The organism is Hyphomonas sp. (genome assembly GCF_018402285.1).
Taxonomy (GTDB): Bacteria; Pseudomonadota; Alphaproteobacteria; order Caulobacterales; family Hyphomonadaceae; genus Hyphomonas.
Genome location: NZ_JAGYJH010000002.1, coordinates 115,344 through 228,340 on the forward strand (window position 1 = coordinate 115,344; position 112,997 = coordinate 228,340).

Consider the following 112,997-nt stretch of genomic DNA (forward strand, 5'->3'; position numbering starts at 1 on the left):
AGCGGTCGGTGCGCAGGCCCATGAAGCGATCCTTCATCACCTGCTGTGAGGACAGGATTTTCCACGGTTTGATGCTCATTCGGCCGGGATCTTCAGGTGCCGCTCCAGGAAATCCAGCCGCGTGCGCATCAGGTGAACCTGCAACGCTTCGCCCTGGATGCCATGGCGCTGGCCCGGATAAGTCATCAACTCGAAAGGCTGGCTGCGCGCCTGCAGCTCCGCCATCAGGCGGGTCGTGTTGTCAAACGTCACATTATCGTCTGCCATCCCGTGGATCAGCAGCAGGGGCCCGGTCAGCCCGTCAAGGTGCGCAAACACGCTGGAGGCGTGATAGCCGTCAGGGTTGAGCTGCGGCGTGCTCATGTATCGCTCCGTATAGAACGTATCATAGAGCGACCAGTCGGTGACCGACGCGCCCGCAATCGCAGCCGCAAACGTGCCTTCTGGCGCCTGCGCCGCCGTCATCAGCGTCATGTACCCGCCATAGCTCCAGCCCTGGATGGCGATGCGGCCTGCGTCCACGAAGGGCTGCTCTTTCAGCCACGCCACGCCCGCCAGCTGGTCGCGCACTTCCGGTCCGCCCGTCAGAAGATGGATGACATCCTCAAACCGCTTGCCCCGGTTCCAGCTGCCGCGATTGTCAAGGCGGAACACGATATAGCCAGCATGGGTATAGAACTGGTCGCCCAGCGGCCGCCAGTCATTGGACACACGCTGCACATGCGGCCCGCCATACACTTCTACGATCACAGGATACTTCTTCGCAGGGTCAAATCCCGGCGGCTTCTGGATCGAATAGTAAAGCGTTTGCCCATCTTCTGCCTTCAACGTTCCGAATTCCGGCACGGTGTGGGAGGAAAGGAAAGGCGCATACGGATGGCTTGCATTCAGTGCGTTCTCGTTGATCCACGCCACGCGCGTGCCGTCTGCCTTGTAGAGCGCCGTCTGCGGCGGCTGCGTGGGGGAGGAGAAAGTGCCGACATAACTCTTGGCGCCCGCGCCCATGGCAATGCTCCAGCTGCCCCCTTCCGGCGTAATCCGCCGCACTTCCGGGCATTCCTGCATCATGCGCGCCGACCCGGGCGCCGTGTCGATACAGGCAGTGTCCGGCACCCGCGCCGCGCCCCTGGCCGCAACCTCGCGGTCGCTCCAGCCCAGCGGCACGGCATAAAGATGCCGCTCCAGAGGGGTATCCCTGAAGCCGGTGAAATAGATCGTCTGTGTCTCAGGATCAAACCCGGAAATATCGTTCACCACCCAGTTCCCGAAAGTCACCTGCCGCATTTCGCCATTCGAGGCATTTCGCCAGTAGATGTGGCGATACCCGTCCAGCTCATGGGTCACCAGAATGCCGCCATCGGGCAGGGCCAGGAAATCATTTGTCAGGTTCACCCACCGCGCCTGTTCCTCCGTAAACGGAGACCAGATGCGCCAGGGCAGGCCATCGGTGCGGTTGAAGCGGATTTCCGTCTGCGCCCGGTTCACGGTCTGGAACCACAGGCTTCCATGCGCCCAGTTCACGCGCGCCAGATAGGTGTCGGGCCCCACAGAACTGATCTTGCGCGTAGTGTCCTCTTTCAGGTCAGCCACCCAGAGCCCCACCTTCGCATTTGGCCGCCCCGCGCGCGGATAGCGCTGGTTGATCACGGTTACTTCCTCGGCCGCAATGTCAAAGCGCGGAATGATGTCCACCCCGCTCTCGTCCACTTCGGTAAAGGCGATGTAGCGCTCGTCCGCGCTCCACCAGTAGCCCGTGTAGCGGTTCATCTCTTCCTGCGCGACAAACTCGGCCACGCCATAGCCGATGGCCTTGTCGGGCTGCGCCTCGGGCGAAATCCGCGTTTCTGTGCCGCTCGCCAGATCGATGGAATAAAGTGCCCCGTCCCGGATGAAGCTCACATGATTGCCGCGAGGCGACACCTTGGCGTCATACTCAAACCCGTCTGTCCGGGTCAGGCGCCGGGTTTCCGGCCCGTCATTCTTGAGCGTCACAAGATGAATGTCCCCGCCCGCCGGCACGATGATCGTGTCCGCCGTGCCCCAGGCATAATCGGCAATGCCGCGCACGCCCGCGATCCGCTTTCGCTCGCGCAGGGCCTTTTCTTCTTCGGAGAGTTCCGCCTCTGCCGGGTCCACCGCCGTGGAGTCCACCAGCATCGACTGCGCACCGCTCGCCACGTCGAACTGCCAGAGATCGTAGCGTGCGCTTTCTTCCGCCCTGGGTTTCAGGAAGGTCACGCGGCGCCCATCGGGCGAGAATTTCACCGCCCGCGGCGCGCTGCCGGCAAGGGAGGGGGAGGCAAAGAGGCGTTCCGGCGTCAGCCGGGGAGCGTCAGTCATGGAAACGGGGTCCTTGGCCGGTTGGGGCGCCTCGTCTGCATGGGTAATGCAGGCGGCAAGCGATAAAGAGGCGGCAAAGGCCGCAAGAAAGAAGAGGCGTCTCATGGCGCCGACACTAGCCCGGATTCCGGGCTTGTCACCCGCCGGGAGGGGTCCCCAGCACATAGATATGCGCGGCCAGCAGACCGATGAATTCGGCAATCGCCGTCACGGCAATCATCAGCAACCCCATCACCCCCGCCCTCCAGAGGCGGCCCCCCACGGAAATCCTGGGCGCCAGGCCACGAAAGATCGTGCCCGCATAGGCGAGTATGATCAGGGCCATAAAAATCAGCGACGATGTCTGGTTTATCTCGGTCGAGATCGTGTTCTGGCCAATCACCAGCGCAAGGCCGATCAGCGTGCCCGGCACGAGGGTCGCAAAATAAAGCCGGCTGCGCACCGGCATGGACACGCCCTTGCCCCAGGTGCCGACAAACAGGCTCATTGGAATATGCAGCACGAAAAACGCGATTGAATACAGGGCCGAATAGGCCAGCAGCACTTCCCGGGCGACGGCGTCGACCTCGCGGCCGTAAAGGTCCCCCTCGAATGAGCTGACCGTTTCAACGACGGTCTGCCAGATCGGCGTCCCCTCTCCGCTGAGGAGAAACTGCAGGAATTCGGTGAGGGCAAAGATCACGAACACAAGGCGGATCGCCGGTGTGTACCGGTCCTGCCAGCCCGGATCGCGCGCCGCCTCGAACACCCTGGCCGGGTTGAACAGCGAGGCCCACATCGTCCGGAAACCGCGCACATTCAGTCCGAAGACATCATCCAGCAGCGCGTCCCACCCCGACGCCCGCGTCAGGTCATCCTCGCCAAAACCGGCAGATTTCGCTTCTGGCTTCGCCATCTTCGTCCCCTCATAAGCTCCAAGTGATGCCGGGGGGCAAGGGGCACGGCAAGCGGAAAAGTGGCCTTGCGCGGCCGTCTGGCTGCCCACCGGCTCGGTGTTGCGCTTGATCTTCTGCGCGCGGCAGGCCACATCGCGCCCAGACAACCATTTCCAGCTTCGCAAAGGAACCACAGCCCATGGCCGGTCCCCAGATCGTTTTCCACATGCAGGGCCTTACCAAGGCCTATCCCGGCGGCAAGAAGGTGTTTGAAAACATCCACCTGAACTTCCTCCCGGACGCCAAGATCGGTGTGGTCGGCGTCAACGGCTCGGGTAAATCGACCCTGCTGCGCATCATGGCCGGCGTCGACAAGGACTATACCGGCGAAGCCTGGGCCGCAGACGGCATCAAGGTCGGCTACCTCCCGCAGGAGCCAAAGCTCGATCCCAAACTCACAGCCTTCGAGAACGTTGCCGCCTCCTGCCCGGAAAAGCAGATGGTCGACAAGTTCAACGAGATTTCGATGAAGCTCGGCGAGGACTATTCCGACGAGCTGATGGAAGAGATGACCAAGCTCCAGGAGCAGATCGACGCGGCCGATGCCTGGGACATCGACTCCAAGATCGAAATGGCCATGAACGCCCTGCGCTGTCCGGACAATGATGCTGACGTCACCACCCTCTCGGGCGGTGAAGTGCGCCGCGTCGCCATCTGCCAGCTCCTCCTGTCAAAGCCTGACATGATCCTGATGGACGAACCGACCAACCACCTCGACGCCGAAACCGTCGCCTGGCTGCAGAACTACCTGATCAACTTCCCCGGCTGCGTCATCCTTGTGACCCACGACCGTTACTTCCTCGACGACATCACCAGCTGGATCCTCGAGCTCGACCGTGGCCGCGGCGTGCCCTTCCAGGGCAACTATTCGGGCTGGGTCGAACAGAAGGCCAAGCGGATGGAGCAGGAAGCGCGCGACGATGTCGGCCGCAAGCGCACCCTCGCCAAGGAACTCGAATGGGTCCGCTCCGGCCAGAAGGCCCGCCAGGCCAAGTCCAAGGCTCGTATCACGGCCTATGAGAAGATGGCGTCGGAGGCAGAGCGCGAGAAGGTGATGACCGCGCAGATCCGCATTCCCCCTGGCCCGCGCCTTGGCGGCGTCGTGCTCGAGGCCGAAGGCCTCAGCAAGGCATTCGGCGACAATGTCCTGATCGAGAACCTCAACTTCAAACTCCCCCCCGGCGGTATCGTCGGCGTCATCGGCCCCAACGGTGCGGGTAAATCCACGCTGTTCAAGATGATCCTCGGCCAGGAAAAGCCCGACGCTGGCGCCATGCGTGTCGGCGAGACGGTCAAGATCGGCTATGTCGACCAGAGCCGCGACAAGCTCGACCCGAACAAGAACGTCTGGGAAGAAATCTCCGGTGGCACCGATGTCATCGACCTCGGCGGCGTCTCGGTCATGTCCCGCGCCTATGTCGGCGCCTTCAACTTCAAGGGCACCGACCAGCAGAAGAAAGTCGGCATCCTCTCGGGTGGTGAGCGCAACCGCGTCCACCTCGCCAAGATGCTCCGCGGCAGCCACAACCTGCTCCTCCTTGACGAACCGACCAACGACCTCGACGTGGAAACCCTGCAGGCGCTGGAAGAAGGCCTCGACAACTTCCCCGGCTGCGCCGTCATCATCTCGCACGATCGCTGGTTCCTCGACCGTATGGCCACCCACATCCTCGCCTTCGAGGGCGACAGCCATGTCGAATGGTTCGAGGGCGATTTCTCCTCCTACCTCGAAGACAAGAAACGCCGGCTCGGCGAAGACGCGGTGAACCCCAAGCGCCTGAAGTTCAAGAAGTTCTCGCGCTAGGTCCGTTAAAACTGTCATCCCGGGCAAAGGCTGCGCAGCAGCCGATTGACCCGGGACCAAGCCCCGCTACTCTCCCGTCTCTGATCAGGGACCGGGAGAGGGCATCCATGAACCACACCATCACCGCCGCGCTCGGCGCGCTCATGCTCGCCGCCTGCGCCACGCCTGCGCCCGAAAGCCTCGCCCCGCCTGAGGCCGTCGCCGACGCCCCGGTCGCCCCCGGCTATGAAGCCACCGGCCTCCTGGCGCGGACACTCCCGGAACTCTCCGCCGCCCTCGCCAGCGGCGAGACGACCTCGGTGGTGCTCACCACCGCCTACATCGCCCGCATCGACGCGATCGACCGCGCCGGCCCGCGCCTGCAGTCGATCATCGCCCTCAACCCCGACGCCCTCGCCCAGGCCGCCGCTTCCGATGCCCGCCGGGCGGCAGGCGCGCCCCTCGGGCCCCTGGACGGCCTGCCCATCCTCCTGAAGGACAATATCGAGTCCCTCGACCCCATGGCGACCACCGCCGGCTCGATTGCCCTGAAGGACAACGTCACCGGCCGCGACAGCCCCCTCGTTGCGGGCCTGCGCGCTGAAGGCGCTGTCATCCTCGGCAAGACCAATCTCAGCCAGTGGGCAAACTTCCGATCAAACGACTCAATCAGCGGCTGGTCCTCCGTGGGCGGACAGGTCCGCAACCCCCATATGCTAGACCGCTCCCCCTGCGGCTCAAGCTCGGGCACCGGCGCGGCCATCGCTGCTTCCCTCGCTGCCGGCGGTGTTGGCACGGAAACCAACGGCTCGATCATCTGCCCGTCCAATGTGAACGGCCTCGTCGGCTTCAAGCCCACCGTCGGCATCCTCCCGCAGGACGCCATCGTGCCGATTTCGCCCAGCCAGGACACCGCTGGCCCGATGACCAAGACCGTCAAAGGCGCGGCCCTGATGATGAACGCGATGGACGCAGGCGAGACCGACTTCACCAGTGCCCTCTCGGCCGATGCGCTGAAAGGCAAACGCCTCGGTGTCCTGCGCGCCTCGGTAGGCTCCAACCCGGACATCAACGCCCGATTCGAGGCGAGCCTTGAGGCCATGCGCGCAATCGGCGCCGAGATTGTCGAGATCGAGGAAAGCAATGTTCCCGGAGATTTCTGGGCCGCCTCGCTCCTCCTCCTGCAGTATGAGTTCAAGGACAGCCTCAACGCCTATCTCGCCGCCGCCCCGTCCGGTGTTGTGACCCGTACCCTCAGCGATGTCATCACCTTCAACCTTGCCAACGCAGACACCGAACTCGCCCTCTTCAACCAGGACCTCTTCGATGCGTCCGATGCCCTTGGTCCGCTTACGGATCAGGCCTATCTCGACGCCAGGGCGCTTGTTCAGTCCGCCACGCGCGAAAACGGCATCGACCGGCTCCTCGCCGAACACGGCGTGGACGCGCTCGTCTCGCCGTCTGGCCCGCTTTCCCCGCGCGTCGATCCGGTCAATGGCGATGTCTGGCCCGCCTGGGCCGGAGCAGGCTATCTCGCTGCCGTCGCAGGCTATCCCCATCTCACCGTGCCGATGGGGGAGGTCCACGGCGTCCCGCTGGGCGTCTCCTTCATGGGCGCCAGGGACGCGGACGCGGCGATCCTTGCCTATGGCTATGCCTATGAGCAGGCCACCGGCCTGCGCTCCGATCCCAGATACCTGGAAACCGCCGAAGACCGCCCGGAAATCGCCGCCGCCATGCAGCGTTAACCTCTCCTGGCAAAAGCCGGTAAATCTGCGCGCTACTCGGACTTGCGTTCCGGCAGCGGCTCATCCGGCGAAATCAGGATGCGTGCCGCCGCGCCATCGGGATCATCAAACTGCTCCGACCGCACGGCCCACAGGAACCCGACGAGCCCCATTGCGCCCATCACAAGGGCGATCGGTATGAGGAAAATGAGACCACTCATCCTGTCTTCTCCGTGTTCAGATTGATCCTCAGGGCATTGAGGCAAACAATGATCGACGACCCCGACATCGCAATCGCTGCCACCAGCGGCGTTGCATGCCCCAGGACCGCAATCGGCACCGCGACAAGATTATACGCCGCCGCAAACCCGAAATTCTGCAGCATCACCGCCTTGGCCAGCCGCGCCGTCTTCACGAGGCCCGGCAAAGGCGCGAGCCCCCCGGAATAAACCGCATCGGCTGCCGACTGGCTCACATCCAGCGCCCCCCCCGGCGCGGCCGACGCATGCGCCAGGGCGAGCGCCCCCGCATCGTTCAGCCCATCGCCCACCATCAGGACCTTGCGCCCGGCTGCCTGCAGCGCTTCCAGCCGCGCCACCTTCGCCTGCGGGCTCGCAGCCGCCGTCCACTGATCAATTCCCAGCGTCCGGGCGACTTCTGCAACGGCTTCGGTCCGGTCCCCGGAGACGATCTCCATCGTCATGCCCATCGCCGAAAGTTGCGCCAGCATCCCGGCTGCCCCGCTCTGGATGTCATCCTCAAAACGCAGCTCTACAGGCGCCTCATTGCCGCGCGCAAAGAAAAGGGTCGCGCCCACATGCCCTGCCGCTTTCGCGCCCGTCCACTCAGCCGATCCGAGCCGGCAGGGGGCGCCGTTCACCTCGCCCTCGAGCCCGAGGCCCGGCCGCTCCTTCACGTCCTTTGCCAGCGGGCCGGGGCCAGCGGCCACCGTCAGCGCCCGCGAAAGCGGATGCCGGCTCGCCCGCGCCAGCTGTGCCGCTTCAGCCAGCAGGCTTGCCGGAACATCTGCCGAAATCAGACGCGGCGTGCCCAGGGTCAATGTGCCGGTCTTGTCGAAGATCACATGATCGCACGCCGCAATCCGCTCCAGCGCGTCGCCCGATTTGAGATACGCTCCGCCCTTGAAGAGGCGCCCTGCCGCCACAACCTGAACCACCGGCGCGGCCAGCGCCAGCGCGCAGGGGCAGGTGATGATGAGTGTCGAGACGGCAATCAGGATCGCCTCGCGCAGGCCCATCCCGCCCACCAGCCACCAGCCGAGGAATGTCAGCAGCGCCGTGGAATGCACCAGCGGCACATAGAGGGAAACTGCCTTGTCGGCGATCTGGCGATAGGTAGACCGCTTCTGCTCGCCCGCCGTCAGCATCTGGCTGATTTCGGCGAGCAGGGAGTCTGCCGCCGCGGCCGTCGCCTGTCCGGTCAGGGGCTGGGAAAGGTTGATCGAGCCCGCCATGAGCTTCATGCCCGCCCCGGTCCATCGCGGCAGGCTCTCGCCGGTGACCAGGCTCTCGTCCACTTCCGATTCCCCCCCCTCGATCACCATGTCGACCACGGCGCGCTCGCCGGGCGCCAGAAGGATGCGGTCGCCGGGACGGATCTCTTCAGCCCGCACGGACCGCGGCGATCCATCTGCGCCAATTCGCGTCACCGTGCGGCTCGCCAGCGCGGCGAGATCGCGCGCGGCTGACCAGGCCCGCCGCCGCACGCGCGCATCCAGGAACCGTCCGATCAGCAGGAAGAACAACAACATGCACGCGGCATCGAAATACGCATGCTCCCCTCCGCGCAGCGTTTCGGTCACACTCACCGAGAAAGCCAGGATCAGCGCCAGCGAAATCGGCACATCCATATTGGTGCGCCGTTTCTTCAGCACATTCCAGGCCGACTTGAAGAAAGGCCGCCCCGAATAGATCAGCGTCGGCAACGCGATGACGCCGGACAGCGCATGCAGGCCTTGCCGGGTCGCCTCGCCCATCTCGCCATGCCCGCCCCAAACAGAGACCGACAGCAGCATGATGTTGGCGGTCGCAAATCCGGCCACGCCCATGGCGAGGAGCAGCGACTGCTCCTCCTTCTTGTGCCCGTCATCTTCGGTCGCCGTATCAAGCGGCGCCACGCCGTATCCAAGCCCGCTGACCGCTTCGCTTATCCGCCGGGGTTCCAGATTGCCCGACCATGCAATGTCGAGCTTTCCGTTCGAAAGGTTCAGCCTTGCGCTCTCCACTCCCGGCAACGCTGCAACAACCCCCTCGATGCGGGAGAGACACCCGCCGCATTTCGCTCCGCGCACGGTCAGCGACAGGCGGCTCTGCTTGCCCACCTTGCGCACGAAGGCGCCAGGATCAGAGGCATCTGATCCGCCGGGCGGGGCAAGCCCGCTCGGGCACCCGTTGGCATCGAGGGAAAGGTCCGTCATTTCACCACGATCTCCCGATGGGCAGAAAATTCGTGGCCCTCAGCCTGGGGATCAACATCTGCGGTGATGATCACAGTCCAGAGACCAGGCGCCAGCGCGCTGGCAGAGGCGCGGTATTCGCCGCCTCCGGCCGGCGCCAGATCAAGAACGCGGTCGAGCCCCCGGTCGCTGGGATGGCGCAGCAGGGCAGTGGTTGCGAAAACGGGCAGGGCAGAGCCATCCGCCTTGAGCAGGCGCGTATTGAGCTCAAGACCGTCTGGCGCGGGGGTGAACCCGATCTCGGCGGTCCAGCCGGCCTCTTGCTGATGCGCGCGCCGGGCCAGCTCCTGATTGTACTCCAGGCCCGTCAGATAGGATTTCTCCACATCTTCGCCTGGAAAGCTGGTGATCGCCGCCCAGAGGAAAATGCCGTTCACGATAAACATGCACCCGAAGAAGCCGAGGAACCAGAGCAGGGCATGCCAGCCCTTGAGCTGGCCCTTCGGGGGAGGGGTAAGGGAAAGGGACGTCGCCATGTTACTGGTCTCCTGTGGTGAAGGGGGCATCGGCTTCAGCAATCTCGCCGGTGGCCGTGTCCCTGATCTGTACCCTGAGGGTCGTGCGCGATGGCAGATCTTCCGGCCGCGCGGTAACGAGCAGGCGGTAGCGGTCAACGCCGTGCGCCTGTGTCGTCAGCTGAAGCGTTCCATTGTCCGGCGCCGTCCCCAGGCCGATGATCTCGAAGCTCGCCTCCGGCAGGCCTTCCACCGAAATGTCGACTGTCCGCAAGTTGGTGGCCTTGTTGACGAGCTTGAGCGTGTAGCCATTGCGGACGCTGCCATCCGAAAGCCGGATGAAGGGCGGCGAGCGGTCTTTCAATACGTTGAATTCGTACGTGGACTTGGTGGTGTAGCCCCACAGCATCAGCAGGCTGATGGCCGCAATCAGGATGGCATAGAGCGCCGTGCGAACGCGAAACAGCTTGTAGCGGGGCTTCTCCCCGCAGGCACGTGCGGCAACGGCAACATCGGTATCATAGGCGATCAGCCCCGTGGGCCGGTCCACCTTCTTCATGATGTCATCACACGCATCAATGCACAGCGCGCAATGGATGCATTCCAGCTGCGCCCCGTCGCGGATGTCGATGCCCATCGGGCAGACCTGAACGCACTGTTTGCAATCGATACAGTCGCCCCGGCCGTCCCAGCTTTCGCCTTTCCGGTGCGGCGCGCGCGGCTCTCCCCGGTCATAGCGGTAGGTGACGTTGAGGGCATGTTCATCGGTGAGCGCCCCCTGGATGCGCGGCCAGGGGCAGAGATAGGTGCAGACCTGCTCGCGCATGGTGCCGGCCAGCGCATAGGTCGTGAAGGTCAGGACGCCGGCAAAGAAATACGCTGTCAGCGGCGCCTCGCCGGTAAAGAAGGTGCGGGCGATTGTCGGGGCGTCATGCCAGTACAGAATGAAGGCGCCGCCGGTCAGGAAGGCAATCAGCAGCCAGACGATATGCTTGCCGGTCTTGCGCCAGGCTTTGTTGAAATTCATCGGGGCGTGGTCAAGCCGCATGCGGGCGGCGCGGTCGCCCTCAAAGGCGCGCTCGACCCAGATGTAGAGATCGGTCCAGACCGTCTGCGGGCAGGTATACCCGCACCAGACCCGGCCAAAGAGGGAGGTCACAAGGAACAGCGCAAGCGCAGCCAGGATGATCAGGCCGCCAAGGAAGTAGATTTCCTGCGGCCAGATTTCGAGGAAGAAGAAATAGAATTTCTCGCCCTCGAAATCCGCGAGAACTGCCTGATCGGGAATGTTCTCGCCACGCGGCCAGCGGATCCAGGGGATGGCGTAATAGATGCCCAGTGTCACCGCCATGACCAGCCATTTGAAAGCGCGGAACTTTCCGTGCGCCAGCTTGGGATAGATCTGGTTGCGCTTTTCGTAGAGCGAAGGGGGATGCTCCGGCTTTGGCCCCGGAGCACCCGTTCCACCCGCCTGGATGAGCGTGACTTTGGTCACTTCTCGCCCCCTCCGAGCGAGTGGACATAAACCGCCAGCGCCTTGATGGTGGGATCGTCAAGACGTCCCTGCCAGGCAGGCATGTGCGCGTTCCGGGCACTGTAGATGGTCTGCTGGATATCGCGCGGCTCACCGCCAAACAGCCATTCATGGTCTGTCAGGTCGGGCGCGCCAAGCTGGCGGTTGCCTTTGCCATCTGCGCCGTGGCAGCTGACGCACTGGGTTGCGTAGATCGGCGCAGCGCGGTTTACAGCGGCCTGGTCAGCCTCGCGGCCAGACAGGTCAACGACATAATGGACAAGATCGTCGATCTCCCTGGGCGTCAGCAGCCCGTCACGCCCGAAAGCGGGCATGGAACTGAGCCGTGTATCGGGATCGTCCATATGTCTTATTCCGTGACGAAGCGTGTACTCGATCCCGTCCAGCGTGCCGTCCCACAGCCAGATGTCATCGGCGAGCATAGGATAGCCCTTGGCGCCCCGTCCGCCCGCCCCATGGCAGGTCGCGCAATTGTCGCCAAAGGCGCTTTCACCCATGGCCAGGGCAAACTGCTGCAGCGACATGTCGGTCTCGATCTCGCTCAGCGAGGCGGTCACCAGGCGGCCGGCAGCGGCAGCGCGTTCGGTATGCAGCGCCTGCACCTGCTCGGCCACAACCGCCCGGTCGGAGTGCCCTCGCAGGCCAAGCGTATTTGTCATGCCGGTGCCCGGCAGGGCCGGGATGGCCGGCATGAAGATCATGTAGCCGATTGCCCAGACGATCGAGGCGTAGAACACATACAGCCACCACCGCGGCAGCGGATTGTTGAGTTCCTTGATCCCGTCCCAGGTATGGCCCGTCGTCTCGACACCTGAGACTTCATCAATATCCCGTTTTTGGTCAGTCATCTGACGGGTCCTTGTCGATAAGAGGTTGGTGGGCGGCGGACCGGAACTTCTCGCTGTTGCCCGGCCAGAGGGCGTAGGCGACCGCCACGAGGAACATCAGCACGAAGAAGCCGAGGCCCCAGGTCTGCGCGAAGCTTGAAAGCGTTTCATACATCTTGTCTGCTCCTAGCGCCGGTTGCTCAGGTCGTTGGCTTCATAGGTCGAAAAATCGACCAGTGTACCGGTCATCTGGAGATAGGCGATGAGGGCGTCCATCTCGGTTACGGCGCCCGGATTCAGGTCAAAGTCGGAGACCTTCACCGTCCCGTCGCGTCCGGAGGCTTCTGTGTAGCGGGCGACCAATGCGTCTTCGGCATCGAAGTCCACATTCGGAGAGGCCTGCGCCACAAGATCTGCCTTGGCGTTGGCGATCATGTCATCAGTGTAGGGAACACCGGCCAGACGAAGCGCCTTCAGGTGATCCTCGATGTCGTCAAACCTCAATTCCTTCTTCGCCAGGAAGGCGTAAGGGGGCATGATCGAGTCCGGTACGACCGATTTGGGGTCTTTCAGGTGATCGAGATGCCATTCGTCCGAATACTTGCCGCCGACGCGCGCAAGATCGGGGCCTGTGCGCTTGGAGCCCCACTGGAAGGGGTGGTCGTACATGCTCTCGGCCGCCAGCGAGTAGTGGCCATAGCGTTCCACCTCATCCCGAAGCGGGCGCACCATCTGCGAGTGGCAGGTATAGCAGCCCTCGCGGATGTAGATGTTGCGCCCCTTCAGTTCCAGCGGCGTGTATGGACGCATCCCTTCTACTTTCTCGATGGTGTTCTCGAGATAGAAAAGGGGTGCGATCTCCACGATGCCGCCAATCGAGACAGCAGCGAGGATGCCGACGGTGAGGAGGAGAGAGTGGCGCTCAAGTTTGCCGTGTTTATCCATGATGGACATGGGTCTTGCTCCTTATTCAGCCGGCTGAAGGACAGGGGTTGCTGTCTTGGGGGCATCATTGGCAGCGGTCTCTCCCGCTTCGCCATGCCCCAGCGCCGTGCGCACCAGGTTGTACGCCATCAGAAGTGCGCCGAGCAGGAAGAGACCGCCCCCGGCTGCCCGGATGATGTACATGATGTGCTTGGCCTTGACCGTCTCGATGAAGGCATACTCGAGGAAGCCGAACTCGTTATAGGCGCGCCACATGAGACCCTCGGTGATGCCCGCAACATACATCGCAACGATGTAGAAGAGGATGCCGAGCGTCGCGAGCCAGAAGTGCCACTCCACAAGGGCCTTCGAGTAGAGCGCCTTGCGTTTCCACAGCCAGGGCGTGAGGCAGTAAAGCGCGCCGAAACTGATGAAACCAACCCAGCCCATCGAGCCGGAATGCACGTGGGCAATACCCCATTCGGTATAGTGCGAGAGGGCGTTGACAGCGCGTACGCTCATCAGCGGGCCTTCAAAGGTCGACATGCCATAGAAGGCGAGCGCGACGATCATCATGCGGACGACCGGATCTGTGCGCAGCTTGTCCCAGGCGCCAGACAGGGTCATCACGCCGTTGATCATACCGCCCCAACTGGGCATCCAGAGCATCACCGAGAACACCATGCCGAGGGTCTGCGCCCATTGCGGCAGGGCGGTGTAGTGCAGGTGGTGGGGACCGGCCCAGATGTAGATGAAGATCAGCGACCAGAAGTGAACAATCGACAGGCGGTAGGAATAGACCGGCCGGTTCACCCGCTTGGGGATGAAGTAGTACATGATGGCGAGGAAACCGGTAGTCAGGAAGAAGCCGACCGCGTTGTGGCCATACCACCACTGCGTCAGCGCGTCCTGGACACCCGCAAACAGGCTATAGCTCTTGGAGCCGGTTAAGCTGACCGGGATCGCCAGGTTATTGACGATGTGCAGCATTGCGATGGTGACGATGAAAGAGAGATAGAACCAGTTTGCCACATAGATGTGGGGTTCCTTCCGCTTCCACAGCGTGCCGAGGAAGACCAGCAGGTAAGCCACCCAGACAATCGTCAGCCAGAGGTCGGCATACCATTCCGGTTCGGCATATTCGCGCGACTGGGTAACGCCGAGCAGGTAGCCTGTGCCGGCAACGACGATGAAGAGGTTGTACCCCCAGAACACGAACCAGGGCCACATACCGCCGGCAAGGCGCGTGCGGCAGGTGCGCTGGACTACATAGAAGCTGGTGGCGATCAGCACGTTGCCGCCGAACGCGAAGATCACCGCAGAGGTGTGCAGCGGGCGTATCCGGCCAAAGTTCGTCCAGCCGAGATCGGGAAAATAGAAGATGCCTGGCCAGGTTAGCTGCAGGGCGATGATCAGGCCCACGAGGAACCCTGCAATGCCCCAGAACATGGCGGCGGCGACGCCGAACTTGACGATCGTGTCTTCATAGAAGGCCGGATCGAACGGGTTCCTGCCGTTCAGGCTGCCTGCCCAGAAGCCGGTGATCATCAGGCCGGCGACTGTCAGGAAGAAGAATATCCAGGCATGGGCGCCCATCATCGGATCGGCAGCATTGCCGGCGATGATCAGGACCCCCAGGGCCACAAGGCCGGTCAGGAGACTGACCGTGCCGATGCTGAACCCTGGTCCGGATCCTCTGGATATGTCAGCGCGTGTACTCATTGGGAATGCCCCTCCAGTGCTGAATCGAGAATATCGAGACTGGCCCGTACCTGCCGGAAGAGCGCCCGGGTCTGTATAAGGGGAACTACGGATGGGCCTGCCTGTCGCACCGGGGCTAAGCGGGGATGACAGAAGAAGGAGAAAGCCCATGTGGACCACCGCAGCTTTGGGCAGCGCGCTGCTGGCAACTGGCGCCGTGAAGTTCAACAGCCATCTCGCCGAGCTGGGACGTCAGGCGACGCTGCAGGATTACCTCGCCATGCGGTGTGGCGGTGTGGCTCTGCCAGGGGCGGAAACCCATGACGTCATGGCTCTGGCGGCGATGCATTGCTGGGGGTGCTATGCGATGGCAGCGGGCGTTGCGTTGCTCGGTTTCGCCCTGTGGCGGGCTGCTCGCCCGCAGCTTCAGCGGCTACGCCGCCGATAAGCCGATACACCGCCTTGCACAGCAGCGCGGCTGAGGGCAGGGATGGATCATTGCCGGATGGACCTTGACGCATGAGCGACCCGCCGAATTCGACTCAGCCGCCTGTGAACCTGCTGGACGCAGCAACACTCCAGCTTCACCTGGCGTCGATCCTGACCTCCGTGCCTGACGCCATGGTGGTGACCGACGAGTCGGGCAAGATCCTCGCCTTCAGCCGGGCAGCCGAAGCGCTGTTCGGCTTCTCGGCCGAAGAGGTCATCGGCAAACCTGTGAACATGCTGATGGCCGGCCGCGACAAGGCAAACCATGACAATTATATCGGGAACTATCTGCGCACCGGCGAGCGCCAGATCATCGGCAAGGGACGCGTTGTCATCGCCTCCCGCGCCGATGGCACCCAGTTCCCCGTCGACCTGAAAATCGGGGAAGCCCGGATTGGCGATCACTTCCTTTTCACAGCCTTTATCCGTGACCTGACAGAGCAGCAGCGCTCGGAACTGCGCATGCAGGAAATGCAGGCTGAACTCGTGCACTTCTCCCGTCTCAGCGCTGTCGGAACGATGGCTTCGGCCCTGGCCCATGAACTCAATCAGCCCCTGACCGCTGTAGCCAACTATCTGGAGGCCAGCCGGGACCTCCTCGATTCGCCCGACCCTGAAACGAAAGAAGTATTGCGCGAGGCGCTGACCGAAGCCGCCCGGCAAGCCGTAAGGGCGGGCGAAATCGTGCGCAAGCTGCGCTCCTATGTCTCGCGCGGCGAGGTCGATGCCCGCCCGGTGAGCCTTGGCCCGTTACTGGCCGACGCAATTGCCCTGTCGAAACTTTCGCGGGATCTTGCCGATATTCCGATCAAACTCGACCAGGATGACGGCGCAGACCTCGTGATGGGCGATCCCATCCAGATCCAGCAGGTCGTTATCAACCTGATTCGCAATGCGATGGACGCGCTTTCAAACACACAGAACGCCCGGATCACGGTGCGTGTGTATCTCTCCGCCGAGCCCGGATTTGTCGCCGTTGAAGTCTGCGACAATGGACCAGGGCTCACCTCTGAGTTGCAAGAAACCATCTTCAAGCCTTTCGCAACCAGTAAATCCCATGGAATGGGGCTCGGCCTGTCGATCTGCCAGACCATCGTGGAAGCCCATGGCGGAACCGTCCGTGCCATTTCGCCGCCTGAAGGGGGAACCTGTTTCCTGTTCACACTCCGGAGAGATGCAGGTAAGTCAGGTTCATGACTGAAAATCGCCTGATCCACCTTGTTGATGATGATGAAGCCATCCGCCATTCGGCGAGCTTCATGCTGCGCCACTCCGGCTTCCGCGTGAAAACCTATGTCGATGGCGTGGCTTTCCTCGAACAGGTTGAGGAGGCTGAGAAAGGGTGCATCCTTCTGGATGTCCAGATGCCTCGGATGGATGGCCTGCAGGTGCAGGAAGCGCTCAACGAGCGCGGCGTGGCCATGCCGGTTATCGTGCTGACGGGACATGGGGATGTCGCCGTTGCGGTGCGCGCCATGAAGGCCGGGGCGGTGGACTTCGTGGAAAAGCCCTATGCCAAGCAGACGCTTGTGGACGCCCTCACCCGCGCGTTCGAGCGCCTCGAGGCCCGGCGCAAGGAAGAAGTTCTGGCCGATGAATCGCGCGGCCTGATCGAGCATCTCACGCCCCGTGAGCGGGAAGTCCTCAATGGCCTGGTCAGTGGCCAGACCAATAAGGAGATTGCGATCTCCCTCGATATTTCACCGCGTACTGTGGAGATTCACCGCGCGAATGTGATGGAAAAGATGGGGGCGTCAAACCTCTCAACTGTCCTGCGCATTGCCTTCGCCGCCGGCATTGGTCTTGAATAATCGCCAGCTTTAGGGGCTTTTACCTAAAGACGCCGGGACAAAACCTGTGCAGGAATCTGGCTCTCTGCCTTCCGGAGAGTCATTTGACCGCCATCGCAAAACCCTTGCCTGTTCATCCACCGCGCCGCATTGCGGTCGTCGATGACAGTCCGGCTGTTCGCCAGTCGCTTCGCCTTCTGCTGGGCTCGCGCGGCTATCTGGTGGACACGTTCACAGGCGCTGATGAACTCCTGCTGACAGCAAAGCCGGGCGATTTCGATTGCTATGTGCTTGACCTGAAGCTGGACGGCATGGATGGCTTTGCCCTCCTGGAAGTGCTCCGCCAACGCGGAATTGAGGCGCCCGCCATCATGATTTCAGGGTGGGAACTGCCCACGCTGGAAGTGACCGCGCACCGGGCCGGATTTACGGCGCTGGTGCGAAAGCCGATGATGGATACGTCGCTCGTCCGGGTCTTGCGGGACGTGTTGCCCGACTAGGGCGCCTATTCGTCCTGGAAACGGTAAAGCGAAATACCGCGGGCGCGTTCGTCGAAGACCAGCTTGCGGCTGAGCGGGGCATGGGCGCGGGACGCGCAATTCTGCCGTTCGCAGAGATAACAGTTCACGCCAATCGGTGTAGGCTCGACTTTTTCGAGATTAAGGTCGGCGGCATAGGCAAGGCGCTTGGCATAGGCGATGTCACAGCCGAGCCCGATGGCCAGTTTCGGCCCGGGCTTGTCATAGAATCCATCGGTGCGCGTGATCGTGCGAGCGATAGAGAAATATGTCGTGTCGTCCGGCATCTGAATGATCTGTGTCCGGACCCGGCCTGGTGTTTCAAAACACTCATGGATGTTCCAGAGCGGGCAGGCGCCACCGAATTTGGAAAAGTGGAACCGTCCGGCGCTGAAGCGTTTGGACACATTTCCCGCCGTATCGATGCGTACAAAGAAGAACGGGATGCCGCGCGCATCAGGCTTTTGCAGCGTGGTCAGGCGGTGGGCTGTCTGCTCGAAGCTCGTGTTGAAGCGGTGGCTGAGAAGTTGCACATCATACTTCGTCTTCTCGGCTTCACGCAGGAAGGCGTGATACGGCATCAGAACAGCAGCGGCGAAATAGTTGGCCAGGCTTACGCGGGCAAGGCCGACAGCGTCGCGGTCCGTCAAGCCGGCCTTCACAACATAGGAATCGATCAGGTCGCCAAATTCCAGCATCGCCAGCTGGAAGGCGAGCTGGAAGCGGCGGCCTGATTGCGGCAGCAGTTCGGAGAGATCTATCCCGCGCTTGTGCCGATCATAGTAGCGCAGCGTATTGGGCATGATGTCATACGGTACCACCCGGACGCGCAAGCCGTGCTGGCTCTTCAGCCGCTCTATCATCGCGGCATACGGATCTTCATGCAGGGTTGAGAGCTCTGCGCAGAAGGCTTCGGCGGCCTCGTCCAGCTCCGGGAAATAGTTGCGGTGGTCCTGCAACATCTGGCGTACCGTCTCGACGCTGCGGGCCGATTCTTCGAGAAGCTCCACCTTTTCCCGGTCCGTCAGCAGATTGTTATCCGAATAGGTCCGCAGGGCGAGTTCCCGGTATTTGTCGTAGAGGTGAACGAAAGCGCGCGCGATGTCGGGGTTGGCATTTACTATGTCTTCGACATCATTCTTGCCGACCGGGCCCGCTTCCAGAACAGGGTCGCGGACCACTTCCATGAGCTCAGACACAAGCCTGGCATCTCCGGCTCCGCCAACATCGGAAATGTCAAAGTCGTAAACACGCGCGAGCGTCATAAGAAGGTTGGCGCTGATCGGGCGCTGGTTGCCCTCGATCAGATTGATGTAGCTGGCCGAAACGCCGAGGTCTTCGGCCATCTGCGCCTGGGTAATCCCTAATGTGCGCCGCAGGCGCCGAACGCGCGGGCCAATAAGGGTTTTTTCCTTGCGTTCCGCCATTCAAAGCCCCGGAGAAGTTTACAAACATTACAGATGACACAGGGTTATTGTTACAAGGTAAACACAAAAACCCAATGGAAACAGAAAGGTACTCCCCATTCCGGCTTCTTGTAAATAAGGTTGTGTCAATAATTAAGACATTCAGGGAGCTTCGGCCATGTCCATTACCGCAACACTCGCGCAGCCTACCATCGCCCGCGCAAAAATCGCTGTGACGGGCAAGGCCGCCGGGGTGGACCGGGTGCTGACGCCCCAGGCGCTGGATTTCATCGAAGGCCTCGAGCGCCGCTTCGGCGCGCGCCGCTTGCAATTGCTCCGGATGCGGAAAGAGCGTCAGGCCCGGTTTGATGCAGGCGAGCTGCCCGATTTCCTGCCCGAGACAAAATCCATCCGAAATGGCCATTGGGAAGTCGACCCCGTGCCATCCGTCCTGCTGGACCGGTCGGTCGAGATCACAGGCCCCGTTGACCGCAAGATGATGATCAATGCGCTCAATTCCGGCGCAAGAATGTTCATGGCGGATTTCGAGGATGCTTCCTCGCCGACTTTCGCCAACATGATTGATGGTCAGGTCAACATGCAGGACTTCGCCCGCGGAAAGCTCGCCCACACCGATGCTGCCTCTGGCAAATCCTATTCCCTGAATGACAAGGTGGCTGTCATGATCGTCCGGCCGCGTGGCTGGCATATGGAAGAGGCACATGTCCTCGTCGATGGCCGCCCGATCTCCGCGAGCCTCTTCGACTTCGGTATTCACTTCTTCCACAACGGGCGTAAGCTGTTCGAGGCCGGTATCGGGCCATTCTATTACCTGCCCAAGATGGAGAGCCATCTGGAAGCCCGCCTCTGGGACGAAGTGTTCGAGTATGCGCAAGGCGAAGTTGGGATTCCAACCGGCTCCATCAAAGCGACTGTCCTGATCGAGACACTGCCTGCTGCCTTTGAGATGGACGAGATCCTGTATGAGCTGCGCCGCCATATCGCCGGTCTCAATTGCGGCCGCTGGGATTACATCTTCTCCTACATCAAGACGCTCCGCCGGCATTCACAGTTTGTTTTGCCTGATCGCGCGCAAGTCGGCATGGATCGGGCTTTCCTCAACGCCTATTCGCTGCTCCTCATCAAGACCTGCCACCGGCGCCGCGCCCATGCGATGGGCGGTATGGCTGCGCAGATCCCTGTGAAGAATGACGAGGCGGCCAATGACGCGGCCTTCGCCAAGGTGCGCGCCGATAAGCTCCGTGAAGTGAAGAATGGTCATGATGGCACCTGGGTGGCTCACCCCGCGCTCGTGCCGGTCGCCATGGAAGTTTTCGCTGAGCATATGCCGATGGGCAATCAGGTGCTCGGCCAGCGTTGCTTTCCGCCAATCAGCCAGGCCGCGCTGCTAAAGCCTCATACCGGTGAGATCACCGAAGCCGGCGTGCGCACGAATGTGTCTGTCGGCATCGAATACACCGCTGCCTGGCTGAATGGCCGCGGCGCGGTGCCGATCCACAACCTGATGGAGGACGCGGCGACTGCCGAAATTTCGCGAAGCCAGATCTGGCAGTGGATCCATCACGGCGCTGAGGTTGTCGGGGCCGACGGAGCCGCCCGGACATTCACCAGGGCATGGTTCAACGACATCCTCGCTGACGAACTGGGCAAGGTTCGCGCAGCACTCGGTGAGACCGGCTTCAGGGCAGGGCGGTATGATGTTGCCGCCGAAATCTTCACCAATACGGCGACGTCCGCCGAACTCGCCGACTTCCTGACGCTGCCTGCCTATGAAGCGCTGCGCAACTTCGCATGACCCGTCCACAAATAGATACATCCAAAGACCAAGGAATGCCTTCAATGCCAAAACGCCCTACCTACGCAGAGCTTCGCGCCCAGGTCCAGAAACGCTATCCCACCGGCCAGGCGCCCGGCGGTGTTACGGTTGACGACATCGTCCAGCTGAAGATGCAGAACACCTACAATACCCATCTCGATATTGCCCGGGAAATGGCCGTTGTGATGCGCGCCGACATGGCTGTCTATGACAAGGACCACTCCAGATTCACCCAGTCGCTCGGCTGCTGGTCGGGCTTCCATGCCCAGCAGATGATCAAGGCCGTCAAGCGCATGAAGGGCACATCGAAGGGCACGTATGTTTACCTGTCCGGCTGGATGGTTGCTGGCCTGCGCAATCGTTTCGGCCACCTTCCGGACCAGTCGATGCACGAGAAAACTTCGGTGGCTGACCTGATCGAGGAAATCTACGTCTCCCTGCGCCAGGCCGATGAAGTTGCCCTGAACGATCTCTTCCGTGAGCTGAAAGCAGCGCGTGAAAAAGGCGCGCCGTCGGATGTGATCGAGACCATCATCCAGCGCATCGATACGTTTGAATCCCATGTTGTACCGATCATCGCCGACATCGACGCCGGTTTCGGCAACGAGCACGCCACCTACCTCCTCGCCAAGGAGCTGATCAAGGCCGGTGCCTGCTGCATCCAGATCGAAAACCAGGTGTCGGACGCCAAGCAGTGCGGCCACCAGGATGGCAAGGTCACCGTGCCGCGTGAGGACTTCATCGAAAAGCTGCGTGCCTGCCGTCTCGCCTTTGAGGAGCTTGGCGTGGATGACGGTGTGATCGTCGCCCGCACAGACAGCCTCGGCGCGGGACTGACGCAGAAAGTCCCGGTCTCCCAGCATGCCGGTGATCTTGCTTCGGAATACACCAAATGGCTGGAAGTCGAAGAGATCACGCCGGCCAACCCGCTGAAAGAAGGCGATCTCGCGCTCCAGCAGAACGGCCGCCTGGTAAAGCCTGTTCGTCTCGCAAACGGCCTGTTCAAGTTCCGTGAGAACACTGGCGCTGACCGCGTGGTGGAAGACTGTATCGCCAACCTTACCCTTGGCGGCGCTGACCTTCTCTGGATCGAGACTGACACGCCGGACGTGGACATCATCGCCGGTCTTGTAAACCGCGTGAAAGCCGCTGTTCCCGATGCCAAGCTGACCTACAACAATTCGCCATCCTTCAACTGGACGCTCAACCTGCGTAAACAGGTCCGCAAGGCCTGGATCTCGGAGGGCAGGATCGCCGAGGGCGAATACCCCGAAGCAGAGCTGATGTCGGCCAAGTTTGACGACACCCCGCTCGGCCAGGAAGCCGACGCGCGCCTCAAGCGCTTCCAGTATGACATCTCCGAGCGCGCCGGCGTGTTCCACAACCTGATCACGCTGCCGACCTTCCACATGACGGCCTTTGCCACTGATCAGCTTTCGCGCGGTTATTTCGGCGAAGACAAGATGGCCGCCTATGTGAAGACCATCCAGCGCCAGGAAATTCGCAACAACGTCTCGGCTGTCAAACACCAGCACGAGGTTGGCTCTGATCTTGGCGACACGTTCAAGGAAATGGTTGCCGGTGAGCGCGCGCTGAAAGCCAGCGGCGAGCACAACACCATGAACCAGTTCGAGAACGTCGTCTGAACCCTTTCCTTGCTGCGTAGGGAAACACTCGGCCCCATCTGCCTTCGGGCAGGTGGGGTTACTTTTGCGTGATGGCCAGCTCGACGGGTGTGACGGGTTGCTCTTCCGGGGTCATGAGCTTGCGGGCCGGCTTATCCCCTCAGAAATCGCCGATGACGGGAGCATCCCGGCCGAGCCTCTCCTTGGATGTTTGTCGCGTCATCAAAATTCACCGGAATTTCGGGTGGACGGAGCGCAAAGCTTTGTGCCGGCAGACAGGTAAATCCGACCGAAAATCAAAGGGCGCCCGAAGGAAAAACCAAATCGAGCTCACCGAGGAAAGAGGACCAGGGTGAGAGAGATGTCCCGAAGAACCGCAATCGGCCTCATGGCGCGCGCTTCGGGCCTCGCCGCCTTCGCAACGCCTGACCGCCATCTTCGCCTCCAACGATGACATGGCCGCCGGCATGGTCGTCTTGGCCTGCGCGTGCCCGATGCCCTGTCTGTGGTCGACTTCGATGACACCACCTTCGCCACGGCCATCTGGCCCCAGCTCACCCCGGTGGGCCAGCCGATTGCCGATATGGCGGCCGCCGGCCTTTTGGCTAGGCAGGTTCTCGAAGCTGCCGCAATCAGGGGCCAGCCGCGCCCGCGTCCACCGCGAAGGTGATCGCCGTGGAGTAAGACCGCACATCCGTCTCCGCCCCCTCCGGAGCCGGGGCAATGTGGCGGACAAGGAGCGCATACACGCCGGGCACCAGGCCCTCCAGGCGGATCTCGCCATTTCTCCCAACAGTTACGCCGTCGCCGTCATGGGCGCCCGAATAAGCGGCAAAGGCAGGGATCAGGAACGCCTCTTCCGCGGCCAGAGGGACGCCGCCAAACGTGACCTGAAATGTCCGCAAATGGCCGGAATTGTCCTCTGTTTTGCCGGGCGTGACCGCCAATTGACCCGCCGGAGACGTGTCTATGGCCGTGTTTTGCCCCCCGCAACTGAAATAGGTTTCCGAGACCGTAGCCGTCTGTGAGATCAAAATTTGCGCCCCCGAAGGGAGCGCCGCTTCGTCCCCCGCCTCGCCGTCAAGGCGCACATATCGCCCCTCTGCAAGCGCAACTTTTCCCTTTCGTCCAAGGCGTTCGCCGCTGGTGATACGGTACGTGCCCGGCACCTCAAGCGAGGCTTCCAGCCGCGTCATCGCATGATCGCTCGCCACCTGCTCAAACGGAACAACCTCGCCCCCCGGCCCAACCAGCCGGAACTCCGCCAAAAGCCCGACTTCCGGCAATGGAAAATAATCACTGAAACTCGCAACCGCCCCAAGCCCGCTGCAGCTCTTGTAGGCAAAGGAATCGGGCAGCACGAAGCCCACATGCGCCGAAGCGGGCAGGGCTGCAGCAAGGACAGCAACGCCGGCCAAACAGGCTCTCGCCGCGCGCATCATGTACCCCCCAGTTCAGGTGTTGCCGCGACCCGCTCGGTCAGCGGCGCCAGCTCAAAGGTGACATGCGCGCGCACGATCGCCCGGCCCTTTGCCGCCGCCTCCGCCAGCGGCGTCTTGCCCTCGGCGACGTTTCCGGCCAGTTCGAGCAGCGGATTGTAGAGCGCTTCGGTTTCCCCCTGGAGTATCAGGCCGAACCTATTGTTTTCATTGATGACTTTTTCCCACTCGTCCCGGATCTCTGCCCAGAAATCCGCCGTGTCTTCCCAATAGTCCAGCGCCACTTCGACCGGGAAATCCCCATTGCGCTCATACGTGTTCACGCCGACCTCGCGCGCCAGCAGCTCCGGCGCGCCGGAAGAGAGCACCACCTTGTCATTGTCCTGTTCATGCACCCAGCCAAGCGGGGTAATCACATGCCGGTTGACGGCGTTGATCGTGTGGTAGTCATCGCGTGTTATCATGTCCCGGCGCGGCAGGGGGCGCCATTCATGCCCGGGCGCCCAGGTCGGCGCGCCCAGCTCATAGGTCCAGGCTGCCACAGCGCCGTAACGCGGCGCATCATCCACCTGATAGACCGTCTGGGACCATTGGCCCTGCCGCTCGGCGGCGGACAGGTCCCGCCACTCCCACGCATTGCCGCCAATGAACACCAGCACGCGCGCAGGCTCGAACTGCCAGTCCTGCCGCCAATGTTTGATCGGGAAGGTCTCCCCGCCATGCGTGGCCACCAGGATATGCTGCAGGCTGATGAAATCCCCGCGATCCTCGATCACGCGCACCACTTCCTGCGCGCCGGAAATCTTCGGTGGCATCACCACATAGTCGGCGTCAAAGGAGACTGTCTCGATAAAGTCGAACGTTACCTTGTAGTCACCTGCCATCGCCAGGATCGATTGCCGGTCCCGCTGAAAATCCGCCGTCACGCCAGCCTCTGAAGCGGGGGTAGCGGGTGCCTCGGCCAGCGCAACCTGCGCGCAGGCGCAGGCACCGAGCGAGAGCGCCAGAAGGGCAGCGCCAAGGAGCAGACGGGGACGGGAGATGTACGGCATCGGAGCCTCCAGGGATGGGGGTTTGGGCGGATAGGTGCGTCTCCTGCATAATGCGAATGAGAATGACTTGCAATCCATGTAAAGCTTTGCAACAACGGCATCTGAGAATCGTTCGCAATATTTCAAAGGTCCACCCCATGAAGTTCCCGATCCCTCCCGCTCTTGTCCGGCAAGCTGACCGCTCTCCTGCGCGCCTGCTCCTGTCGGCCGGGATACTCGCCCTCGCCGCCGGGTCCGCGCTGGCCGACGACGCCCCGGAGGCGCCCGAACAGCGTGAAGAGACCATCACGGTCTACGGCACATCCAATCCGCTGCCTGTCTTTGATTATCCCGGTCAGGTGACTGTGATCACGCGGGACGAGCTTGAACTGATCCAGCCTTCGGCAATGTCCGATCTCTTGCGGGATGTGCCGGGACTTGAGTTCTCCGGCGGCCCTCGCCGGACTGGCGAATCTCCGAGCATTCGCGGCCTCGGCCGGGAGAATGTCCTCGTCCTGCTGGACGGCGCCCGCCAGTCTTTCAGCTCCGCGCATGATGGCAGCTTCTTCCTTGATCCTGAGCTTGTCCGCACTGCCGAAGTCGTCCGCGGTCCGGCCTCTGCGCTTTATGGCTCCGGCGCGGTTGGCGGTGTCCTGGCTTTTGAAACGGTCTCTGCGGGGGATCTTCTGGAAGAGGGGCAAAGCTTTGGCGGGCGCCTGCGCACGGGCTATCAGAGCGTCAATGAAGAATGGGTCGGCTCGGCAACGGTATTCGGCGCATCCGGAAATCTCGACGCCCTCGCCAGCCTTGGCCTGCGCCAGTCAGGCGACATCAAGCTCGGCTCCGGCGCCGATCTTCCGTCCGAGGACGAGATCACAACCGCCCTCGTCAAGCTCGGCTACCGGTTCACGCAGGCGCTGTCGGGCGAAGTGGCCTGGCAGAAGTTCAACAACATCGCCGTCGAGCCCAATAACGGGCAGGGCACGGCGGGAACGGGCGATGCAACCCTGGACCGGGATGTCGACAAGGACATTACCAGCGAGCTCTGGCGCGGCGCTCTGCGCTTTGATCCAGCCTCGGATCTGATTGATACAAGACTGACCGTTTATCAGTCCAAAACCGGCGTGGACGAGTTTGATGCAACTGTCCCGCGCACAACGCTGCGCGAGATCGAGACCAGCGGTGTCAGCCTGCGCAATGCGTCCCGCTTCCTGCTCGGCCCAGTCGATACAGTCCTGACCTTTGGGGGGGACTGGTACGAAGACAGCCAGGTCGGCACCGACTCTACCGCCCCGGGCGGTGTCCGGGGCGGCGTGCCCAATGGCAGCGCGGAGTTTACCGGCGTGTTTGTGCAGGCAGAGGCAGAGATTGCCCGCCCCTTCGGTCTGCCCGGCCGGCTCATCGTCATCCCCGGCATCCGGCACGATGCGTTTGAAAGCAGTTCTGATCTCAGCACAGAGAAAGCCTCTGACAGTCAGGTCTCCCCCCGCATCGCAACCAGCTATGCACCGGTCGAGTGGCTGCGCCTCTATGCATCGTATGCCGAAGGGTTCCGGGCGCCATCCGTCAATGAGCTCTATCTCGACGGCGTGCACTTCTCCGTGCCGCATCCAACCCTGTTCAACCCCCGCATGGGGCGGTTCGTCTTTGTAAGCAACAACTTCGTTCCCAATGCCGACCTGAAGCCTGAGTCGAGCGAAACTGTGGAAATCGGCTTTGGCCTGGATTTCCGGAACGTTCTTTCCGGCGAAGACCGGTTTCAGGGAAAGCTCTCCTACTTCGAGAGCGACGTGACCGATCTCATCAACCTTTCAGTCGACTTTTCCTATGATCCGACCTGCTTTGCGGCGCCAACATTCTTTCCGTGTACGGCGGGAACCACCAATTCAGCAAATATTGCCGGCGCAAACCTTGAGGGATGGGAAGCAGAAGCATCCTATGATGCTGCCGTCTGGTTTGCGCGCGCGACCTTCTCGACCGTTGACGGAACCGACACTGCTACTGGCGAGGACCTTGGCACCCTGACGCCAGACCGCCTCACGGTGGATGCCGGGCTCAAGCTCTCCAGCTGGAACACCCGGATCGGAACCCGCATTCAGGCGGCCGACGCGTTTGAGCGCCGGGTCCTGTCAGGCGGAGCACTCGCCTTGGCAGAAAGCCGTCCCGGCTATGTCGTGCTTGATCTCTATGGCTCCTGGCGCCCGAAATTTGCGCCGAGCCTGCGCATCGATGCCGGTGTCGATAACGTCCTCGATCATGACTATGACCGCGTCTTCGAGGGCGTGTCAGAGCCCGGCCGCAATTTCAAGATCGCTTTGTCCTGGCAGTTTGGTCAGTAGAAGGAGACCCCCATGATCTGCATGCCCATTGATGATGCCCGGATGCTCTGCTGGCTTCGGTCTCAGTTGCGAGTGCTCTCAGCCTGGCGCGAAGAACTCGTCTGCCGCAATGAGACCGATCTTGAAGCGGTCACAAGGCTGGAACAGCATCATCAATGGCTGCATGCGGAGCTTGAACGGCTAGACCCCGCGACGCGCCTACACGGGTAGGGTTCAGATATCGAGCACCACGATGCGGTCGAGCAGGGCGTCGATCGCCTCGGCAGATGTCTTGCTGTGGACCATCGCTTCGCGGAACTCTTCGGGAATGAAGCCGCCTTCGATGATGCGCTCCAGTAGATCGAAGAAGGGCGACCAGAAACCATCTTCGTCGAGGAAAGCCATCGGCTTGGCATGCAGGCCAAGGCGGGCCCAGGAAAGTATCTCCACAGCTTCTTCGAGCGTGCCGATGCCGCCGGGCAGGACAATGAAGGCATCGGCCTCGTCAAACATCATCTGTTTGCGGGTGTGCATGTCCTCGACGATGCGGTGGTCCACGTCTTTGTAGATGCGCTCCTTCTGAAGAAGAAAGCGCGGCATGATGCCAAGGACGTCGCCGGATGCGTCATGGGCCGCGCGGGCGCAGGCGCCCATCAGGCCAACCCCGCCGCCGCCATAAACGAGGCGGATTCCCCGCCTGGCGAGCTCCCGGCCGAGGGCTTCTGCCAGCGTAATGTAGCGCGGATCGACCTTGTCGGAGGCGCCGCAATAGACGCAGATCGAACGTATTTTTGTCATTTTTTACAGTCTTTCAGCACATTCTTTCCGCTGATTGATAGGGTGGCCGGGCCAACTTCGCCAGATGGATTGTCAGGGCGCAGGCGGGGGCGGGTTTCACTTCCGCGCAAACAGCGCCATATGGCAGGCATGAGCCCGCCAAATGCCGCTGTCCCAGCGCCCGAAAATCATGACAGGATCGACAGCGCCGATGGCGGCCTGTGGAAATCCATTCTGCGCATCCTGACACTGCTAGCGCGTCCCGAACTGGCCAAATGGCGCCCCGTCATGGTGCTGGCCATCCTTATCACGCTGGCAGCATCGATCCTTGAGGTGATTTCGCCGCTGGTGATGGGGCATGCGATCAACCAGGTGGTGCCGGAAGGCGGGGCTGGGGCCAGCTTTGCCACGGCGGCGCTGTGGCTCGGCTATGGTCTCGCCCTGCGGTTTGCGGCGGCTGCGTTGCCCGCAGATCCGCGACTGGCTGTTCTCGCCGGTCAGCCAGGACGCGCAGCGCGTGGCGAGCGTGGATGCGTTCGGCCACTCGCTCGCCCTCTCGCTCGGATTTCACCAGACGCGGCGCACCGGCGCGCTCAACCGGATCATCGAACGCGGCGCCAGCGCCATCGACTATCTGATCCGCTTCCTTGCCTTCAATATCGGCCCGACGCTGGTGCGGCTCGTTCTGGCATCGGTTGCGCTCGGCATTGCCTACGACATCCGCCTGTCGCTGATCGCAGTCGTCACCATTGCACTCTACGTTCTCAGCACGGTGATCATAACCGAATGGCGCGTGCGCCAGCGCCGGAAGATGAACGAGGCCGACACGCATTTCCGGGCCACCTCGGTCGATATCCTCACCAATTTCGAGACCGTGAAATCCTTCGCCGCCGAGACGCGCGAAACTTCCCGCTTTGACGGCGCGATGAGCGAGTACAACCGGCATTATGTCGACACCAACCGCAGCATGTATGTGCTCAATACCGTGCAGGCGCTGGTGATGAACCTTGGCCTTCTGGCGGTGATGGGGCTGTCAGCGTGGAACGTTATCCAGGGCACGATGCAGATTGGTGACCTGACCGCCGTGATGCTGATGCTGCTGTCGCTCTATGCGCCGCTCAACATCCTTGGCTGGGCCTGGCGGGAGATCAAGCAGGGCGCAGTGGACCTTGAAAAGCTGCACGGCCTGCTCGGCATGAAGCCTGAAGTTCAGGACAAGCCAGAAGCCAGGGTACTGGCGCGGCCGGAAGGGCGGGTGACGTTCGAGGATGTCGCCTTCAGCCATGAAGGTCGTGCTGTGGGCGTTTCGGGTGTGAGCTTCGAGGTCGCGCCTGGGCGGAAGGTGGCCTTCGTCGGGACTTCTGGCGCGGGCAAGTCGACGCTGCTGAAGCTCCTGTTCCGGTTCTATGATGTGGAGGCGGGCAGCGTGCAGATCGACGGGCAGGACGTGCGGGACCTGACGCAGGAATCCCTGCGCGCGGCGCTGGGCCTCGTGCCGCAGGATGTGGTGTTGTTCAACGATACGCTGGGCGCAAACATTGCCTATGCCCGGCCCGAGGCGACCGAGGCGGAGCTGCGCGATGCGGCCCGCCGGGCCCAGCTGCTGCCCTTCATCGAAAGCCTGCCCGATGGCTGGAAGACGCGCGTAGGCGAACGGGGCCTGAAGCTGTCGGGCGGCGAGAAGCAGCGCGTGGGCATTGCCCGGGTGATCCTTGCCAACCCCGCCATCCTGGTGCTGGACGAGGCGACGAGCGCGCTCGACAGCGCGACCGAAGCCGCCGTCCAGGAGGCGCTGGAAGAGGCCTCGGCCGGGCGCACGACCCTGGTGGTGGCCCACCGCCTGTCCACGGTTGTCTCGGCTGACGAGATCATCGTGCTGGAAGCTGGCCGCATCGTGGAGCGGGGTCGGCACGAGGCGCTGCTGGCAAAAGGCGGCAAATATGCTGATATGTGGGATCGTCAGGCGCACCGCGCCGAACCGGCTGAACTTCTCAGCTGAAACAGACCTTTAGAGGAGGCGAGCCGATGAGCGAAGACTTCGAGCGCCAGTCGCTGCCCTGGATGAGCACAGGCTTTGACTGGGAGGCGGTTGCCGCAGCAGCCGGCGCCTTTCTGGCCGCCCTGCTGCTGGGATGGATCTGGGCGCCGCTGTTCTGGATCGGTTTTGCCGCAATGGCGATTGCCCTGGCCGCCGGGCGCTGGGCACGGCGCACGCCGCCCGACCTGGCCTATGGCGTGGTTGCCCCGTGTGACGGGGTGGTTGTGTCGGTCGGCTACGGTGACGCGCCCGCAGCATTGCGGATGAAGGGCGAGAGCCTTGTGCGCGTGCGCATTGCGTCCTCGCCGGTGTCTACGAACAAGCTCTATGCGCCGATGGCGGGGGGCGTGGAAATCGTCTCGCTGCAGCAGGGCGAGCCGGGCCAGCCGATTTCGATCAAGCCGGACAATGAAGGGCTCACGCGCGCCTATGTGACCTTTGAGAGCCAGGGAGAGCAGGCCGGCGTCGTGCTGACGACCGGCGGGCTCGGGCCGCGCATCGAGCTGGCCGTCGATCATGGCGACGTCGTCCGGCTCGGGCGCAGTTTCGGGACGCGGCGGCTGGGGGGGTGGTGCGACGTTTATCTGCCCGCCGACATACGTACCCATGTCTGGGCCGGACAGACGCTGATCGGCGGGGAAACCGTGATCGCGCATTTCCGCTCGTCGATCGAGGATGATTTCGAGGACGCCGAGGCGGTCTATGCCGGGGCCGCCCCTCCGCGGCCGCGCGAGGCGGCGAGTGTGGCGGCAGCCATGATGGCGAAGACCGAGGCAGAGCCGGCGGTGGACGTGGCCGGCGATGAACCCGTTGATGAGCTTTTGGAGGATGATTATCCCGAGCCCGATGAAGTCTCCGCGCCGGAAGACCCGGCGGCGATCTTCGCCCGGCTGCGCGAGGCGGCCCGGAAACACGGCGAAGGCGACTGAACCAAGGAAAAACGCCTCCGGAGACGGAAGGGGTTGTTTTGACGGGCGCGGCCGGTGCTTGTCTTTTGATTTCCCCTGGTCCGAAAGCGAGGACCTGCGGCGCAATATTTCGGCAAAGTGCTCAAATCCAGACTTTGAAGACGAGGCGGGAAAAGCGGTTGGTGTGCTGTGATACCGGCCTTCCGACTTCGATCGTGACCAGAAACGTCACTCTGTCATGCCGGTCGAGTTCAACATCGATGAGTTGATCATCCGGCCCCGGATAGCCCTGTTTTTGCAAATTTCAGGATGGCGCCGGTCAGCCGCGCGAGGTCTTCTTCGCTGATGCCGTAGGCGGGGGAGAGGTAGACGGTGCGGCCGAGGGGGCGGATGAAGGTGCCTTGATCGATAAACCATTTGCGGGCGGCCTCCACCTCGAAGGGCTCTGCCATGTCTACGGCGGCGACGGCGCCGATCACGCGGACGTCTGCCACGGTGTCGAGTTCCCTTGCCGGGGCGAGGAGGCTGGTGAGGCTGGCTTCGAGTTTCTTCACGCGCTTGAGCAGGCTGCCATCGGCAAAGAGGTCGAGGCCCGCATTGGCGACGGCGCAGGCAAGGGCGTGGCCGGTATAGGTGGGGCCATGCATCAGGGCGTGATCGGGGTTCTCATCATGGAAGGCGGCGTAGACCTTTGACGAGGCGATGGTGGCGGCGAGCGGGGTGACGCCGCCGGTGATCGCCTTGCCGAGGCACATGATGTCGGGCGTGACGCCGGCGCGGACGGCGGCAAACATCTCCCCCGTGCGGCCAAAGCCGGTGAAGATTTCATCAAAGATGAGGAGGACGCCGGCCTGGTCGCACAGGCGCCGGAGCGTTTTGAGGACCTGGGGGCTGTGCATGCGCATGCCGCCGGCGCCCTGGATCAGCGGCTCGATCATCACGGCGGCGATCTTCCTGTCCGTAGACAGAAGGGTTTCCAGGGCTCGGATCTGGTCGCGTGTTTCGGGCAGGGCGACGACATATTGCTCGGCAAGCGCGCCCCGGAACATGTGGTGCATGCCTTCATCGGGATCACAGACCGACATGGTGGCCAGCGTGTCGCCATGATAGCCGCCGAGGAAGGAGACGAACTTGGTGCGCGAGACACCGGCCGAATTGCGGAAATACTGAATGGCGATCTTCATCGCGACTTCGACGGCGACCGAGCCGGATTCGGTGAAGAAGACGCGGCAGAGGTCGCCCGGGGTGATGCGGGCAAGGCGGGCGGCGAGGCGGTAGGCCGGCTCATGGGCGAGGCCGCCGAGCATGATGTGGGGCATCTCTGCCATCTGGGCGCGGGCCGCCTCGAGCAGTTCGGGACGATTATAACCATGGATGCTGGTCCACCAGCTGCCGACGCCATCGACGAGCTGCCGGCCATCGGCAAGGTAAAGCCGGGAGCCTTCCGTCCGGGAAATGGCAACCGGCGCAGGCAGGGTGCGCATCTGGGCATAGGGCAGCCAGATATGCTCCAGGCCTGCGGTGAACCAGTCTTTCGGGTCTGCCATGTTCAGCGCTCCTAAAGGGTCCGTTACTGCGGGCATTCGACGCTTGGCATGCCCCGCGTGCATCCCCTAGGACAGGCGCGGCGGAACGGCCAGAGGATTGTAAGCCCGATGACATCTTTTGAACGGCTGAACGCCTATGCCCGGCAGAAGCTGGGCCAGCTGGAAGCCACCGGGCAGCGCCGCAGTCTTGTGGAAACCGCCCGAGAGGCCGGTGGACGGGCCGCGCGGAGCGGGCAGGGCGTGATTTCCTTCTGCGACAATGACTATCTTTCCCTCTCCCATGACGCCCGCGTCATTCAGGCGGCAGCCGAAGCCGCCCGGCTTTATGGCGCAGGCAGCGGCGGGTCGCGGCTCATCACCGGGAATCACCCGCTGAACGCGGCGCTCGAATCGCGGCTGGCGCGCCTCAAGGGCACAGAAGGCGCGCTTGTGTTCGGATCGGGGTTTCTGGCCAATCTGGGGACGATCCCGGCGCTGGTGGGCAAAGGCGACACCATCGTGATGGATGAGCTCGCCCATGCCTGCATGCATGGCGGGGCGAAGCTTTCAGGGGCTGAGTTGCGCCTTTTCCGGCACAATGACGTGGCCGATGCGGCCCGGCAGATCGAGGGGGCGCCCGGGCAGGTGCTGGCGCTGACCGAGACGGTGTTTTCGATGGACGGGGATGTCGCGCCGATAGCCGAGCTTGGCGCGCTGGCCGAGGCCACCGGAGCGTGGCTGATGACCGATGATGCCCACGGGCTCGGCACCGTGAAAACGGACAATCCGGCGCAGGTCCAGATGGGCACGCTGTCTAAGGCGGTGGGCGGGTATGGCGGCTATGTCTGCGGGCCTGCGGCGCTGATCGACCTGCTGACGAACCGGGCGCGAACCTTTGTTTATACGACGGGCCTGCCACCCGCGGTGCTGGCGGCAGCGGTTGCGGCGCTGGACGTGATGGAGGCTGAACCCTGGCGCGGGGCAAAGGCGAGCAGACACGCCGCGCTGTTCTGCGAGCTTGCAGGTCTTCCGGCGCCGTCCAGTGTGATCGTGCCGATCATCCTCGGGCCCGAAGCCGAAGCGCTGCGGGTGTCGGCCGCCTTGCTGGAGCGCGGATATCTCGTGACGGCGATCCGGCCGCCGACTGTGCCGGCGGGCACAGCACGGCTGAGGGTGACCTTTGCCGCAGGTCATGAGGAGGCCGATGTGCGCGCCTTTGCAGGCGCGCTGACAGACATACGGGAGAAGGCATGCGCGGTTACTTCGTAACGGCTACCGGCACCGATATCGGCAAGACGTATGTGAGCGCGTCGCTGCTGTCGGTGTGGCGGGCGCAAGGACAGACTGTTGCCGCGACCAAGCCGCTGATGAGCGGGTTTGACGAGGACACGCTGGAGCAGTCTGACGCCGGAAGATTGCTTGTGGCCATGGGGCAGGCGGTGACACCTGCGTCAGTTTCTGAGATTTGCCTGCACCGGCTGGCACCGCCTCTGGCGCCGAATGTCGCGATGCGGCAGGCCGGAATTTCCCAAAACTACAATGAAATCCTGCGCTTTGTCGAAGGCAGGCTGAAGACCTGTGAAGGCTGTCACCTGGTCGAAGGGGCCGGAGGCGTGATGTCTCCGGTGACGGACACTACGCTGCAGATTGATCTGATGGCGGATTTGCGACTGCCAGTCATTCTTGTGACTGCGCCCTACCTCGGCTCGATCAGTCACACGCTGTCGGCGCTGGAAGTGCTTGAGGCGCGGGGGCTGGACGTTTCTGCAGTGGTTGTTTCACAACCTTCCGTGCACGGCTCAGATCCTGTGTCATTTTCCGAAGAATTGAATCGATTCAGGGATGTAAACCTGTTTTTAGTTCCTCATGCTAGCGTTGCCCCGGTTGCTGATCTGGCGCGTCACCTGCGGGGATCCTGAATTTACGTTCGCCTTGTGTTTGAACCGTCGCCCACTTCTGATATGGTTCTACGTATAAGTACTGAGTGACCCGATCTGGCCTCACCGTCATTTGGGAGGCACAGCATTACTTGTCCGGAGAAGGTCAGATGGCGGACGAACAGTCCGGGAAATATGAGAGGCGGTCGCAAAAGGATCGCAGCGAGAGCATGCAGCGGCGTGTCCTGGATGCGACATTGCGGTGTATCGGCGAGCAGGGCTATCTCGGCGTTTCGCTTCAGGACATTGCCGAAATGGCGGGTGTTTCCCGCGGGGCCATCACCCATCACTACCCGAGCAAGATCGACCTGACATCGGCGGCGATCCAGCATTTCGTCCAGTGGCGTTATGAGCGCGTGTATGCGGCGTTCGAAGGCAGGGAAAGCATGGAGCTGCCCGAGCGGCTGGATATCCTATGGAAGGAATTCCAGTCGATCTTTCCGATTACCTTCGAGCTGATCGTGGCGCTGCGGGCGGACGAGGATTTGCTCGCGCTCTATCAGCGCAGCGCCAAGGGACGCCTTGAGGAGATCACAACGGGATATGATGATTTCTTCCCCGAGCTTTCCGGTATGAAGGTTTCCGGCGTCGTGATCGCTGTCATGGCCGCCTTCTATCGCGGCGCCTATATCGAGTCCGTGACGCGCGATCCGGCCTATATCGAGGAAATGCGAACTGTGTTTCAAGCCATGCTGGCGGCCTATCTGGCCACAGACAGGAAAGCGGCCTGAGCTGCGCCAGCCTCTGAGACAGGCATCCTTTCAGCCGGCGTTCTTGTCGCCCATCACCACGAACATGGCTTGCATGGCGGCGCGACCCTCGCCCCTGGCGATAGCTTGGGCGACGACGCGGTGGCTCGCGATGTCGTCCAAACAGTCCTCATCGGGCTGCAGCGTCAGCGCCGTCGAATGCGGTGCGGATAGCCTCCTTTTCAGCCGCGGTTGCCTGCTGGGCGGCGTGGGGCTCCAGCAGGCACCCGACTTCGTAGGATTGCTGCCCTTCCTGCACGTCGATCGAGGTGACGATCGTGCCGGAACGGGGGCGGCGCAGCACCACCCCCTCGAGCGACAGGCGGGCAAGCGCGTCGCGCACACCGGCGACGCCGAGAATATACTGGTCTGCCAGGCCAAGCTCATCCAGCCGGGCGTTCGGGGGAAGGATACCAAGGATGATATCCATCAGGATCTGGTCATAGGCCTTCGATTTCTGCAGGTCCGGGGCCCAGTCTTGCGTGTTGCGGACGTCCCGGAAGCCTTGCTGAAGTGCCCGCGCCCGGGTGTCGCAAGGCTTTGGCCTGCCCCTTGTTGCCCATATTGTTCGCTCCCTTGTTCCTGCGCACTTGCTGTGCTGTCAGGCCCAGTTTTTTTATCGGCGTATGGCGCCCGTTCCAGATATCGTCCGATCCGGGGCGGGCATCTTCGGCGTTTTGTTGGGGCCTGCAACGCTGGCACCTCAAAACAAAGCAAGGAGACGTCCAGGCGCGCGCCGGGCTTCCGGCTGACAGCTCACCGAAGACAGGATCTTAACCGGGACGCCCGAGGCAGAAAAAAGGGCCGCAACCCTGCTACAGGTTGCGGCCGCTCCAGGACATGACGCGCTTAGAAGCGATACGAGAGCGAAGCTCCATCAGGGCGAGGTTACGTCCACATCCGTAACAGCGCTCATGCAGGCAAGGGCCTCTTCGAGATCGGCAAGCATCAAATCTGACTGGCTGATCATGGCCATGACCAGCGCCGGGCCGGAGGGGGGGAGGGCATCGAGCTGTAGCGGGGTGACCTGGCGGCTGCCGGAGACAAACCAGATCTGGCCGCCGGAAACATTGACGTCGCCGCGCCGGGCGAGCGCTGCGCGCAACTCTTCCAGGCTCTTGTGAGAGCCTGCAGCAGAATCGCGGATCGTAATGCCATTGAGGAAGAGGGCGCGCAGGTCAGCAGCGGACTGTTCATCGCCGTTGCGGCGGGCGCGGGTGGAACCGGTCAGGGCGCGGGCAGTGAAGACGGCGGCGTTGGTCTGGAGCTGGGCGCTGTGGCCCGAGCACTGGCTGGCATCATTATAGAGTTTTTGAAATTTGGGAGGCTGGGAGCCGAAGAGCTCCCCGGGCGGGGTCAGGACCGGCGCGCTACCGCCGGACTGCGCAAGGGCTGGAAGAACGCACAGCAGGGCGGCGAGGGCGGCAGTCAGAAGGTGTTTGGGGCGGGCCATTCGGGTTCCTCCGGCAGGCAGTCAGTATGGCGGGACACGGGAGCCGGGCGCAAGGCAGGGGCGCCCCCCTGTTCCGGGGATGGACCGGGCAGCCGGTCTGCGCTGCTGGCAGCAGCTGGCAGCAGTTTACATCCTGAGCGGGGCAGCTTCAGATGGGCAAGGTGATTATGGGGAAACGCGCAGGCATGACACCGCAGGATCTGAATACGCCGCTGGTGCGCTTTGCGGTGCCGGCTCTGCTGGTGGTGGCGGTGACGGGGGGGATGGCGCTCTGGGCGCTGCAGCCGGCGGCGGGGTGGACCGGGGAGGTCAGCGCCTGGCGGTCGCCGTTTGGGGTGTCGCCGGGTTTGTGGGTGTCGCTTCTGGTCGGGTTTGGCGCAAGCCTTGTGTCGGCCTGGGTCTGGGCGCTGAAACCGGCAGACCCGGCGGCGATCCTGTTTGCCGTGAGCGGGCTGACGACGCTGATGTTCACGGCGGCCGGGACGGTTTGGCTGTTTGCCATGGTGTTGCCGGACGGGGCGTATTTCACGGCGGCGGTCATCAACTGTATCGGTGCGTCAGGCTTTGGCATTGTGATGATGTGCCTGTTCCTGATCTATCCGGTGAAGCTGCCGGGGTGGCGCTGGCTGATGGCGGCGACCGTGCTGGGCTTTGGCGGGGTAACCTATTGGGTGATGTTTGGTCCGTCGCCTGACTTCATGCTGGTACATCCGATCACCTTCTGGGAGATGGTGGGCATCTTTGTTCTGGTGGCCTGGCAGATCCTCGCGACGAAAGACGATCCGGCGCAGCGCTCGATTGCGCTCTGGCTGGGCGCGGTGGTGGTGCTGGGTGCGGGCGGGTTCATCTCGACGGTGGCGTTTCCGTATACGTTCGGGTTCACCCCGCTGCTCGACGAGAACATCGCGTTCGGATTTTTCCTGCTGATCTATGCGGCGCTGACGGTCGGGCTCATGCGCTTCCGGGTGTTTGGACTTGGGGGCTGGGCGTTCCAGCTGATGTTCCACTTCCTGGCGGCGCTGGGCGTGCTGGCGCTGGATGTGGCGCTGATCGGGCTCTTGTCGTTCGAGCCGGGGGCGGCGTTCTCGATTGCCTTGCTGCTGGCGGCGGCCGTGTATCTGCCGCTGCGCAGCCTGGCCTGGCGCAAGCTTTCCGGGCAGGCGCGGCCGGACGAAGCCGAGCTCTTCCGCGCGGTGATCGACATTGCGCTGCGCCCGAGCGGGGAGGAACGCGCAGAGCGCTGGCGCAAGCTGATGCGGGACGTGTTCGGGCCGCTGGAGATAAAGGCGGCGGAGATGGGCGAGGCGCGCGTGCGGGTGGAGGAAGAGGGGACGCTGCTGCTGTTGCCCGCAGTGGCGGATTCGCCGGCGCTGAGCCTGCGCTATCGCAATGGCGGGCGGGCGCTCTATTCGCCCAGGGATGTGGCGCTTGCCGGGCAGATCGTGAAGCTGATGCGGTATACGGAGGAAAATCGCAACGCCTATGACCGGGGCGTGTCCGAAGAGCGGGCACGGATCGCGCGGGACATTCACGACAATATCGGCGCGCAGCTGCTGCGGGCGCTGCACTCACGCGAGACGGGCCGGAAGGATGCGATGATCCGCGAGACGCTGACCGACATCCGCGACGTGATCAACAATGCGCAAGGCGCCGAAGCGCCGATGGAGGATGTGCTGGCAGACCTGCGGGCGGAGACGGCAGACCGGCTCGAGCCGCATGACATCGCGCTGAGCTGGAATCTGCAGGCGGCGCCGGGCGTGCTGCTCTCGCGGCAGAAAGTTCATGCGTTGCGGGCGCTGATCCGTGAGGCAGTGAGTAACACAATCAAGCATTCCCGGGCACGGTCGGTGGATGTGTCCATTCATCTGGATGCGGACTGGCTGTCCCTGAAAGTCGCCGATGATGGCAAAGGGCTTCCGGCCCAGACCGCGTCGCTGGGCAACGGGCTTGGCAACATGAAGATCCGTGTCGAGCGTTTCGGAGGCGACATATCGCTGGAGGGCGGGGAGGGCACATGCCTTGCCGCGCGCATTCCGGTCTACGAAATAGCGGCGGAGTAAGCCCGGTCAGGTCCGGTCGGTGGTCAGGCCCATGCGGGTGGCGTGCCAGGAGGCCTCGGCGCGGGAGGAAATGCCGAGCTTGCGGTAGATGCCCTTGATATAGCTGGCGACGGTGTTCTCGCTGAGGTCCAGCGCGCGGGCGACTTCGCCATTGCGCATGCCCCGTCCGATGAGGGCGAGCACATCGCGTTCGCGGGCGGTAAGATCATCATCGGGCGCGACCGGGCCGGTGAGGCGGAAATGATCCATGATGCGCCGTGCGATGGAGGGCGAGAGGGCGGGCACGCCGTCTGCGATCTGTCGCAGCTGGCGGATCAGGCTATCCTGCGGCTGGTCCTTGAGGAGATAGCCATTGGCGCCGGCCGACAGCGCGCCGACGATCCATGCATCGTCGCCCATCACGGTGGTAATGACGCAGATCGTGTCGGGGCTTTCCTGCTTAACCCTGCGCAGCACATCAAGGCCTGAGCCATCCGGCAGGCCAAGGTCGAGCATCGCCAGATCGAACGTCGCATGGGTGGCGGCCGTGACGCCGCCGCGCACGCTGCCTTCCTCGTGGATCGAGCAGCCGGGGAAGGCTTCGCGCGCGATCTCGCAAAGCCATGCGCGGGTTTCCGCGATATCTTCAAGGATCAGGAGGCTTTTCAAGGGGTTTGTCCTTTCCTCTTCGGCGCGGGTCCTCTTCGGCGCGGGACGGTAACCGGCCAGCCAATGCAGGGGAGATGATACCATCATAGAGGGAAGATGACGGTTTGCCGATCCACCGGAACAGGGGGGCGGGCAAAGGGACCGTCGCCTGCGGTTTTTCCCCCTGAACAGGGGGAGGACGCGCCGCCCGGGGCGTTCTAAGCAGGATACAAGCTCATGCTTCCGGGGGGACGCATGTGGGCCCTGTTTACGCGCACTCTGCTGACACTGCCTTTCTGCGGAGATGAGGGCCGAAGACCCCGGCCTCACTCCGCAGGTTTTTCCTCCCCGCCGCTGCGTAAAGACAGCCGATTTCCCTTGCTTGCCTTTGGGTCATCTAGGGCCGTTTACGTATTCACCGGCCTTCCTCCCAGGGCAAATTTGCAGGCAAGTTCAATGGCTCCGCGTTCCAAGAGACGGGGCCCAGGGAGGAATGCATGGCGGATACCGCAGCGGTCAAAGAGCGCAAAGCCAAGTCAAAGGTTGAGCATTTCGATGTGCTGATCGCCGGCGCAGGCATTTCCGGGGTGGGCGCGGCCTATCATCTCAAGACGCAGACGCCGAAGAAGAAATTCGTGGTGCTCGAGGCCTATGAGAGCTTTGGGGGCACCTGGTACATGCACCGCTATCCCGGCATCCGGTCTGACTCCGATCTCTACACGTTCGGCTACCGCTTCAAGCCCTGGGTCGGCCCGCCGATCGCGAGCCGGGAAGAGATCCTGAAATACATGGGCGAGGTGATCGAGGAAGCCGGTCTGGCCGAGCATATACGCTATCGCCACAAGATCTGCTCGGCGAGCTGGTCAAGCGCGAAGAAGAAGTGGACGGTGAAGGCGGAAAACCTTGAGACCGGGGACGTGCTGACCTTCACGGCGAACTTCCTCTGGATGTGTCAGGGCTATTATAATCACGCGCAGGGCTATACGCCCGAATGGCCGGGGATGGCTGATTTCAAGGGCGAGATCGTGCATCCGCAGAGCTGGCCCGATGATATGGACCTCACCGGCAGGAAGGTGATCTGCATCGGCTCGGGCGCGACAGCGGCAACCGTGGTGCCCGCTATTGCGGGCAAGTGTGAGCATGTTACGCTGCTGCAGCGCTCGCCCACCTATTTCATCCCGGCACGGAATGAAAACGTGCTGGCTGACGAGCTGCGCATGCTGGGCGTGGACGATGCGTGGATCCACGAGATCGTGCGGCGCAAGTACAACCATGACCAGGCAGAATTCACCCGGCGCTCGTTTGAGGAGCCTGAGGTCGTGCGTCAGGAATTGCTGGACGGGGTAAAGGCGTGCCTGCCGGAAGACTTCGACATGAGCCATTTCACCCCCAGCTACCGCCCCTGGCGGCAGCGGATCGCGTTTGTGCCGGAAGCCGACCTTTTCGAGGGCATCAAGGCGGGACAGGCGAGCGTGGTGACCGATCATATCGACCGGTTCACGGAAAAAGGCATCCTGCTGAAATCCGGCAACGAACTGGAAGCCGATGTGATCATCACGGCGACCGGGTTTGACCTCTCCGTGCTGGGGAACATTCCGTTCGAGGTGGACGGCGAGCCCGTCGACTGGTCGAAGACCATCACCTATCGCGGGATGATGTTTACCGGCGTGCCCAACCTCGCCTGGGTGTTCGGCTATTTCCGGGCAAGCTGGACCCTGCGCGTGGACATGATGGGCGATCTCATCTGCCGCCTGCTGAAGCATATGGACAAGAAGAAGGTGAAGCAGGTGGAAGTCGCCCTGCGGGCGCAGGACCACAATATGGAAATCCTGCCCTGGATCGACGAGGCCAACTTCAATCCCGGATACCTCGCCCGCTCGATGCACCTGATGCCAAAGCGCGGCACAACGCGCGACTGGCAGCACACGCAGGACTACTGGCGGGAGAAGGACGAATTCCCGAAGATCGACCTCGACGGGGAAGAATTCCGTTACAGTTGAGGCAACTGTGAGCGCCTGCTCTTGCCGGGGGTAGCCAACCCCGGCATGAGTGGCGCCAATGACCGATACCAGCACCTTCACCCAGCAAGAGCCAGGCGGCCTTGATCCTGTCCTGCTGACGGACATCGCCGACGCTGTCGACGAGCGGGACACACGCTGGCTGTCGCGCACCCTGAGGCGGCTGCATCCGGCCGACGCGGCCGATGCGCTGGAATCGCTGCCCTATGACATTTTCGAGGAGGCCATCGGCCTTCTGGGCGGGGACCTGCCGTCCGAAATCCTGATCGAGCTGCGCGATGCCTACCGCGAAGGCGCCGTGGACGTGCTGCCCGACGGAGCGGTGGCGCAGGCGCTCGACGAGCTGGACTCAGACGATGCAACGACCATTCTGGAAGACCTTGAAGACGACCGCCGCGAACGCATCCTTGAGGATTTCGCCCCGGTGGACCGGGCAGAGCTTGAGCGCAGCCTTGCCTATGAGGAGGATTCGGCCGGCCGCCTGATGCAGACGGAATTCGTGGCAGTGCCCGAATTCTGGACAGTGGGCGAGACCATCGACCATGCCCGCGGGCGCGGCGAGGAGCTGCCCGAGACATTCTACGAGATCTATGTGATCGACCCGGCGCACCGCCTCCTGGGCATCGTGCAGCTGTCTGCGCTGATGCGGCAGCCGCGCGACACGGCGCTGGAGGACATCATGGAAGACCCCATGACGACCCTGACGCCGGACCTTGACCAGGAAGAGGTGGCGTTCCGCTTCCAGAAATACTCGCTGGCGTCTGCGCCGGTGACCGACAGCGCCGGGCGGCTCGTGGGGATGATCACGGTCGACGACATGGTCGACGTTATCCAGGAAGAGCATTCGGAAGACCTGCTCGCCCTCTCCAACGTGTCGTCGGCGGACGCCTCCGATACGGTGTTCGAGACGGTGAAGGCGCGGGTGCCGTGGCTGGGCGTGAACCTGCTGACGGCGTTTATCGCGTCCGGGATCATCGCCATGTTTGAGGGCGCCATCGAGCAGATCGTGGCGCTGGCGATCCTGATGCCGGTTGTGGCGGCGCTGGGCGGCAATGCCGGCAGCCAGGGGCTGGCCGTGGCGGTGCGCGCGATTGCGACGCGTGAACTGGACGGGACAGCCGCGCGGCGGGCGGTTCTGCGCGAAACCCTGGCGGGGCTGATCAACGGCCTGATCATCGGGGTAGGTGTTGGCGTAGCGGCGCTGATCTGGTTCCAGGATCTGAAACTGGCCGGCGTGATCTCGGTTGCGATGCTGGGCACCTTCATCTGGGCGGGCCTTTCGGGTATCCTTGTCCCGCTCAGCCTGAAAAAGCTCGGCGCGGACCCGGCGGTGGCCTCGTCGGTTTTCGTGCTGACACTGACCGATGTGATGGCTTTTTTCAGCTTCCTGGGCCTTGCGAGCCTCGTCCTCTTGTAAATTGGCCATATTCGCGCCGAATCTCACCTTTCTGGGGAAAAGGCGCGCCTTTTGCAGGGTGTCCCTGTAGGCATTTCGCCTGTTGTACCAGAATGGGAGCAACGGACTTTGGGTGGGCCGCTTCGCACATCTGCCAGGGGACTCGAGCTGATCAAAGGCTTCGAGGGCTTTCGGCCGCGCGCAAGCAGGCTGCCGGATGGGCGATGGATTGTGGGCTATGGCCATACGCGCACGGCGCGGGCCGGCTTGGCTGTGAGCCCACAGGACGCCGAACTGGTGCTGGCACATTCTGACCTTCCCCAGATCGAGCAGCTGATCCAGGACGAAGTGCTCGCCCCGCTGACCCAGAACGAATTTGACGCGCTGGTCTCCTTTGCCTGGAATATCGGGGCAGGCGCGTTCCAGTCCTCCAGCGTGCTCTCGAGCCTCAATGAAGGCGACCGGCTGGCGGCGGCTTCGGACATGTGGCTGTGGCGCAAGGGACGCGTCGGCGGTGAGGTGAAGATCATCGACGCGCTGGTGCGCCGGCGCGCGGCGGAGATTTCGCTGTTCCTGACGCATCCCTCCGGGCCTGCTGCCGTGCCTGGCGCGCTGATACGGCCGATCCCCGAAGATGGTGGCCAGCCTTTCCCGCAGCCGCCCGAACATACCGTCATCATTGAAGCGCGCGGTGAGGGTGACCCTGAAGCGCCGCGCGCCCGCGCAGCAGACACGGCGCCCCGCGCCGCGGCCCGCGCCGTGAGCGAGCGGATTGCGCGTATCCTGGGCGAGAGCCCGCCGCCGCCGCCCTCCACGCCCACCCGGCCGCTGGCGCCGGGCGAGGAAGGCCCGAGCGTCGAAGAGATCACCCGGGCGATTGCCGATCTGGCAGGGCCTGGCGATGAGGTGCCCCCGCCGCCGCCCCCGGGCACTGCGAAGGGCCCGCCCGATGGCGTGGAGCGCCGCCGCACCGCGCGGCCTGCGTCTCCCCCGCCCGTCCAGCCGACGCTGGCGCCAGTGACAGCGGCCCCGCTTGCGCCCGAGGCGCCGCTGCCGCCGGCCGAGGGCGTGATCGTGGACGATCTGGCGCCTGTGGAAATCGACACGAACGGGATCGAGCGCGCGCTGAAAGAGAATGGCCATGCCCCGCATGCCAACGGCGCTGAAGCGCTGGGCCGTTGGGTGCCGTATGCCCTTCTCTCCGGGCTGGGGCTTGTGAGCCTCGTTCTGGGCGTGCGGGAGCTGGTCGAGGCGGCTTCAGAACCGGCGCTTTACGAGGGCGAAGCCTGGCTTGGGCCGCTGCTTTCGCTGGGCGGCGGGTTCCTGTTTGTGGTGGCCACTTATTACCTCTACCGCGCAATGACGCAGGACGAGTGAACCGGTGACAGGCGGGCAGGTTCTTGCTAGGGCAAGGCCATGCTGACGAACACATATCCCTCTCTGAACTTCGATCTCGGTGAAACTGCGGACATGATCCGCGAGACCGTGAAAAACTTTGCCCAGAATGAAATTGCCCCGCGCGCCGCCGAAATCGACCGGACGGACAAGTTTCCGCGCGATCTCCTGCCGAAAATGGGGGAGCTTGGCCTCCTCGGCATTACGGTGGAAGAGGAATGGGGCGGCACGGGCCTTGGCTATCTGGAACATGTCGTGGCGATGGAGGAAATCTCCCGCGCCTCTGCCTCGGTCGGCCTCTCTTACGGGGCGCACTCGAACCTCTGCGTCAACCAGCTGCGCCGCTGGGGCAATGACAGCCAGAAAGCCCGCTACCTGCCCAAGCTGATCTCGGGCGAGCATCTTGGCAGCCTCGCGATGAGCGAGAGCGGTGCGGGATCGGACGTTGTGTCGATGAAGCTGCGCGCCGACAAGAAGGGCGACCGCTATGTGCTGAGTGGCACGAAGATGTGGATCACCAATGCTCCGGATGCGGACACTCTGGTGGTGTATGCCAAGACCGACCCGAATGGCGGCTCGAAGGGCATCACGGCGTTCCTGATCGAGCGGGGCTTCAAGGGGTTCTCGGTGGCGCAGAAGCTCGACAAGCTGGGCATGCGCGGCTCGGAAACCGGCGAGCTGGTGTTTGAAGACTGCGAAGTGCCCGAAGAGAATGTAATGGGGCCGGTAGGCGCGGGCGCCCGTATCCTGATGAGCGGGCTCGACTATGAGCGCGCCGTGCTTTCGGCCGGGCCGACGGGCATCATGCAGGCGTGCCTCGATGTCGTGATCCCCTACATCCATGACCGGAAACAGTTTGGCCAGTCCATCGGCGAGTTCCAGCTGGTGCAGGGCAAGCTGGCGGACATGTATGTGCAGATGAATGCGGCAAAAGCCTATGTCTATGCCGTCGCCAAGGCGTGCGACCGGGGCGAGACAGCGCGCAAGGATGCCGCCGGCGCTATTCTGTATGCGGCCGAAACGGCAACGAAGCTGGCGCTCGACGCGATCCAGCTGCTGGGCGGCAATGGCTATATCAATGAATACCCGACCGGCCGCCTGCTGCGCGACGCCAAGCTCTACGAGATCGGCGCGGGCACGAGCGAGATCCGCCGCTGGCTGATTGGCCGGGAGCTGTTTTCGGAGACAGCATGAGGCGGCGGCGGCAGCGAGCGTTCACTGCCGCCGGATTGTTTGTGGGCGGACTTGTTATCCTGTTGGGCGTGGCTGTCGTGGTCGCGCGGACCGAGGCGCTTGAGCGCCGGGAGTTTCTTTCCGGGCAAAGCCAGATCGCGCAGACATCTTTCGGGGCTGTGGAATATGCCGTTCAGGGTGAAGGGCCGCCGGTTCTGGTGGTCCATGGCGCGGGTGGGGGATTTGACCAGGGACTGCTGCTGGCTGAAGCCATGGGCGGCGAGGGCTTCCGCTGGATCGCCGTTTCGCGGTTTGGGTATCTGCAAAGTTCTTTGCCGGAGGATACGTCTGCGGCAGCGCAGGCAGGTGCGCTCGCAGAGTTGCTCTCGCAGATGGGAATAGAGCGCGCTGATGTGCTGGCGATGTCTGGCGGTGTGCCACCGACGCTGCAACTGGCCGCCAGACACCCCCATCGGGTGGGCGCCCTGATACTGCTGTCACCTGCTCCGTTCACCCCGTTTGGCGGGGAGGTGGAAGGGCGGCCTATCCCCACCTCCTTCTATACGGCGATTGCCGGCAGTGACATCGGCTACTGGTCGATGCGGAAGCTGGCGCCGGGGGTGTTGAGATCGGCCTTTGATGCGCGCCCGGAATTGCTGACTGACGACGAAAGCCGGGCCTTTACGGATCGCCTCGTCGAGAGCTTCCTGCCGGCGTCCGGCCGGCTTGCAGGGATTCGAAATGAAGGCGCGGCAGTTGAACCTGGGGCGGTCTATAATCTTGAGGCGATCCGCGCGCCCGTGTTGGTGGTGCATGCCGCTGATGACCGGTTGAACCCCGTCGCCGTAGGCGAGGTCATAGCCAGTCAGATCGCAGGCGCCGAGTTCATTCGCTATGAGACGGGCGGGCACCTGCTGCTGGGGCATCATGAGGAGCTGCGGGCCAGAATTCAGGCGTTTCTCGAAGAAGCGGACCCTATTTGAACCGCTCCGGCTCAGCCGCGATGAGCGCTTCGAGTTTCGGCATGCCTTCTTTCAGGCCCTTGGTGAGCTGGGCGGTGACGAGGCCGCCGAGGACGAGCGGCGCGCTGGCCTTGCCCGACCAGTGCATTTCGCAGCCGCCTTCGACGGGCACGACGCGGTAGTCTTCGACAGCGGCGGAAACCGGCAGGCTGGAGCGCTCGAAGCGGAAGGCCATGCGGGCGCCTTCTTCCCAGGCGAAGAAGGTTTCCTCGATGACCTGGGGGCCCACCTCAACGGTGCGCGTGGTGCCCGGGCCAAAGGGTTTAGGGCTGGTCCAGGTGACTTTGGTGATTGGCAGCCACTGCGTCCAGGCCTGCGCGTCGAGCAGGGCGTTCCAGACCATTTCCGGCGGGAAGGGGAAACGGTGAACCACGCTCGATTGCTTTGCGGTGGCGAGGTAGTCCTCGGCGACGGCCTTGTGGGCTTTCAGCGGCTTGGTCATGTCATGTCTCCCGGGTAGCCCGCGCGGCTTTGCGGCGGGCAGGCTCTTTCCCGCACGACTATAGCCAGCATCAGCAAGCACCGTCTACGGAGCGACCCTGCCAGAGGCAGGGTCACCCTGCGTCACGCCGCAGCGTCAGCCTGCTGCGAGCAGGGCTTCGGTATCTTCCGAGGGCACACTCAGGATCTGGCTGATCACCGTGATCATGGTGCGCTCTTCGATCGGCTTGGAGACATAGCCGTCAAAGCCCTTGGCGAGGAACTTCTCGCGGTCACCCTGCATCGAATCGGCCGTCAGGGCGATCACCGGGACGAGCCGGTTGAGGCTGCCGGAGGTGCGCAGGCGCTTGAACGCTTCCTCGCCGTCGAGACCTGGCATATGGATATCCATCAGCACGAAGTCGAAGGTTTCCTTGGCCATGATTTCCAGGGCTTCATTGCCGTCGCAGGCTTCGCGGATGATGATGCCGTAATATTCCAGGAATGAACGGGCCACGCGGCGGTTGATGCCGTTGTCGTCGACCACAAGTGCGCGGCAGCCAGTGAGGCCGGTGCGCGCTGTGCGGACGGGCATCTGGATCATGTTCTTTGTGTCGCCGGCGTTGGCCGCTGAAGAATGCGCTACAAATTTCAGGGTAAAGATCGATCCGCGGCCAGCTTCGCTGACAGCCGTTACATCGCCGCCCATCATCCGGGCCAGGCGTCTTGTGATCGAAAGGCCAAGGCCCGTGCCGCCGAACTTGCGCGTGGTCGATCCGTCTTCCTGCGCAAAGCTCTCGAAGATGCGGTCCACCTTGTCGGCCGCAATACCGACGCCGGTATCTGAAACATGGATCACGACGCGGTGGTCGCCATTCATGATTGGCTCGGATGTGACCACGATCATGACTTCGCCCTTGGCGGTGAACTTGATCGCGTTGGAGACCAGGTTTCCCACGCACTGACGCACGCGAACAGGATCAAATAGCAGACGCGATGGAACGCTGGGATCAACAAACAGGCGGATGTTGATGCCTTTTTCCTTAGCCGCTGCCTCATGCAGCTTGAACAGGCCACTGAGCTTGTGGCGAAGATCACCGGGAACGGGGGAGAGGTCCATCCGCCCGGCCTCGATCTTGGAGAGATCAAGGATATCGTTGAGCAGAACCATCAGCGTGTTACCGGAATCAAGGATCACGCCGACCTGTTCAGCCTGCGCTTCGGTCAGTTTTCCGTGGGCCAGGACCTGCGCCATGCCGAGAACGCCGTTGAGCGGTGTGCGGATTTCATGGCTCATGTTCGCGAGGAATTCGGACTTCAGGCGGGTAGCCTGTTCGGCCCGGTTGAGGGCGTCACGCAACTCATGGGCTTTGTGGCGTTCTTCCCGCACATCGCGGATGTAGGTGATGAACACCATATCCTCCCGGTCGCCCCAGAGGGCGCTGGAGGTGGATGCCTGTACGCGGATTTTCTCGCCTTCGCGGCTGTACGCTTCGGCGTCGGAAACATGCCGGATCAGCTTTCCGCTCTCGATGTCGGAAACAACCTTGTTTCCCAGAGATCTTTGCGGATGGAAGGTTTTCACGCCAAAAAGGATGCCGACATCCTTGCCGATCAATTCGCCTTCGGAATACCCAAGGAGTTCGCAGATGGCATGATTGACGTAGTGGATGCGGCTTTCGCGGTCCGTAACGACAATGCCGTGGATGGCATGGTCGCAGGCGGCGCGCGCCAGGTTGAGCCGTTGCAGGGCAGCGTCGCGCTCTACGGCAAGTTCGGTGACTTCATGCGAGCAGGCCAGCGCGCCATGCTCTGTCGGCGTGATGACGGTTTTCATCACCTTGCCGAGCATCCTGGCGGCGCGGCCCTGGCCGGTGATGTAGGTGATGGGCTCGCCGGTCTCGATCACCTTGATGACGTTCTTCGTCATCTCCGATTCGCGATAGGCGGGGTCAAACTCAAACACCTGCATACCGACGATACTCCCGCCACCCGGCAGGATCGATTCGTTCATCAGGCGGTTTGCATCAATCCACTTCAGGTCGACGATGGTACCATCATCACTCCGCACGGGCGCGATTTCGCAAACAACAACTGGCAGCAGGTCGAAGAGACGTGCATCCATTGATTGATTCCTTGAGTGCCATCTGATTTTTATTGAATGGAAACCTGCGCCAACAAGCTTAATGTTGCGTTGACATTACAGGATGCGGGATGTCCGGCGCCGTTTCAGGTGGGGCAGCAGAGGGTGCGGATCTCGTGGTCTTTAAGGGCCGCCATGGCCGCCGTGTAGCCCGCCTCGACCGACTCGTCATAGGCTTTCCAGTCCCTGAGTTCGACATTGGGCAGTTCGGGCAGGATCAGGATGTCCGCAAGGTCTCTTGGAGTAAGGCGATCATCGCGGATGGTGGCTGCGCGCATGAGGAGGCCGGCGATGGGCGGGGGCGAGGAGAAACCATGCGTCAGCACCCAGCGCCAGAAGCTCTGCGGCTTGGCGAATTCCTCGCGGTTGAGGCCATCGGGCAGGGATGAGACGTCCGAACCGATGATGATGCCCTGATGCAGGTCGCGCATCGGCTCGACCGGGAAATTGTCGAGAACGGCGCCGTCCACGAGGATGTCGTTGCCATCCACGACCGGAGGAAGGATGCCCGGCAGGGAAATTGTGGCGCGCAGGGCCGTGCGCAGACTGCCGCAGCGATGCAGCTTTGCCTGGCCGGACGCGAGGTTGGTGGAGAGGGCGAAGAACGGGATCTGCAGGTCGCCGATGTCGATGTCGCCAAAATGCTCCAGCAGGCGCTGGTTCACACGCTTGCCCTTCACCATGCCGACGACAGGAAGGTTGTAATCGCCCAGCGGGTTTGACTCCACAAATGCCTTGCGAATGCGCCAGTCAATCTCGTGGTCGTCCCAGCCGATAGCGGCGCAGGCCGCGACGACGGCCCCCATGGAGGCACCGCCCGCAAAGTCGATCGGAATGCCAAGCTCGCGGATGGCGCGGATGGCGCCGATATGGCTGTAAGCGCGCGCGCCTCCGCCGGATAGGACGAGACCCACCGAGCGGCCGGTCATCACGCGGGCAAGACGCATGGCGTCTTCGCCATTGTCACCCTGCCAGTGGAAAAGGCGCTTGGCGCCCGCCGCCTGCATCCATTCCTGAGGGCGGGACGCACGGCGCTCGGCGCCGGGGTGGATCAGGATCACGTCGATCAGTTTCAGGCGCTGGGCCGGCGAGGTTTCTTCCGGCATCAGCGGCGTGGAAGGTCGCGCGTCCGAGCGGGCAAGCACCCAGATCCGGTCGGCCTGGCGTGTGGCGAGACGGAACCAGGGCGTGTCGCCGATGGGCGATATCAGGATGACGGCGTCGTTCTCTGTTTCGAGGGCGTCGAAGAAGGCTGCAGGTTTGCCGTCGCCTTCCTGTTCGCCGACAACAACCGCGCGTTTGCCGAAGCGGGCGAGCGCCGATTTGAGCGCCCGGGCCCGAAGGGCAAGGTCGATGGTCGGCGAGGTGGAGAGCAGGGTGTAGACCTTGGGCGGCGCGTCAGCGTTGCGCTGATCCCCCCGGCCGAGGCGGCGCAGGATGATGCGGATCATGCCTTCGAGCAGTTCCGGTTCGGACTTTACCAGAAGTTTCCAGCCTGCGCGGGACAGCGCGATCACTTCCGAATCGCGCAAGGCATAGACCGAGCCGGTATGGGGCGCGTCGTCGGGCGAGCCATTTCCGTTGGTGTCGGTCCCCCCGAGGAAGAGAGCCATCTCGCCGACAGGTTCGCCGGGGCGGATGTTGCCGATGAACTCGCCCTTGGCGCCGAAAGCCCCCAGCGAGCCGGACAGTACGAAATAGATGGAATCAGCTGGCTCCCCGGCCAGGAACAGCGGCTGACCGGCGGGAAGGGCAAACCAGCGCGCCTCCTTTCCAGCCGAGCGCATGGCCCGCTGGGAGACGTCCTTCAGAAGAGGGATCGTCTTGAGATCTGGGGTGAAGTCCTTACGCAGCAGGCCAAACATGCCCGGTTACCTGAATCCTCAAAGCAGTCGCTTCAAGACCCTTAACACAAAAGAGTTTACCAACGGGTGACAGCGCAGCGGCAGGGAGTTAATCCTGCCGCAACGAAAAGTAAGGGAGGGCCCATGCCGGTCCTGAAGTCTGCGCTGGATGTTTCCGGCGCCAAATTCGCTGCAAATCGCGCCGCCATGCAGGCGCTGGTCGAGGGATTGCGGGCCAGGACGGCGCAGGCTGCCCTGGGCGGTCCCGAAGACAGCCGCAAGCGCCATACCGAGCGGGGAAAGCTGCTGCCGCGCGAACGGGTGGAGCGCCTGATCGATCCGGGCAGCGCCTTCCTCGAGATCGGCGCGCTGGCTGCCAATGGCATGTATGACGGCGAAGCTCCGGGCGCAGGCCTCATCACCGGCGTCGGCCGCGTGGAAGGGCGCGAATGCCTGATCGTCTGCAATGACGCGACCGTCAAAGGCGGGGCCTATTTCCCGGTCACCGTGAAGAAACATCTGCGCGCTCAGGAAGTGGCGATGGAAAACCATCTGCCTTGCATCTACCTCGTCGATAGCGGCGGGGCGAACCTGCCCCACCAGTCCGAAGTCTTCCCGGACCGGGAGCATTTCGGCCGCATCTTCTACAATCAGGCCCAGATGAGCGCGAAGGGGATTCCCCAGATCGCCGCCGTGATGGGCAGTTGCACCGCGGGCGGGGCCTATGTGCCCGCGATGAGCGATGAGACCGTGATCGTGCGCAAGCAGGGCACGATTTTCCTGGGCGGTCCGCCGCTGGTGAAAGCGGCAACCGGCGAGGAGATTTCGGCCGAAGACCTTGGCGGGGCAGATGTGCATGCGCGCCGCTCGGGCGTTGCGGATCATTATGCCGCCCATGACGCCCACGCGCTCGCCATTGTGCGCTCGATTGTCCGTACGCTGGCAAAGCCCAAACCTCAGCCCCTCGAGATCCAGGCGCCCGCAGAGCCGCTCTATGATCCGCGCGAGATGCATGGGCTGGTCCCCCAGGATGTGCGCGAGCCCTATGACGCGCGCGAGGTGATTGCCCGCACGGTCGATGGCTCGGAGTTCCACGAGTTCAAGAAACTCTATGGCGAAACCCTCGTCTGCGGCTTTGCGCATATCTATGGCATGCCGGTGGCGATCCTTGCCAACAACGGCATCCTCTTCTCCGAAAGCGCGCAAAAGGCAGCTCATTTCATCGAACTCGCCGACCAGCGCCGCATTCCGCTCGTCTTCCTGCAGAATATCACCGGCTTCATGGTCGGGTCGAAATACGAAGCCGGCGGCATTGCCAAGGACGGTGCCAAGATGGTGACGGCAGTGGCAACGGCCAGCGTGCCGAAGTTCACTGTCGTCACCGGCGGCAGCTTTGGCGCGGGCAATTACGGCATGTGCGGGCGGGCCTATTCGCCGCGCTTCCTTTTCATGTGGCCAAACGCGCGCATCTCCGTGATGGGCGGCGAACAGGCGGCCAGCGTGCTCGCCACGGTCAAGCGCGACGGCATCGAGCGACGCGGTGGCCAGTGGAGCGCAGACGAAGAACAAGGCTTCAAACAGCCCATCCGCGATCTCTACGAAGCTGAAGGCAATCCGTACTTTTCCACCGCGCGCCTGTGGGACGACGGCATCATCGACCCGGCAGACACCCGCCGCGTGCTTGGTCTCGCCCTCTCTGCCAGCCTCAACGCGCCCTTTGGCGAACGCGGCTTCGGCCTGTTCCGCATGTAGGCAAAGCCCCTCTCCGCCATCTGGCGGGAGGGGCGACAGCCTTTGTCAGGTTACAGCGTCAGAGCTGCACCTGCCTGGTTTTGCCAAGGTCTGGCGTTTCGTCCTTCATATTGGCTTTGGCCACTTCAAACAGCACGCCGAGCATCGATTTGTCGGAGGCCCAGATTTCGGCGTCATGGGGCACGAATTTCAGCATCAGCATTTTCGGATCAGCCTTGCCGCCCGGATACCAGGCGTCGACCATCGGGCCCCAGAACTTGTCGAGGGTGGCTTGGTCATGATGCGGATGAAGAGCGCCGCGTAGGCAGGCCTGATAATCGTCATCGATATGACACATGTGCACGACGCCGGATGACTTCAGAACAGCCTTGCCAAGCTCGCTGGTATTGTCCGAGTAAAAATAGATGATACCGGCTTCTTCATCCACTTGCGGCGCCATCGGCTGCATGTGGTGGTCATGATCGGGCGAGCCGAGCATCACGCAGCGTGTGCCCTTGATTGCCTTGAGCAGCTGGCGCTGAGGGTTTTCTTCAAACTTTTTCAGATTGGCCATGTCAGTCTCCTTCTTGTCTGGGAGTCCAACGCAAGACCGGCGCCATTGTTCCGGATCTGACGCAAGCGCTGTTTTAACCTGCCACATTTTCGCCTCCAGTCTGTCGCGACTTTAACGCATCGATCCGGCCGCTCATGCGTCTTTAGGTCAAGGCGCCGGCCAACCCGGTGTCGCTGTCAAAGGCCTGCTTCCGGAAAAGGAAGGCAGGCCCTTTTTTTGGCTGCCCGGGACTGGACATTTGCGGCGGTCTGCCTTCGATGGCGCAGCAACATGTTCAGAGCCCCAAATGATGCCGCAACTGGCGAACCGGTTTGATTTCATTCGCCTGATGCTTGCAGCGGGCGTGTTCGTCTATCACAGCGTCGCTATCGGCGCGGCCAGGCCGGGCGGCCCGGCCGAGCTTGCGCTGGCCGGTCTTGCGGATGTTTCGATCCAGGGGTTTTTCATTGTGTCGGGCCTGCTGGTTGCCGGATCGCTCGACCGGGCCTCGAGCCTTGCCGACTATGCCGGCAAGCGCATCCGGCGGCTCTACCCGGCCTATGCTGCCGTAATCCTGCTGCCCGCGCTGATCAGCCTGTTGCTGACCCGGGAGGCAGGCGGCGTTGCAAGCTATCTCGGCGCAAATCTCGTTTTCCTGAACTTCCTCTCTCCCGCGCTGCCGGGCCTTTTTGAGGACAATCGCTATTCGGCGGTCAACGGCGCGCTGTGGACGCTCAAGATCGAGGTAATGTTCTATCTCGTCCTGCCGCTGATCCTCCTTGTGCTGAACAGGCTTAAGGCACTCTGGTGGGTTGGCATAGCTGCGCTCTATGTGGCTGGCGAAATCTGGGCGTATGTGTTGCCTCAGCTGGGCGCGGAAATGTATGGCGCTGAACTCAGCCGGCAGTTGCCGGGCCAGATGGCGTATTTCGCAATGGGCATTGCCTTGTGGAAAGCCTCTCCCGGCATCCAGCGCCGCTGGCGCGCGCTGGCTTTCTGCGGCACGGCGCTGCTGGGGGCAACCTTCCTGCATCCTGCACTGGAGCCGCTGCGCGCGTTTGCGCTGGCGGGCGTGATCGGGGCCGTGGCCTGGGCGCCGGGGCCGAAACTGAATGTCGCCCGCTTCGGCGATATCAGCTATGGCCTCTACATCACCCATTTCCCGATACTTCAGGCGCTCGCTGCCGCCGGGCTTGCAACCAGCCTCGGCCTTGCCGGCTTCCTCGCCCTTGCGACAGTGGCAACCCTCGCCGCCAGCTTCGCGCTGTGGCACCTTGTTGAGAAGCCAGCCTTGCGCCCATCCAGCCACTATCGCAGGGTGGCGGCAGAGACTTGAGAACAGGAAATTCCCATGCGCGACGCGGTATATGATCTGATCCGGTTTGAGGCGACACAGGAGGGGCTGGCGGTTGTCACGCTGAACCGGCCGGATGTGCACAACGCGTTCAATGCCGAGCTGATTGCCGAGCTGACGGATGTGTTCACGATGATTTCGGAACAGCCGAGCATCCGCATGATGATCCTGCGCGGGGAGGGCAAGTCCTTCTCGGCGGGCGCTGATCTCAACTGGATGGAGCGCGCAGCGACCCATACTCGGGAGGACAATGAGACCGACGCCATGCGGCTGGCCGAAATGCTGCGGCGGCTCTACGAAATGCCGCAGATGACGCTGGCGCTGGTACAGGGCGCGGCGATGGGCGGCGGCGCGGGTCTCGTGGCGGCCTGCGATGTGGCGATTGCCAGGGCGGGCACGCAGTTCCGCTTTTCAGAAGTGCGCCTCGGCCTGACGCCGGCCACGATCAGCCCGTTCGTCGTGCAGGCCATCGGCCCGCGCTGGGCCAAGGCCCTCTTTGTCACGGCTGAAGGTTTCGATGCGGCGTATGCGGAGAAAATCGGCCTTGTCCACTATGTGGCCGAAACCGACGAGCAGATGGGCGAGCTGCAGGAGCATATCGGGCGGCTGGTGTTCGCCGCGGCGCCCGGCGCGGTGGCCGATGCCAAGCAGCTGGTGGTCGATGTGACCGGTATGGAGATCGATAACTCCCTGATGCACACGACGGCCAGGCGGATTGCGGCGCGGCGTGTGTCCGATGAGGGCAAGGAGGGCATTGCCGCTTTCCTTGAAAAGCGCACGCCCTCCTGGAAGGCCTGATCCCAGCCCGCCTCAGTCGCTGGTGAGATCGACCTCAATTCCAAAACTGGCGAGGGTAGCTTCCAGCGCCGTCACCGGGTTCACCCCGGTCAGTTGCTCTATCTGGCCTCGGAATATGTAGGCCAGAAGCGCAAACATGATCACATAGATGATGAACTGCATGGCTGACTTGAGGATGAACGCCCCGGCGCTGCCCACGACCATGCCGATGGCGCCCATGATCAGCGCGCCCTGAACGGGGGAGATGCCTTCGGTGACGAGGCCCTGATTGTAGCCCAGATAGGCGCCGATACCGCCGCCGATGACGCCGGCAAGGCCGGCCAGTTGAACACCTGAATTATAGGCCATGGGGTCCCCCTTGGTTTTGCACGGGTTAAGCATTACGCGATTGCACCGGCCTCACAAAGCCTGAAATTTACCTGGTCTTGGCGCCGGATAAGCCACGCTGCCGCCTTGGTTGCCCCCGAAGGGAATACGTCATGACCTCTGATGGAAACCCTTCGGTCGCGGCCCGTTTCCGTGCCCGCCTCCACGCCGCCCGGGAGGGCCTGCGGGCCCGCTATGTAAAGGGCCCTGTCAGCCAGGGCGTGTTTGAGTTTGTCAGCTTCGGCATCAAGCAGGCCTGGGCCTGCCTCTTTGGCGGGGCAATGCTGGGCCTGCTGCTGCTGACCCATTTCTTCTATCCCGATGGCGCAGCGCTCTCCCGCTACGACTTTCTCGTGATCGCCGCGATTGCTCTGCAGGGCCTGCTGCTGCTGAGTGGCCTTGAAACATGGGAAGAAGCGCGGGTGATCTTCGTGTTCCATCTGGTCGGCACGGTCATGGAACTTTTCAAGACCAGCGCCGGAAGCTGGATCTATCCCGAAGAGAGCTTCCTGCGGATCGGCGCAGTGCCGCTTTTTTCCGGCTTCATGTATGCGGCAGTGGGGTCCTACCTTGCCCGCGTCTGGCGCATCTTCGAGTTCCGGTTCACGCGCTTTCCCCCGCTCTGGCTGCAGGGTCTGCTGGCGCTGGCGATTTATGTGAACTTCTTCGCTCATCACTGGACGCTGGACATCCGCTACGGCCTCTTTGCCGCCACCGCGCTCATCTACCTGCGCACAACCGTCTGGTTCCGCCCGGATGAAGCCCACCGCCCCATGCCGCTGCTGATCGGCTTCTTTCTGGTGGCAATCTTCATCTGGTTTGCAGAAAACCTTGGAACATTTGCGCGGGCCTGGGCCTATCCGGGGCAAGAAAATGGCTGGGAAATGGTGTCTTTATCGAAGCTCGGATCATGGTATCTGCTGATGATCATCAGTTTCGTCCTGGTTGCCAGCGTGCACCGGGGCCGGGGAGGCCAGACCAGTGACCATCACCAAGCTTCTCGTCGCTAACCGGGGCGAGATTGCCGCCCGCATTTTTCGCACCTGCCGCGAACTGGGCATCGAGACCGTTGCGGTCTTCTCCGAGGCAGACCGCGCCGCCAAACATGTGCGCGAGGCCGACGAAGCCGTCTGCATCGGCCCGGCGCCCGCGCCTGAAAGCTATCTGCGCGGTGAAACCATCATCGCCGCCGCCAAGGAGACGGGCGCTGACGCGATCCATCCCGGCTATGGTTTCCTTTCCGAGAATGCAGCGTTTGCTGAGGCGGTGGTCGCCGCCGGCCTCATCTGGGTTGGCCCGCCGCCTGCCGCCATCCGCTCAATGGGGCCAAAGGATGAGGCCAAGCGCATTGCCGAGGATGCCGGCGTGCCCGTGCTGCCGGGCTATCGTGGTGAAGCGCAGGATATCGAGACACTGAAGAAGGCGGCCAAGAAGGTCGGCTATCCGCTGCTCATCAAGGCGGTCGCCGGGGGCGGCGGGCGCGGCATCCGCCAGGTGTCGAAAGAGGCAGAGCTGGACGCTGAACTGATCAGCGCCGTCCGGGAGGCCGAGAGCGCCTTTGGCGACGGCCGCGTAATGCTGGAAAAGCTCGTCCAGCAACCACGCCACATTGAGGTGCAGGTGTTTGGCGACAGCCACGGCAATGTGGTCCACCTCTTCGAACGGGACTGCTCACTCCAGCGCCGCCGCCAGAAGGTGCTCGAAGAAGCGCCCGCGCCCGGCATGCCGGAAGATGTGCGCAAGGCGATGACGGACGCGGCGGTAAAGCTCGCCAGGGCAGTCGGCTATCAGGGCGCAGGGACGGTTGAATTCATCGTGGACGGATCAAGACCGCTGGCCGTGGATACGTTCTGGTTTCTTGAAATGAATACGCGGCTTCAGGTGGAGCATCCGGTCACCGAAATGGTGACGGGGCAGGATCTCGTCGAGTGGCAACTCATCGTCGCTTCTGGCGGCACGCTTCCGCTGGCGCAGGACGAGATCGAACTCAATGGCCACGCCATCGAGGCGCGTATCTGCGCTGAAGACCCTGCGGAAGGTTTCCGACCGGGCGCCGGCGTGATCCTGGAATTTAGCCTTCTGGAAGAGGCCGATGGCGAGATCATCCGCTGGGACACCGGCTTTGAAACCGGCGACCGGGTGCCGTCAAACTACGACTCCATGATCGCCAAGCTGATCGTCTACGGAGATGACCGGGAAGAGGCGCTCGAGCGTCTCACCGATACGCTGGCGCATACCCAGCTGGCGGGTGTGCCGTCCAATGCCGGTTTCCTGCGCCGTTGCGCACTTTCCGATGAGTTCCGGACGGGCACCCATCATGTGAACTGGATCGGCGAGCACCTTGACGCGCTCGCAGCTGTTCCGCAGGAGCATCGTGACGCCTCCCTGAACGCCGTGGCGAGCCTTCTGCTGGAAGATCAGGGCGACCCCTCTCCCTGGGCGATCTGCGACGGCTTTCGCATGAACGCCGCTCCGCGCCGGACGGTTGTGCTGGCTGCTGATGGTGAGGCCGAAATGGTCGAAGCCGGCATTCCGATGCCCGATGATGTGCCATTCCCTCTGGTGACGGACATTTCCCCGCGCCGCTTTGCGGTGACCTGCGGGGGCGACACCTTCCTCGTCACGGTGCCCGAATACAGCGCCGACGCCGAAGCCGCCCTTGGCGGCGATGTGGTCAAGGCGCCTATGCCGGGCAAGGTGCTGACGATCACGGCTAAAGCCGGGGACGCAGTCGCGCGCGGCGACACGCTGGCGGTGCTGGAGGCAATGAAGATGGAACACGCCCTGGCCGCGCCGCGTGACGGTGTCGTGGAAGCCATCCATTCCAGCGCAGGCCAGCAGGTGGCTGAGGGCGACCTGCTGGTCTCGCTGGTGGAGGAATAGGGCCTAGCTGAGTTCCAACCCGGCAAGCTCGCCGCTTTCGCGCCAGGCTTTCAGGATGCGGAAATAGGCGTTGGGGCCTTCGCCATAAGAGTTGTTCTGCGCCGCCCGATCGCTCGGTTTGCCTTCATTGTTGTAATAGCCCGGCGTGCATTCCTCCAGGAATTGCTGGCGCATCACGGCCTTGTCGACGATCTGTTGCACCCAGGCCGCTTCACCTTCCGGGCTTGCCTCGAACGTACCGGCCTGGCGGGCTGAGACTTCAGAGAGGATATAGGCAATCTGCTCGGCCTGTTCGTCGAGCAGGTGGGGGTAGTTGGCGGTAAATCCAGCCTGTCCCGGTCCCATCAGGAACATGTTGGGGAAGTTATTGACCGCAAGACCATGCAGGCTGCGCATGCCGTCCGCCCAGTGATCTTTCATCGTCACGCCGCCCTTGCCGACAGGATCATATCCTGCGCGGCGGGTATAGTCCGTGCCCACTTCAAATCCGGTTGCGTAAACGAGGCAGTCGATCTTGTGTTCCACGCCATTGGCGATAATTGAATCTTCCGTGATCTGCTCAACGCCCTGTCCGCCGGTATCCACCAGCGTCACATTCGGCCGGTTGAAGGAATTGAGATACGCGTCATGGAAACAGGGCCGCTTGCAGAACTGGCGATACCAGGGCTTCAGCTTGGCAGCGGTCTCAGGGTCCTTGATCACCTCATCGACGCGCCCGCGCACCTGTTCCATCTTCTTGTAATCGGCGAGTTCTGCGAGCTCTGCCAGGCGCTCGGGCGAGAGGCCGGTCTTGTCGCCGGAGCTCGCAAGGAAAAGGATGTTGCGGATAATGTCCGTCCACCCGTCCTGCACAAGGTCTTCAGGCTCATAGCCGCCGGAAACCAGCGTGTTGAAATTTTCCATGCGGCGGCGCTGCCAGCCGGGCTCCAGGCTTTTCGCCCAGTCCGGGTCGGTGGGCCGGTCATTGCGCACATCAATGGAGGAAGGCGTCCGCTGGAAGACGTAGAGATGCTTGGCGCCCTCGGCCAGATGGGGCACGCATTGCACCGCCGTGGCGCCTGTGCCGATAATGCCGACGACCTTGTCTTTCAGCCGGGTGAGGCCGCCCGTGCTGTCCCCGCCCGTATAGGCATAATCCCAGCGGCTGGTGTGGAAGCTGTGACCCTTGAAGCTTTCAACGCCCGCAATGCCGGGCAGTTTCGGACGGTTCAACGGACCGTTGGACATGATCACGAACTGCGCCGTGAAGCGATCGTCCCGGTCGGTCATGATGATCCAGACCTTACGGCCTTCGTCCCATTCCATACCCGTCACGCCAGTGCCGAGGAGGGCGTTTTCATAGAGATTGAAGTGTTTCGCAATCCGGGCGGAATGCTCGAGGATTTCCGGAGCCTTGGTGTATTTCTCTTTGGGGATGTAGCCGGTCTCTTCCAGCAGGGGCAGGTAGATATAGCTCTCGATATCGCAGGCCGCGCCTGGATAGCGGTTCCAGTACCAGGTGCCGCCGAAATCGCCGCCCGTCTCGATCATGCGAATGTCCTTGAAGCCCGCCTTGCGCAGGCGCGCCGCCGAGAGCAGTCCGCCAAAGCCGCCGCCGATCACGGCAACCTCGACATGATCGGTCACCGGCGCGCGCCCGACCCGCTCCGTATACGGGTCTTCAAGATAGCGCGCAAACTGGCCGGCGACGTTCACATATTGCTCATTGCCGTCCTTGCGGATGCGCTTGTCGCGCTCGGCGCGGTAGCGCTCTCGCAGCTCATCGGGATCAAAATCCAGATCAAGGGCGCCATTGTCAGCCATGTTCGCATTCCTCCTCAGGCACGACGCGCGGAGACTTTGCCCGTCACGTTTCGTCCATTCAGAGGCAAATCTAACCGTGAACAGGCGGACCCAACAGCCGTCACCCCGCGTCAGCCTTGAGTGGCGGCGCTGCCATGCCTCTGTTACAAAACTGCCCTATGTTGGAATGACACGCAATTCAGGGAGGCTTGGGCCACGGCGATGATGGATGACGGCGAAAACAGGACTGTAAACCCCCGCATTGCCGCAGGGGCGGCAACCATTGGTGACGTGATCACCACGCGGCTCTCGCGCCGGGGCTTTCTCGGCGGGCTTGGCGCGGTCTCGGGCCTCGCGCTGGCGGGGTGCACATCCGGGCAGGCAGCGCCTGCAGCCATTGACGCCGAAGCGGCAGAAATGATGGCGCAGGGCGCCTTCCGCTTTGACGAGATCGTGCGGGGCATGGACGCAGGCCATCATGTGGCGGCAGGCTATGACGCTGACGTGCTGATCCGCTGGGGCGACCCCTTGTTCGCTGACAGCCCGGCCTTTGATCCGATGAACCAGACGGCCGCCGCGCAGCGCCGCCAGTTTGGCTACAACAACGACTATATCGGCCATGTGCCACTGGAGGCGGACGCTGAGGGGCGCGAACGCGTGATCCTCTGCGTGAACCATGAATATACCAGCACCAATATCATGTTACCCGGCGTGACGGCGGGGTATCCGGCCTCAATGACGCGGGAGTTGTGCGAGATCGAGATGGCCGCGCATGGTGGCACGATCCTTGAGATCCGCAAGGAAGGCGGCAAGTGGAAGCCAGTAGTCGGCTCGCCCTTTAACCGGCGGATCACGGCGGATACGACGCCCATGCAGATGACGGGCCCGGCAGCAGGCAGCGCGCGGCTTCAGACCACCGATGATCCCACCGGCACTATGGTTTCCGGCACGATGAATGACTGCGCCGGGGGCATCACGCCCTGGGGCACCTATCTGATGGCGGAGGAAAACTTCAACGGCAACTTCCTGGGCGAGCTGCCTGAAGGCCACCGCGAGGCGGAGAACCACAAGCGCTATGGCGTGCCCTCAGGCTGGTATCAGTGGGGGCGTTTCTTTGACCGCTATGATGTGAGCAAGGAGCCCAATGAACCCAACCGCTTTGGCTGGATCGTTGAGGTCGACCCGATGGACCCCAACTCCGTGCCGAAGAAGCGCACGGCGCTGGGGCGGGTGAAGCATGAGGGCGCCGAGAGCGTGGTGGCGCCTGATGGTCGGGTGGTTGTGTATACCGGCGATGACCAGCGGTTTGATTATGTCTACAAGTTTGTGACCAGAGGGAAATTCGTGGCTGGGGACAAGGCCGCCAATGCCGACCTGCTGGACGAGGGAACGCTGTATGTGGCGCGCTTTGACGCGGATGGAACACTCGCCTGGCTGCCGCTGGTTTTCGGCACAGGTCCGCTGACGGAGGAAAACGGATTTGCCTCGCAGGCAGACGTCCTGATCGAAACGCGCCGGGCGGGCGATCTTCTGGGCGCAACACCGATGGACCGGCCTGAAGATGTCGAGCCCAATCCAAAGACCGGCCGGGTCTATGTGATGCTGACCAACAATGACCGGCGCACGCAGGCGCAGGTGGACGCGGCCAACCCGCGCGCATCCAACCGGTTTGGCCATATCATCGAGATCATCGAACCGGAGGGGGATTTCACTTCCGAAACGTCGCGCTGGGAGATCCTTGTGAAGTGCGGCGATCCTTCGATTGCGCAGGTGGGGGCGACCTGGAATCCTCTGACCACGGAGAATGGATGGCTGGCGAGCCCGGATAATTGCGCCATTGACCCGCAGGGGCGGCTGTGGATTTCGACCGATGGCAATGACGATACCGGCGCGGCTGATGGCCTGTGGGCGCTGGAAACCGATGGCGAGCGGCGCGGAACCGGGCGCCATTTCTTCAGATGCCCTGTGGGGGCGGAACTGTGCGGGCCGCGTTTCAATGATAGCGGCGACGCATTGTTCCTGGCGGTGCAGCACCCCGGCGACACGCAGGGAGCAAGCTTTGAAGCGCCCGGCACACGCTGGCCGGACTTTTCAGATGCCATGCCGCCGCGCCCGAGCGTGGTCGTGGTGACCAAGCAGGGCGGCGGCCCCATCGGGGGATAGGGCCGCGCTTATCCCTGCTTTCTAACGGCGCAGCAGCACGCGGTGGCCGCCTTCGCGCGTCAGTTCGAGGGCGCCATCAGCGGTGATGCGCCAGGTCAATTCGCCCTGCAGGGCTAAGGTGAACCGGGCTTCCTGGGCATTCAGCGCGGGGGCAATGCAGGCGCGGCGGGTGGTGACCAGCGGCGAGAAGGTGAGCGTGGTGCCAGTCGCGGTGTAGCTGCCCGAGAGGCTGTTGCAGCCGGTGGAGCCTGACACCCTGCCGGCTTCGGTGAAGGTCAGGGTAAGGACGGTATTGTCGATGATACCGCCACGGTTGAGGTCTTCAACGGTCCAGGCGGAGCCGGGAAGGGTAGCCGGATCAAACGCGGCAATCTCAATATCTGCCGGCAGCGGGCGGGCGGCGAAGGATATGCCGTTTTCGCCGGTGATGACGAGATTGCCGAGACCGTCGAGCTTTGCCCTTGCCTTGCCCGAGAGGATGTTCGTGAAGGCGATTTCCTGGGCCATGATGCCGTCATCGAGGCAGGCCATCTTGGTCATGCCGACGCCGGAGAAGGAAACCTCGCCGCCTGACTGGGTATAGCCGCCGAAGAAGCGGTTGCAGCCGGTCGTGCCGTTGATCTGGCCATCTCTGGTGAAGGTGATCTGCGGCTCGCTGCCTGCGACGATGGCGGTGGCGCCCATCGTTTCGACGCGCCAGCGGGTGCCCGCGAGCCCAACCTCGCCATCGGGCGTGAGTTCGAGCACGGTGGCGTTTTCGCCGGTGAGGAAGACCTTGCCATCTGTCCCGGGAGCAACCTTCACTGTGCCCTTCAGTGTGGCATGGAGGGCGGTTTCCTGCGCGCCGATGCCGTGGTCGACGCAGGCCATCATGGTGGAGATGAGGTCTCCGAAGGTGAGCCTGGCGTTCATTTCCTTGAAGCTGCCGCCATAGCTGTTGCAGCCACCAAACCCGCCCACGCGGCCGTCTTCGCCGAAGGTGATCTCTAACGGGCGCGTGCCCTTGACGGGCGCGCCGCCGATGGCGGTGACGCGGTAGGCATTGCCGGACACTTCCGGGGCTTCAGGCGCAGAGGCAGGCTGGACCTTCACCATCATGAGCGTTCCGGCGTCGACTTTCCCGGCCACGTCGCTGATCCGGTGGACCGTGTCTGTGGTCCAGAGGAGGTCGCCTTCCGGGCCGGTGACGGTGGCGCGCAGGGTGTAGGTGAAGCGGGGATCAAGGGGCTCGTTGACGCGGAGGAGGAAGCTCTTCGGCACGCCGCCATCATCGAGGCTGCCTGACCAGTCTGCCAGCGGGATGGCCGGGGCATCGGCGCGGGAGGTGTCTGAGAGGTCGACCTTGAGGACGGAGCCTTTGGGAGCGGCCATGCGCTCGCGATAGCTGGCAGAGCCGGTGACAGTGAGCAGGGCAGCCTCCTGCGCGGGGGAGAGGGTGGCCGGGGGCGTCTGGCAGGCGCTGAGCGCCGGCGCAGAGACGATGAGAAAGAGGGGGATCAGCACCGCCCTGTGAACCTGAAAACGCGCCATGAGGATCTCCCTTTGAATCCAGTGTCTGACCGCCACCGCGCTGGGTCGGGCCTGCCGGGGCGGTGTTTTCCCCGGCGGGATGGCACCAGCAAGGCGGGAATGTGGCGGGCATTGCGCCAGCTTACCTTAAGTTGCGACGCAGGGGGATTGCGGATTGTCGTTTCCAATACAGAAGAAGCTGCTAATCTGAGGTGGAAATGAAACTCAGGTGCCTACCGGGAGGTATCGACATGCAAACAGATGGCTCGATAGACCTGCAGCGCAGCCGCTGGTTGTCAGCCTTGCCGGAGGCGTTGCAGGAGGACGTCCTGCGCAGTTCCACGCGGCTAAAACTGCGGCGCGGCAAGCATATTCTCCGGCAGGGCGACCCGGCGGCAGGAATTTTCGGCCTTGTCAGCGGCGAGGCGCAGATCATCGGCACGACGCTCGCCGGGCTGGATATCCTGGTCGCCGTGTTCCGGGCGGGCGACTGGACAGGCTTTCTCTCCAGCGTTGACGAGGGCCCCTATACCTTTTCTGTGGTGGCCAGCCAGTCCTGTGAGGTGTTGCACCTGCCACTGCCGGCGCTGAAACGCATTTTCCTGTCGGATGTGGAGGGCTTCCGCCGGTTCATCCTGCCGGAGCTGGCTTCGACCCGTGCGATCTACAGCCGCGTGGTGGAAAGCCTGGCCTTTACCCCGCTGCAGCGACTGGCGCAGCGGCTGGTTGACCTGACGAGCGAGCCCCATGGCGACCTGGTAACCTCCTCTTTCATCAGCCCGGTGACGCAGGACCAGATCGCGCTCTCGATCATGGCCTCGCGCCAGTGGACAAACCGACTGCTGCAGCATCTGGAGCAGGCGGACGTGATCCGCCTGTCGCGCAGCCGGATCGATATTCTCGACCGGGACCGGCTGACCCTGCTGGCGGTGCGTGGGGAAAGCGGATTTACCCTGGCCGAGGGTTCCCCGGCCAAGGTAACGGCAGACTGATCCGGGCGGACAGGATCAGACGGCGTCGGGCACTTCAATGATCTCGGCGAGGGTTTTGCCGCCGCAGGTGACGGTGATGCTTCTGAAGCCAGCGCCGGCGACCGGGCCGGTATAATGGACGTTTTCCGGGGTGATCGCCATCGTGGCCAGTCCGTCCGGTTTCCGGGGGAGAAGCTTCAGCTTGAGCGCGGGGGTCATGGAGCGGTCCGTGGGACCAGCCTCCCATTCAAAGCTGTAACCGCCGGTGGGGACGTCGACCTGGCCGGTGACATGGACAGTGGGGGTAGCGCCGGGGCCCGGCATTCGGTTGACCCAGGCGGCCCAGTCGCGGGATTCCAGGATGGCGCAGGTTTCGGCCACGCGGGGGTCTCCAACGATAACAGGCTTCTCAGCCTCGGATGGGGCGAGAGCGGGCGCGTCTGCGGCAGGCGTCTGGCATGCGGCGAGGACGGCGCCGGCGGCGAGCAGAAGCGTGGATAAGCGAAGACTGGTCATGAATGTTCCCCTCGGGCTGAGACTGCCTGAACACGCCCTCTATCGCACATTCAACGCGTCAACTTGAAGACAGTTCCGGCCATTCCGGGACAATTGAGGGACAGATCAGCCGGGGACGAGCTTTGGCCCCGGCGCGCCGCCCGAGGCGGGAAGCGAGTAGATCTGGCCATCCTCAGCGACGTTGACCGGGCCGGAATAGACCTCGCCGGTGCCTTTGAGAAAATACGGGTAGAGGAGCTTTGACGGGAGCGGGGGAACGATGTGGTAGATTACCAGGCGCCCGGTTCCGGCAGATTGGGCGGACCTGGCGGCTTCGACCGGGGAGGCGTGATAATCTAGAATATCAGCGAAGACCTTTGACAGAGGCGCGGCGCCCGCCTCACTGGCGGCGGCCGACATGGCAGCGACCATTTCCGGATGCAGGGCCTCATGGAAGAGGATATCAGCGCCGCGTGCCATCTCGATCAGCTTTTCAGAATAGACCGTGTCGCCGCTGAAAACGGCGGAGCGGCCTTTATAGTCGACGCGGAAGCCATAGGCAGGCTCGACGGGGGCATGGTCGACGCGGAAGGCGGTGATGAGAAGGTCGCCCTCATCCAGCAGCACAGCGCGCCCGCCGGGGCCGGCAGGGACCTCGATCACTTCCGGCGCCAGGCCATAGCCAGCGGGATTGGCGACCGTGGGGCCGTGATGGGCCATGCGGTAGGTACTGTCGATGCGGTAGGCGGCGTTGAAACCGGAGGTGATTTCGGCAACGCCCGGCGGGCCTGCGACAGGCAGGGGCGATGTGCGGCTGCCGCCGACCCAGGCGCCGACCATGAGCTCGCCGAGGCCATCGAAATGATCCGAGTGCAGATGGCTGAGATAGAGCTTTTCGGTGCGCCCTGTGGGGAAGCCCATGCGCGTGAGCCGGCGGATGGAGCCGCCGCCGACATCAAACAGGAAGGCGCGCTCGCCCGCCAGTACGCCGAGGCAAGGGCCCGCGCGGGCGGGATCTGGCAGGGGAGCCGCTGCCGCAGATATAGATGTGCAGGCCATCGGGCAGGGCGGCGGACGGATCGCGGCCGACATTATCGGCGACGGCGCGCTTGAAGGCAGCCTCGGCGATCTGGACAGCGAAGAGCTGGCGCGCGGCGGCGAGCGCGAGGAGGAGCGTGACGGCGGCGATCAGCGCCCAATGCCAGCGTTTCATGCGCGTTTTTCCCCAGTGTTATATGAGGGGTGTTGGAGCATGTGGCATAAGGCGTGTCAATTGTTTTTGAGGCGGGCGTGTTCCCGGGCGGGCTTGTCCGCGGACCGCATCCGGTGATTTAAGGCAGTTGATGTATAGTTGGGGCCGTTTGTCCGGACGGGTACGGACTATGTCAGTGCTGGGCCCTTGATCGTTGATAGCTCGAAACTGATGCTGCGGGGGCGCCTTCGGCCGGACAGCGCGCAGGAATTGCAGCGTCTGCGGCTCATGTGGCTGGCGGGTGGACGCGCTGGTATGGGCGCTCGAGGGACTGATGAGGGAGGGGCAGATGTGGGTGCTTTGGCGGCTAGCTCCCGGTGGATGTTGACTTTTCGGGCGGCGCAAGCCAATGGGTGCCATGTCAAAACACACGAAACCAGAAACAGTTATCGAAGCGCTTGAGGCGCTCTATTCGCAGGCCGTTGAGGCCCTTTCCAAATCGCTGAACAGCTTCCTGCATGACGGGACACCGCCAGACGCGCGCCTGCGCGACAGCGGGGCGTTCTGCTATCCGCAATTGCGGATCGTTTATGACCCCGAAGGCCCCCCGCCGCCGATTTCGCGTGCATTCGGGAAGTTTTCCGAGGCCGGGATCTATATCACCACCATCACGCGGCCGGATTTCTTCCGGGACTATCTGATGGAAGTACTGACCCCGCTGATGCGCGATTATGACGTGGATGTGTTCGTTGAACGCTCTTCCTCTGAAATTCCGTATGCGTATGTGTGGGACCCCTCGCAGGCGGCGGGACTGGAAGAGATTGCCCCCGCTGAGCTGGTGCGCTGGTTCCCTTCGCCGAAGCTGACGCTGATTGGCGATGAGGTGGCCGATGGGGAGCCCTATGATGAGGGCGAGGAGCGTCCCCTGGCCCTCTTTGATGCGCAGCGAGTGGATTTTTCGCTCAAGCGCCTGCAGCACTATACGGGTACGCCGGTCGAGCATTTCCAGAGCTATGTCCTGTTCACGAACTATCACCGCTATGTGGACGCGTTCTGTGACTGGGCGCTGACGCAGCTGGACGGGACGACGCGGTATACCTCGCTCTCCGTGCCGGGCGGGCTGGAGATCACGGCGCCTGACGAGATGAGCCGGGCAGCCATTGATGGCTCGCCCTGGCGACGCTTCCAGATGCCGGCCTATCATTTGCGCGCAGCCAATGGGGCGGGCATCACTCTGGTGAATATTGGCGTGGGGCCCTCGAACGCCAAGACGATTACCGATCACCTCGCCGTGTTGCGCCCGCAGGTTTGGCTCATGGTGGGGCATTGCGGGGGGCTGCGGCATTCCCAGTCCATCGGGGATTATGTGCTGGCGCATGCCTACATGCGCGAAGATCATGTTCTGGATGCAGTGTTGCCGCCGGAGATCCCCGTGCCTCCGATTGCTGAGGTTCAGGTGGCGCTGCAGCGCGCCGCCGCGAAGGTGACCGGGGAAGAAGGCGAGGCGCTTAAAAAACGCCTGCGCACGGGCACTGTGGTGACCACGGATGATCGCAACTGGGAGCTGCGCTTTACCGCCTCGGCCCGCCGGTTCAACAAGAGCCGGGCTGTGGCGATCGACATGGAAAGCGCGACAATTGCCGCCAATGGGTTCCGGTTGCGGGTGCCTTACGGGACGCTGCTGTGCGTGTCCGACAAGCCGCTGCATGGCGAGATCAAGCTGCCCGGTGCGGCCAACCGTTTCTATGAGCGCGCGATTGGCGAACATATCCGCATCGGCATCGAGACGCTTGAGCGGCTGAGCGAAGACGGCGGCGCGGCGCTCCATAGCCGCAAGCTGCGCGCGTTTGACGAGCCACCGTTCCGGTGAGCGGGGCAGAAATAAACTGGACTGCGCTGAAGGCCGCCGCGCTGGCGATGCAGGGGCGGGCTTATGTACCGTATTCGGAGTATCGCGTGGGGGCGGCGCTCTTGACGGCGGGCGGCGAGATCGTCACCGGGTGCAATGTTGAGAATGCCACCTATGGGGCGACCTGCTGCGCCGAACGGACGGCGGTGTTCAGCGCGGTGGCGGCGGGGCATATCTCGTTCCGGGCGATTGCAGTGGCCACGCACGGGGCGGACGCTGGCACGCCCTGCGGGATCTGCCGGCAGGTGCTGGCGGAGTTTTCAGAAGACGGCGCGCTGGAAGTGCTCTGCTTCACGCCGGATGGGGCGGAGGCGCGCTACACGCTGGCGGAGCTTTTGCCGCATGCGTTTACGCTGAAATAGAGCGATTGCGCCGGACACTTTGGATTCACATCGGAAGGGTCTTGCTCCTTGCCCCTGCGTTAGAGGGGGGTGACACAGCTTTGTCACTGGACGGGGCGGGCGCGCGCGGGTTACCTGCGTTACATGACGAATACGCGACCGCGCCTCCTGAGCTTTGAAACTGTCCGCAATTTCCGCGATTTTGGCGGCTATGAAAGCCACCATGGCGGCCGGGTGAAGATGGGGCGGCTGTACCGCTCCGGTCACCATGCGGAGGCCTCTGACACCGAGCTGGCAAAGATGGCGGAGCTCGGCATTCATGTGCAGGCGGATCTGCGCCGGCCCGACGAGCGCGAGAAGCAACGCGCCCGGTTTCAGGCGCCGGTGACCATCACCCATGATGGCGGGCGGGAAACCGACGCGCCCCACATCCGCTTCCTGACGCAGATGAGCGTGGACGCGGCGACGGCCGACCAGTGGATGGTGGAGTATTACGAGGCCGCGCCTTTCAAGGCGCACCATACCGAGATGTTCACCGATTGGTTTGGCCATCTGGCAGCGCTGAACGGGGAGGCGGCAGGCCTTGTGAACTGTGCGGCGGGCAAGGACCGCACGGGCATTCTCTGCGCGCTGACCCATCACATCCTGGGCGTGAGTGAGGTGGACATACGCGCCGATTACGACCTGACGAATGAAGCCGTTGACGTGGCCTCGCGCCTGCCGGAAGCGGCGGCGTATTTCAACAATATGCTGGGCAAGGATTATCCGGCCGAAGTGTTCCGCCCGTTCATGGGCGTGCATCTGCGGTATCTGGACAAGGCGTTTGCCACCATCAATGAACGCGCGGGGTCTGTGGACGCCTATCTTGTCGACACGCTGAAGGTGGACGAGAAGATGCAGGCGGAGATCCGTGGCCGGTTGATTGAGAACTGAGGGCTTCAGTTCGCCGGGTCACCGGCGAGGCTCGCAACGAGCCGGTCGGCTTCCTCTCTTGAGCGCAGGGTGAGCAGTGGGACGGCCGGGCCGTGGACGGCGAGTTCTCTCAGGATTTTCGGAGTTGCCAGGCGCTCGAAGGTCCAGATGTAGTGCAGGAATTCAAAGTCGATTTTTTCCGGGCAGTTGTCAGCCATGTCGGGGCGGGTGCGACCCCGATATCTGCGCCAGCGGCCGACGGCGCCGCGCAGGGAAACCCAGCGGGTCGGGCGCATCCAGACGACAAGATCCGTGCGTGGCAGGCGCATATGGAGCGTGCCGGGGCTGGTGCCGTCGATGATCCAGTTTTCCTCGGCGAGGACGGCCGCGAGGCGCGCCAGCGCTTCTTCGCGGGGGCGTTCCTGCCAGCCGGGGAGCCAGAATATTTCGCGGTCCATGGATACATGGCGCAGGCCGAGGCGCGCGGCGAGGGCGCGGGAGAGCGTGCTCTTTCCGCTGCCTGAACAGCCGATGACGAGCACGCGGCGGGCCGTTGCGAGCTGGCTGGATGCGTCTTCAAGGGACAGGCTCATCGCGCGCTCCGCAGAACTGGGAGCGCGCCACTAGCCTATGCGCCGGGTCTTGTCCAACCGGCGAACCGGGGGGATGGCAGACCTTGGCGCTGGTGTTGCCGGCGGCCATGGTGGAATGGGCGTAGCGGTATTCTTCGCGGGTCCGGGCGGCGGTGTCTGCGGCGAGGAAGGATAGGCGCCTGGAGGCAGGCCTCACGGTAAGGTGGGGGGATTACCTCCTTTGGTGGAGAACTTTGCCGAAGCGCGAGCCCCCTGTTCCAGGGGGCTGGCCGATCAGGTGCGGAAGGAGCGGCGGCCGAAATAGGACGTGCCGCCGGGCGGGGGCGGCGGGCTGGGAGTGTCGTCGCCTCGTGCCTTCTTCGGTGATGGTTTCGGCCGGTTCCGGCTTTTCGTCGGAAAGGGTGACGGCAGGGGCGCCCCAGGGGTCTTTTTTATCGCCTGCGGTTTCTTCGGGCGCTTCGGGCCCGGCTTCTGCAGGCAGGGCGGTTTCCACGTCCACCGTTTCAACGGCGGGCCCTTCTTTAGCCGCTTCTGCAGGTTCTGGCGGCTTTATGGCGGCGAGCAGCGCACGGACATGGGCGATGGCGGCCGAGGCGGTGGAGACTTCAAAGTCCGGCACGCGCCTGTCCAGGCGGCGGGCGAGCTGCCGGGCCTGATGGTGGGTGAGGGATTTGAGCTGGGCCGAGAAGATTTCCTCGCCGGCGGAGGCCTTGATGAGGGCAAGGCTTTCCGGGGTCTGTCCGGCTGACAGGAGCAGCTTCTTGACGATCATGCCGGCGGCGGCAGCCCATTCCTTGTCAGTGACCGCGTCAAGCTGGTCCTGAAGGCGGAGAAGGGCGCGCAGGGCGTCTGCGCCGGGCACGCCGCCGTCAGGGATCATGCAACCTTCTCCCGCACTTCGGCGAGGAGGGCTTCGATGATTGCAAGCGCTTCGCCCGACCATTTGGCCTGCAGCGTCGGGTCCGGGCCAAGCTCGATCGGGTTGGTGGCAAAGCCCGGTTTCATCGGAATGACAGTCTTGAACATCGCGAACTCGGTCTCCGCAGCATTGGCCGCATCCCGCATGGCGCCGAGCACGACCTGCTGGTGGGAGGACCCATCATAGCGGGTGGCGAGGACGCAAGGGAGCGTTTCGATATCCCGGTTACGCAGATTCTTCATGATGTCGCCAGTGAAGAGGTCGAGGCCCAGGGTGGACATGAAGTCCGGGATCGTGGGCACGATGATCAGATGGCTGGCGGCAAGGACGGTTTCGGTCATAACCGAGATGCCCGGCGGGCAATCGAAGAGGATGACGTCATACTGCGCCTTGAGGAGGTTGAGATCGTCCCGCAGGCGGCGGCCGACCTGGCTTTGCAGGGCTTCCATCGAATAGCCCTGCTTGGTGAGATCGAAGATCAGCTCGCGCTCGGTCTTGCGCAGGCGCGGCGAGGACGGGATGAGATCCAGCGGCAGGGCGTTGCCCTTGAAGCTCACATCGCTGGCATCGGTGATGATGAATTCACCCAGACGGCGCTGCTCGTTCGCGGAGAAGTTCTCCAGCAGCCAGTCTGAGATGGTCATGTAGTCGTTGATGGCCTCAAACAGGTGTTCGTCGCCATTATTGCCGAAGATCAGCAGCGAGGCGTTGGCCTGGGTGTCGAGGTCGATCACGAGCGTGCGCATGCCAGAGGCCGCGAAGGCTTCGGCGAGGCTTACGCATGTGGTGGTTTTGCCGACACCGCCTTTGGAGTTGGCGATAGAAATGACGCGGGCAGACATTTTGTTTTCTGTTCCTGTCTCTGTCAGAGCTGGGCTCTTGCCAGATTTGGGGGGGCAAGGCCACCTGTTTTCCCCTCTTTTGCACACCCCTCAAGAATAAAAATTCGTCAATGATCTCAGTGGGGCAGCAGACGACCTCTCAAACAATGTAAGACCGCCGATCCGGCGGGGGCCGGGGCGGCCCTGAATGGGCCCTTCGGAAAATCAAGGAGTGACCTGAAATCTGCCAGCCACATTAAGGGGTCGCTGGAGGCGGTGAGCGAGCAGCCGGCGGCGAGCCGGACCCGCCGCGAGGCCGGCATGCTGATGCGTGACGTGTATCTCACGAACACCGGGCCCGTATCGCGGGCGCGGACGGTCGCAAGCGCCGCAGCGCCTGTTCTGGTGAGGTCTGCGCAGGCCGGCCTGGCGTGGCCGCTGCGTCAGCTGGTGCCGGAAGCGGCGATGAGGGGCTTCCTGGAGGCGGTGTGTACGGAGCTTCTCATCTGGCCCGCAAGGGGAGCGTTCCGGTCTGGCCCGCCTCCGGCGCGGCTGGCGGCGCGGGAAGGGCTGGCGGCCCCGGCAGGGCGGGCGCGGGGTGACCCACGCCGAGAGGCGGAATGGCCGGCAGGCGCCTTCGCCTTGCCCATTGCCGGGATCGGGACAGACGGACGCATCGGGGAATGGCTTTCAATCCCGGCCGGTTCGCCTTACCTGTAACGCCAGCAGTTTACGGCGATCCCGGAAGGAGCCCCAGCTTGGCGCTCGACCCCTACAGTGTCCTTGGCGTGCCCCGCACGGCCAGTGAGGCAGACATCAAGAAAGCCTACCGCGCCAAAGCCAAGGCGCTGCACCCTGACCTGCATCCCAATGACGAGAAAAAATCCGACGAGTTCAAGCGGGTCTCGGCGGCATTTGAAATTCTCGGCGACCCCGAGAAGAAGGCGAAGTTTGACCGGGGCGAGATCGACGGGGATGGCAATCCGCGCGGGTTTCCCGGCGGCGCCGGACCTGGCGAGGGCTATCGGTGGGACTCGCGGGGCGGCGGCGCGGCGCAGGGCGACCCGTTTGAAGACATTCTCTCCGGCATGTTTGGCGGCGGGCGGCGGCGCAACCCAGGGCCAATGAAAGGGCGCGACGTGCGCTACCGGGTGGAGATCGCCTTCGAGGACGCCGTGACCGGCGCGCGGCGGCGGATGACCATGGCCGATGGCAGCGCGCTGGACGTGAACATTCCGGCAGGCATCACCAGCGGGCAGGTGCTCCGCCTGAAAAGCCAGGGGCAGCCCTCGCCGGCCGAAGGGCCACCGGGCGACGCCCTGCTGGAAGTGGACGTAGCTGCCAGCCCTGTCTGGACGCGGGAGGGCAGTCATCTGCGCATGAGCGTGCCGATCGATCTCAGGCTGGCAGTGCTGGGCGGAAATGTGGACGTAAGGACGCCTTCGGGGACAGTGTCGCTGAAGGTTCCGGCCGGATCGAATACGGGCGCGCAGCTGCGCCTGAAGGGCAAGGGTGTGCAGGTGAGCCCGCCGGGAGATCTTTATGTGCGGCTGGAAATCGTGCTGGCCGACCCCAAGGATGAGGGGCTGAGGCGCTGGGCGGAAAAATCCTGACGGGCGAGCCCTAAGCAGGGCGGCTCTTCCGTGATAGGATCATAGACCTTCAGACAAGAGCCTGTCCCGTCTGAGGACGGCCAGGTGAAGGGGACATGTTATGAAAACGAGATACCTGCTCGCATCGGCCAGCGTGTTTGCACTGGGCGGCTGCGAGACGATGGATGACTGGTTCAATCCGAAAACCGAAGAAAGCGCGCTGGTCGCGCCAGTGGAGGCGGAGACCGAAGAGGTGGATCTCGCCACCCGCGCCGGGGCGCCGCTGTTTGAGGGGATGGGGGATTTCCACCGGCCGATCACCACGGCCAGCCCGGACGCCCAGAAATACTTCGACCAGGCAATGGTTTTGTCTTTCGGGTTCAATCATGCCGAGAGCATCCGCTCCTTCCGGGCGGCGCAGAAACTCGATCCGGAATGCGCCATGTGCTATTGGGGCGAGGCGCTGGCAACCGGCCCGAACATCAATGTGACCAGCAATGGCAAGGCCGTCATGTCGATGGCGGACCGGGAAGCGGCCTATGTCGCGGTGCAAAAGGCGATGGCGCTTAAGGATACGGCAAGCCCGGCTGAGCAGGCGCTGATCGAGGCGCTGGCGACACGCTACAGCGCCGACTTCAACGCCGAGCGGGAACCACAGGATATAGCCTGGGCCGAAGCGATGGCCGCGTATGTGGCAGCCCATCCGCAGGATGATGACGCCGCCGCGATCTATGCCGAGGCCTGGATGAACACCATGCCCTGGGATTACTGGTCGGCCGATGGCGGGCCGAGGCCGGAGACGGTGAGGGTGATCGAGGCGCTGGAGAAAACAATTGCGCGCGCGCCGGATCATCCGTTGGCGTTGCATCTCTATATACATGCCGTCGAGGCGTCGGATGATCCGGGCCGGGCGGAAGCGGCGGCTGACCGGCTGATCAGGCTCGTGCCCGGATCGGGGCACCTGGTGCATATGCCCGCGCACATCTTCTGGCGCGTTGGCCGGTATGATGATGCGGCGGCAGCGAACATCCTGGCCGCGAAGGTGGACGAGGATTACATTGCCCAGTGTAACGCGCAGGGATTTTATCCGGCGCTGTATTATCCGCACAACATCCATTTCCTGTGGGCCGCGGCGAGCATGTCCGGCCAGAGCGAAGTGGCGCTGGAAGCGGCCCGGAAAGTAGCGGATAATGTCCGTATCGAGCAAGTGGAGCAGTTCCCGACGGTCGAGTTTTTCCGGACCATTCCGCTGCTGGCGCAGGTCCAGTTCGGGAAGTGGGATGACATTCTGGCGACAGAGACACCGCCGACAGACCGGGATTATTCGAAGGGCATCTGGCATTATGCGCGCGGTGTTGCACTGGCGCGGACGGGCGACGCGGTGCTGGCAGAGGCCGAGGAGGCGGAACTGGCCAAGCTGAAGGACAGTGTGCAGATCCAGTTCCTGGTGACCAATGATTATCCCGCCAGCCTTCTGCTGAACATTGCCGATGAACTGCTGCTGGGGGAGATCGCCCGGGCCGGAGGCGACAATGCCGGCGCGGTGGCCAGATTTGAAGCGGCCGTCGCCCTGCAGGACCAGCTGCCCTATACCGAGCCGCCCTTCTGGTATTACCCGACGCGGCAGTCGCTCGGCGAAGCGCTGATTGACGCGAAGCGGTATCCCGAAGCCGAAACGGTCTACCGGCGCGACCTGGAGGACCATCCGCACAATGGCTGGTCGATGGCGGGCCTGATCGGCGCGCTGGAGGCGCAGGGCAAGACCGACGAGGCCGCTCATCTTAGGCACCATTTCGAGAAGGCCTGGGCCAAGGCGGATGTGGTGTTGAGCGGATCGCGGCTTTAAACGCCGTGGACTGATTTGCCGGAGCTAGAGTTCGATCGTGCTGGCGAGTTGCCCTGCCTGAGCGCGGAGCGCCGCCATACGGCTTTGGGCATCATCGCCAAAGAATGCGTCTGCGACCTGGTCTATGAACGCAACGAGATGGGCGCCGGTATCGTTCGGGCCAGGTGGGGTCTTGCGGACGGCGACATAGATGTCGTGAGCACGCGCCAACGGCACAAGGGCAGCAAGGAGGATCTGTTCGCGCTTTTCCGGGGACCACTGATCTTTGCCGGCGATCAGTTCTTCGTCCCAATACCGGTCTTCACCTTCAGCCATCATGCCTTCAAATGCGGTTTCAAGGTAGTAGTCCGTCAGACCAAAGAGTTGCTGATCGAAGGGTTTTCCCGTGATGGCGGCGTTGATCTTGTTGGCGGGGTGTTTTTCGGTGGCGCCGCAAGGCGCGGTGATACTGTGGCAGGTCACAAAGGCGGTCCGCAGGACATGTTCGTCCTCAAGCTGCTCTTCGGTCATGTCGTCGATATACATGTCTCGGTCGAAGCCCGTTGATCTGGCAGTCATGGCTCCCATCATTGCGACTTGGGTTGGCAAAGGGGCATGAGGCTTTGATTCAGTATAAGGGGTCGGTTCGGCGACATCCTTGTCGCCGAAAATGGTCCCGATCAGCCACAGGATGGCCACCACGCCCAGCGCGATCAATCCCCAGGTCTGCCAGCTGGAAAAGTCCATGCTCCTGTTCTCCTTTGAAGCGTCTCCTGTTGAAAACGAAGGCAGGGTTGGCCAAGAAAATTAACATATCTCTTCCCGACAAGGCAGTAGGAGGCTTTTGGAGGCGAGAAAGCGGGCATTTGGCGGGCGGGAACGATGATCTGCAACCTGAACAGGCGGCCCTGGCAGCGTTCACTTACTATTCAGCGCTGCAAACCTATACGCAGTCCGATGAAACGCATTCTGGTTCTCCTCGCCCTCTCGGCCCTGACCGCTGCCCCCGGCGCCCTTGCCCAGCAAGGCGGCAACCCGTGGGCGAATCAGTTTTCGCCCGGAGAGGCCCGTGAAGCCGTGCGGGAGGGCAAGACTGTGCCCCTCAGCCGGATTTTCCAGCAGCTGAAACGCGAATATGGTGGCTACCAGCTTGGCGCCGAGCTGTATTCCCGGGATGATGGCACTACATTTTACGAAATTGACTGGATGACCGAGGACGGCCGCAAGGCGCAGTTCACGGTAGACGCTCAGAGCGGATCGGTGACGAACCGCCGCGGCGGCTGAGCCGGCCCAAGGACCTGTTGGAGAAGACACATGCGTATCCTGGTTGTTGAAGACGATGCAGACCTCCGCCGTCAGCTGGCTGATGTGCTCTCCCAATCGGGCTATGCCGTAGACCTCGCCGCCGATGGCGAGGATGGGCAGTTCCTGGGCGAGACCGAGCCTTATGACGCGGTCGTGCTGGACCTTGGCCTGCCCAAGATCGACGGGGTGAGCGTGCTGAAAAGCTGGCGCAAGGAGGGGAAGACCTTCCCGGTGCTGATCCTGACGGCGCGCGACCAGTGGAGCGAGAAGGTATCGGGCTTTGACGCCGGGGCCGATGACTACCTCACTAAACCCTTCATCACCGAAGAGCTGCTGGCGCGGTTGCGGGCGCTCCTGCGCCGGGCAGCCGGGCATTCGGCGGCAACGATCGAGTGCGGCAAGCTGATGGTAGACACCCGCGCGGCGCGCGCGACCGTGAATGGCGAGCCGATCAAGCTGACGGCGCATGAATACCGCGTGCTGTCCTACCTGATGCATCATCAGGGCCGGGTGGTGCCGCGCACCGAGCTGGTCGAGCATATCTATGACCAGGACTTTGACCGCGATTCCAACACGATCGAGGTGTTCATCGGGCGCCTGCGCCGCAAGATCGGCCAGGACCGGATCCAGACCGAACGCGGCCTTGGCTACCGGCTGATCGTGCCCGAGGACGAAGCACGCGTTGCAGGCTGACGCCGAACGCGGCTAGAGCTCTCCTGCATGAGTGAGGCCGAAACCCGCAATCGAAGCCTGATTGACCGCTGGTCCAGCGTCTCGCTGGCCCGGCGCGTCATGATTGCGGCTGCGATATGGGGCTTTGTGGTGCTGATCGGGGGGGCGCTGGCGCTCTCGGCGCTCTACCGGGCGCAGACGCTGTCGCTGATTGAGGATGACCTGGAACAGACGCTGGTGACGCTGTCGCGCGAGCTGACGCGGGAGGATGCGTTCCTCGCCGATGGGCGTGTGACCGACACTGACCGCAATTTCTTCTCCAATGATGCCCGCTTCCAGACGCAGTATTCCGGACACTACTGGGCGGTGGTCGGCCTGACGCCGGAACGGCAGATCGCCGGTGATTTCCGCTCGCGGAGCCTGTGGGACGAGGCCGTGCCGGTGACGCAGGACCTGATTGAGCGGGCCGTGGAACTGCCCGGAGTTACGCAGTACACGAACTATCCCGGGCCTGTGGAGCAGGTGTCGCGTGTTGCGGCGATGGCGGTGATCGTGGAAAACCGGACGACGCCGCTGGTGCTGGTGGCGGCAGCGGACCGGACGCCGAACGATGAAGCGGCAACGCGTTTCCGCAACATGCTGCTGGGGACGATGATTGCGCTCTTTGGCGGCGTGTTTGCCGCGATGATGATTGCGGTGCGTTATTCGCTTCAGCCTTTGCGGAAGCTGGAGACGGATGTGGCCAAAGTGCGCGAGGGGGAGACGGTGAAGCTCGCCGGGGATTATCCCGAAGAAGTTCGACCCCTGACAGAAGAGCTCAATAAGCTGATCGAGCATAACCGCGACGTGGTGGAGCGGGCGCGCACGCATGTGGGCAATCTTGCTCATGCGCTGAAGACGCCGCTGGCGGTGCTGCGCAATGAGGCCAAGGGCCGATCGCAGCTCGATGATGTGGTGCGCCGGCAGGCTGAAGCCATGCAAATCAATGTGGAGCACTACCTTAAGCGCGCGCGCGCGGCGGCGCGGGCCGAAGCGATTGGCGCACGCACCGATGTGCGGCCTGTGCTGGACGGACTGTCGCGGATGCTGAACCGGCTGTTTGACGCGCGCGGGATCGAGGTGACGGTAGAGGGCGCGCCGGCCGCGATCTTCCGGGGCGAGCAGCAGGACTTCGAGGAGATGGCCGGCAATCTGATGGAAAACGCCTGCAAATGGGCGGCGAGCGAGGTGCTGGTGACGCTGAACGACAGCCCGCAGGAGCTGGTGATCACGGTGGAAGATGACGGGCCGGGCCTGACGCGCGAGCAGCGCGCCGGGGCAATGAAACGCGGGGTGCGGCTAGATGAAACAACGCCGGGGACTGGGCTTGGGCTTTCGATTGTTACAGAATTGGCAGAGCTGCATAAAGGCAGCTTCGAACTTGGCGACGCGGCCCTTGGCGGCCTGAAGGCAACCTTGAGATTTCCCCGGCGATGAAACATATGAACCTGATCATTCTCGGCGCCTGCCTGGCTCTTGGCGCAGGGGGCTATCTGCTGATTGGACAGCCGGGCATGGCCGACCAGCCGATGGCCGAGCGGCAGGCAGCGCTGGCCGAAAAGGTGCGGATGGATCCCCAGTCGCTGACAGAAGCCGAGATGCTTTCGCGACTCGAGCAGGCGGTCATCGACAAGCCGGATGATCCCCAACCCCACTACTTCATCGGCGAGATGCTGCGCACGCAGGGCAGGGCCGAAGACTCGGTGCGGGCCTATCAGTCAGCGCTGCGGAGGGATCAGGAGTTTGTGCCAGCGCTCATCAGCCTGGCGGATGTGTTGACGCAGCTGGCCGACGGGGCGATCGGGTCGGATGCAACACGCCTCTATGCGCGGGCGTATGAACTGGACGAGAGCCAGGTGAGCGCGGGCATGCGTGCGGCCATGGGCGCGGCGCAAGCCGGCGATCAGGAGAAGGCCGAGCAGGCCATGCGCTATATCTATTCGCGCCTGCCCGAAGACGATCCCCGGCGCGAGCGGTTCCGCCCGATGATCGAAGCGATCGGGCAGGAAGCGCCAGCGGAGGCTGACTAAGCGCCGCATCTGCCGCACTCCCCAATCGGCGCGGAGCAGCCTATAACGAATTACATGCGTGCACGGACCCGTCGGCTCTATACCTTTGGCATCGCTGCCCTTCTCGTCCTGGCGGCGGCAGCGCTGGCGTTCTTTGCGCTGCGCGAGAACGCCAATCTCTTCTACACGCCTGAAGTTCTTGCGGAAAAAGGATTTCCCGAGGAAGGGCGCGAGGTAAAGGTCGGCGGCTGGGTTGAGCCTGGATCACTGACCTATGGAGATGGCGGGGCGACAATGCGGTTTGTGGTGATCGACAACAGCCCGAGCACGATCACGGTAAGCTTTACCGGCGTGGCGCCCGACCTCTTCCGGGAGGGACAAGGCGTTGTGGCGACCGGCAGGTTTACGCCCGAGGGCGAGTTCACCGCGCGCCAGCTGCTCGCCAAGCATGACGAGAACTACCAGCCGCGTGAGCTCAGACCGCTCGAGGCGGGCGGATGATCGAACTTGCGCATTTTGCGGCGTTCCTGGCGCTGGGGCTATCGCTGGCGCAGGCGGTGCTGGGCCTGAAGGGCGAGCGGCGGCTGGCGGGGCTTTCGGCGATTGCCGCGTTTGGCGTCATGACGCTGTCTTTCCTGATCCTGGTGTTTGCCTTCATGCGCTCGGATTTCTCCGTCGCGCTGGTGGCCAACAACTCCCACACGCTCAAGCCGATGATCTACAAGATTGCCGGCACATGGGGGAACCATGAAGGCTCGATGGCCATGTGGTGCCTGGTCACCATCGGCTTTGGCGCGGTTGCGGCCGCGACAATGCGGACCGGACGCGAGACGTTCGAGGCGCGCGCGCTCGGCGTGCAGGGCATGCTCGCGGTGGGATCGATGGCATATCTGCTGTTTGCGTCCTCGCCTTTCCTGCGGCTTGATCCGGCCCCGTTTCAGGGCTCAGGGCTGAACCCGCTCCTGCAGGATCCTGGGCTCGCGCTGCACCCGCCCATGCTTTACCTTGGCTATGTCGGATACTCCTTTGTCTTTGCCCTGGCGGCCGCCGGCCTTATGGAAGGCCGGATTGACCGGGTGTGGGCGAAGGAAGCACGGATCTGGTCTCTGGCGGCGTTTGCGCCGCTGACGCTGGGCATCGCGCTGGGTTCCTACTGGGCGTATTACGAGCTCGGCTGGGGCGGCTGGTGGTTCTGGGATCCGGTGGAAAATGCCTCGCTGATGCCCTGGCTGATCGGGGCGGCGCTGCTGCATTCGGTCATCGTTACGGAGAAGCGCGAGAGTTTTGCGGCCTGGACCGCGCTTCTGGCGGTGCTGTCCTACCTGTTCTCGATCCTGGGCGCGTTTCTTGTCCGCTCGGGCGTGTTGACATCCGTGCATGCCTTTGCCGTCGACCCTGAGCGCGGGACCCTGCTGCTGCTCGGCCTGCTGGGATATGGCGGCTTTGCGCTCGGCCTGTTTGCGCTGCGGGCGCCGTCGCTGGTGGGCGGCAAGCCGTGGACGCTGCTCAGCCGCGAAGGCGCGCTGATGGCGAACAATGTGGTGCTTATTGTTGCCACGCTGACAGTTCTTCTGGGAACGCTGTTTCCCCTCATTGCCCAAGCGTTCGGGCGGACGATTTCGGTTGGTGAGCCCTATTTCAATCTGACTTTTGTGCCGATCCTTGTGCTGGCCCTGATCTTCCTGCCGGTGGTACAGGCATGGGCCTGGGGCAAGGCGGACCTGAAGGGCTGGGCGCGCTGGGCGGTGGGCGGAGCGGCTCTTACCGGGGTGTTCATGCTGCTGGGCATCGGGCCGCTGGATATTCCCCTGGGCGCGGCGTTCGGCCTTGCGGTCGGGATCTGGCTGCTCGCTGGCGCTGCGCTGGAGATGAAGCGCCGGGCGATGACGCTGGGACGTGTGTTCAAGATGCCCGCCCGTGTCTGGGCGATGACACTCGCACATGCGGGGCTGGGCTTTTTCGTGATCGGCGCGGTGCTTGAAACCAGCGGGCGCTATGAAGCGACGCTGGCACTGACCGAAGGCGGCAAAGGCAGCGTTGCGGGATGGGAGATAACGCTCGAAGAAGTGCGCGCGATCGAAGGGCCGAACTGGTATGCCGACAAGGCCGTGATGACGGCGCGCAAGGGCGCGGTGAGCGCAGAGCTTCTGCCGATGAAACGGTTCTATCCCGCCGCAATGATGCCAACGACCGAGACAGCAATCCACAAGACGGGCATGGGCGACCTCTATGTGGCGCTGGGCGAGCAGCGCGAGGTGGACGGTGAAGCGCGCTGGGTGTTCCGCGTCTACTACAATCCGATGGTGGATGTTCTCTATCTCGGGACCATCCTGATCGGGCTGGGCGGATTGCTGGCGATGTGGCCGAAGCGGCGCGCGCTCAAGCCCGCGGCAGGCGAAGCGTAGCCTTCAGGCCGGGCGTCTCGGGCAGGCCATTGCCGGCATCGAGGATCAGCTCGCCCCGGTGCAATTCTGCGACCGATTCCACCAGCGCGAGGCCAAGTCCGGAGCCCGGAAGGGTGCGCGCCGAATCGAGGCGGTGGAAACGCTGGGTGACCTTGTCCCGCTCGTCGACCGGAATGCCCGGGCCGGAGTCGATGACCGTCAGATCAATCATGCCGTCGGGCGTGCGGCTGGCGGTGAAGCTGATGGCGCCGCCGGAAGGGGTGTATTTCACTGCATTGTCGAGCAGGTTGGCGAGGGCCTGACCGATCAGGTCCTTGTCGCCAAGGATGACGAGGTTCTTGGCGACCTGGCTTTTGAAGGAGAGGCTGGCCTCCTCACAGGCCGGATCGAACAGTTCGGCAAGCTCTTCGGCAAGGCCGCTGAGATCCATCCGGGCGAGTGTGCCTTCCGAGCCTGCATCGAGGCGGGCGAGGCGCAGGATCGCGTTGAACGTGTCGAGGACGCGGTCCACTTCCGACAGCGTTGTGCCAAGCGTTTCGTTGGCCGCGTCTTCTGAGAGCGGTTTGCTGAGGGCGAGCTCCAGACGGTTGCGCAGGCGCGTGAGCGGCGAGCGCAGGTCATGGGCGATGGCGTTGCCGGTGTGACGGGAAGACTCCACCAGTTTCTGGATCTGGTCGAGCATGGCGTTGAGACGCTGGGCGAGGCGGTCGAACTCGTCGCCTGTGCCACGCACGGGCATCCGGCGGCCAAGCTCGCCGCCCATGACGGCCTCTGTGGTCTTGGCAAGTTCGTCGGCGCGTTTGGCCGCGCCGCGCGAGATGAGGAGGCCGCCGGCGAGCGACAGGATCAGCGCGATGGGCATGGCCACATAGACCGCGTTGCGGATGCGCCCGACGATCACGGTCTGCTGGGCCGTATCGAAGGCGACCATCAGCGCGCCGCCATTGTCCCGCAGGCGCACGATGCGGCCCGCCGCCGGGCGCAGGGTGTTGGTGCCATCGGCCTGGGGGAGTTCGAAATCGAAATAGACCGTCTTCATGCCGGCCGTGGGCGGATCGGCGGGCAGGCGGGGGAAATGGCCTGCGATCTTCCGGCCGGAGGAGTCTTCAAGATAATAGAAGAACTGGGAGCCTGAGAGGGTCATCCGCTCGAACACAGACTGGCTGAGGCGTTCCATGCCACCGGTATAGTAGGCATTGGCGAGCTGCTCGAACTCGACCGTGATGCGGTTTTCGGACTCGGCGCGGATATAATACACCGTCGAATAGTAGAGATAGACCAGCAGCGCGCCGAAGAAGGCCGCGATCATCGCAGAATAGAGGATTGTGAGCTTGAAGGTCGTTGTGCGCGCAAAGGCGGGCATCGCCTTCTTGATCTGGGCCATGAAGGGGAGACGGGAGAGGCCCCGGCCGATCCCGCGCCATCCTGCCCTGATGCCGCGCCCCAAAATCCGCAATGGCTGCAGGAGCTGCGCCTTGTCTGGCACAATCGGGGCAAGCCATGCGGGAAGCTGGAGCGGCGTTTTCATCTCGCGCTAGGTGCCAGCGCCGCTCCAAAAGGTCTAGCCCTGGCCTTGCAGCCGGTATCCGGCGCCGCGGACGGTCTGGAGCAGCGGCTCGCCGAACTCCTTGTCGATCTTGGCCCGCAGGCGGGAGATGTGGACGTCGATCACGTTGGTCTGAGGGTCGAAATTATAGTCCCACACTTTTTCCAGCAGCATCGTGCGGGTGACGACCTGTCCGGCATGGCGCATCAGGTATTCCAAGAGGCGGAATTCGCGTGGCTGGAGATCGATCTTCTTGCCGCCTCGGGTGACCTTGCGCGTGAGGAGGTTCATTTCGAGGTCGCCCGCCTTGAGCACCGTAACCGGCGGCTCGGCGCTGGTCTGGCGGCGGCCGAGGGCTTCTACACGGGCAGCGAGCTCTGCCGGAGCGAAGGGCTTGCCCAGATAGTCTTCGGCGCCGGCCCGAAGGCCTTGCACCTTGTTCTGGACGTCGCCCAGAGCCGAGAGGAAGAGGGCCGGAGTGGTGCCGCCGGCTGCGCGGAACTCCTGCAGCAGGGTCAGCCCGTCCTTTTCCGGAAGCATCCGGTCCACGACGAGGGCGTCAAAGTCGCCCGCCCGGGCCCGGGCGAGGCCCGAGGCGCCATCGCTGGCGCGTTCAACCTTGTGTCCGGCGTCTGCGAGAACCTTCTCGATGAAGCTCGCCATGTCATTGTCATCCTCGATCACGAGGACTTTCAGTGAGGCCGTGGAATCTGTTTCGACCATGCTGGTCTCCATCAACGTCATGTTGGCTCCTTCAGCCTGCCGGCAAATCTACAGTGAGGTAAGTCGTGGACTGGCCGACGCGGACGGCCAGCAGGATTTTTGACCGGCTGGCCGCGCGGGCGTCCTTCACGGTCTTCTCGAAAGCGTCAATGGTCGGAACCGGCTGGCCATTTGCTTCCAAGATGACGAGGCCGCGCTCAAGGCCTGCTTTGTCAAAGGGGCCGTCCGGCGTCACTTCCATGATGGCAAGGCCGGTGTCGGTCGGGCGAAGGCCGAGACGCTGGCGGACGTCTTCCGGCATCGGCATCAGACGTACGCCCAGATCCTCGAGCAGGACGCCAGGGACGCCGGGCGTCTGAACGCCGTTGTTGCTTCCCGGAGCAGACGGATTGCCCTGCGCAGCATACGGATCATTCGGACGCTCGCCCACAGTGACGTTGATTGTCTGGCGCTTGCCATTGCGGATGATCTCGAACTTGTTCGAGGTATTCGCGATGAGGCGGCCAACAATACGGGTTGTCGAGGTTGCGTCTGTTACCTTCTGGCCATTGACCGAGAGAATGATGTCGTTGCGCAGAAGGCCGCCTCTTTCGGCGGGGCTGCCGATGGTGACATCGGCAATCAGCGAACCCTGCGTGTCTTCAATGCCGAGGGCTTCGGCAAATTCCGGTGTGAGGTCGCCGATCGTGACGCCGAGCCAGCCGCGCGAGACGCGGCCATCCTTGATGAGCGTGTCGGTCACTTCCTTGGCGAGTTCGGCGGGGATCGCGAAACCGATGCCGACCGAGCCGCCGGTAGGCGAAAGGATCTGCGAGTTCACGCCGATGACATTGCCCTGAAGGTCAAAGGTCGGGCCGCCGGAATTGCCCCGGTTGATGGGGGCGTCGATCTGGATGAAGTCCGTGTACGGGCTGCCGGCGCCAAGCTCGCGGCCATTTGCCGAGAGAATGCCGGCGGTGGCCGTTCCGCCGAGGCCGAAGGGATTGCCGAGAGCCACGACCCAGTCGCCCTTGCGGACTTTCTCAGAGGAGCCGAATCTGACGTGGGGGTATTTGCCTTTTTCCTTCACGCGGAGGACAGCAAGATCGGTCTGCAGGTCCGAACCGACGAGTTCTGCGTCCAGTTCCTTGCCGTCAGAGGTGACGATCTGGATCTGGGTGGCGCGGTCAATGACGTGGTGGTTGGTAACAATGAGGCCGTCTTCGGAAATGAAGAAGCCCGAGCCGAGGGAGCGCGACTCGCGCTGACGGGGTGTTTCCTGCGGGGCGGGGCGCTGCTGGAAGAATTCTTCCAGGCCGGGGGCGCCGCGGAAGCGCTCGAGAAACTGTTCCATGTCCTGAACGCCGCCCACATCCTGGGTGGCGATGACGTTGACACTGACGACGGCTGGTTCGACTTTTTCGATCAGGTCTGCGAAGCTCAGCGGCGCGCCTGGGGGCGCCTGGATGGCGATAGGTTGAGCGCCGGCTTCCGGCGCGAGAAGTTTCGGAACCGAGACCGCGCCTCCCATGATCGCAGCTCCGAAGGCAGCAGCAATGAGTGCCTGAGCCGAAATCCCGATTTTGCGCATCAAATTCTCCAGATCGCTGATTTTACGCCAGTAAGGGCGTTGGCCAAAACATAAACATGACACACGAAGAGTGGTCATTAAAAGACAGTTAGGTGCAATCACGGCGGCTTGAAGGCCTCCCGGACTTTAATTGAGGCTGCCGCAACGCCCGTTTCAGACGTCCTCAGCCTCGACTTCACCGGTTTTGCGCTTCGCGCTGGCCGCGAACACGATGCCGACACTGGCGCCGGCGGCCAGGAGAATGAAGGGCAAGCCCCAGAGGAGCCAGCTGGCCGGGTCGCGCGCCGGGGGGCGGAACAGCACGAATTCGCCATAACGGCTGACAAACCAGTCCCGAATTTCTGCGTTGGTGGCGCCTTCGGCGACCATTTCGCGGATGCGGGTGCGCATGTCCTCGGCGATCGGGGCAGAGGATTGTGAGACCGGCTCGTTCTCGCAGGCCACGCAGCGCACTTCGCGCATCAGGGCCTGCGCACGCAGTTCCTGATCGGGATCGTCCAGCGGTGCGCCGGCGGCGAAGGCAATCAGGACAGAGGCGAGGACGGCTTTCATGATGCTTCTTCCCTAGCAGAGGCAGGCCGGACGGGGAAAGGCCCGCCGATGTCTCAGCTGCCTTCCTCCGGCGGGTCTTCGGGCCGAAGGTTTGCCTCCAGGAGAGCGAGCAGCTGGGCTTCCTTCTCCGCAATCTCTCCATCGGCCTCAGCAATCTGGCGCAGCACGGTCTTGAGATTGGCGATGCCGTGTTCGTTGAGCAGCTTGTTGGCGAAGGAAATCATCCGGTCCAGCGAGGGGATGTCGCCTGGATGGCGGCAGCGTTCGCGGAAGCCTTCCCGGTCGAGCCCGCCGAAGAGTTCCATGGCGCGGGTCTCGGCGATGACGATTTCCCGGTCATCCACGCTGCCATCTATCGTCACCATGAGGGCAAGGAAGTCTGTCAGCAGGTAGCCGAAGATTTCGTCGATGCCCTGTTCGGCCGATTGCTCCTTTGGCCACATCTCGCTCATGAGATGGTATTGCAGGGCGGTGAGGTCTTCCTCCAGCGCGGTCATGTTGTCGAGCCCGTCGGTGACCTTTGGCGCGCCATAGAACCGATGCAGAACCATGTCTTCCCCGCAGATTGCGCCAAGGTTCAGCCCGAAGGCGGCGAGACGGTCTTCCGTCGGCGGATGGGTGTCGATCGGGTGGCGGACGCTGTCGCCAAGGGCAAACTCCAGCAACGGGGCGATCCGGGCGCGGTCAACGTCGAGCCGGACGCTTTCGGAAAAGCTGCGTACGATGTTGCGCGAGAAGCGCCCCTGCATCCCGCGCGTGACAACCCCTTCCATCTGGCTGCCCCACATTGAGCCGAGCAGGGAGGATTTGAGCAGGGAGTAGGCAATGTCCTCGGGCGAGGAGACCTGCGCGCCATGCTGATCGGCGCGGTGCTCGCGCTGACGGCCGATGCGCCGCTCGACCACGGAAAAGGCGTAGATCAGGTCGTCGATCAGGAATTTGGAGGGCAGGGAAAGGAGGCGGGTGATCGGGCGGCCGCGCGCGGAGAAAACCTCGCTGGCCTTGGCGAGCCCCATGTAAACGGGCGCAAAGCGGATGGTATAGGCGGTATCCCCGCCGGAGAAATGGCCAAGCTCATGGCCGATGACGGCGCGCAGCTCGCCTTCGGTGAAATGGCTCATCAATGGCAGGGAGAGGTGCAGGGTCTGGCCCTGCAGCGGTCCCTTGCCATAGGGCGTATGCACCGGCGCAGAAGTGGCAAAGAAAGTTGGCTCCAGCCCGATGATCACATTGTCCGGCATCTTGGCCTGCAGCGTTTTGGAAACGTCGCGGACCATCAGCCCGAGCCGGGGATATTCGTAGAAACTGATCGGGCGGGCGGCGACATAGCTTTTCGGGCGGGTGAAGAACACGCCGAGGCCACGGATCACCGCATAGGCCGCGCCAAGCCCGATGATGCCAAAGGCGCCGATCAGAAGGTCGCCCTGGAAGGCCAGCCAGTAGCCGAGCGCCAGATAGACGCCGCTGGCGAAGATACCGAAATGCACCAGCGAGACGACGCCGACCACCAGGGTGGTGATCAGGGCATAGGGCCAGAAGCCGAGCGAGAGGATCGTCCGGTTTGATCCCAGCAGGGCTGCAACGATGCGAGACAGGGGGACGATGGCAAAGGAGAAGGCGAGCACGCCAGTCGAGACAATAGACAACCAGCCGAAGGGGGTTGCCTCGCCGCAGGCATAGCCGCGAGGATCAGAGAGGATTGCCCCGGCGCAGGAGAGGGAGCCGGACACGGCGCCTTCGAGGCCTCCGGCGCTATCCTGGTAGCGCGCAATCGTCACGGCGATGCCCAGCAGCGGAATGACCGTGAGCACGGCGATCAGGCGCAGCAGTCTGAGCATGGATTTCGTCCCCTTCCAGGGGAAGAACGAAAACCTGAAATGGGCGGCTGTCAATCTTGGGGCCGCGACGATCTACGATGCCGGGCGGGCGCCATCAGATCACGCCATCGCGGCGCAGGACCGCTTCTTGGGATGCGTGGGACAGACAGGCGAGGATTTTTGGCTCTGGCTGCGTTTTAACGATATAGGTGACCTGAAAGCGGGAGGTGACATGCCCCGTCCTGGCGCGGGCAAAGGTCATGCGCCAGTCAGCGGCGACAAGGAAATGTGACGGCGCGGCTTCCTCAATGGCCCTGACATCAACCTCCAAAGCGGACAGACCCAGATGTTCCTTCATGACGCCATGACGGTCGGTAAGCCCCGCGCGGTAAGCGTCATCCACCTTCCAGACGGCGAAAGTGTCCGGCGAGGATTCGATGTAGAAGGACGCATAGGCCGACGCCATGGCAGCGGCATCCCCGCCAAGGGAGGCCTTTGCATACTGCTGAAAGAAGCGCCGCAGCCTTTCTTCGCGTGTTTCAGCCATCTCGGGCACTCCACTTTTCCGGGCCCGCCATAGCAGGGCTTTGCTACGTTTCTGCGTCGGGGACGTAATATGTCCAAGACGCCTGACGCGCGGAAAGGTTGCCTGGCAGTTTGTGGGATAACAGAGGCTCGGCTAAGTCTCTGCTCATGCTTGAGATACGACCGATTCAGAAGACCCCGGAGGCGGCCCTTGCGGCCATGGCAGATCATGCGCCCTATCTGCGCCGTCTGGCCGAGCGGGGGGCAGGGCTCGATTTTGAAACGGCGCTGACGGCGGCCACCCGCCTGCCACGGGACATGCCGGTTGACGAGGTGATGGCGGCGCTGCGCCAGGCCAAGGCGTCCGCGCACCTGTCGCTGGCGGCTGCAGACCTTTCCGGCATGATGGACGTGATGGAGGTGACCCGCCACCTGACCGAATTTGCGGGGGCTAGCCTCGAGACGGCGCTGCAGTCAGCGCTGGCAGCGCGCGGGCTGAAAAGTGACGGGCTGTTTGTCGTCGCGCTGGGGAAGATGGGCGCCTTCGAGCTGAATTATTCCAGCGACATTGATGTGTGCGCATTTTATGAGCGCAGCCGGTTTGACGGCGCAGACCGCGATCCGGGTGACGCCGCCCAGCGGGTGATCCGCGAAATGGTGCGCATCATGGAAGAGACGACGGCGGACGGGTATGTCTTCCGGACGGATCTGCGCCTGCGGCCTGACCCTGGATCAACACCGGTTGCGGTCTCAACGGAAATGGCGGACCTCTATTATGAGAGCCAGGGGCAGAACTGGGAGCGGATGGTCTGGATCAAAGGCCGCCCGACGGCCGGCGACATTACTGCGGCGCAGCGGTTCCAGGCGCGGCTGGAGCCCTATGTCTGGCGGCGCAATCTCGACTATTGGGCCATCGGCGACATTCAGGCCATCAAGCGAATGATCAACACAAAGGTGGGCGCTGACGGCTTTGCGTCTGTTTCCCCCGATGTGAAGCTCTCACCGGGGGGCATACGCGAGATCGAGTTTTTCGTTCAGACCCAGCAGCTCATTCTCGGCGGGCGGGAGCCGGCGCTGCGCGATAACTCCACGCTGGGCGCGATGGAAGAACTCCGCTCGCGCGGCATCGTTTCTGACCGGACGGCTGCAGACCTGAGCACCGCCTACAGGGCGCTGCGCAATGTCGAACACCGCGTGCAGATGCGCCAGGATGAGCAGACCCATACAGTGCCCGCAGATCCGGCGGAGCGGGAGTCGGTGGCCTATCTTTGCGGCTATGGAAACCTTGCCGACTTCGATCGGGATCTGCTGGAAACACGCCGGATTGTGCAGGGGGCCTACGACGCGCTGTTTGAGCAGGAAGACCGAGCCGCAGAAAGCCATGGGCTGGGCAATCTGGTATTTACCGGCGTCGATGATGATCCCGGTACGGTAAAGACGCTGAGTGATCTCGGTTTCTCCGATCCGTCATCGGCCATCGACACGATCCGGAACTGGCACCGGGGAAGGGTTCCGGCGACCCGCACGGGGCGGGGCCGCGAAATCCTGACATCGATCCTGCCCGGCATGCTCAAGGCGATGGGCGCGACCGGTGAGCCTGATGAGGCGTTTCGCTGGTTCTCGCGTTTCTTTGAGGGGCTTTCCTCCGGCGTGCAGACGCTCTCGATGTTGCTGGCCAAACCGGACCTTCTGGATGATCTTGTTTCCACCCTGGCCCTGGCGCCGCGCCTTGCGCAGATACTTGCGCGCCGGCCGGATTTGCTGGAAGCGCTGGTGTCCAATGTTATCCCGCGCGCGCCGGAGCTTTCGCCCGAGGTCAGTTTCGATGCGGCAATGGATGGCTGGAGGCGGTATCACCGGGAACAGAGTTTCCTGATCGGGCACCGGCTGCTGCACGGCTTGCTGCCGACAGACCAGGCGGCCGAAGCCTGGACCAGCCTGGCGGATGAAACCATCCGGCAGATGTCAGGCGCCGCCGAAGCCGAAACGATGCGGCGCAACGGGAACAGTCCGGGGCGATGGGCTGTATTTGCGATGGGCAAGCTGGGCGGGGGCGAGCTGACGGCGGGGTCTGACCTCGACATCATACTGATTTACGATTCGCAGGCTGACGATGCGCAGGCCTGGTTCACGCGGCTGACCCAGCGGCTGATCACGGCGCTGACGGCGCCAACGGCGGAAGGCGCACTTTATGAGGTGGACATGCGCCTGCGCCCGTCTGGCCGGGCAGGCCCGGTTGCCGTCAGCCTGCCTGCCTTTCGCCACTATCAGAATGAAGAAGCCTGGACCTGGGAGCATATGGCGCTTACCCGGCTTCGCTTCGTGTCCGGCGATGCCGCGCTCGGGAACGAGGTGCTGGCGATGGCCGCCGATGCCATCTGTGCCCGCGCCCGCAGCGAGCGGCGCAAGGCCATCCCGGGCGATGTTTCCGGCATGCGCGAGACGCTATACCGGGAAAAGCCGGACAAAGGGCTGTGGGACCTTAAAACGTCCGAGGGCGGCCTGATCGACATTGAGTTCATGGCGCAGCAGGAAATGCTGCTCCGGGCACGGCCCGATCTCATTCGTCCGGCAACGGCGCTTGCCTTGTCCGGCCTGGCGGACGCGGATGAAACAAACGCCCCGGAAGAGGCCGAAGACTGGTATTTCCTGCGGGCGGCGTTGCATCTAATCTCATCCCTGCAGCAGATCCAACGGCTGGCTCTGGGCGATACCAACCCGGAGGAGTCCGTCATTCCCGAGGCGCTCAAGAACCGCTTTTGCCGAGCCGCAGCAGAAGAGGATGGCTTTGACGTGCTCGAAGAGCGCCTAAGGGAGGTAAAAAAACGCGTACATTCAATGGCCCGCGAAAAACTGCAGCTGAAAACGACGGAAAGCTGATCGCCTCCCGTTTCATTTGCGCTGGGAGTTAACAGGAGACCAGAGATGAAACGTTCGACACTCGCGTTCGCAAGCATCGCCGCAATTGCGCTCGCAATGCCGCTCGCCGCTCAGGCCGGACCAGGCAAAGGACATCGCGGCCATGGCGCGCATCTGATGCAGATGGACGCCGATGCTGACGGCAATATCAGCCGCGCCGAGGCCGACGCCGCCCTTGCGGCCCGCTTCGCCACCATCGATGCAAATTCCGACGGCTTCGTTACCCAGGATGAGATGAAAGCCCATCATGAGGCAAAGCGCGCCGAGATGAAGGCAAACCGGGAAGCCAGGCAGGCTGAAGCCGAAGCTGCCGGCAAGCCGGTTCGCGAAGGCAGGATGAACCGCGACACGGACCCGGCCAAGGCCGCTGAATGGCAGGCCAAGAAAGCTGAAAGAGCCGCTGAGCACTGGGCAAACATGGACAAGGACAGCGATGGCCAGCTAAGCGCCGCCGAATTCACTGACGAGCACATCAAGTTCTTCGCCAGGATGGACGCCGACAGTGACGGCACCCTCACCAAGGCGGAACGCGATGCCGCCATGGCCAAGAAGAAGGAGCGTCGCGGCGAATGGCGCGACAAGAAGAAAGCAGAAGCTGGCGAATAGGGCCCGATATGGGACCGGGCCGGAGCCCTGAGGCAGCCAATCGCTCACCCCTGCGATTGCCTCTGGGGACACCGGCCCGGACTCAGCTAAACATCCCATCGTGGCATTTGCATCGGACCTTGATCAGATCACACGCGCCGCAGCCGGAGACGCCGCGGCCGTTCGCGCGCTGGTCAGCCGCTATAGTCCCGGTGTGCTGTCGCTGGCCACACGCATGCTCGGCGACAGGGCAGAGGCAGAGGACGTGACCCAGGAAACCTTCATCCGCGCATGGAAAGCGCTTGGCAGCTGGGAGCCGCGTGCAAAATTCTCCACCTGGCTGCACCGGGTGGCGCTGAACCTTTGTTATGACCGCCTGCGCAAGCGCCGCGAAATATTTCCCGATGAATTGCCCGATCACGCCGACACCGCCCTTGGACCGCAGGACACGCTGGATCAGGCGCAGCGGGTCAAGGCGGTCGAGGCCGCTATCAGCCGTTTGCCCGAACGCCAGTCTGCCGCCTTGACCTTGTGCGCCCTGCAGGGACACTCACAGAATGAAGCGGCGGAAATCATGGATGTCAGCGTTGAAGCCCTTGAAAGCCTCTTGGCACGCGCCCGGCGCACCTTGCGCGGGGAACTGCTCGAAGGAAGGAATGCCTCATGACCTACAGCATGACTGATGCCCGCCTGATCGAGCTGATCGAGACATGGGGCGCTGACCCCGCAAGCTGGCCCGAAGCTGACAAGGCGGAGGGCAAGGCGCTTCTCGGCGCACATCCCGAGCGGTTTGCAGAACCGATTGCCCAGGCCCGCCAGCTTGACCTGATGCTTGGCGCGTTGCCGGAGCCGGAGATGACGGCCGCCCTGGCGCAGGCGATCATGGATGCCGCGCCGCAACCGAAGCGGGCGGGCGGCAGCCTGTCCCGCTGGATTGACCTCAGGACGCCCTGGGCCCCGGCCAGCGGTCTTGCAGCTGCTGCCTTTGGACTGCTGATGGGATTGACCGTTGCCCCGGCCGCCAGCGCCGATGACGACGTGACAGCGGAAGTTCAGGAGCTTTTGGTTTCCGCGCTCGGCTTTGATCCGGCAAACTATGCCGTGGAGGACGTGGAATGAGCCGATTGCCCAACTGGCTGGCCCCTGCGGCGCTCGGGGTTTCGCTGCTCGTGAATCTCGGGCTGGGCGGCTATGTCGCCGGTCAGCACCTGCGTGCCGATCCGCCCAGGCAGGAACGGAGCCAGGAACGGAGCCAGGAACGCCCCCGTTTTGAGCGGCCTGAGGGCATACCCGAAATTTCGCGCGAAGATCGCCGCGCCGTGCGCGCGCTCATGCGGCGTGGATTTGAATCAGCGCGGTCCGAACTCGCGGCCCGGCGGGAAGCGGAAAGCCGATTTGCGCAAGTACTGGCTGCAGAGCCCTATGACCCGCAAGCGGCGGAGGCCGCCCTAAGGGAGTTGCGGGACGCTGACGTAATGCTCCGTGACCGGATCGGTCTTGAAGTTCTCGACGGCATCAGTGATCTCAGCCCGGATCAGAGGGCCTGGGTTGCCTGGATGCTCTCCGGGCCCAAGGACAACCACGGCAAGCACAAAAGAAAAGGCAAGGACGCGCCGCCGCCGGGAGGCGAACCGCCGCGTTAGTCCTTTGACTTGTGGGCGAGGCGGGCAGCATTTTCCTCCCAGTGCTGGCCATCAAACGGCACGACTGTGACCTTCAGGTCCATCCCGTCATCCAGCGCGCGCCAGGTAACGGCAAAGCCATCCGGGTTTGAGCGCGGAATGTAGAAACTCTTGATGCCACATGTCCTGCAGAACAGGTGTCTGGCTGTGCCGGTGTTGAACGTGTACTCTCTGAGATTGTCCTTGCCCTGAACGAGCCGGAACCGGCTGGCCGGAACGATGACGTGGATGTTCCCGCTCATTGCACACATGGTGCAATTGCAGTCTTCCACCTCGAAGGCATCGGGCAACGCCACGTCAAACCGCACCGCGCCGCAGTGACAACCGCCGCCGTGCCAGTTGTATGCCGGATTTGTCATCCCACCCAGACCGGTGGCTTCCTGTGAGCCCATGGGGCGGCGCGCTCCAATTGTCCTGCAAGTGACAGCAGCAGGTCTTCGCGGCCATAGCGCGCGCCGAACATCATGCCGATAGGCAGGCCGCCAGGTGCTGTCGGGGTGGGCTTCGTCCAATGCAGCGGCACGGTCATTGCCGGGCAGCCGGTCTGGTTGAACAGGGCACAATGGGGCGCAAAGCCTGCCACCGCCGCGCCCATGGCGGCAGGGTCGGCGGTAAGCGCCATGGTGCCGAGCAGGTCGGGCGCGCGGTGAAGGGTGGGCGAAAGCGTGAGGTCAAACTGTCCGGCATCGAGGAACTGTTCGTAGATGATCGCAGCGGTAATGAAGGCATTGTTCGCCTTGGCCAGCTCCATCATCGGAACCGTCCGTCCAAGGCGCACCATGGACGCGGTGATCGGCTCCAGTTCGTCATCGTCCACAGTTCGCCCGCGCGCGATGCCCCGCTCTTCAACCAGCGCCGCGATATTGGCAGAGATCGTGAACAGGCCGGCCTTGGCGAGGACTTCGCCATCGATCAGAGGCGCTGCCTCCACGACTGTATGGCCGAGACTTTCCATTAGTTTTGCCGTATTCGCCAGACCTTCGGCCGCCTCGGAGTCAGGTTTGGTTCCGTTCGGTGCAACCGGCCACAGAGCGATGCGCAAGGGGCGCGGGTCGCGTTCCAGTTCGGAGAGATAAGCCAGAGCAGGCGCGGGCGCGCCATAGCGGCTGCCTGTCTCCGGCCCATGGGTCAGGTCCAGCATCGCGGCCGTGTCGCGCACGCTGCGGCTGACGACACCGACGGTGGAGAGGCCGTTCCAGCCTTCTGTCTTTGCCGGTCCCATGGGCATGCGCCCGCGCGATGCCTTGAGACCAAAGAGACCGCAGCAAGCGGCAGGAATGCGGATCGATCCGCCGCCATCGCTGGCATGGGCGACCGGCAGGACGCCCGAAGCGACCGCCGCCGCCGCGCCGCCAGACGAGCCACCGGCAATTCGCGAGACATCCCAGGGGTTGCGCGTTTGTCCGTAGAGGGTCGATTCGGTTGTCAGTGTCAGGCCGAATTCGGGGGTTGTCGTTGCGCCAAAGAAGACGAGCCCTGCCTTGCGGAAACGCTCCACGAGTGTGGAATCCCGGCTGGCGACATAGCCCTTGAACGCAGCGCTGCCGGACGTCACCGGCGCGCCTTTCACTTCAACGCCAAGATCCTTCACCACGAAGGGAACGCCCGCATAAGGGCCTTCGATGCCGCCAGCTTTCAGCTGCTCCCTCGCAAGATCGGGATAAACCGCAGAGAAGCAGTTGATCTGCGCCTGCGCCGCCTCTGCGCGCGCAACAATCGTTTCAAGCAGGTCTGCGGCAGAAACCTTTCTGTCGCGGACCAGGGCCGCGAGCCCAAGCCCATCAGGTTCGGTGTGGCTGGACATTGCGGCTCTCCCAATCTGTGATCATGTTGAGGGAAGTCTAAGCCAATACCGCTTTCACGCAACACCCGCTTCTCCTGGCGTCAGTCCTCTTCTTCCAGCTTGGCGTCCATCTCCTCGTCCGACCAGCCGAAATGGTGACCCAGCTCATGGATGAAGACATGTGTGACCAGTTCCTCCACCGTTACATCCCCGCGTGCGGCCCATTCAAACAGGATGGGCAGGCGGTAAAGATAGACAAGTGGTCTGTATTCGGAAGGGTTGGTGACGCTTTCGATGGTCAGCGGCATGCCGACATAGAGGCCGGTCAGCTCCAGCGCGTCATCAATCTGCATCTCGTCGAGGGTCTCGTCCTCGGCATAGTCCATGACGATGATGCGCACATCGCCGGCGGCGTTACGCATGAAGTCCGGCAGCTCGGCGAAGCATTTCTCCGCCGTCAGATACATTTCATCGACGGAGGGCGCGATGGCTGTCAGCGCGCTCATGCGAGAGTAACGGCTGTGCCCGACACGGCTACCATCATCATCGAGCCGCCCTGGCCAATGACGCTGTAATCGAATTTCACGCCGACGATTGCCTGCGCGCCGAGGCGGGTGGCCTCCTCGATCATCTCCGCCAGCGCCCCGTCGCGCGTCTCGCGCAGCGTGCTCTCATAGGCATTGGAGCGCCCGCCAACGAGATTGGTAAAGCTCGCCAGGATGTCCTTGCCGAGATGCGCGCCAATCACGACCTCGCCGCACACGATGCCCTTGTATTCCCGGATTTCCCGGCCCTGAACAGTGTGTGTGGTTGTGAGGATCATGATTGTCTCTCCGTAGATGGCTACTCCGCCGCCGTCCGGGCAGGATCATCCGTGCCGAGCAGCAGTTCGAGCATGCGAATCGCGCTGTCGGCGATGACGGTGCCCGGAGGGAAGATCGCAGAGGCGCCCGCCGCCCGCAAGGCATCAAAATCCTGCGGCGGGATGACGCCGCCCACGATGATCTGCGCGTTCGCCGCGCCTTCATTGCCGAGGGCGCGTTTGAGTTCCGGAACCAGTGTCAGATGTCCGGCAGCGAGGGAAGAGGCGGCCACGATGTCCACGCCTGCCTTGCGGGCGTCCCGCGCGGCCTCTTCAGGAGTCTGGAAGAGGGGGCCTATCTCGACCTCCCAGCCAAGGTCCATCAGCGCGGAGGCGACGACCTTCTGTCCACGGTCATGTCCGTCCTGGCCCATCTTGGCGATATATATCTTCGGGCGCCGGCCATTGGTCTTCTCGAAGTCTGACGCAAGTGTCTGGGCATATTCGGCTTTTGCATTGCCCTTAACGCCGCCGCCATAGACGCCCTTGATGGAGCGTATCACGGCACTGTGACGTCCCTGGCTGCGCTCGACCGCTTCGGAGATTTCTCCCACCGTCGCCTTGGCGCGCGCGGCGTCTACGGCGAGGGCAAGGAGGTTGCCCTTCGTGCCCGCTGCTGCCTCGGCAATAGCGTCGAGCCTGGCTGAAACTTCGGCTTCGTTGCGCTCAGACTTGAGGCGCTCGAGCTTTTCCAGCTGCATGCGGCGCACGGCAGCGTTGTCGACCTTCAGCACCGGGACATCTTCGTCCTCGTCCAGCAGGAACTTGTTGACGCCCACCACCGTCTGGGTGCCGCTGTCGATGCGTGCCTGCGTATTGGCCGCGGCTTCCTCGATGCGCAGCTTGGGAAGGCCTTCTTCGATGGCTTTCGCCATGCCGCCCATCGCCTCGACTTCCTCGATGTGTTTGAGGGCTTTGGCGGCAAGGTCATGTGTCAGGCGCTCGACATAATAACTGCCGCCAAAGAGGTCGATGGACTGGCAGGCGCCCGCTTCCTGCTGCAGCAGGATCTGGGTGTTGCGCGCGATGCGGGCGGAGAAGTCTGTCGGCAGGGCGAGGGCTTCGTCGAAGCTGTTGGTATGCAGGCTCTGCGTCTGGCCGCCCGCGGCCGCGATGGCCTCCAGGCAGGTGCGGATGACGTTGTTGTAAACGTCCTGTGCGGTAAGGCTCCAGCCGGAAGTTTGCGAATGTGTCCGCAGGCTGAGGGATTTATCAGACTTTGGGTTGAACTTCTCTTTCACGAGCTTTGCCCAGATGAGGCGCGCAGCGCGCATCTTGGCGACTTCCATGAACGTATTCATGCCAATCGCCCAGAAGAAGGACAGGCGCGGGGCAAACTTGTCTACATCCAGCCCGGCGGCAACACCGGCGCGGATGTATTCGATGCCATCAGCCAGCGTGTAGGCAAGTTCAAGGTCTGCCGTCGCGCCCGCTTCCTGCATGTGATAGCCGGAGATGGAGATGGAATTATACTTCGGCATGTTCTCGGACGTGTAGGCAAAGATGTCCGAAATGATCCGCATCGAGGGCTTGGGCGGATAGATGTAAGTATTCCGTACCATGAACTCTTTTAGAATGTCGTTCTGGATGGTGCCAGCCAGCTTGTCGGGTGTGACGCCTTGTTCTTCTGCTGCCGCAATGTAGAGCGCAAGAATAGGCAGCACGGCGCCGTTCATCGTCATCGAGACTGACATCTGGTCGAGCGGGATGCCGGAGAACAGCGTGCGCATGTCGAGAATGGAGTCGATGGCCACGCCCGCCATGCCGACGTCTCCGGTCACACGCGGATGATCGGAATCGTAGCCCCGGTGGGTGGCGAGGTCAAAGGCAACCGAAAGCCCCTTCTGGCCAGCCGCCAGGTTGCGCCGGTAGAAGGCGTTGGAGTCTTCGGCCGTGGAAAACCCTGCATACTGACGGATCGTCCAGGGCTGGTTGGTATACATTGTCGGGTAGGGGCCGCGTCCAAACGGCGTGAGCCCTGGATAATCGTCGAGAAAATCCAGCCCCGCGCTGTCAGCGGCTGTATAGGCGGATCTGACCGCGATGCCTTCGGGCGTTTCCCAGGCTTCGCCGAGTTTCGGTGTAGCGAGTTTTGTGTTCGGCGCAGCGAGGTCGAGTTTCGTAAAGTCGGGGAACTTGGTCATTTGGAAACTCCCAGTTCAGCATGTCCTACCTGAAGCGCATGCAGCACATCGCAGCCTGCAAAAATGTTGAGGCTGATGCCGGGCGCTTGCGCTTTGCCCGCGAGCCAGACGGCCTGGGCTCCGGCTGTCTTTAAGGCTTCGGCGGCCTCTGCGGCGGCGGCTTCATAAGCCTTGTCCGTGCCGCAGATGACAGCAAGACGGCAGCCGGATGCCTTGAAAGCGGCGGCAAGCTCGGCCGCGTCACGGGGCGGCATGACAGCTTCCCTCGGCGCGATGCCGCCTGCGGCAAGCAGGTTACGGGCAAAGTCTGCACGCGGCGTAAACTCGGCGAGCGCTCCGAGGGTGGCAATGAATGCTTCCGGGCGCTTGGGCGCGCGGGCGGCCGCGTCTCGCAGCGCCTCGAACGGAGCGGCGAGGCGGATGGGCGCAAGCGCTTCGGCGGTGGCATCGGCGCCGCTCGCCAGCGGGCCTTCGATGATGGCCTTGAGACCAGCATCGGAAACCCCCTCGCGGGCGCGGGGCGGGTCGATCTCGGCCACAGGAGCGCCAATCTCATCGAGCAGCGGGTATTCCGAAACGCCTGTCAGCGGGATCTTCCTGCGGGCGATGTCCCTGGCGCGGGCTTCGCGCACGGTCTTGACGCGGGCCTGGAACGCGCCGGAGAGGAGCGAGGCGCCATAGCCGCCTTCGCTTTCGATGGTCTGGAACTCGGCCCAGGCGGCCTTGGCGAGATCATCCGCCAGTGTCTCTGTAAACCACGCCCCGCCGGTGGGATCTGCCACGCGGCCAAGCTGGCTTTCTTCCATGGCGATGATCTGCGTGTTGCGCGCGATGCGCCGGCCGAGTTCTTCCGGGCGACCGAGGGCTTCGTTGAAGGCACGCGAGGTGACGATGTCTGCCCCGCCAGCGGCCCCGGCAAAGATCGCGCAGGTGACACGGAGCATGTTGGTCCACGGATCATACTTTGTCAGCATCCGCGCAGAGGTGATGCCCTGAAGGCGCATGGGCGCGGCAGGCAGGCCAAGCGCCTCCAGGCAGCGCGCCCAAAGGCGCCGCGCAGCGCGCAGCTTCGCAATGCCGATGCCGTAATTTGCGTCCAGCGCGATGGCAAAGCTCATGCGCTTCGTGAGCGCGGCGATGTCCGCCTGGCCATCCAGGCGGCGCAGCGTGTCGATGGCCGAGGCGATCAGCGCGCCAAGTTCCTGGGCCTCCGACGCGCCGGCTTCATGGGCGCTGGTCGCATCGATACGGACCAGGCCCGCTTTCGGGAATTTCGCGCCGAGCGCCGTGACAACGGCCGCGACCCGCGCGAAGGCGGCGTCGAGCCCGCCCGAGAGCCTGCCGCTGCGGGCGAGCGCGCCCAGAGGGTCCAGGTTGAAGTCGATGGCCAGGTCGCCGGCATTTTCCTGGGTCTCTGCCCAGAGGCCGAGAAGCGCCGAGGCCGTGGCGCCCGAGGCGCCGGGATGGCTCAGCGCGACACCTGCATAATCGGCGCGCACCCCGGCAAGGACGGCTTTGAAGTCCTCAAGCGTCGTGATCTGCACGCCGTTCTGGCCGCTGCAATCGAGAACGAGTTCGATCGAGGATACCCCGCGCTCCAGGTCGCGCAGGATCTCGGTGTTGGTTTCTTCTGCCGAAGGGTGGGTGAACAGCTGGCGGATGTCCCAGGGCAGCCACTTGTCTGGCGCGGCTGTCTTGCCGCGCAGGTAAGGCGCCTCGCCGGGGAGCCCGAGCGGGTCGGTAGCGGCGGCAAAATCGCTTTCGCGATAGAGCGCCTTGATGGCGATGCCGTCGGCAGTCTTGCGGGTGAGCGTATCAACGCCCTTGCCCTTGAGCGCCTTTTCAACGGCGCTCAGCCAGTCGGCTTCGGTGGCTGCGGGAAATGCGGAGCTGAAAGGGAGAATATCGTCGGCCATGGTGCGGGTGTAGGGCAATCCGGGCGGGCTTGTGAACTGGTTCCTTAAGGGTATGTGACCTTCATTCCTGCATGGGCCTTCTGCATCGCAGCATTCAGCCGGGGCGAGGCCAAGGCCGCGGCCGATTTCCACAGGCCAGCGGGCAAGATGAGCCGTTTGTCATGATTGAGGGGTTGACCCTGTCCCCATGAAATGCGATTGAGAATTAGTCGCAAGACGGAGACCGAGACCATGTTCAAAGCCCTTCCAACCTGCCGCTCCTCCAGCGTTTCCTCCCATGCCGAGGTGCCCCCGGCACGGCTTTGCAGCGTCCCCGCAGACGACCCTGGTCCCGGTCTCCTTCTCGACCGCCTGATCGCCGATGGCGACCCGGGCGACCTGATTTCCCTCCTGCACCGGCAGGCGGCCTGGCGGGGCCTGCTGTCGCATGGCCACCCATCCTCTCGCGGGTAGCCAAAACCTTCGCGTAGCCTGCCCGCGGGTGTCTGCTTTCGTCGCTGACCGCATGCCCCGCAGCCTTCCTGTGCGTGGGAAGGGGCAGGCTCCGGTGCAGGCAGGGAAACTCAGGTCCCTCCATTTCTGCATCTCTGGAGCCGCCGTGCTCCGCCTTGACCCACGCCTGACCCGATAGGGCCGGGCGTGGGTTTTTGTCCGTTTGCCTGTGCAGTCTGCTGTTGTCGCTGCGTAAGGCTTGCCCGGACGCGCGCGGCGTTTAGGTTCACTCCCAGATATTCCCCCTTTGGAGATTCCTTCCCATGGCTGTCCCGCCCATCCTGCAGAACCTGCGTATTCCGGTGATCGCCTCGCCGCTGTTCATCATCTCCAATGCGGAGCTCGTGATTGCCCAGTGCAAGGCGGGCGTCGTCGGCAGTTTCCCGGCGCTCAACGCCCGGCCCGGGCCGGTCCTGCATGAGTGGCTGGACAAGATCACCAACGAGCTTGGCGAATACAACATCAAGAACCCGGACCGCCCGGCCGCGCCCTTCGCGGTCAACCAGATCGTCCACAAGACCAATAACCGCCTCGACCATGACATTGAGGCCTGCGTGAAGTTCAAAGTGCCGGTGATCATCACCTCGCTGGGCGCGCGCACGGATGTGAATGATGCGATCCATTCCTATGGTGGCATCGTGATGCATGACGTGATCGACACCTGGTTTTCCAGGAAGGCGCTGGAGAAAGGCGCGGACGGCCTGATCGCGGTGGCGGCTGGCGCGGGCGGACATGCCGGCAAGCTTTCGCCTTTCGCGCTCATCCAGGAGATCCGCGAGTTCTTTGATGGCCCGCTGGCGCTGTCAGGCTCCATCGCCACGGGCGGAGCGGTGGCCGCGTCGCTCGCGATGGGCGCGGATTTTGGCTATATCGGTTCAGCCTTCATCGCCTGCGACGAGGCCAATGCGATGGAAGGCTACAAGGACGCCATCGTCGAATACGGCGCCGAAGACATTGTTTATTCAAACCTTTTCACCGGCGTTCACGGCAATTACCTGAAGCCCTCCATCATTGCGGCGGGCCTTGATCCTGACAACCTGCCCGAGAGCGATCCCTCGAAGATGAATTTCGGTTCGGGCGGTAATACCGACGCCAAGGCCTGGAAGGATATCTGGGGTTGCGGCCAGGGGATTGGGGCGGTCAAGAAGCGGGGGCCGGTGAAGGATTTCGTCGACCAGCTCGAGCGGGAATACAATGACGCTCGGGCGGCGCTGGCCAAGGGCCAGGCGTTTTCGCGGGCGGTGAAAGTTCCGGCCGAATAAGCGGCGGTCATCTTGAGACAGAATACAGCGCCCCGTTTCGGTGAAACGGGGCGCTTTGTTATGCGCCATAGCCAGATATTGCGTGCCAAAATGTGGTCACTCTCGGCCAGACCGGAACAACTCAGCGCCTTCCTGCATCTCGACTGGCGGGAAGCGCCCGGGCTCCAGTCCCATCCGTAGGCGGAGGATAAGTCATGAGCGACATTATCGGCCCCGCCGCCTGCGCTGCAGATGACGCCGTGCTCGGGCGTGTGGCAGGTATACCCTGGCTCAACCCGCCCCGCGCGGGGTCTCTTTCGGCAGATACGCCTCTTCCGGTCTGAGCGTCAGCACGTCCACGCCCCTCTCGGTCACGGCAACTGTATGCTCGAACTGGGCGGAGAGTTTTCCATCCTCGGTGCGGACGGTCCAGTCGTCCTCTTCGGTATACACTCCGCGGCGGCCTTCGTTGAGCATGGGCTCTATCGTGAAGGTCATGCCAGGGCGTAAAGGGAGGCCGGTGCCGCGGCGGCCGAAATGGAGCACACAGGGTTCTTCGTGCATTTCCCGGCCGATGCCATGGCCGCAGAATTCGCGCACGATGGAGTAGCCTGCCTGTTTGGCATGGCGCTCGATGGCGTGGCCGATGTCGCCGAGCGTCGCGCCGGGGCGGACGGCGCGGATGCCTTTCCACATGGCTTCATAGGTGGTGCGCACGAGGCGGCGGGCGGGCGCGGCGACGGTGCCGAGCATGTAGGTCTTGCTGGAATCGGCGATGTAGCCGTTCTTTTCAAGAGTGATGTCGAAATTGACGATGTCGCCGTCTTTCAGGATTTCGCTCGCCGAAGGAATGGCGTGGCAGACCACCTCGTTCACGGAGGAGTTCAGCACATGTTCAAAGCCGTATTGCCCCTTGCTCGCGGGGCGGGATTTCAGCTTGTCGACGATGAAGCGCTCAACCCGGTCGTTCACTTCAAGCGTGCTCATGCCGATGAGTTGCATCTGGTCGATCAGCCCGAACACCGAGGCGAGCAGGCGGCCGGAATGGGCCATCGCGGCGAGTTCGCCCGGCGTTTTCGTCATGTGGCGGCAGAGCTCAATGAACCGGGCGTCACGCCGGCGGCCGCCATCTCGCGCTGCATGATTTCGTTGAAGGAGAGGGCGGGGTGCATCTCGGCCAGCATGCCGATGCGGATCCAGAACGTCGCCTGGGCATTGATGGAGCGGCAGGAAACCGTGCTGGCCTTGCGCAGCTGGTCGTGGAGGTCGTCGTCGATGTTCACGATGCCCATTGGGAGTGCCTTTATCTAAATCGTATATATTTCGTATATACTCTGGATGGCTCGTGCAAGCCTCTCCGGCGGCGTTGAGCTTCCCGTGTCGCGTGCTAGGCTCGGCGGCAAAAGGGCGGATCATCAGGGAAAGCGCGCATGGCTGATTTTATTCTCGTCATCGACGAAGGCACGACCTCGACGCGGGCGATCGTGTATGACCGCGACTTTCGCGAGGTGGCGCTGGCGCAGGAGGAGGTGGCTCTCGCCTATCCCCAGGATGGCTGGGTGGAGCAGGACGGCGAGGAAATCTGGACACGGACCTTATCTGTCTGCCGGGCGGTGATCGCCAAGGCGGGCGGGGCGGGGCGGATTGCGGCGATCGGCATTACCAACCAGCGCGAGACGACGCTTGTCTGGGACCGCAAGACCGGCAAGCCGCTGGCACCCGCCATCATCTGGCAGGACCGGCGCACGGCGGCCTTCTGCGAGCGGCTGAAGGCGAAGGGCTATGAGGGCGATGTCCAGGCCGAAACCGGCCTGCTGCTGGATCCCTACTTTTCGGGCACGAAAATCAACTGGGTTCTGGACACTGTCACCGGCGCGCGGGCGCGGGCAGAGGCCGGGGAGCTTGCCTTTGGCACGGTTGATACATTCCTGCTCTGGCGGCTGACGGGCGGAAAGGTGCATGCAACGGACGTGACGAACGCCTCGCGCACGCTGCTTTACCGGCTGGGCATTGGGGCCGACGGCGGATGGAGCGCGGCGATGGGCGAGATGATCGGCGTGCCTGCGGCGTTGCTGCCTGAGGTGAAGCCGAGCGCGGCGGACTTTGGTATGGCACAAGCGGCGCTGTTTGGCGCGGCGATCCCGGTGGCGTCTATCCTGGGCGATCAGCAGGCGGCGCTGGTGGGGCAGGGATGCCTGAAAACCGGGCAGGCGAAGATCACGTTCGGCACAGGGGCCTTCCTGGTGGCCAATACCGGGTCGGCGCGGCCGGTTTCGGAAAACAGGTTGCTCGGCACGATGGGCTATGCCCTGCCCGGCGCAGATGCGATGGCTCTGGAAGGCTCGATCTTCAATGCCGGCACGGTGATCAAATGGCTGCGCGATGATCTGGGGCTTATTCAGAAGGCGGATGAAAGCGCGGCCGCCGCCGCGAGCCTGAAGGACAATGGCGGGGTTTATATGGTGCCCGCTTTCACCGGGCTTGGCGCGCCGCACTGGAACGCGGAGGCGAGGGGCGTGATTGCCGGGCTGACGCGGGCGGCGACAGCGGCGCATCTGGTGCGCGCGGGGCTGGAAGCGGTGGCGTATCAGACCCGCGACCTGCTAGCCGCGTTTGCCGGGGATGGCGCGCCGATTGGCGAGCTGCGCGTGGATGGCGGCATGGTAGGCAATGACTGGCTGATGCAGTTCCTGGCGGACGTCTGCGCGCTGCCCGTTCTGCGGCCGGACTATCGCGAGATGACGGCGCTGGGCGCAGCAGCGGCGGCGGCGATGCAGATCGGCTGGCTGAGCGCGGAGGCCTGGGCGGCGCGGGATGTGCCGGGCAAACGGTTCGAGCCGAAGATGAGCGAGGCCGGCCGGGCTGGTCTGCTGAAGGGCTGGAACGCGGCGCTTGCGCGCGCGCTGGCCTGAAACACACCAGGGTCGCGCAAGGCCTGCCCGAAAAACCTCAGCCCCAAACGAAAAAGGCGGACCCGAAGGTCCGCCTTTCCCGATTTGGATGCAGATCGAATTAGAAGGATTTCGAAATGCGCGCGAACACCGAACGGCCGCGATAGTCATACTGCGTACCGATGAGCGGCACGAGACCGCGGCGGGTTGCAGTGCCCGTGGTGAGGGCCGGCGGGGTCTCGTCGAAGAGGTTCGACACACCCAGCGTCGCAGCCCAGGTGTCGCCAGAGTACTGGATCGACGCGCCGTGTTCCCAGTGAGCTTCAGTACCAACCTTGTACTTGAAGAGGCCCGGGCCACGCGAGCCGAAGGTGAACTCGTCACCGCCGAACAGGCGCTCGTTGGACGTGTTGCCAACGAAGTCGGTGAACCAGTTGTAGCGCCAGTCGCCGCGCTGGAACTGCAGGCGGGCGTTTCCTGTGAAGCTCGGCTCACCAACGAGGCCGTTGATGATGTCCGGCTCGAAGCCTTCGCCAGAGAACAGCAGGAACTCGTCTTCGAAGGTCCAGGTCGACTGAATGTCGAAGACCAGGTCGCCGAAGGAGAACTCGTGCTCATAACGGCCGGTCAGGTCGAGACCACGGTTCGACTGGCTGTTGATGTTCACAAAGCTGTCCGACACTTCCAGGATCTGGTTGAAGCGCGGGCTCGTCGGATCGGTATCGCGTGTGAACAAGCTGCAGAGCGGCTCATTCGCGAAGTTATCCGAGGCGTAGCAACCCCCGAGGATCGAAGCTGCACCAAGACGGGCAACCTGATTGTCGATGGCGATATCAAAGTAGTCCAGCGCGAGGCTGAGATTGATACCGGTCGGCGTGAAGATCAGGCCGAGCGTGCTGGCGTCCGAAGTTTCAGCTTCCAGAACGCCCGCGCCGCCACCCGCAACGACCTGAGCCGAGGAACCGAACGGGATATAACCGGTCAGACCCGCTGCAGCGCAGTTTGCGTCGATGTTCGGGTTGTCCGGAGGACCGTCTGTGTAGTTACACGGATCGATGTTGGTCTGACCGGCGAACGACGTCGAGTTGCCGAGGTAAAGCTCGTACAGCGCCGGGGCGCGGTAGGAGTTACCCAGGGTGGCCCGGACGCGGAAGAGCGGGTTGATCTGCCAGTTGAGGCCGGCCTTGTAGACATTGTCCGAGCCATAGGAGTCGTAGTCGAAGTAACGGCCGGAGAGGTTGACAGTCAGTTCTTCGAAGAACGGCTGGCCCTTGAGGACCGGCAGTTCAATTTCGCCGAACACTTCGGTCACCTTGTCTTCGCCAACCGTGTCTACAGCCGAAGAGAGACCCCACTGCAGGTTGTTGCTCGAATAGAAGCCCGGCTGGTCGTCGATTTCGAACTGGCGATGCTCAGCGCCGATAGCGAGGCCCACGGGGCCTGCCGGAAGGTTGAAAAGCTCACCGCGGACAAGACCCGAGAAGGTCGTCTGTTCGTAGATCGTCGTACCCGTGTCCTGGACAAACAGGAGTGCCTGTTCGTCCGCCGTGAGGTCACCATAGATGAAGTCACGGCTGAAATAGTTGATAGTGGTACAAGGCTGGTAGTCGAGCGCCGGTGTCGGCACGCCGTCGCGAACCGCATTCGCGAACGCAGCAGCGCTGGCATCTGTCGGGCAGAGGGTCTGGAAGCCACCGCCAGGCAGGGCCTGGTTGATTGCCACCGGCCGGTTGCCGGCGTTGTTATCCGTCACCCGGTTGATCGGGATTGTCGTGAAGGTGTAGTCGCCTTCCGATTTGGAGTAGACGGCTGCAACTTCCCAGTCCCAGGTCGACAGGTAACCCGAACTGCCGAAATCACCGCGCAGGCCCGCTGTGCCGGAGAAGTAGTCGACATCGACTTCGATATCGAACGGGACGAGCGTGATCGGACGGGCAAAGGCAACCGGACTGCCGGCATAGGTCCCAAACAGCGGGTTGTTCGGGTTTGCGATGCTGCCCGGGTTAGCCGAACTCATGAACGGGAAGAACTGGCGCCAGTCCTCCTGGTTGGTTGTACGGTTGTTGTAGAGGAAATCGCCAAAAAACTGAGCCGGTCCGAAATCATAGTCCGCCGTGAGGAAGACGCTCATGCGCTCCGTCTCGGGGATGATCGTGGTGGAATCTTCCTTGGCATTGTAGCTCGGCGTTTCTGCGGTTCCAGCAGGTCCCGCGACGCGAGGGCGGAAAGTACCCAGCGCATCGTCAAAGACCCAGCGGCGTCCGCCATTGGCATCGTCGAAGACGTCAGCCAGTGCGTTGAAGCACTTGAACTCGCCCTGGTTGCCGAGGCCGTCGGGACGGGTTTCGAGCAGGTCGCGGCGCTCGCCGGTCACCGGATCGAACGTGTAGTCCTGCGGGCAGGCGAGGAAGTCGCGCTCGCCCTGAGTGAGCGGCTCGAACTTCTCGTAAGATGCCGAGAGAACGATGCTGCCCTGGTCGAAGTTGAGGCCATACGCGCCGTCGATACCAAACGATTCACCGCCGCCCTCGAAAGGGGCGCCGAAGGTGACGTTGATTTCAGGCTTTTCGACCTGACGGCGGGTGATCACGTTGACCACGCCGGCAACAGCGTCCGAACCATAGATGGACGAAGCGCCGTCCTTCAGGATTTCGATGCGGTTGATCACAGCGTCCGGAATGACGTTCAGGTCGACTGCGCCAACCTGGCCCTGCGTACCGGCACCGCCGAGACGGCGACCGTTGAAGAGGACCAGCGAACGCTGTGCGCCGAGGCCGCGCAGCGAGATCGTGTTGACGCCCGTACCACCTTCAACAACGAAGCCACCGAAGTTGCCGTTGATCTGGGTCGAGCCCGAAGCAATCGACGAGGACTGCAGGATCGCCGCGGTGTCGACGAGGCCCTGGAGCGTCGCGGTGTCAGCGGTGATGACCTGGATCGGCGAGGACGAAGTGTACTCGTTACGGCCCAGAAGCGAACCGGTAACGGTGATCTTTTCCTGACGCGCTTCGCCTTCAGAGGCGGGCGTTTCGGAGATTACTTCAATTTCTTCTTCGGTTTCTGTGTCGGCACCTTGTGCCCAAGCGGCACCGGTCACCGACAGGGCGCCGAATGCAACGCCGCACAGGAATGTGCGACGGAAAGAGCGTTTGCTCATCATTACGTGTTTCTCCCCCTGGAGTAACTGAAATGGAAACGTCACCCGACCCACGACAGCGCGGATAGGCTTGATGGCAGCTTGCACGGTGACCGGCCGGGATCAAGGTAACATGAACGTTTTTTCACAACGTGTCATGATGTGGGCAAATTAGTGTTGCATTTGGGTAACGGACGTATCAGCTGCCTGTTTTTTGGGAGTGTTCAGGCAAACTTGACCGTCTCCAACATGGATTTATGGTTACCTGTACCGGATAAGAGGGAATCCACATGAAACATGCCATTTCCGCAGCGTTTTCGGCGGCGCTGCTGGCCGGAGCCGCAGGCGCTCAGCCCATTCCGATCGATGACTTTGCCAAGGAACCATCGATCACCTCGCTCAGCATGTCGCCCGAGGGCGATTTCATCGTCGGCCTGGTTTCCAAGCCCGGCTCGGACAATGAGGAACTGGCACTCGCCGTATGGGATATCGACGGGGAGATCGACACAACCAAGGTTCTGCTTCCCAATCGCATCACCCCGGGCAACAAGCGTGCCCGCTTCTTCCAGGCCGACGCCATCGGCCAGGGCCGCCTGCTTGTGCGCAGCAAGCAGGCCTGGACGGGCCAGACCTACTGCCTTGAGGGCGGCGGCGAGGGCGCGGTCAAGACTTTCATCTTCAAGACCTATTTCGGTGACAAGAACATCGACCCCAAGAAGCTGACGGAGCAGTTTGCCGGCCTTGTCGATGAAAAGAACGAGTGCGCAAAGCTGGGCTCCGGCGTGCAGATCAATTCACGCCTGCCGCTCGACAAGGAAAACATCCTGGCCAGCAGCTTTGACCGCGACCTGCGGGCGCCGAAATACTACAAGGTGAACCTCAAGACGGAGGCAAAAGAGTTTCTTTACAATGGCACCGGCGATCTGGGCATCGGTTATATCGATCCGCGCGATGGCACGGTGCTGACCAAGCTTGAACTCGAGCCGGTCGGCGGCAATGACTACGAGATCCGCACCTACATCCTGAACAAGGCTACCGGTGAGTACGACCTCGAAGCGCCGCTGACCTACACTGCCCGCAAGCGTCACAATGTCGACATTGCCGGCCGTGATGAAGCGACCGGTAAGTATTATGTCGTCACAGACCAGTTCTCGGACAAGAACCAGGTCTGGATGTATGATCCGGTTACGGACAAGTATGACGCCGAGCCGGCCTTTGCCCATCCTGAGTTCAGCGCGCTCGGCGTTGTCCTGGGCGCCAAGGAGCATAACTGGAACAAGCCGCTCGGCTTTGTCTATGATGGCGCCGACCAGGAAACCTACTGGATCGATCCGGAGTACAAGTCGATCGTCGACGGGCTGCAGGCTGCCTTCCCCGGCCTGAGCATCAATATCCTCGACACCAACAACGACCTGTCGCGCGTCCTTTTCCAGACCTCGGCATCTGACAATCCGCCAGCTTACTTCATGCTGGTCGACAAGGCCCGCGTGGCAGTTCTTGGCTCCTCGCGTCCTTGGATGCTTACTCAGAAGATGTCCAAGAGCGAGCTTGTCTACTACACGGCGCGCGACGGCCTGAAGATCCCCGCGATCCTCACCCCGCCGGTCGGCTGGAACGAGAACAGCCAGCCAGGTCCTGCAATTGTTCTTCCGCATGGCGGCCCCTGGGCCCGTGACTATGCCGGCTGGGACGCCTCGGGCTGGACACAGTTCCTCGCGTCGCGCGGCTATACCGTGCTTCAGCCGCAGTATCGCGGCTCGGCAGGCTGGGGCCGCGAACTCTGGTTCGCCGGCGACAACCAGTGGGGCCTGAAGATGCAGGACGACAAGGATGACGGCGCCGCCTGGCTCGTCTCCGAAGGCTATGCCGACAAGGACCGTATGGCGATCTTCGGCTATTCCTATGGCGGCTTTGCAGCCTTCGCCGCGACCGTGCGTGAGAATGGGCCCTTCCAGTGCGCCATTGCGGGCGCTGGCGTGTCCAACCTTGAACTCTTCCGCACCAAGGTCAGCACCGGCCGTATCAACCGCGCTGTCCAGGGCCATACCATGACCGGCATGGACCCGCTGGCCAACGCCTCGAAAGCCAATATCCCCATCCTTGTCTATCACGGTGACCGTGACGTGCGCGTTCCGATCCGTGATGGCCGCGACTTCTTTAACGCGGTCAGAGGCCGTGTTCCGGCGAAGTTCGTCGAGGTGAAGGACATGTTCCACCAGCTTCCCTGGTGGCCCGAGCATCACCAGGTTACGCTGACCGCGATCGACTCCTTCCTCAGGAATGATTGCGGTCCTGGCGGCCTCTGAGGCCAAAGGCAAAAGGGATTGAGGGCGGGCCATCTGGTCCGCCCTTTTTCTTTGCGCCGCTTGGTGTAAGCCAGAGAGCCAAATGACCGGGGCGCCGACATCGTGACAGATCCTTCCGCCTATCCCGTCCGTAGCCTGACAACGCGCTATGTGGTGGTGGTGACCATCGCGATGGTTATCGGGGCAGGGATCTTCAAATCCCCGGCGCTGGTGGCGGCCAATGCAGGCTCGGAGACAGCCGTTTACCTGCTATGGCTGGCGGGCGGGTTGATCTCGCTGATGGGGGCGCTCTGCTATTCGGAGCTCGCGGCGGCCTTTCCCCATGCCGGAGGGGATTATCATTTCCTCGAGCGGGCCTGGGGGCGGCGCTTTGCCTTCCTGTTCGCCTGGGCGCGCTTTGCCGTGATCAACACCGGCGCGATTGCTCTGCTGGGCTTCGTGATCGGGGACTATATGAACCGCGTGATTGACCTTGGCGCCCATGGCCCGGCGATCTATGCCTTTGCCAGCGTGCTGATCCTGACCGCGCTGAAGCTTCGGCCCACCGGCGAGGCGGGCGACAGCAGCTTCGTCATCATCCTCGTGGTCGGCCTCCTGGTGCTGGTCGCAGCCGGCGCGAAGATTGCGCTGTCGGGCGCGCCGCCGCTCGCGCCGGGCGAGCCTTACCTGCCAGGGCTCGGCGGGATCGGGTATGGCCTCGTCTTCGTGCTGCTGGCCTTCGGCGGGTGGACCGAAACGGCTACGCTCTCCTCCGAAATAAAGGATGGCGAGCGCGGCATGGTACGCGCCCTCGTCATCGCGATTTCGCTGATCACGGGGCTTTACCTGCTGACGGCCTGGGCCATGCTGCGCGGGCTGGGGCTTGATGGACTTGCAGGCGCGGCGGCGCCGGCGGCTGACCTGATGGCGCTGGCCTTTGGGGAGGGCGCGGGCGTTATCCTCGCGCTCTCGGTGGTCGCCGCGGCCGTTACCTCGGTCAATGCCACCATCATCGTCGGCGCCCGAACCACCTATGCTGCTGCTGCGCGCCTGCCTGCGCTCTCCTGGATCGGCCGCTGGAACGAAACCACGCGCAGCCCGCGCAATGCCATCCTGGCGCAGGGCGCCATCTCGCTGAGCCTCGTCGGCTTCGGCGCGGCCTATCGCGGCTTTGAAACGCTGGTCGATTACACCGCGCCGGTCTACTGGGTGTTCCTTATCGCCAGCGGCCTCGCGCTGATCCGTCTGCGAAATAAAGATCCCGGCGCAGCGCGCCCCTTCCGCGTGCCGCTCTATCCGCTCATCCCGGCGCTTTTCATCCTCTCCAGCAGCGCGATGCTGGTCTCCGCGATCCTCTATGTGCAGGGCGGGGCGTTCTTCGGGCTCAGCGTGCTGGTGGCGGGGCTCGCCCTGCTGCCAGTATTGGGCCGCAGCGGCAAATAATCGGGAACCCCGGAGCCCTCCCTGCGTTGGTTGCATAGTGACCGCCATGAGGCGGCATGATGCCAGACCGGGAGGCCCGCCATGAGCAACTCCAAGAAACCAGACAAAGAAGAAACGCAGGCCGGGATCGCGCAGCGCGCGCTCGACATGAAAAACAAGGCCGCCGAAGAAAACGAGACGTCGATCCCGGACACCCGCACGGCGGGTGAAGGCCAGGTCAACGAAGAACGCGCGAACGCGCCGCCGATGGGCGCGCTGGATGCTGAAGGGCACCGCCCCGTTCTTGAACGCAGCAGGAAGGTACGCTGATGGATTTCCAGTTCAACACAGGCAACAAGGTCGACGGCGACGCGCGCATGGATGCGCATTTTGAAACGCGCGTCCGCGAACGCCTCGACCGGTTCGAACCTCGCCTCTCCCGTATCGAGGTGCATGTCCGCGATACCGACGGGACACGCCGGGACGGGCCGGACGGCATCGAAGCGGTGATCGAAGCGCGCCCCTACAATGGCGAGCCGCTGATCGCGAGCGACAAGGCTGCGACACCCGAAGCGGCCGTAAACGCGGCATTGCAAAAGCTGGTCACACGGCTGGACGGGGCGTTTGGCAAGGCGGACCGCGTGCGGAAATAAACGCAGGCACGCCCAAAGCCATACATGCCCGGTCCGTTCCAGGGCCGGGCTTTGGCGTCATCCTCAGCCACCTGATCACTTGCGGCCGCTTCGCGCCCCGTGACCAGGGAACAAGGTGTGACCCTGACCTGGTCGGTCCCCATTTCCCCAGCTGCGCCTTCAGCAATTCTGACCCGCTGTCACAGGGCAGGATCATTGTTTGGCACAGAGACGGCAGGAGGCAGTGAGCCATAATTCAGTCCTGACATCGCTTCAGTATCGAAAGAGGGGTGCGCGTTGGCTTTGACTTGAAGGCCCCTATGGCTTTATCGAATTGTCCTAAAGGACAATTTTGAGGCGAACGCGTATGCCGACTATTCAGGACGTTGCCAGGCGGGCTCAGGTTTCCGTCAAGACTGTCTCGCGGGTCATGAACCGCCATGAGCATATCTCGCCCAAGACCCGCGAAAGGGTCGAACAAGCGATGCGGGAGC

The 112,997-nt window shown here is 63.1% G+C and carries 101 protein-coding genes and 1 pseudogene (2 of these 102 cut by a window edge); 54 read left to right on the forward strand and 48 right to left on the reverse strand.

Features of this window, described 5'->3' with window-relative positions; translation table 11 throughout:
* The 3 genes from KG722_RS01410 to KG722_RS01420 form a co-directional block, all read right to left on the reverse strand.
* Positions 1 to 79, reverse strand: the 5' end (the start) of a protein-coding gene (locus KG722_RS01410; protein WP_213268790.1) for an NUDIX hydrolase. It extends 491 nt beyond the left edge of the window; only the first 79 of its 570 coding nucleotides appear in the window; the start codon lies at positions 77 to 79; the stop codon falls past the left edge of the window.
* On the reverse strand, positions 76 to 2,340 hold the full coding sequence (locus tag KG722_RS01415) for a S9 family peptidase (protein ID WP_300998141.1): 2,265 nt from the start codon (positions 2,338 to 2,340) through the stop codon (positions 76 to 78). Before KG722_RS01415 ends, KG722_RS01410 begins: the two co-directional genes overlap by 4 nt.
* 136 nt (positions 2,341 to 2,476) lie before the next feature.
* Positions 2,477 to 3,235 (reverse strand): hypothetical protein, encoded by a 759-nt coding sequence (locus tag KG722_RS01420; RefSeq protein ID WP_213268794.1) that lies wholly within the window; start codon positions 3,233 to 3,235, stop codon positions 2,477 to 2,479.
* Positions 3,236 to 3,414: 179 nt separating this feature from the next.
* On the opposite strand from KG722_RS01420, the gene ettA reads away from it, so the two are divergent.
* Both ettA and KG722_RS01430 read left to right on the forward strand, forming a co-directional pair.
* A complete protein-coding gene (gene ettA / locus KG722_RS01425; RefSeq protein WP_213268796.1) occupies positions 3,415 to 5,079 on the forward strand; it encodes an energy-dependent translational throttle protein EttA in 1,665 nt (554 codons plus the stop codon).
* A gap of 107 nt (positions 5,080 to 5,186) precedes the next feature.
* Positions 5,187 to 6,806 carry an amidase gene (locus tag KG722_RS01430; protein WP_300998142.1) on the forward strand — a complete coding sequence of 540 codons (1,620 nt, stop codon included), beginning with the start codon at positions 5,187 to 5,189 and terminating at the stop codon, positions 6,804 to 6,806.
* Between the two features lie 32 nt (positions 6,807 to 6,838).
* Here KG722_RS01430 and ccoS read toward each other — a convergent pair whose 3' ends face one another.
* The 8 genes from ccoS to ccoN are packed head-to-tail and all read right to left on the reverse strand — an operon-like array spanning position 6,839 to position 14,549.
* Positions 6,839 to 7,006 (reverse strand): cbb3-type cytochrome oxidase assembly protein CcoS, encoded by a 168-nt coding sequence (gene ccoS / locus KG722_RS01435; RefSeq protein ID WP_213268798.1) that lies wholly within the window; start codon positions 7,004 to 7,006, stop codon positions 6,839 to 6,841.
* Entirely contained in the window at positions 7,003 to 9,222 is a 2,220-nt protein-coding gene (locus tag KG722_RS01440) for a heavy metal translocating P-type ATPase (RefSeq protein ID WP_213268800.1), read from the reverse strand. Before KG722_RS01440 ends, ccoS begins: the two co-directional genes overlap by 4 nt.
* On the reverse strand, positions 9,219 to 9,737 hold the full coding sequence (locus tag KG722_RS01445) for a FixH family protein (RefSeq protein WP_213268802.1): 519 nt from the start codon (positions 9,735 to 9,737) through the stop codon (positions 9,219 to 9,221). The genes KG722_RS01440 and KG722_RS01445 overlap by 4 nt, the downstream gene beginning before the upstream one ends.
* 1 nt (position 9,738) lies before the next feature.
* Positions 9,739 to 11,193, reverse strand: coding sequence for a cytochrome c oxidase accessory protein CcoG (gene ccoG / locus KG722_RS01450; protein WP_213269104.1), 1,455 nt, complete (start codon positions 11,191 to 11,193; stop codon positions 9,739 to 9,741).
* A gap of 14 nt (positions 11,194 to 11,207) precedes the next feature.
* A complete protein-coding gene (ccoP, locus tag KG722_RS01455; protein WP_213268804.1) occupies positions 11,208 to 12,098 on the reverse strand; it encodes a cytochrome-c oxidase, cbb3-type subunit III in 891 nt (296 codons plus the stop codon).
* Positions 12,091 to 12,252: a cbb3-type cytochrome c oxidase subunit 3 gene (locus KG722_RS01460; RefSeq protein ID WP_213268806.1), complete on the reverse strand. Its 162-nt coding sequence runs from the start codon at positions 12,250 to 12,252 to the stop codon at positions 12,091 to 12,093. The genes ccoP and KG722_RS01460 overlap by 8 nt, the downstream gene beginning before the upstream one ends.
* A gap of 11 nt (positions 12,253 to 12,263) precedes the next feature.
* Positions 12,264 to 13,031: a cytochrome-c oxidase, cbb3-type subunit II gene (gene ccoO, locus KG722_RS01465; protein ID WP_213268807.1), complete on the reverse strand. Its 768-nt coding sequence runs from the start codon at positions 13,029 to 13,031 to the stop codon at positions 12,264 to 12,266.
* A gap of 12 nt (positions 13,032 to 13,043) precedes the next feature.
* Entirely contained in the window at positions 13,044 to 14,549 is a 1,506-nt protein-coding gene (gene ccoN, locus KG722_RS01470) for a cytochrome-c oxidase, cbb3-type subunit I (protein WP_366909939.1), read from the reverse strand.
* Between the two features lie 322 nt (positions 14,550 to 14,871).
* Here ccoN and KG722_RS01475 point away from each other — a divergent pair, with 322 nt between their 5' ends.
* The 4 genes from KG722_RS01475 (at position 14,872) to KG722_RS01490 (ending at position 17,481) form a co-directional block, all read left to right on the forward strand.
* The gene (locus KG722_RS01475; RefSeq protein WP_213268808.1) at positions 14,872 to 15,150 is read left to right on the forward strand and encodes a hypothetical protein; all 279 of its coding nucleotides are present in this window, start codon (positions 14,872 to 14,874) and stop codon (positions 15,148 to 15,150) included.
* Between the two features lie 71 nt (positions 15,151 to 15,221).
* Positions 15,222 to 16,388: a PAS domain-containing sensor histidine kinase gene (locus KG722_RS01480; protein WP_213268809.1), complete on the forward strand. Its 1,167-nt coding sequence runs from the start codon at positions 15,222 to 15,224 to the stop codon at positions 16,386 to 16,388.
* A complete protein-coding gene (locus KG722_RS01485) occupies positions 16,385 to 17,002 on the forward strand; it encodes a response regulator (protein ID WP_213268810.1) in 618 nt (205 codons plus the stop codon). Before KG722_RS01480 ends, KG722_RS01485 begins: the two co-directional genes overlap by 4 nt.
* Before the next feature lie 83 nt (positions 17,003 to 17,085).
* On the forward strand, positions 17,086 to 17,481 hold the full coding sequence (locus tag KG722_RS01490; RefSeq protein WP_213268811.1) for a response regulator: 396 nt from the start codon (positions 17,086 to 17,088) through the stop codon (positions 17,479 to 17,481).
* A gap of 5 nt (positions 17,482 to 17,486) precedes the next feature.
* On the opposite strand, the gene KG722_RS01495 is transcribed toward KG722_RS01490, so the two are convergent.
* Positions 17,487 to 18,926 carry a short-chain fatty acyl-CoA regulator family protein gene (locus KG722_RS01495; RefSeq protein ID WP_213268812.1) on the reverse strand — a complete coding sequence of 480 codons (1,440 nt, stop codon included), beginning with the start codon at positions 18,924 to 18,926 and terminating at the stop codon, positions 17,487 to 17,489.
* A gap of 157 nt (positions 18,927 to 19,083) precedes the next feature.
* On the opposite strand from KG722_RS01495, the gene aceB reads away from it, so the two are divergent.
* The 3 genes and pseudogenes from aceB to KG722_RS01510 form a co-directional block, all read left to right on the forward strand.
* Positions 19,084 to 20,721 (forward strand): malate synthase A, encoded by a 1,638-nt coding sequence (gene aceB, locus KG722_RS01500; protein ID WP_213268813.1) that lies wholly within the window; start codon positions 19,084 to 19,086, stop codon positions 20,719 to 20,721.
* A 44-nt stretch (positions 20,722 to 20,765) separates the two neighbouring features.
* Positions 20,766 to 22,388 carry an isocitrate lyase gene (locus KG722_RS01505; protein WP_213268814.1) on the forward strand — a complete coding sequence of 541 codons (1,623 nt, stop codon included), beginning with the start codon at positions 20,766 to 20,768 and terminating at the stop codon, positions 22,386 to 22,388.
* A 401-nt stretch (positions 22,389 to 22,789) separates the two neighbouring features.
* A pseudogene (locus tag KG722_RS01510) lies at positions 22,790 to 23,037 on the forward strand (substrate-binding domain-containing protein); the annotation flags it as partial.
* Here KG722_RS01510 and KG722_RS01515 read toward each other — a convergent pair.
* Together KG722_RS01515 and KG722_RS01520 are read right to left on the reverse strand one after the other, a co-directional pair.
* On the reverse strand, positions 23,000 to 23,785 hold the full coding sequence (locus KG722_RS01515; protein ID WP_213268815.1) for a DUF4198 domain-containing protein: 786 nt from the start codon (positions 23,783 to 23,785) through the stop codon (positions 23,000 to 23,002). The pseudogene KG722_RS01510 and the gene KG722_RS01515 overlap by 38 nt on opposite strands.
* 20 nt (positions 23,786 to 23,805) lie before the next feature.
* Positions 23,806 to 24,858: a DUF6607 family protein gene (locus tag KG722_RS01520; protein WP_213268816.1), complete on the reverse strand. Its 1,053-nt coding sequence runs from the start codon at positions 24,856 to 24,858 to the stop codon at positions 23,806 to 23,808.
* Positions 24,859 to 24,995: 137 nt separating this feature from the next.
* On the opposite strand from KG722_RS01520, the gene KG722_RS01525 reads away from it, so the two are divergent.
* Positions 24,996 to 27,176, forward strand: a complete 2,181-nt coding sequence (locus tag KG722_RS01525; RefSeq protein WP_213268817.1) for a TonB-dependent hemoglobin/transferrin/lactoferrin family receptor — start codon at positions 24,996 to 24,998, stop codon at positions 27,174 to 27,176.
* Between the two features lie 12 nt (positions 27,177 to 27,188).
* Positions 27,189 to 27,386, forward strand: coding sequence for a hypothetical protein (locus KG722_RS01530; protein ID WP_213268818.1), 198 nt, complete (start codon positions 27,189 to 27,191; stop codon positions 27,384 to 27,386).
* 3 nt (positions 27,387 to 27,389) lie between these two features.
* Here the strand turns inward: KG722_RS01530 and KG722_RS01535 are convergent, their stop codons facing one another.
* Entirely contained in the window at positions 27,390 to 27,953 is a 564-nt protein-coding gene (locus tag KG722_RS01535; protein WP_213268819.1) for a TIGR00730 family Rossman fold protein, read from the reverse strand.
* 337 nt (positions 27,954 to 28,290) lie between these two features.
* Here KG722_RS01535 and KG722_RS01540 point away from each other — a divergent pair, with 337 nt between their 5' ends.
* Together KG722_RS01540 and KG722_RS01545 are read left to right on the forward strand one after the other, a co-directional pair.
* On the forward strand, positions 28,291 to 29,931 hold the full coding sequence (locus KG722_RS01540) for an ABC transporter ATP-binding protein/permease (protein ID WP_300998144.1): 1,641 nt from the start codon (positions 28,291 to 28,293) through the stop codon (positions 29,929 to 29,931).
* Between the two features lie 26 nt (positions 29,932 to 29,957).
* Positions 29,958 to 30,899, forward strand: coding sequence for a phosphatidylserine decarboxylase (locus KG722_RS01545; protein WP_213268820.1), 942 nt, complete (start codon positions 29,958 to 29,960; stop codon positions 30,897 to 30,899).
* A 248-nt stretch (positions 30,900 to 31,147) separates the two neighbouring features.
* On the opposite strand, the gene KG722_RS01550 is transcribed toward KG722_RS01545, so the two are convergent.
* Positions 31,148 to 32,425, reverse strand: coding sequence for an adenosylmethionine--8-amino-7-oxononanoate transaminase (locus tag KG722_RS01550; RefSeq protein WP_213268822.1), 1,278 nt, complete (start codon positions 32,423 to 32,425; stop codon positions 31,148 to 31,150).
* Between the two features lie 108 nt (positions 32,426 to 32,533).
* On the opposite strand from KG722_RS01550, the gene KG722_RS01555 reads away from it, so the two are divergent.
* From KG722_RS01555 to KG722_RS01565, 3 genes are all read left to right on the forward strand, one after another.
* Positions 32,534 to 33,673: an 8-amino-7-oxononanoate synthase gene (locus tag KG722_RS01555; RefSeq protein ID WP_213268824.1), complete on the forward strand. Its 1,140-nt coding sequence runs from the start codon at positions 32,534 to 32,536 to the stop codon at positions 33,671 to 33,673.
* Positions 33,655 to 34,323 (forward strand): dethiobiotin synthase, encoded by a 669-nt coding sequence (bioD, locus tag KG722_RS01560; RefSeq protein ID WP_213268826.1) that lies wholly within the window; start codon positions 33,655 to 33,657, stop codon positions 34,321 to 34,323. The genes KG722_RS01555 and bioD overlap by 19 nt, the downstream gene beginning before the upstream one ends.
* Positions 34,324 to 34,511: 188 nt before the next feature.
* On the forward strand, positions 34,512 to 35,072 hold the full coding sequence (locus KG722_RS01565; RefSeq protein ID WP_213268828.1) for a TetR/AcrR family transcriptional regulator: 561 nt from the start codon (positions 34,512 to 34,514) through the stop codon (positions 35,070 to 35,072).
* Positions 35,073 to 35,220: 148 nt separating this feature from the next.
* Here KG722_RS01565 and KG722_RS01570 read toward each other — a convergent pair whose 3' ends face one another.
* Together KG722_RS01570 and KG722_RS01575 are read right to left on the reverse strand one after the other, a co-directional pair.
* The gene (locus KG722_RS01570) at positions 35,221 to 35,520 is read right to left on the reverse strand and encodes a GntR family transcriptional regulator (RefSeq protein WP_213268830.1); all 300 of its coding nucleotides are present in this window, start codon (positions 35,518 to 35,520) and stop codon (positions 35,221 to 35,223) included.
* A gap of 447 nt (positions 35,521 to 35,967) precedes the next feature.
* Positions 35,968 to 36,543, reverse strand: a complete 576-nt coding sequence (locus KG722_RS01575; protein ID WP_213268832.1) for a hypothetical protein — start codon at positions 36,541 to 36,543, stop codon at positions 35,968 to 35,970.
* A 185-nt stretch (positions 36,544 to 36,728) separates the two neighbouring features.
* Between KG722_RS01575 and KG722_RS01580 the strand changes: the two genes are divergently transcribed.
* Positions 36,729 to 38,603: an ATP-binding protein gene (locus KG722_RS01580; RefSeq protein ID WP_213268834.1), complete on the forward strand. Its 1,875-nt coding sequence runs from the start codon at positions 36,729 to 36,731 to the stop codon at positions 38,601 to 38,603.
* A 6-nt stretch (positions 38,604 to 38,609) separates the two neighbouring features.
* On the opposite strand, the gene KG722_RS01585 is transcribed toward KG722_RS01580, so the two are convergent.
* Entirely contained in the window at positions 38,610 to 39,251 is a 642-nt protein-coding gene (locus KG722_RS01585; RefSeq protein WP_213268836.1) for a response regulator transcription factor, read from the reverse strand.
* 476 nt (positions 39,252 to 39,727) lie between these two features.
* Between KG722_RS01585 and KG722_RS01590 the strand changes: the two genes are divergently transcribed.
* The 5 genes from KG722_RS01590 (at position 39,728) to KG722_RS01610 (ending at position 46,195) form a co-directional block, all read left to right on the forward strand.
* A complete protein-coding gene (locus KG722_RS01590) occupies positions 39,728 to 41,230 on the forward strand; it encodes an NAD(P)/FAD-dependent oxidoreductase (RefSeq protein WP_213268838.1) in 1,503 nt (500 codons plus the stop codon).
* Between the two features lie 58 nt (positions 41,231 to 41,288).
* Positions 41,289 to 42,665 (forward strand): magnesium transporter, encoded by a 1,377-nt coding sequence (gene mgtE, locus KG722_RS01595; protein ID WP_213268840.1) that lies wholly within the window; start codon positions 41,289 to 41,291, stop codon positions 42,663 to 42,665.
* A 210-nt stretch (positions 42,666 to 42,875) separates the two neighbouring features.
* Positions 42,876 to 44,021, forward strand: a complete 1,146-nt coding sequence (locus KG722_RS01600) for a glycoside hydrolase family protein (protein ID WP_213268842.1) — start codon at positions 42,876 to 42,878, stop codon at positions 44,019 to 44,021.
* 39 nt (positions 44,022 to 44,060) lie between these two features.
* The gene (locus KG722_RS01605; protein WP_213268844.1) at positions 44,061 to 45,233 is read left to right on the forward strand and encodes an isovaleryl-CoA dehydrogenase; all 1,173 of its coding nucleotides are present in this window, start codon (positions 44,061 to 44,063) and stop codon (positions 45,231 to 45,233) included.
* A gap of 41 nt (positions 45,234 to 45,274) precedes the next feature.
* Positions 45,275 to 46,195 (forward strand): alpha/beta fold hydrolase, encoded by a 921-nt coding sequence (locus KG722_RS01610; RefSeq protein ID WP_213268846.1) that lies wholly within the window; start codon positions 45,275 to 45,277, stop codon positions 46,193 to 46,195.
* On the opposite strand, the gene KG722_RS01615 is transcribed toward KG722_RS01610, so the two are convergent.
* The 3 genes from KG722_RS01615 to KG722_RS01625 all read right to left on the reverse strand — a co-directional run bounded on the left by KG722_RS01615 (position 46,188) and on the right by KG722_RS01625 (position 50,662).
* Positions 46,188 to 46,676, reverse strand: coding sequence for an SRPBCC family protein (locus KG722_RS01615; protein WP_213268848.1), 489 nt, complete (start codon positions 46,674 to 46,676; stop codon positions 46,188 to 46,190). The two genes, KG722_RS01610 and KG722_RS01615, sit on opposite strands and share 8 nt — an antisense overlap.
* A gap of 135 nt (positions 46,677 to 46,811) precedes the next feature.
* A complete protein-coding gene (locus KG722_RS01620; protein ID WP_213268856.1) occupies positions 46,812 to 48,779 on the reverse strand; it encodes an ATP-binding protein in 1,968 nt (655 codons plus the stop codon).
* 104 nt (positions 48,780 to 48,883) lie between these two features.
* Positions 48,884 to 50,662, reverse strand: coding sequence for a patatin-like phospholipase family protein (locus KG722_RS01625; RefSeq protein WP_213268858.1), 1,779 nt, complete (start codon positions 50,660 to 50,662; stop codon positions 48,884 to 48,886).
* Between the two features lie 123 nt (positions 50,663 to 50,785).
* On the opposite strand from KG722_RS01625, the gene KG722_RS01630 reads away from it, so the two are divergent.
* On the forward strand, positions 50,786 to 52,393 hold the full coding sequence (locus KG722_RS01630) for a carboxyl transferase domain-containing protein (RefSeq protein ID WP_213268860.1): 1,608 nt from the start codon (positions 50,786 to 50,788) through the stop codon (positions 52,391 to 52,393).
* 58 nt (positions 52,394 to 52,451) lie between these two features.
* Here the strand turns inward: KG722_RS01630 and KG722_RS01635 are convergent, their stop codons facing one another.
* Positions 52,452 to 52,946 (reverse strand): pyridoxamine 5'-phosphate oxidase family protein, encoded by a 495-nt coding sequence (locus KG722_RS01635; protein WP_213268862.1) that lies wholly within the window; start codon positions 52,944 to 52,946, stop codon positions 52,452 to 52,454.
* Between the two features lie 286 nt (positions 52,947 to 53,232).
* Between KG722_RS01635 and KG722_RS01640 the strand changes: the two genes are divergently transcribed.
* A complete protein-coding gene (locus tag KG722_RS01640) occupies positions 53,233 to 54,261 on the forward strand; it encodes an acyltransferase (RefSeq protein ID WP_300998147.1) in 1,029 nt (342 codons plus the stop codon).
* Between the two features lie 15 nt (positions 54,262 to 54,276).
* Positions 54,277 to 55,077, forward strand: coding sequence for an enoyl-CoA hydratase-related protein (locus KG722_RS01645; RefSeq protein ID WP_213268864.1), 801 nt, complete (start codon positions 54,277 to 54,279; stop codon positions 55,075 to 55,077).
* A 12-nt stretch (positions 55,078 to 55,089) separates the two neighbouring features.
* On the opposite strand, the gene KG722_RS01650 is transcribed toward KG722_RS01645, so the two are convergent.
* Positions 55,090 to 55,425 (reverse strand): hypothetical protein, encoded by a 336-nt coding sequence (locus KG722_RS01650; protein WP_213268866.1) that lies wholly within the window; start codon positions 55,423 to 55,425, stop codon positions 55,090 to 55,092.
* A 131-nt stretch (positions 55,426 to 55,556) separates the two neighbouring features.
* On the opposite strand from KG722_RS01650, the gene KG722_RS01655 reads away from it, so the two are divergent.
* Positions 55,557 to 56,453: a DUF817 domain-containing protein gene (locus tag KG722_RS01655; RefSeq protein ID WP_300998148.1), complete on the forward strand. Its 897-nt coding sequence runs from the start codon at positions 55,557 to 55,559 to the stop codon at positions 56,451 to 56,453.
* Positions 56,425 to 58,326, forward strand: coding sequence for a biotin carboxylase N-terminal domain-containing protein (locus tag KG722_RS01660; RefSeq protein WP_213268868.1), 1,902 nt, complete (start codon positions 56,425 to 56,427; stop codon positions 58,324 to 58,326). Before KG722_RS01655 ends, KG722_RS01660 begins: the two co-directional genes overlap by 29 nt.
* Before the next feature lie 3 nt (positions 58,327 to 58,329).
* Here the strand turns inward: KG722_RS01660 and KG722_RS01665 are convergent, their stop codons facing one another.
* Positions 58,330 to 60,129: an NAD(P)/FAD-dependent oxidoreductase gene (locus KG722_RS01665; RefSeq protein WP_213268870.1), complete on the reverse strand. Its 1,800-nt coding sequence runs from the start codon at positions 60,127 to 60,129 to the stop codon at positions 58,330 to 58,332.
* Between the two features lie 201 nt (positions 60,130 to 60,330).
* Here KG722_RS01665 and KG722_RS01670 point away from each other — a divergent pair, with 201 nt between their 5' ends.
* The gene (locus KG722_RS01670) at positions 60,331 to 62,271 is read left to right on the forward strand and encodes a PhoX family phosphatase (RefSeq protein WP_213268872.1); all 1,941 of its coding nucleotides are present in this window, start codon (positions 60,331 to 60,333) and stop codon (positions 62,269 to 62,271) included.
* A gap of 21 nt (positions 62,272 to 62,292) precedes the next feature.
* Here KG722_RS01670 and KG722_RS01675 read toward each other — a convergent pair whose 3' ends face one another.
* Positions 62,293 to 63,801, reverse strand: a complete 1,509-nt coding sequence (locus KG722_RS01675) for an META domain-containing protein (RefSeq protein ID WP_213268874.1) — start codon at positions 63,799 to 63,801, stop codon at positions 62,293 to 62,295.
* 230 nt (positions 63,802 to 64,031) lie between these two features.
* Here KG722_RS01675 and KG722_RS01680 point away from each other — a divergent pair, with 230 nt between their 5' ends.
* Positions 64,032 to 64,772, forward strand: a complete 741-nt coding sequence (locus tag KG722_RS01680) for a Crp/Fnr family transcriptional regulator (protein ID WP_213268875.1) — start codon at positions 64,032 to 64,034, stop codon at positions 64,770 to 64,772.
* 15 nt (positions 64,773 to 64,787) lie between these two features.
* Here KG722_RS01680 and KG722_RS01685 read toward each other — a convergent pair whose 3' ends face one another.
* From KG722_RS01685 to KG722_RS14900, 3 genes are all read right to left on the reverse strand, one after another.
* Complete coding sequence (locus KG722_RS01685; RefSeq protein WP_213268877.1) at positions 64,788 to 65,267, reverse strand: hypothetical protein; 480 nt, start codon at positions 65,265 to 65,267, stop codon at positions 64,788 to 64,790.
* A 105-nt stretch (positions 65,268 to 65,372) separates the two neighbouring features.
* The gene (locus KG722_RS01690; RefSeq protein WP_300998150.1) at positions 65,373 to 66,167 is read right to left on the reverse strand and encodes an MBL fold metallo-hydrolase; all 795 of its coding nucleotides are present in this window, start codon (positions 66,165 to 66,167) and stop codon (positions 65,373 to 65,375) included.
* 34 nt (positions 66,168 to 66,201) lie between these two features.
* On the reverse strand, positions 66,202 to 66,459 hold the full coding sequence (locus KG722_RS14900) for a hypothetical protein (protein ID WP_300998152.1): 258 nt from the start codon (positions 66,457 to 66,459) through the stop codon (positions 66,202 to 66,204).
* Positions 66,460 to 66,847: 388 nt separating this feature from the next.
* Between KG722_RS14900 and KG722_RS01695 the strand changes: the two genes are divergently transcribed.
* The 3 genes from KG722_RS01695 (at position 66,848) to KG722_RS01705 (ending at position 69,621) form a co-directional block, all read left to right on the forward strand.
* Positions 66,848 to 68,308 (forward strand): AMP nucleosidase, encoded by a 1,461-nt coding sequence (locus KG722_RS01695; protein ID WP_213268879.1) that lies wholly within the window; start codon positions 66,848 to 66,850, stop codon positions 68,306 to 68,308.
* A complete protein-coding gene (gene cdd / locus KG722_RS01700) occupies positions 68,305 to 68,709 on the forward strand; it encodes a cytidine deaminase (RefSeq protein WP_366909899.1) in 405 nt (134 codons plus the stop codon). Before KG722_RS01695 ends, cdd begins: the two co-directional genes overlap by 4 nt.
* A gap of 123 nt (positions 68,710 to 68,832) precedes the next feature.
* The gene (locus KG722_RS01705) at positions 68,833 to 69,621 is read left to right on the forward strand and encodes a tyrosine-protein phosphatase (protein WP_213268881.1); all 789 of its coding nucleotides are present in this window, start codon (positions 68,833 to 68,835) and stop codon (positions 69,619 to 69,621) included.
* Between the two features lie 5 nt (positions 69,622 to 69,626).
* Here the strand turns inward: KG722_RS01705 and KG722_RS01710 are convergent, their stop codons facing one another.
* From KG722_RS01710 to KG722_RS01720, 3 genes are all read right to left on the reverse strand, one after another.
* Positions 69,627 to 70,193: an AAA family ATPase gene (locus tag KG722_RS01710; RefSeq protein ID WP_213268883.1), complete on the reverse strand. Its 567-nt coding sequence runs from the start codon at positions 70,191 to 70,193 to the stop codon at positions 69,627 to 69,629.
* Positions 70,194 to 70,404: 211 nt separating this feature from the next.
* A complete protein-coding gene (locus KG722_RS01715; protein ID WP_213268885.1) occupies positions 70,405 to 71,073 on the reverse strand; it encodes a hypothetical protein in 669 nt (222 codons plus the stop codon).
* Positions 71,070 to 71,954 carry an AAA family ATPase gene (locus tag KG722_RS01720; protein ID WP_213268887.1) on the reverse strand — a complete coding sequence of 295 codons (885 nt, stop codon included), beginning with the start codon at positions 71,952 to 71,954 and terminating at the stop codon, positions 71,070 to 71,072. Before KG722_RS01720 ends, KG722_RS01715 begins: the two co-directional genes overlap by 4 nt.
* A 255-nt stretch (positions 71,955 to 72,209) precedes the next feature.
* Between KG722_RS01720 and KG722_RS01725 the strand changes: the two genes are divergently transcribed.
* The 3 genes from KG722_RS01725 (at position 72,210) to KG722_RS01735 (ending at position 75,371) form a co-directional block, all read left to right on the forward strand.
* Positions 72,210 to 72,653 carry a hypothetical protein gene (locus KG722_RS01725; RefSeq protein WP_213268889.1) on the forward strand — a complete coding sequence of 148 codons (444 nt, stop codon included), beginning with the start codon at positions 72,210 to 72,212 and terminating at the stop codon, positions 72,651 to 72,653.
* Positions 72,654 to 72,691: 38 nt separating this feature from the next.
* The gene (locus KG722_RS01730; RefSeq protein ID WP_300998154.1) at positions 72,692 to 73,546 is read left to right on the forward strand and encodes a DnaJ C-terminal domain-containing protein; all 855 of its coding nucleotides are present in this window, start codon (positions 72,692 to 72,694) and stop codon (positions 73,544 to 73,546) included.
* Positions 73,547 to 73,646: 100 nt separating this feature from the next.
* On the forward strand, positions 73,647 to 75,371 hold the full coding sequence (locus tag KG722_RS01735) for a hypothetical protein (RefSeq protein ID WP_213268893.1): 1,725 nt from the start codon (positions 73,647 to 73,649) through the stop codon (positions 75,369 to 75,371).
* Positions 75,372 to 75,395: 24 nt separating this feature from the next.
* Here KG722_RS01735 and KG722_RS01740 read toward each other — a convergent pair whose 3' ends face one another.
* Positions 75,396 to 76,097: a hypothetical protein gene (locus KG722_RS01740; protein ID WP_213268895.1), complete on the reverse strand. Its 702-nt coding sequence runs from the start codon at positions 76,095 to 76,097 to the stop codon at positions 75,396 to 75,398.
* A 210-nt stretch (positions 76,098 to 76,307) separates the two neighbouring features.
* Here KG722_RS01740 and KG722_RS01745 point away from each other — a divergent pair, with 210 nt between their 5' ends.
* Genes KG722_RS01745 through KG722_RS01770 form a run of 6 tightly spaced genes read left to right on the forward strand, consistent with a single transcriptional unit; the run spans position 76,308 to position 81,780 of the window.
* Positions 76,308 to 76,634 carry a PepSY domain-containing protein gene (locus KG722_RS01745; RefSeq protein WP_213268897.1) on the forward strand — a complete coding sequence of 109 codons (327 nt, stop codon included), beginning with the start codon at positions 76,308 to 76,310 and terminating at the stop codon, positions 76,632 to 76,634.
* Between the two features lie 30 nt (positions 76,635 to 76,664).
* Positions 76,665 to 77,348 carry a response regulator transcription factor gene (locus tag KG722_RS01750; RefSeq protein WP_011646324.1) on the forward strand — a complete coding sequence of 228 codons (684 nt, stop codon included), beginning with the start codon at positions 76,665 to 76,667 and terminating at the stop codon, positions 77,346 to 77,348.
* A 27-nt stretch (positions 77,349 to 77,375) separates the two neighbouring features.
* Positions 77,376 to 78,803, forward strand: a complete 1,428-nt coding sequence (locus KG722_RS01755) for an ATP-binding protein (RefSeq protein ID WP_213268899.1) — start codon at positions 77,376 to 77,378, stop codon at positions 78,801 to 78,803.
* Entirely contained in the window at positions 78,800 to 79,396 is a 597-nt protein-coding gene (locus tag KG722_RS01760; protein WP_213268901.1) for a hypothetical protein, read from the forward strand. Before KG722_RS01755 ends, KG722_RS01760 begins: the two co-directional genes overlap by 4 nt.
* A gap of 54 nt (positions 79,397 to 79,450) precedes the next feature.
* Complete coding sequence (locus KG722_RS01765) at positions 79,451 to 79,876, forward strand: cytochrome c maturation protein CcmE (protein WP_213268903.1); 426 nt, start codon at positions 79,451 to 79,453, stop codon at positions 79,874 to 79,876.
* Positions 79,873 to 81,780 carry a heme lyase CcmF/NrfE family subunit gene (locus tag KG722_RS01770; RefSeq protein WP_213268905.1) on the forward strand — a complete coding sequence of 636 codons (1,908 nt, stop codon included), beginning with the start codon at positions 79,873 to 79,875 and terminating at the stop codon, positions 81,778 to 81,780. Before KG722_RS01765 ends, KG722_RS01770 begins: the two co-directional genes overlap by 4 nt.
* Here KG722_RS01770 and KG722_RS01775 read toward each other — a convergent pair.
* From KG722_RS01775 to KG722_RS01800, 6 genes are all read right to left on the reverse strand, one after another.
* Positions 81,755 to 83,308 (reverse strand): HAMP domain-containing sensor histidine kinase, encoded by a 1,554-nt coding sequence (locus KG722_RS01775; protein ID WP_213268907.1) that lies wholly within the window; start codon positions 83,306 to 83,308, stop codon positions 81,755 to 81,757. The genes KG722_RS01770 and KG722_RS01775 overlap by 26 nt on opposite strands.
* A 33-nt stretch (positions 83,309 to 83,341) precedes the next feature.
* Entirely contained in the window at positions 83,342 to 84,022 is a 681-nt protein-coding gene (locus KG722_RS01780; protein ID WP_213269114.1) for a winged helix-turn-helix domain-containing protein, read from the reverse strand.
* Positions 84,023 to 84,080: 58 nt separating this feature from the next.
* Positions 84,081 to 85,619, reverse strand: coding sequence for a trypsin-like peptidase domain-containing protein (locus KG722_RS01785; RefSeq protein ID WP_213268909.1), 1,539 nt, complete (start codon positions 85,617 to 85,619; stop codon positions 84,081 to 84,083).
* A 153-nt stretch (positions 85,620 to 85,772) separates the two neighbouring features.
* Entirely contained in the window at positions 85,773 to 86,171 is a 399-nt protein-coding gene (locus KG722_RS01790) for a cytochrome c-type biogenesis protein (protein ID WP_213268911.1), read from the reverse strand.
* 53 nt (positions 86,172 to 86,224) lie between these two features.
* Positions 86,225 to 88,009: a M48 family metalloprotease gene (locus KG722_RS01795; protein ID WP_213268913.1), complete on the reverse strand. Its 1,785-nt coding sequence runs from the start codon at positions 88,007 to 88,009 to the stop codon at positions 86,225 to 86,227.
* 94 nt (positions 88,010 to 88,103) lie between these two features.
* Positions 88,104 to 88,535 (reverse strand): hypothetical protein, encoded by a 432-nt coding sequence (locus tag KG722_RS01800; RefSeq protein WP_213268915.1) that lies wholly within the window; start codon positions 88,533 to 88,535, stop codon positions 88,104 to 88,106.
* Positions 88,536 to 88,732: 197 nt separating this feature from the next.
* Between KG722_RS01800 and KG722_RS01805 the strand changes: the two genes are divergently transcribed.
* From KG722_RS01805 to KG722_RS01825, 5 genes are all read left to right on the forward strand, one after another.
* Positions 88,733 to 91,393 carry a bifunctional [glutamine synthetase] adenylyltransferase/[glutamine synthetase]-adenylyl-L-tyrosine phosphorylase gene (locus KG722_RS01805; RefSeq protein WP_300998158.1) on the forward strand — a complete coding sequence of 887 codons (2,661 nt, stop codon included), beginning with the start codon at positions 88,733 to 88,735 and terminating at the stop codon, positions 91,391 to 91,393.
* Positions 91,394 to 91,438: 45 nt separating this feature from the next.
* Entirely contained in the window at positions 91,439 to 92,038 is a 600-nt protein-coding gene (locus KG722_RS01810; protein ID WP_213268919.1) for a hypothetical protein, read from the forward strand.
* Between the two features lie 100 nt (positions 92,039 to 92,138).
* Positions 92,139 to 92,684: an RNA polymerase sigma factor gene (locus KG722_RS01815; RefSeq protein ID WP_213268921.1), complete on the forward strand. Its 546-nt coding sequence runs from the start codon at positions 92,139 to 92,141 to the stop codon at positions 92,682 to 92,684.
* Positions 92,681 to 93,136 carry a hypothetical protein gene (locus tag KG722_RS01820; RefSeq protein ID WP_213268923.1) on the forward strand — a complete coding sequence of 152 codons (456 nt, stop codon included), beginning with the start codon at positions 92,681 to 92,683 and terminating at the stop codon, positions 93,134 to 93,136. Before KG722_RS01815 ends, KG722_RS01820 begins: the two co-directional genes overlap by 4 nt.
* Complete coding sequence (locus tag KG722_RS01825; protein ID WP_213268925.1) at positions 93,133 to 93,660, forward strand: periplasmic heavy metal sensor; 528 nt, start codon at positions 93,133 to 93,135, stop codon at positions 93,658 to 93,660. Before KG722_RS01820 ends, KG722_RS01825 begins: the two co-directional genes overlap by 4 nt.
* On the opposite strand, the gene KG722_RS01830 is transcribed toward KG722_RS01825, so the two are convergent.
* The 6 genes from KG722_RS01830 to KG722_RS01855 form a co-directional block, all read right to left on the reverse strand.
* Positions 93,657 to 94,058, reverse strand: a complete 402-nt coding sequence (locus KG722_RS01830) for a GFA family protein (protein WP_300998159.1) — start codon at positions 94,056 to 94,058, stop codon at positions 93,657 to 93,659. The genes KG722_RS01825 and KG722_RS01830 overlap by 4 nt on opposite strands.
* A complete protein-coding gene (locus tag KG722_RS01835) occupies positions 94,055 to 95,503 on the reverse strand; it encodes an amidase (RefSeq protein ID WP_213268929.1) in 1,449 nt (482 codons plus the stop codon). Before KG722_RS01835 ends, KG722_RS01830 begins: the two co-directional genes overlap by 4 nt.
* Before the next feature lie 80 nt (positions 95,504 to 95,583).
* Positions 95,584 to 95,988 carry a metallopeptidase family protein gene (locus KG722_RS01840; RefSeq protein ID WP_213268931.1) on the reverse strand — a complete coding sequence of 135 codons (405 nt, stop codon included), beginning with the start codon at positions 95,986 to 95,988 and terminating at the stop codon, positions 95,584 to 95,586.
* Entirely contained in the window at positions 95,985 to 96,305 is a 321-nt protein-coding gene (locus KG722_RS01845) for a YbjQ family protein (protein ID WP_213268932.1), read from the reverse strand. The genes KG722_RS01840 and KG722_RS01845 overlap by 4 nt, the downstream gene beginning before the upstream one ends.
* 20 nt (positions 96,306 to 96,325) lie before the next feature.
* Positions 96,326 to 98,488 carry a methylmalonyl-CoA mutase gene (gene scpA / locus KG722_RS01850; RefSeq protein ID WP_213268934.1) on the reverse strand — a complete coding sequence of 721 codons (2,163 nt, stop codon included), beginning with the start codon at positions 98,486 to 98,488 and terminating at the stop codon, positions 96,326 to 96,328.
* On the reverse strand, positions 98,485 to 100,404 hold the full coding sequence (locus tag KG722_RS01855) for a methylmalonyl-CoA mutase family protein (RefSeq protein WP_213268936.1): 1,920 nt from the start codon (positions 100,402 to 100,404) through the stop codon (positions 98,485 to 98,487). Before KG722_RS01855 ends, scpA begins: the two co-directional genes overlap by 4 nt.
* Before the next feature lie 231 nt (positions 100,405 to 100,635).
* On the opposite strand from KG722_RS01855, the gene KG722_RS01860 reads away from it, so the two are divergent.
* Complete coding sequence (locus tag KG722_RS01860) at positions 100,636 to 100,857, forward strand: hypothetical protein (protein WP_213268938.1); 222 nt, start codon at positions 100,636 to 100,638, stop codon at positions 100,855 to 100,857.
* A gap of 302 nt (positions 100,858 to 101,159) precedes the next feature.
* Positions 101,160 to 102,158, forward strand: coding sequence for a nitronate monooxygenase family protein (locus KG722_RS01865; protein WP_213268940.1), 999 nt, complete (start codon positions 101,160 to 101,162; stop codon positions 102,156 to 102,158).
* Positions 102,159 to 102,428: 270 nt separating this feature from the next.
* Here the strand turns inward: KG722_RS01865 and map are convergent, their stop codons facing one another.
* Together map and KG722_RS01875 are read right to left on the reverse strand one after the other, a co-directional pair.
* A complete protein-coding gene (gene map / locus KG722_RS01870; protein ID WP_213268943.1) occupies positions 102,429 to 103,220 on the reverse strand; it encodes a type I methionyl aminopeptidase in 792 nt (263 codons plus the stop codon).
* Entirely contained in the window at positions 103,217 to 103,429 is a 213-nt protein-coding gene (locus tag KG722_RS01875; protein WP_213268945.1) for a ParD-like family protein, read from the reverse strand. The genes map and KG722_RS01875 overlap by 4 nt, the downstream gene beginning before the upstream one ends.
* Positions 103,430 to 103,567: 138 nt before the next feature.
* Here KG722_RS01875 and glpK point away from each other — a divergent pair, with 138 nt between their 5' ends.
* Positions 103,568 to 105,049 (forward strand): glycerol kinase GlpK, encoded by a 1,482-nt coding sequence (glpK, locus tag KG722_RS01880; protein ID WP_213268947.1) that lies wholly within the window; start codon positions 103,568 to 103,570, stop codon positions 105,047 to 105,049.
* Between the two features lie 100 nt (positions 105,050 to 105,149).
* On the opposite strand, the gene KG722_RS01885 is transcribed toward glpK, so the two are convergent.
* Positions 105,150 to 108,188 (reverse strand): TonB-dependent receptor, encoded by a 3,039-nt coding sequence (locus KG722_RS01885; RefSeq protein WP_213268949.1) that lies wholly within the window; start codon positions 108,186 to 108,188, stop codon positions 105,150 to 105,152.
* 266 nt (positions 108,189 to 108,454) lie between these two features.
* Between KG722_RS01885 and KG722_RS01890 the strand changes: the two genes are divergently transcribed.
* The 5 genes from KG722_RS01890 to KG722_RS01910 all read left to right on the forward strand — a co-directional run.
* On the forward strand, positions 108,455 to 110,470 hold the full coding sequence (locus tag KG722_RS01890; protein ID WP_213268951.1) for a prolyl oligopeptidase family serine peptidase: 2,016 nt from the start codon (positions 108,455 to 108,457) through the stop codon (positions 110,468 to 110,470).
* A 102-nt stretch (positions 110,471 to 110,572) separates the two neighbouring features.
* Complete coding sequence (locus KG722_RS01895; protein WP_213268953.1) at positions 110,573 to 111,892, forward strand: amino acid permease; 1,320 nt, start codon at positions 110,573 to 110,575, stop codon at positions 111,890 to 111,892.
* A gap of 81 nt (positions 111,893 to 111,973) precedes the next feature.
* Positions 111,974 to 112,201: a hypothetical protein gene (locus KG722_RS01900; RefSeq protein ID WP_213268954.1), complete on the forward strand. Its 228-nt coding sequence runs from the start codon at positions 111,974 to 111,976 to the stop codon at positions 112,199 to 112,201.
* Positions 112,201 to 112,524 (forward strand): HPF/RaiA family ribosome-associated protein, encoded by a 324-nt coding sequence (locus tag KG722_RS01905; protein WP_213268955.1) that lies wholly within the window; start codon positions 112,201 to 112,203, stop codon positions 112,522 to 112,524. Before KG722_RS01900 ends, KG722_RS01905 begins: the two co-directional genes overlap by 1 nt.
* A 346-nt stretch (positions 112,525 to 112,870) precedes the next feature.
* Positions 112,871 to 112,997: the 5' end (the start) of a LacI family DNA-binding transcriptional regulator gene (locus tag KG722_RS01910; protein ID WP_213268956.1), read on the forward strand. Its footprint extends 881 nt past the window's final position; only the first 127 of its 1,008 coding nucleotides appear in the window; the start codon lies at positions 112,871 to 112,873; its stop codon lies beyond the right edge, outside the window.

What these genes read in the sequence shown, in the direction of transcription:
- KG722_RS01550 (WP_213268822.1), bottom strand. Translation starts at nt 32,425, where the DNA reads ATGGCAGACCCGAAAGACTGGTTCACCGCAGGCCTGGAGCATATCTGG.
- KG722_RS01800 (WP_213268915.1), bottom strand. Translation starts at nt 88,535, where the DNA reads ATGGCTGAAACACGCGAAGAAAGGCTGCGGCGCTTCTTTCAGCAGTAT.
- KG722_RS01605 (WP_213268844.1), top strand. Translation starts at nt 44,061, where the DNA reads ATGCTGACGAACACATATCCCTCTCTGAACTTCGATCTCGGTGAAACT.
- KG722_RS01720 (WP_213268887.1), bottom strand. Translation starts at nt 71,954, where the DNA reads ATGTCTGCCCGCGTCATTTCTATCGCCAACTCCAAAGGCGGTGTCGGC.
- KG722_RS01525 (WP_213268817.1), top strand. Translation starts at nt 24,996, where the DNA reads ATGAAGTTCCCGATCCCTCCCGCTCTTGTCCGGCAAGCTGACCGCTCT.
- KG722_RS01615 (WP_213268848.1), bottom strand. Translation starts at nt 46,676, where the DNA reads ATGACCAAGCCGCTGAAAGCCCACAAGGCCGTCGCCGAGGACTACCTC.
- KG722_RS01475 (WP_213268808.1), top strand. Translation starts at nt 14,872, where the DNA reads ATGTGGACCACCGCAGCTTTGGGCAGCGCGCTGCTGGCAACTGGCGCC.
- KG722_RS01740 (WP_213268895.1), bottom strand. Translation starts at nt 76,097, where the DNA reads ATGGACTTTTCCAGCTGGCAGACCTGGGGATTGATCGCGCTGGGCGTG.
- KG722_RS01520 (WP_213268816.1), bottom strand. Translation starts at nt 24,858, where the DNA reads ATGCCGTACATCTCCCGTCCCCGTCTGCTCCTTGGCGCTGCCCTTCTG.
- KG722_RS01635 (WP_213268862.1), bottom strand. Translation starts at nt 52,946, where the DNA reads ATGGCCAATCTGAAAAAGTTTGAAGAAAACCCTCAGCGCCAGCTGCTC.
- KG722_RS01820 (WP_213268923.1), top strand. Translation starts at nt 92,681, where the DNA reads ATGACCTACAGCATGACTGATGCCCGCCTGATCGAGCTGATCGAGACA.
- KG722_RS01430 (WP_300998142.1), top strand. Translation starts at nt 5,187, where the DNA reads ATGAACCACACCATCACCGCCGCGCTCGGCGCGCTCATGCTCGCCGCC.
- KG722_RS01715 (WP_213268885.1), bottom strand. Translation starts at nt 71,073, where the DNA reads ATGATCCCTGACGGCGGCGTGCCCGGCGCAGACGCCCTGCGCGCCCTT.
- KG722_RS01640 (WP_300998147.1), top strand. Translation starts at nt 53,233, where the DNA reads ATGATGCCGCAACTGGCGAACCGGTTTGATTTCATTCGCCTGATGCTT.
- KG722_RS01575 (WP_213268832.1), bottom strand. Translation starts at nt 36,543, where the DNA reads ATGGCCCGCCCCAAACACCTTCTGACTGCCGCCCTCGCCGCCCTGCTG.
- scpA (WP_213268934.1), bottom strand. Translation starts at nt 98,488, where the DNA reads ATGACCAAGTTCCCCGACTTTACGAAACTCGACCTCGCTGCGCCGAAC.
- KG722_RS01680 (WP_213268875.1), top strand. Translation starts at nt 64,032, where the DNA reads ATGCAAACAGATGGCTCGATAGACCTGCAGCGCAGCCGCTGGTTGTCA.
- KG722_RS01535 (WP_213268819.1), bottom strand. Translation starts at nt 27,953, where the DNA reads ATGACAAAAATACGTTCGATCTGCGTCTATTGCGGCGCCTCCGACAAG.
- KG722_RS01685 (WP_213268877.1), bottom strand. Translation starts at nt 65,267, where the DNA reads ATGACCAGTCTTCGCTTATCCACGCTTCTGCTCGCCGCCGGCGCCGTC.
- glpK (WP_213268947.1), top strand. Translation starts at nt 103,568, where the DNA reads ATGGCTGATTTTATTCTCGTCATCGACGAAGGCACGACCTCGACGCGG.
- KG722_RS01645 (WP_213268864.1), top strand. Translation starts at nt 54,277, where the DNA reads ATGCGCGACGCGGTATATGATCTGATCCGGTTTGAGGCGACACAGGAG.
- KG722_RS01835 (WP_213268929.1), bottom strand. Translation starts at nt 95,503, where the DNA reads ATGTCCAGCCACACCGAACCTGATGGGCTTGGGCTCGCGGCCCTGGTC.
- KG722_RS01810 (WP_213268919.1), top strand. Translation starts at nt 91,439, where the DNA reads ATGAAACGTTCGACACTCGCGTTCGCAAGCATCGCCGCAATTGCGCTC.
- KG722_RS01900 (WP_213268954.1), top strand. Translation starts at nt 111,974, where the DNA reads ATGAGCAACTCCAAGAAACCAGACAAAGAAGAAACGCAGGCCGGGATC.
- KG722_RS01555 (WP_213268824.1), top strand. Translation starts at nt 32,534, where the DNA reads ATGACATCTTTTGAACGGCTGAACGCCTATGCCCGGCAGAAGCTGGGC.
- KG722_RS01710 (WP_213268883.1), bottom strand. Translation starts at nt 70,193, where the DNA reads ATGAGCCTGTCCCTTGAAGACGCATCCAGCCAGCTCGCAACGGCCCGC.
- KG722_RS01530 (WP_213268818.1), top strand. Translation starts at nt 27,189, where the DNA reads ATGATCTGCATGCCCATTGATGATGCCCGGATGCTCTGCTGGCTTCGG.
- KG722_RS01785 (WP_213268909.1), bottom strand. Translation starts at nt 85,619, where the DNA reads ATGCGCAAAATCGGGATTTCGGCTCAGGCACTCATTGCTGCTGCCTTC.
- KG722_RS01460 (WP_213268806.1), bottom strand. Translation starts at nt 12,252, where the DNA reads ATGTATGAAACGCTTTCAAGCTTCGCGCAGACCTGGGGCCTCGGCTTC.
- KG722_RS01665 (WP_213268870.1), bottom strand. Translation starts at nt 60,129, where the DNA reads ATGGCTGACAATGGCGCCCTTGATCTGGATTTTGATCCCGATGAGCTG.
- KG722_RS01830 (WP_300998159.1), bottom strand. Translation starts at nt 94,058, where the DNA reads ATGACAAATCCGGCATACAACTGGCACGGCGGCGGTTGTCACTGCGGC.
- KG722_RS01630 (WP_213268860.1), top strand. Translation starts at nt 50,786, where the DNA reads ATGCCGGTCCTGAAGTCTGCGCTGGATGTTTCCGGCGCCAAATTCGCT.
- KG722_RS01420 (WP_213268794.1), bottom strand. Translation starts at nt 3,235, where the DNA reads ATGGCGAAGCCAGAAGCGAAATCTGCCGGTTTTGGCGAGGATGACCTG.
- mgtE (WP_213268840.1), top strand. Translation starts at nt 41,289, where the DNA reads ATGACCGATACCAGCACCTTCACCCAGCAAGAGCCAGGCGGCCTTGAT.
- KG722_RS01540 (WP_300998144.1), top strand. Translation starts at nt 28,291, where the DNA reads ATGCGATCAACCAGGTGGTGCCGGAAGGCGGGGCTGGGGCCAGCTTTG.
- KG722_RS01545 (WP_213268820.1), top strand. Translation starts at nt 29,958, where the DNA reads ATGAGCGAAGACTTCGAGCGCCAGTCGCTGCCCTGGATGAGCACAGGC.
- KG722_RS01565 (WP_213268828.1), top strand. Translation starts at nt 34,512, where the DNA reads ATGCAGCGGCGTGTCCTGGATGCGACATTGCGGTGTATCGGCGAGCAG.
- KG722_RS01860 (WP_213268938.1), top strand. Translation starts at nt 100,636, where the DNA reads ATGTTCAAAGCCCTTCCAACCTGCCGCTCCTCCAGCGTTTCCTCCCAT.
- KG722_RS01750 (WP_011646324.1), top strand. Translation starts at nt 76,665, where the DNA reads ATGCGTATCCTGGTTGTTGAAGACGATGCAGACCTCCGCCGTCAGCTG.
- KG722_RS01650 (WP_213268866.1), bottom strand. Translation starts at nt 55,425, where the DNA reads ATGGCCTATAATTCAGGTGTTCAACTGGCCGGCCTTGCCGGCGTCATC.
- KG722_RS01840 (WP_213268931.1), bottom strand. Translation starts at nt 95,988, where the DNA reads ATGAGCGCGCTGACAGCCATCGCGCCCTCCGTCGATGAAATGTATCTG.
- KG722_RS01775 (WP_213268907.1), bottom strand. Translation starts at nt 83,308, where the DNA reads ATGAAAACGCCGCTCCAGCTTCCCGCATGGCTTGCCCCGATTGTGCCA.
- KG722_RS01805 (WP_300998158.1), top strand. Translation starts at nt 88,733, where the DNA reads ATGGCAGATCATGCGCCCTATCTGCGCCGTCTGGCCGAGCGGGGGGCA.
- KG722_RS01765 (WP_213268903.1), top strand. Translation starts at nt 79,451, where the DNA reads ATGCGTGCACGGACCCGTCGGCTCTATACCTTTGGCATCGCTGCCCTT.
- KG722_RS01875 (WP_213268945.1), bottom strand. Translation starts at nt 103,429, where the DNA reads ATGGGCATCGTGAACATCGACGACGACCTCCACGACCAGCTGCGCAAG.
- KG722_RS01485 (WP_213268810.1), top strand. Translation starts at nt 16,385, where the DNA reads ATGACTGAAAATCGCCTGATCCACCTTGTTGATGATGATGAAGCCATC.
- KG722_RS01670 (WP_213268872.1), top strand. Translation starts at nt 60,331, where the DNA reads ATGATGGATGACGGCGAAAACAGGACTGTAAACCCCCGCATTGCCGCA.
- KG722_RS01620 (WP_213268856.1), bottom strand. Translation starts at nt 48,779, where the DNA reads ATGGATGCACGTCTCTTCGACCTGCTGCCAGTTGTTGTTTGCGAAATC.
- KG722_RS01695 (WP_213268879.1), top strand. Translation starts at nt 66,848, where the DNA reads ATGGGTGCCATGTCAAAACACACGAAACCAGAAACAGTTATCGAAGCG.
- KG722_RS01795 (WP_213268913.1), bottom strand. Translation starts at nt 88,009, where the DNA reads ATGCTCAGACTGCTGCGCCTGATCGCCGTGCTCACGGTCATTCCGCTG.
- KG722_RS01865 (WP_213268940.1), top strand. Translation starts at nt 101,160, where the DNA reads ATGGCTGTCCCGCCCATCCTGCAGAACCTGCGTATTCCGGTGATCGCC.
- KG722_RS01440 (WP_213268800.1), bottom strand. Translation starts at nt 9,222, where the DNA reads ATGACGGACCTTTCCCTCGATGCCAACGGGTGCCCGAGCGGGCTTGCC.
- KG722_RS01625 (WP_213268858.1), bottom strand. Translation starts at nt 50,662, where the DNA reads ATGTTTGGCCTGCTGCGTAAGGACTTCACCCCAGATCTCAAGACGATC.
- aceB (WP_213268813.1), top strand. Translation starts at nt 19,084, where the DNA reads ATGTCCATTACCGCAACACTCGCGCAGCCTACCATCGCCCGCGCAAAA.
- KG722_RS01755 (WP_213268899.1), top strand. Translation starts at nt 77,376, where the DNA reads ATGAGTGAGGCCGAAACCCGCAATCGAAGCCTGATTGACCGCTGGTCC.
- ccoO (WP_213268807.1), bottom strand. Translation starts at nt 13,031, where the DNA reads ATGTCCATCATGGATAAACACGGCAAACTTGAGCGCCACTCTCTCCTC.
- KG722_RS01690 (WP_300998150.1), bottom strand. Translation starts at nt 66,167, where the DNA reads ATGGGCTTCCCCACAGGGCGCACCGAAAAGCTCTATCTCAGCCATCTG.
- ettA (WP_213268796.1), top strand. Translation starts at nt 3,415, where the DNA reads ATGGCCGGTCCCCAGATCGTTTTCCACATGCAGGGCCTTACCAAGGCC.
- KG722_RS01735 (WP_213268893.1), top strand. Translation starts at nt 73,647, where the DNA reads ATGAAAACGAGATACCTGCTCGCATCGGCCAGCGTGTTTGCACTGGGC.
- KG722_RS01415 (WP_300998141.1), bottom strand. Translation starts at nt 2,340, where the DNA reads ATGACTGACGCTCCCCGGCTGACGCCGGAACGCCTCTTTGCCTCCCCC.
- KG722_RS01570 (WP_213268830.1), bottom strand. Translation starts at nt 35,520, where the DNA reads ATGGATATCATCCTTGGTATCCTTCCCCCGAACGCCCGGCTGGATGAG.
- KG722_RS01790 (WP_213268911.1), bottom strand. Translation starts at nt 86,171, where the DNA reads ATGAAAGCCGTCCTCGCCTCTGTCCTGATTGCCTTCGCCGCCGGCGCA.
- KG722_RS01675 (WP_213268874.1), bottom strand. Translation starts at nt 63,801, where the DNA reads ATGGCGCGTTTTCAGGTTCACAGGGCGGTGCTGATCCCCCTCTTTCTC.
- KG722_RS01705 (WP_213268881.1), top strand. Translation starts at nt 68,833, where the DNA reads ATGACGAATACGCGACCGCGCCTCCTGAGCTTTGAAACTGTCCGCAAT.
- ccoP (WP_213268804.1), bottom strand. Translation starts at nt 12,098, where the DNA reads ATGACTGACCAAAAACGGGATATTGATGAAGTCTCAGGTGTCGAGACG.
- KG722_RS01770 (WP_213268905.1), top strand. Translation starts at nt 79,873, where the DNA reads ATGATCGAACTTGCGCATTTTGCGGCGTTCCTGGCGCTGGGGCTATCG.
- KG722_RS01845 (WP_213268932.1), bottom strand. Translation starts at nt 96,305, where the DNA reads ATGATCCTCACAACCACACACACTGTTCAGGGCCGGGAAATCCGGGAA.
- map (WP_213268943.1), bottom strand. Translation starts at nt 103,220, where the DNA reads ATGACGAAAACGCCGGGCGAACTCGCCGCGATGGCCCATTCCGGCCGC.
- KG722_RS14900 (WP_300998152.1), bottom strand. Translation starts at nt 66,459, where the DNA reads ATGAAACGCTGGCATTGGGCGCTGATCGCCGCCGTCACGCTCCTCCTC.
- ccoN (WP_366909939.1), bottom strand. Translation starts at nt 14,549, where the DNA reads ATGATCACCGGCTTCTGGGCAGGCAGCCTGAACGGCAGGAACCCGTTC.
- bioD (WP_213268826.1), top strand. Translation starts at nt 33,655, where the DNA reads ATGCGCGGTTACTTCGTAACGGCTACCGGCACCGATATCGGCAAGACG.
- KG722_RS01590 (WP_213268838.1), top strand. Translation starts at nt 39,728, where the DNA reads ATGGCGGATACCGCAGCGGTCAAAGAGCGCAAAGCCAAGTCAAAGGTT.
- KG722_RS01760 (WP_213268901.1), top strand. Translation starts at nt 78,800, where the DNA reads ATGAAACATATGAACCTGATCATTCTCGGCGCCTGCCTGGCTCTTGGC.
- KG722_RS01745 (WP_213268897.1), top strand. Translation starts at nt 76,308, where the DNA reads ATGAAACGCATTCTGGTTCTCCTCGCCCTCTCGGCCCTGACCGCTGCC.
- KG722_RS01580 (WP_213268834.1), top strand. Translation starts at nt 36,729, where the DNA reads ATGACACCGCAGGATCTGAATACGCCGCTGGTGCGCTTTGCGGTGCCG.
- KG722_RS01855 (WP_213268936.1), bottom strand. Translation starts at nt 100,404, where the DNA reads ATGGCCGACGATATTCTCCCTTTCAGCTCCGCATTTCCCGCAGCCACC.
- KG722_RS01885 (WP_213268949.1), bottom strand. Translation starts at nt 108,188, where the DNA reads ATGATGAGCAAACGCTCTTTCCGTCGCACATTCCTGTGCGGCGTTGCA.
- KG722_RS01905 (WP_213268955.1), top strand. Translation starts at nt 112,201, where the DNA reads ATGGATTTCCAGTTCAACACAGGCAACAAGGTCGACGGCGACGCGCGC.
- KG722_RS01890 (WP_213268951.1), top strand. Translation starts at nt 108,455, where the DNA reads ATGAAACATGCCATTTCCGCAGCGTTTTCGGCGGCGCTGCTGGCCGGA.
- KG722_RS01505 (WP_213268814.1), top strand. Translation starts at nt 20,766, where the DNA reads ATGCCAAAACGCCCTACCTACGCAGAGCTTCGCGCCCAGGTCCAGAAA.
- ccoS (WP_213268798.1), bottom strand. Translation starts at nt 7,006, where the DNA reads ATGAGTGGTCTCATTTTCCTCATACCGATCGCCCTTGTGATGGGCGCA.
- KG722_RS01495 (WP_213268812.1), bottom strand. Translation starts at nt 18,926, where the DNA reads ATGGCGGAACGCAAGGAAAAAACCCTTATTGGCCCGCGCGTTCGGCGC.
- KG722_RS01655 (WP_300998148.1), top strand. Translation starts at nt 55,557, where the DNA reads ATGACCTCTGATGGAAACCCTTCGGTCGCGGCCCGTTTCCGTGCCCGC.
- KG722_RS01480 (WP_213268809.1), top strand. Translation starts at nt 15,222, where the DNA reads ATGAGCGACCCGCCGAATTCGACTCAGCCGCCTGTGAACCTGCTGGAC.
- KG722_RS01825 (WP_213268925.1), top strand. Translation starts at nt 93,133, where the DNA reads ATGAGCCGATTGCCCAACTGGCTGGCCCCTGCGGCGCTCGGGGTTTCG.
- KG722_RS01445 (WP_213268802.1), bottom strand. Translation starts at nt 9,737, where the DNA reads ATGGCGACGTCCCTTTCCCTTACCCCTCCCCCGAAGGGCCAGCTCAAG.